This is a genomic window from Qipengyuania sp. BR81-2 (genome assembly GCF_055693895.1).
On the sequence record NZ_CM146344.1, the window covers coordinates 501,388 to 615,000 of the forward strand.

Annotated in this window: 94 protein-coding genes, 1 tRNA gene, 2 rRNA genes and 4 pseudogenes (2 of these 101 cut by a window edge); 38 read left to right on the forward strand and 63 right to left on the reverse strand. The window is 63.6% G+C overall.

Going from position 1 to position 113,613, the window contains the following annotated elements:
- Positions 1-483, reverse strand: the 5' portion of a protein-coding gene (locus tag ACZ1G8_RS02560; protein ID WP_472680264.1) for a LacI family DNA-binding transcriptional regulator. Its footprint begins 552 nt before the window's first position; 483 of the gene's 1,035 nt are visible here — the first part of the coding sequence; the start codon lies at positions 481-483; its stop codon lies off the left edge, out of view.
- Between the two features lie 327 nt (positions 484-810).
- On the opposite strand from ACZ1G8_RS02560, the gene ACZ1G8_RS02565 reads away from it, so the two are divergent.
- The 7 genes and pseudogenes from ACZ1G8_RS02565 to ACZ1G8_RS02595 all read left to right on the forward strand — a co-directional run bounded on the left by ACZ1G8_RS02565 (position 811) and on the right by ACZ1G8_RS02595 (position 13,081).
- Positions 811-3,594 carry a TonB-dependent receptor gene (locus ACZ1G8_RS02565; protein ID WP_472680265.1) on the forward strand — a complete coding sequence of 928 codons (2,784 nt, stop codon included), beginning with the start codon at positions 811-813 and terminating at the stop codon, positions 3,592-3,594.
- Positions 3,595-3,751: 157 nt separating this feature from the next.
- Positions 3,752-5,200, forward strand: coding sequence for a tryptophan halogenase family protein (locus ACZ1G8_RS02570; protein ID WP_472681162.1), 1,449 nt, complete (start codon positions 3,752-3,754; stop codon positions 5,198-5,200).
- A gap of 20 nt (positions 5,201-5,220) precedes the next feature.
- Complete coding sequence (locus tag ACZ1G8_RS02575) at positions 5,221-7,035, forward strand: alpha-amylase family glycosyl hydrolase (RefSeq protein WP_472681163.1); 1,815 nt, start codon at positions 5,221-5,223, stop codon at positions 7,033-7,035.
- Positions 7,032-8,633, forward strand: coding sequence for an alpha-amylase family glycosyl hydrolase (locus tag ACZ1G8_RS02580; RefSeq protein WP_472680266.1), 1,602 nt, complete (start codon positions 7,032-7,034; stop codon positions 8,631-8,633). The genes ACZ1G8_RS02575 and ACZ1G8_RS02580 overlap by 4 nt, the downstream gene beginning before the upstream one ends.
- Positions 8,630-10,666, forward strand: coding sequence for a glycoside hydrolase family 97 protein (locus ACZ1G8_RS02585; RefSeq protein WP_472680267.1), 2,037 nt, complete (start codon positions 8,630-8,632; stop codon positions 10,664-10,666). The genes ACZ1G8_RS02580 and ACZ1G8_RS02585 overlap by 4 nt, the downstream gene beginning before the upstream one ends.
- Positions 10,663-11,589, forward strand: a complete 927-nt coding sequence (locus tag ACZ1G8_RS02590) for an alpha/beta hydrolase (protein ID WP_472680268.1) — start codon at positions 10,663-10,665, stop codon at positions 11,587-11,589. Before ACZ1G8_RS02585 ends, ACZ1G8_RS02590 begins: the two co-directional genes overlap by 4 nt.
- Positions 11,586-13,081: pseudogene (locus ACZ1G8_RS02595) on the forward strand (tryptophan halogenase family protein). The gene ACZ1G8_RS02590 and the pseudogene ACZ1G8_RS02595 overlap by 4 nt, the downstream one beginning before the upstream one ends.
- A 58-nt stretch (positions 13,082-13,139) precedes the next feature.
- Here ACZ1G8_RS02595 and ACZ1G8_RS02600 read toward each other — a convergent pair.
- From ACZ1G8_RS02600 to ACZ1G8_RS02720, 25 genes and pseudogenes are all read right to left on the reverse strand, one after another.
- Positions 13,140-14,114 (reverse strand): hypothetical protein, encoded by a 975-nt coding sequence (locus tag ACZ1G8_RS02600; protein WP_472680269.1) that lies wholly within the window; start codon positions 14,112-14,114, stop codon positions 13,140-13,142.
- Between the two features lie 165 nt (positions 14,115-14,279).
- Entirely contained in the window at positions 14,280-15,062 is a 783-nt protein-coding gene (locus ACZ1G8_RS02605; protein ID WP_472680270.1) for a Bax inhibitor-1/YccA family protein, read from the reverse strand.
- Between the two features lie 110 nt (positions 15,063-15,172).
- Positions 15,173-15,979 carry a pyrroline-5-carboxylate reductase family protein gene (locus ACZ1G8_RS02610; RefSeq protein ID WP_472680271.1) on the reverse strand — a complete coding sequence of 269 codons (807 nt, stop codon included), beginning with the start codon at positions 15,977-15,979 and terminating at the stop codon, positions 15,173-15,175.
- A gap of 32 nt (positions 15,980-16,011) precedes the next feature.
- Positions 16,012-16,515: a type III secretion system chaperone family protein gene (locus ACZ1G8_RS02615; RefSeq protein WP_472680272.1), complete on the reverse strand. Its 504-nt coding sequence runs from the start codon at positions 16,513-16,515 to the stop codon at positions 16,012-16,014.
- Between the two features lie 145 nt (positions 16,516-16,660).
- Positions 16,661-18,430, reverse strand: a complete 1,770-nt coding sequence (locus ACZ1G8_RS02620; protein WP_472680273.1) for a tetratricopeptide repeat protein — start codon at positions 18,428-18,430, stop codon at positions 16,661-16,663.
- Positions 18,431-18,474: 44 nt separating this feature from the next.
- Positions 18,475-20,247: a cell division protein FtsZ gene (gene ftsZ, locus ACZ1G8_RS02625; protein WP_472680274.1), complete on the reverse strand. Its 1,773-nt coding sequence runs from the start codon at positions 20,245-20,247 to the stop codon at positions 18,475-18,477.
- A gap of 138 nt (positions 20,248-20,385) precedes the next feature.
- On the reverse strand, positions 20,386-21,684 hold the full coding sequence (gene ftsA / locus ACZ1G8_RS02630) for a cell division protein FtsA (protein ID WP_472681165.1): 1,299 nt from the start codon (positions 21,682-21,684) through the stop codon (positions 20,386-20,388).
- Positions 21,684-22,592 (reverse strand): cell division protein FtsQ/DivIB, encoded by a 909-nt coding sequence (locus ACZ1G8_RS02635; protein ID WP_472680275.1) that lies wholly within the window; start codon positions 22,590-22,592, stop codon positions 21,684-21,686. Before ACZ1G8_RS02635 ends, ftsA begins: the two co-directional genes overlap by 1 nt.
- The gene (locus ACZ1G8_RS02640; protein WP_472680276.1) at positions 22,585-23,565 is read right to left on the reverse strand and encodes a D-alanine--D-alanine ligase; all 981 of its coding nucleotides are present in this window, start codon (positions 23,563-23,565) and stop codon (positions 22,585-22,587) included. The genes ACZ1G8_RS02635 and ACZ1G8_RS02640 overlap by 8 nt, the downstream gene beginning before the upstream one ends.
- A 9-nt stretch (positions 23,566-23,574) precedes the next feature.
- Entirely contained in the window at positions 23,575-24,501 is a 927-nt protein-coding gene (gene murB, locus ACZ1G8_RS02645; protein WP_472681167.1) for a UDP-N-acetylmuramate dehydrogenase, read from the reverse strand.
- Positions 24,502-24,539: 38 nt separating this feature from the next.
- Entirely contained in the window at positions 24,540-25,961 is a 1,422-nt protein-coding gene (murC, locus tag ACZ1G8_RS02650; protein WP_472680277.1) for a UDP-N-acetylmuramate--L-alanine ligase, read from the reverse strand.
- Positions 25,958-27,154, reverse strand: a complete 1,197-nt coding sequence (gene murG / locus ACZ1G8_RS02655) for an undecaprenyldiphospho-muramoylpentapeptide beta-N-acetylglucosaminyltransferase (protein WP_472680278.1) — start codon at positions 27,152-27,154, stop codon at positions 25,958-25,960. Before murG ends, murC begins: the two co-directional genes overlap by 4 nt.
- A complete protein-coding gene (locus ACZ1G8_RS02660; protein WP_472680279.1) occupies positions 27,151-28,419 on the reverse strand; it encodes an FtsW/RodA/SpoVE family cell cycle protein in 1,269 nt (422 codons plus the stop codon). Before ACZ1G8_RS02660 ends, murG begins: the two co-directional genes overlap by 4 nt.
- A complete protein-coding gene (gene murD, locus ACZ1G8_RS02665) occupies positions 28,416-29,708 on the reverse strand; it encodes a UDP-N-acetylmuramoyl-L-alanine--D-glutamate ligase (protein WP_472680280.1) in 1,293 nt (430 codons plus the stop codon). The genes ACZ1G8_RS02660 and murD overlap by 4 nt, the downstream gene beginning before the upstream one ends.
- Complete coding sequence (gene mraY, locus ACZ1G8_RS02670; protein WP_472680281.1) at positions 29,705-30,775, reverse strand: phospho-N-acetylmuramoyl-pentapeptide-transferase; 1,071 nt, start codon at positions 30,773-30,775, stop codon at positions 29,705-29,707. Before mraY ends, murD begins: the two co-directional genes overlap by 4 nt.
- Before the next feature lie 17 nt (positions 30,776-30,792).
- Positions 30,793-32,249 (reverse strand): annotated as a pseudogene (locus ACZ1G8_RS02675) (UDP-N-acetylmuramoyl-tripeptide--D-alanyl-D-alanine ligase).
- On the reverse strand, positions 32,246-33,724 hold the full coding sequence (locus ACZ1G8_RS02680) for a UDP-N-acetylmuramoyl-L-alanyl-D-glutamate--2,6-diaminopimelate ligase (RefSeq protein WP_472680282.1): 1,479 nt from the start codon (positions 33,722-33,724) through the stop codon (positions 32,246-32,248). Before ACZ1G8_RS02680 ends, ACZ1G8_RS02675 begins: the two are co-directional and overlap by 4 nt.
- On the reverse strand, positions 33,711-35,423 hold the full coding sequence (locus tag ACZ1G8_RS02685) for a peptidoglycan D,D-transpeptidase FtsI family protein (protein ID WP_472681169.1): 1,713 nt from the start codon (positions 35,421-35,423) through the stop codon (positions 33,711-33,713). The genes ACZ1G8_RS02680 and ACZ1G8_RS02685 overlap by 14 nt, the downstream gene beginning before the upstream one ends.
- 41 nt (positions 35,424-35,464) lie before the next feature.
- Positions 35,465-35,980 carry a hypothetical protein gene (locus ACZ1G8_RS02690; RefSeq protein WP_472680283.1) on the reverse strand — a complete coding sequence of 172 codons (516 nt, stop codon included), beginning with the start codon at positions 35,978-35,980 and terminating at the stop codon, positions 35,465-35,467.
- Positions 35,977-36,915, reverse strand: a complete 939-nt coding sequence (gene rsmH, locus ACZ1G8_RS02695) for a 16S rRNA (cytosine(1402)-N(4))-methyltransferase RsmH (RefSeq protein WP_472680284.1) — start codon at positions 36,913-36,915, stop codon at positions 35,977-35,979. The genes ACZ1G8_RS02690 and rsmH overlap by 4 nt, the downstream gene beginning before the upstream one ends.
- The gene (locus tag ACZ1G8_RS02700) at positions 36,912-37,397 is read right to left on the reverse strand and encodes a division/cell wall cluster transcriptional repressor MraZ (RefSeq protein ID WP_221427880.1); all 486 of its coding nucleotides are present in this window, start codon (positions 37,395-37,397) and stop codon (positions 36,912-36,914) included. Before ACZ1G8_RS02700 ends, rsmH begins: the two co-directional genes overlap by 4 nt.
- 361 nt (positions 37,398-37,758) lie before the next feature.
- Positions 37,759-38,511, reverse strand: a complete 753-nt coding sequence (locus tag ACZ1G8_RS02705; protein ID WP_472680285.1) for an ABC transporter — start codon at positions 38,509-38,511, stop codon at positions 37,759-37,761.
- Positions 38,489-38,848 carry a hypothetical protein gene (locus ACZ1G8_RS02710; protein ID WP_472680286.1) on the reverse strand — a complete coding sequence of 120 codons (360 nt, stop codon included), beginning with the start codon at positions 38,846-38,848 and terminating at the stop codon, positions 38,489-38,491. The genes ACZ1G8_RS02705 and ACZ1G8_RS02710 overlap by 23 nt, the downstream gene beginning before the upstream one ends.
- Before the next feature lie 32 nt (positions 38,849-38,880).
- Positions 38,881-39,897, reverse strand: a complete 1,017-nt coding sequence (locus tag ACZ1G8_RS02715) for a cysteine synthase A (RefSeq protein ID WP_472680287.1) — start codon at positions 39,895-39,897, stop codon at positions 38,881-38,883.
- A 42-nt stretch (positions 39,898-39,939) separates the two neighbouring features.
- The gene (locus ACZ1G8_RS02720; RefSeq protein ID WP_472680288.1) at positions 39,940-40,257 is read right to left on the reverse strand and encodes a 2Fe-2S iron-sulfur cluster-binding protein; all 318 of its coding nucleotides are present in this window, start codon (positions 40,255-40,257) and stop codon (positions 39,940-39,942) included.
- 87 nt (positions 40,258-40,344) lie between these two features.
- Here ACZ1G8_RS02720 and ACZ1G8_RS02725 point away from each other — a divergent pair, with 87 nt between their 5' ends.
- The gene (locus tag ACZ1G8_RS02725) at positions 40,345-40,962 is read left to right on the forward strand and encodes a DNA-3-methyladenine glycosylase family protein (RefSeq protein ID WP_472680289.1); all 618 of its coding nucleotides are present in this window, start codon (positions 40,345-40,347) and stop codon (positions 40,960-40,962) included.
- Between the two features lie 15 nt (positions 40,963-40,977).
- Positions 40,978-41,784: an SDR family oxidoreductase gene (locus ACZ1G8_RS02730; protein ID WP_472680290.1), complete on the forward strand. Its 807-nt coding sequence runs from the start codon at positions 40,978-40,980 to the stop codon at positions 41,782-41,784.
- A 2-nt stretch (positions 41,785-41,786) separates the two neighbouring features.
- On the opposite strand, the gene ACZ1G8_RS02735 is transcribed toward ACZ1G8_RS02730, so the two are convergent.
- Positions 41,787-42,077, reverse strand: a complete 291-nt coding sequence (locus ACZ1G8_RS02735; protein ID WP_221427873.1) for a 4a-hydroxytetrahydrobiopterin dehydratase — start codon at positions 42,075-42,077, stop codon at positions 41,787-41,789.
- Between the two features lie 71 nt (positions 42,078-42,148).
- On the opposite strand from ACZ1G8_RS02735, the gene ccmA reads away from it, so the two are divergent.
- The 3 genes from ccmA to ACZ1G8_RS02750 all read left to right on the forward strand — a co-directional run bounded on the left by ccmA (position 42,149) and on the right by ACZ1G8_RS02750 (position 44,055).
- On the forward strand, positions 42,149-42,730 hold the full coding sequence (ccmA, locus tag ACZ1G8_RS02740; RefSeq protein ID WP_472680291.1) for a heme ABC exporter ATP-binding protein CcmA: 582 nt from the start codon (positions 42,149-42,151) through the stop codon (positions 42,728-42,730).
- Positions 42,727-43,383, forward strand: a complete 657-nt coding sequence (locus ACZ1G8_RS02745) for a heme exporter protein CcmB (protein WP_472680292.1) — start codon at positions 42,727-42,729, stop codon at positions 43,381-43,383. Before ccmA ends, ACZ1G8_RS02745 begins: the two co-directional genes overlap by 4 nt.
- Positions 43,384-43,479: 96 nt before the next feature.
- Positions 43,480-44,055: a DnaJ domain-containing protein gene (locus ACZ1G8_RS02750; RefSeq protein ID WP_472680293.1), complete on the forward strand. Its 576-nt coding sequence runs from the start codon at positions 43,480-43,482 to the stop codon at positions 44,053-44,055.
- Between the two features lie 3 nt (positions 44,056-44,058).
- On the opposite strand, the gene map is transcribed toward ACZ1G8_RS02750, so the two are convergent.
- Positions 44,059-44,886, reverse strand: coding sequence for a type I methionyl aminopeptidase (map, locus tag ACZ1G8_RS02755; RefSeq protein WP_472680294.1), 828 nt, complete (start codon positions 44,884-44,886; stop codon positions 44,059-44,061).
- 41 nt (positions 44,887-44,927) lie between these two features.
- Positions 44,928-45,746 carry an RsiV family protein gene (locus ACZ1G8_RS02760; RefSeq protein WP_472680295.1) on the reverse strand — a complete coding sequence of 273 codons (819 nt, stop codon included), beginning with the start codon at positions 45,744-45,746 and terminating at the stop codon, positions 44,928-44,930.
- Positions 45,747-45,789: 43 nt separating this feature from the next.
- Here ACZ1G8_RS02760 and ACZ1G8_RS02765 point away from each other — a divergent pair, with 43 nt between their 5' ends.
- From ACZ1G8_RS02765 to glnA, 5 genes are all read left to right on the forward strand, one after another.
- Complete coding sequence (locus ACZ1G8_RS02765) at positions 45,790-47,178, forward strand: leucyl aminopeptidase family protein (RefSeq protein WP_472680296.1); 1,389 nt, start codon at positions 45,790-45,792, stop codon at positions 47,176-47,178.
- A gap of 72 nt (positions 47,179-47,250) precedes the next feature.
- On the forward strand, positions 47,251-47,598 hold the full coding sequence (locus ACZ1G8_RS02770) for a hypothetical protein (protein ID WP_472680297.1): 348 nt from the start codon (positions 47,251-47,253) through the stop codon (positions 47,596-47,598).
- Positions 47,595-48,533 (forward strand): N-acetyl-gamma-glutamyl-phosphate reductase, encoded by a 939-nt coding sequence (gene argC / locus ACZ1G8_RS02775; protein ID WP_472680298.1) that lies wholly within the window; start codon positions 47,595-47,597, stop codon positions 48,531-48,533. The genes ACZ1G8_RS02770 and argC overlap by 4 nt, the downstream gene beginning before the upstream one ends.
- Positions 48,534-48,707: 174 nt before the next feature.
- The gene (locus ACZ1G8_RS02780; RefSeq protein WP_472680299.1) at positions 48,708-49,046 is read left to right on the forward strand and encodes a P-II family nitrogen regulator; all 339 of its coding nucleotides are present in this window, start codon (positions 48,708-48,710) and stop codon (positions 49,044-49,046) included.
- Positions 49,047-49,112: 66 nt separating this feature from the next.
- Positions 49,113-50,522: a type I glutamate--ammonia ligase gene (gene glnA, locus ACZ1G8_RS02785; protein ID WP_472680300.1), complete on the forward strand. Its 1,410-nt coding sequence runs from the start codon at positions 49,113-49,115 to the stop codon at positions 50,520-50,522.
- A gap of 82 nt (positions 50,523-50,604) precedes the next feature.
- Here the strand turns inward: glnA and ACZ1G8_RS02790 are convergent, their stop codons facing one another.
- Together ACZ1G8_RS02790 and ACZ1G8_RS02795 are read right to left on the reverse strand one after the other, a co-directional pair.
- Positions 50,605-51,261, reverse strand: a complete 657-nt coding sequence (locus ACZ1G8_RS02790) for a hypothetical protein (RefSeq protein WP_472680301.1) — start codon at positions 51,259-51,261, stop codon at positions 50,605-50,607.
- Positions 51,258-51,464: a helix-turn-helix transcriptional regulator gene (locus tag ACZ1G8_RS02795; protein ID WP_222442854.1), complete on the reverse strand. Its 207-nt coding sequence runs from the start codon at positions 51,462-51,464 to the stop codon at positions 51,258-51,260. The genes ACZ1G8_RS02790 and ACZ1G8_RS02795 overlap by 4 nt, the downstream gene beginning before the upstream one ends.
- A 180-nt stretch (positions 51,465-51,644) precedes the next feature.
- Here ACZ1G8_RS02795 and ACZ1G8_RS02800 point away from each other — a divergent pair, with 180 nt between their 5' ends.
- On the forward strand, positions 51,645-52,649 hold the full coding sequence (locus ACZ1G8_RS02800; protein ID WP_472680302.1) for a PilZ domain-containing protein: 1,005 nt from the start codon (positions 51,645-51,647) through the stop codon (positions 52,647-52,649).
- Here the strand turns inward: ACZ1G8_RS02800 and ACZ1G8_RS02805 are convergent.
- On the reverse strand, positions 52,640-53,260 hold the full coding sequence (locus ACZ1G8_RS02805) for a hypothetical protein (protein ID WP_472680303.1): 621 nt from the start codon (positions 53,258-53,260) through the stop codon (positions 52,640-52,642). The genes ACZ1G8_RS02800 and ACZ1G8_RS02805 overlap by 10 nt on opposite strands.
- A gap of 250 nt (positions 53,261-53,510) precedes the next feature.
- Here ACZ1G8_RS02805 and ACZ1G8_RS02810 point away from each other — a divergent pair, with 250 nt between their 5' ends.
- The 3 genes from ACZ1G8_RS02810 to ACZ1G8_RS02820 all read left to right on the forward strand — a co-directional run bounded on the left by ACZ1G8_RS02810 (position 53,511) and on the right by ACZ1G8_RS02820 (position 55,805).
- On the forward strand, positions 53,511-54,104 hold the full coding sequence (locus tag ACZ1G8_RS02810; protein ID WP_472680304.1) for a lysozyme: 594 nt from the start codon (positions 53,511-53,513) through the stop codon (positions 54,102-54,104).
- An 85-nt stretch (positions 54,105-54,189) separates the two neighbouring features.
- Positions 54,190-55,218: a hypothetical protein gene (locus ACZ1G8_RS02815; RefSeq protein ID WP_472680305.1), complete on the forward strand. Its 1,029-nt coding sequence runs from the start codon at positions 54,190-54,192 to the stop codon at positions 55,216-55,218.
- Positions 55,219-55,232: 14 nt separating this feature from the next.
- A complete protein-coding gene (locus tag ACZ1G8_RS02820; RefSeq protein WP_472680306.1) occupies positions 55,233-55,805 on the forward strand; it encodes a fasciclin domain-containing protein in 573 nt (190 codons plus the stop codon).
- Between the two features lie 6 nt (positions 55,806-55,811).
- Here the strand turns inward: ACZ1G8_RS02820 and ACZ1G8_RS02825 are convergent, their stop codons facing one another.
- The 4 genes from ACZ1G8_RS02825 to ACZ1G8_RS02840 all read right to left on the reverse strand — a co-directional run bounded on the left by ACZ1G8_RS02825 (position 55,812) and on the right by ACZ1G8_RS02840 (position 64,382).
- Positions 55,812-60,005: a translocation/assembly module TamB domain-containing protein gene (locus ACZ1G8_RS02825; protein WP_472680307.1), complete on the reverse strand. Its 4,194-nt coding sequence runs from the start codon at positions 60,003-60,005 to the stop codon at positions 55,812-55,814.
- A complete protein-coding gene (locus ACZ1G8_RS02830) occupies positions 60,005-62,092 on the reverse strand; it encodes an autotransporter assembly complex protein TamA (RefSeq protein WP_472680308.1) in 2,088 nt (695 codons plus the stop codon). Before ACZ1G8_RS02830 ends, ACZ1G8_RS02825 begins: the two co-directional genes overlap by 1 nt.
- A gap of 43 nt (positions 62,093-62,135) precedes the next feature.
- Complete coding sequence (locus tag ACZ1G8_RS02835; protein ID WP_472680309.1) at positions 62,136-62,978, reverse strand: arginyltransferase; 843 nt, start codon at positions 62,976-62,978, stop codon at positions 62,136-62,138.
- A gap of 150 nt (positions 62,979-63,128) precedes the next feature.
- Positions 63,129-64,382: a threonine ammonia-lyase gene (locus tag ACZ1G8_RS02840; protein ID WP_472680310.1), complete on the reverse strand. Its 1,254-nt coding sequence runs from the start codon at positions 64,380-64,382 to the stop codon at positions 63,129-63,131.
- A 110-nt stretch (positions 64,383-64,492) separates the two neighbouring features.
- On the opposite strand from ACZ1G8_RS02840, the gene ACZ1G8_RS02845 reads away from it, so the two are divergent.
- Positions 64,493-66,142: an amidohydrolase gene (locus ACZ1G8_RS02845; RefSeq protein ID WP_472680311.1), complete on the forward strand. Its 1,650-nt coding sequence runs from the start codon at positions 64,493-64,495 to the stop codon at positions 66,140-66,142.
- Here the strand turns inward: ACZ1G8_RS02845 and tatC are convergent.
- From tatC to ACZ1G8_RS02890, 9 genes are all read right to left on the reverse strand, one after another.
- Positions 66,127-66,948 carry a twin-arginine translocase subunit TatC gene (gene tatC / locus ACZ1G8_RS02850; RefSeq protein WP_472680312.1) on the reverse strand — a complete coding sequence of 274 codons (822 nt, stop codon included), beginning with the start codon at positions 66,946-66,948 and terminating at the stop codon, positions 66,127-66,129. The genes ACZ1G8_RS02845 and tatC overlap by 16 nt on opposite strands.
- Before the next feature lies 1 nt (position 66,949).
- Complete coding sequence (tatB, locus tag ACZ1G8_RS02855; protein ID WP_472680313.1) at positions 66,950-67,399, reverse strand: Sec-independent protein translocase protein TatB; 450 nt, start codon at positions 67,397-67,399, stop codon at positions 66,950-66,952.
- A 26-nt stretch (positions 67,400-67,425) separates the two neighbouring features.
- Positions 67,426-67,656 (reverse strand): twin-arginine translocase TatA/TatE family subunit, encoded by a 231-nt coding sequence (tatA, locus tag ACZ1G8_RS02860; RefSeq protein WP_472680314.1) that lies wholly within the window; start codon positions 67,654-67,656, stop codon positions 67,426-67,428.
- A 64-nt stretch (positions 67,657-67,720) separates the two neighbouring features.
- A complete protein-coding gene (scpB, locus tag ACZ1G8_RS02865) occupies positions 67,721-68,284 on the reverse strand; it encodes an SMC-Scp complex subunit ScpB (RefSeq protein ID WP_472681171.1) in 564 nt (187 codons plus the stop codon).
- A 50-nt stretch (positions 68,285-68,334) separates the two neighbouring features.
- The gene (locus ACZ1G8_RS02870) at positions 68,335-69,138 is read right to left on the reverse strand and encodes a segregation and condensation protein A (protein ID WP_472680315.1); all 804 of its coding nucleotides are present in this window, start codon (positions 69,136-69,138) and stop codon (positions 68,335-68,337) included.
- Entirely contained in the window at positions 69,135-70,154 is a 1,020-nt protein-coding gene (gene nagZ / locus ACZ1G8_RS02875) for a beta-N-acetylhexosaminidase (protein WP_472680316.1), read from the reverse strand. The genes ACZ1G8_RS02870 and nagZ overlap by 4 nt, the downstream gene beginning before the upstream one ends.
- Positions 70,155-70,245: 91 nt before the next feature.
- Entirely contained in the window at positions 70,246-70,935 is a 690-nt protein-coding gene (locus tag ACZ1G8_RS02880; RefSeq protein ID WP_472680317.1) for an SPOR domain-containing protein, read from the reverse strand.
- Between the two features lie 3 nt (positions 70,936-70,938).
- Positions 70,939-72,675, reverse strand: coding sequence for an arginine--tRNA ligase (gene argS, locus ACZ1G8_RS02885; protein ID WP_472680318.1), 1,737 nt, complete (start codon positions 72,673-72,675; stop codon positions 70,939-70,941).
- Positions 72,676-72,722: 47 nt separating this feature from the next.
- Positions 72,723-73,373, reverse strand: coding sequence for a hypothetical protein (locus tag ACZ1G8_RS02890; protein WP_472680319.1), 651 nt, complete (start codon positions 73,371-73,373; stop codon positions 72,723-72,725).
- Between the two features lie 93 nt (positions 73,374-73,466).
- Between ACZ1G8_RS02890 and ispH the strand changes: the two genes are divergently transcribed.
- Genes ispH through rnhA form a run of 3 tightly spaced genes read left to right on the forward strand, consistent with a single transcriptional unit; the run spans position 73,467 to position 75,878 of the window.
- Positions 73,467-74,453, forward strand: a complete 987-nt coding sequence (gene ispH / locus ACZ1G8_RS02895; protein WP_472680320.1) for a 4-hydroxy-3-methylbut-2-enyl diphosphate reductase — start codon at positions 73,467-73,469, stop codon at positions 74,451-74,453.
- Positions 74,454-75,404, forward strand: a complete 951-nt coding sequence (locus ACZ1G8_RS02900) for a homoserine kinase (RefSeq protein WP_472680321.1) — start codon at positions 74,454-74,456, stop codon at positions 75,402-75,404. It begins immediately after the preceding gene.
- A 27-nt stretch (positions 75,405-75,431) separates the two neighbouring features.
- Entirely contained in the window at positions 75,432-75,878 is a 447-nt protein-coding gene (gene rnhA, locus ACZ1G8_RS02905; RefSeq protein WP_472680322.1) for a ribonuclease HI, read from the forward strand.
- Positions 75,879-75,884: 6 nt separating this feature from the next.
- Here rnhA and ACZ1G8_RS02910 read toward each other — a convergent pair whose 3' ends face one another.
- The 3 genes from ACZ1G8_RS02910 to ACZ1G8_RS02920 all read right to left on the reverse strand — a co-directional run bounded on the left by ACZ1G8_RS02910 (position 75,885) and on the right by ACZ1G8_RS02920 (position 78,209).
- On the reverse strand, positions 75,885-76,061 hold the full coding sequence (locus ACZ1G8_RS02910) for a YegP family protein (RefSeq protein WP_200982644.1): 177 nt from the start codon (positions 76,059-76,061) through the stop codon (positions 75,885-75,887).
- Between the two features lie 61 nt (positions 76,062-76,122).
- Positions 76,123-77,220 (reverse strand): NAD(P)/FAD-dependent oxidoreductase, encoded by a 1,098-nt coding sequence (locus tag ACZ1G8_RS02915; protein ID WP_472680323.1) that lies wholly within the window; start codon positions 77,218-77,220, stop codon positions 76,123-76,125.
- The gene (locus ACZ1G8_RS02920; protein WP_472680324.1) at positions 77,217-78,209 is read right to left on the reverse strand and encodes an alpha/beta fold hydrolase; all 993 of its coding nucleotides are present in this window, start codon (positions 78,207-78,209) and stop codon (positions 77,217-77,219) included. Before ACZ1G8_RS02920 ends, ACZ1G8_RS02915 begins: the two co-directional genes overlap by 4 nt.
- Before the next feature lie 101 nt (positions 78,210-78,310).
- On the opposite strand from ACZ1G8_RS02920, the gene ACZ1G8_RS02925 reads away from it, so the two are divergent.
- The 7 genes and pseudogenes from ACZ1G8_RS02925 (at position 78,311) to ACZ1G8_RS02955 (ending at position 85,747) form a co-directional block, all read left to right on the forward strand.
- A complete protein-coding gene (locus ACZ1G8_RS02925; RefSeq protein WP_472680325.1) occupies positions 78,311-79,000 on the forward strand; it encodes an A24 family peptidase in 690 nt (229 codons plus the stop codon).
- A 78-nt stretch (positions 79,001-79,078) separates the two neighbouring features.
- Positions 79,079-80,158, forward strand: coding sequence for a Flp pilus assembly protein CpaB (cpaB, locus tag ACZ1G8_RS02930; RefSeq protein WP_472680326.1), 1,080 nt, complete (start codon positions 79,079-79,081; stop codon positions 80,156-80,158).
- A 40-nt stretch (positions 80,159-80,198) separates the two neighbouring features.
- Complete coding sequence (locus tag ACZ1G8_RS02935; RefSeq protein WP_472680327.1) at positions 80,199-81,740, forward strand: type II and III secretion system protein family protein; 1,542 nt, start codon at positions 80,199-80,201, stop codon at positions 81,738-81,740.
- A 14-nt stretch (positions 81,741-81,754) separates the two neighbouring features.
- On the forward strand, positions 81,755-82,405 hold the full coding sequence (locus tag ACZ1G8_RS02940; protein ID WP_472680328.1) for a CpaD family pilus assembly protein: 651 nt from the start codon (positions 81,755-81,757) through the stop codon (positions 82,403-82,405).
- A 3-nt stretch (positions 82,406-82,408) separates the two neighbouring features.
- A pseudogene (locus ACZ1G8_RS02945) lies at positions 82,409-83,687 on the forward strand (AAA family ATPase).
- A gap of 80 nt (positions 83,688-83,767) precedes the next feature.
- Positions 83,768-84,739 (forward strand): type II secretion system F family protein, encoded by a 972-nt coding sequence (locus ACZ1G8_RS02950; RefSeq protein ID WP_472680329.1) that lies wholly within the window; start codon positions 83,768-83,770, stop codon positions 84,737-84,739.
- Between the two features lie 21 nt (positions 84,740-84,760).
- Positions 84,761-85,747: a type II secretion system F family protein gene (locus ACZ1G8_RS02955; RefSeq protein ID WP_472680330.1), complete on the forward strand. Its 987-nt coding sequence runs from the start codon at positions 84,761-84,763 to the stop codon at positions 85,745-85,747.
- Between the two features lie 54 nt (positions 85,748-85,801).
- On the opposite strand, the gene ACZ1G8_RS02960 is transcribed toward ACZ1G8_RS02955, so the two are convergent.
- Entirely contained in the window at positions 85,802-86,272 is a 471-nt protein-coding gene (locus ACZ1G8_RS02960) for a MarR family winged helix-turn-helix transcriptional regulator (RefSeq protein ID WP_222442878.1), read from the reverse strand.
- 78 nt (positions 86,273-86,350) lie between these two features.
- Entirely contained in the window at positions 86,351-87,223 is an 873-nt protein-coding gene (locus ACZ1G8_RS02965) for a crotonase/enoyl-CoA hydratase family protein (RefSeq protein ID WP_472680331.1), read from the reverse strand.
- 325 nt (positions 87,224-87,548) lie between these two features.
- Here ACZ1G8_RS02965 and ACZ1G8_RS02970 point away from each other — a divergent pair, with 325 nt between their 5' ends.
- Entirely contained in the window at positions 87,549-88,655 is a 1,107-nt protein-coding gene (locus ACZ1G8_RS02970) for a pyrophosphate--fructose-6-phosphate 1-phosphotransferase (protein WP_472681173.1), read from the forward strand.
- Positions 88,656-88,664: 9 nt separating this feature from the next.
- On the opposite strand, the gene ACZ1G8_RS02975 is transcribed toward ACZ1G8_RS02970, so the two are convergent.
- Positions 88,665-89,444 carry a hypothetical protein gene (locus ACZ1G8_RS02975; protein ID WP_472680332.1) on the reverse strand — a complete coding sequence of 260 codons (780 nt, stop codon included), beginning with the start codon at positions 89,442-89,444 and terminating at the stop codon, positions 88,665-88,667.
- Between the two features lie 99 nt (positions 89,445-89,543).
- Between ACZ1G8_RS02975 and ACZ1G8_RS02980 the strand changes: the two genes are divergently transcribed.
- On the forward strand, positions 89,544-90,440 hold the full coding sequence (locus tag ACZ1G8_RS02980) for a LysR family transcriptional regulator (RefSeq protein WP_472680333.1): 897 nt from the start codon (positions 89,544-89,546) through the stop codon (positions 90,438-90,440).
- Here ACZ1G8_RS02980 and ACZ1G8_RS02985 read toward each other — a convergent pair.
- From ACZ1G8_RS02985 to ACZ1G8_RS03005, 5 genes are all read right to left on the reverse strand, one after another.
- Positions 90,424-91,362: a hypothetical protein gene (locus ACZ1G8_RS02985; RefSeq protein WP_472680334.1), complete on the reverse strand. Its 939-nt coding sequence runs from the start codon at positions 91,360-91,362 to the stop codon at positions 90,424-90,426. The genes ACZ1G8_RS02980 and ACZ1G8_RS02985 overlap by 17 nt on opposite strands.
- Complete coding sequence (locus ACZ1G8_RS02990) at positions 91,362-92,792, reverse strand: glycosyltransferase family 2 protein (protein WP_472680335.1); 1,431 nt, start codon at positions 92,790-92,792, stop codon at positions 91,362-91,364. Before ACZ1G8_RS02990 ends, ACZ1G8_RS02985 begins: the two co-directional genes overlap by 1 nt.
- A gap of 235 nt (positions 92,793-93,027) precedes the next feature.
- On the reverse strand, positions 93,028-93,240 hold the full coding sequence (locus ACZ1G8_RS02995; RefSeq protein ID WP_472680336.1) for a hypothetical protein: 213 nt from the start codon (positions 93,238-93,240) through the stop codon (positions 93,028-93,030).
- 194 nt (positions 93,241-93,434) lie between these two features.
- Positions 93,435-94,220, reverse strand: a complete 786-nt coding sequence (locus tag ACZ1G8_RS03000) for an SDR family NAD(P)-dependent oxidoreductase (protein WP_472680337.1) — start codon at positions 94,218-94,220, stop codon at positions 93,435-93,437.
- Positions 94,221-94,249: 29 nt separating this feature from the next.
- A complete protein-coding gene (locus ACZ1G8_RS03005) occupies positions 94,250-95,422 on the reverse strand; it encodes an acetyl-CoA C-acetyltransferase (RefSeq protein WP_472680338.1) in 1,173 nt (390 codons plus the stop codon).
- Between the two features lie 134 nt (positions 95,423-95,556).
- On the opposite strand from ACZ1G8_RS03005, the gene ACZ1G8_RS03010 reads away from it, so the two are divergent.
- The 4 genes and pseudogenes from ACZ1G8_RS03010 to ACZ1G8_RS03025 all read left to right on the forward strand — a co-directional run bounded on the left by ACZ1G8_RS03010 (position 95,557) and on the right by ACZ1G8_RS03025 (position 98,899).
- Positions 95,557-96,303, forward strand: a complete 747-nt coding sequence (locus ACZ1G8_RS03010) for a 2OG-Fe(II) oxygenase (protein ID WP_222404274.1) — start codon at positions 95,557-95,559, stop codon at positions 96,301-96,303.
- A pseudogene (locus ACZ1G8_RS03015) lies at positions 96,300-96,455 on the forward strand (tetratricopeptide repeat protein); the annotation flags it as partial. The gene ACZ1G8_RS03010 and the pseudogene ACZ1G8_RS03015, both read left to right, overlap by 4 nt.
- 318 nt (positions 96,456-96,773) lie before the next feature.
- Positions 96,774-97,991, forward strand: coding sequence for a putative 2OG-Fe(II) oxygenase (locus ACZ1G8_RS03020; RefSeq protein ID WP_472681175.1), 1,218 nt, complete (start codon positions 96,774-96,776; stop codon positions 97,989-97,991).
- Positions 97,988-98,899 (forward strand): class I SAM-dependent methyltransferase, encoded by a 912-nt coding sequence (locus tag ACZ1G8_RS03025; RefSeq protein ID WP_472680339.1) that lies wholly within the window; start codon positions 97,988-97,990, stop codon positions 98,897-98,899. The genes ACZ1G8_RS03020 and ACZ1G8_RS03025 overlap by 4 nt, the downstream gene beginning before the upstream one ends.
- 122 nt (positions 98,900-99,021) lie before the next feature.
- On the opposite strand, the gene ACZ1G8_RS03030 is transcribed toward ACZ1G8_RS03025, so the two are convergent.
- From ACZ1G8_RS03030 to ACZ1G8_RS03060, 7 genes are all read right to left on the reverse strand, one after another.
- Complete coding sequence (locus tag ACZ1G8_RS03030) at positions 99,022-101,952, reverse strand: TonB-dependent receptor domain-containing protein (protein WP_472680340.1); 2,931 nt, start codon at positions 101,950-101,952, stop codon at positions 99,022-99,024.
- A gap of 400 nt (positions 101,953-102,352) precedes the next feature.
- On the reverse strand, positions 102,353-104,344 hold the full coding sequence (locus ACZ1G8_RS03035; protein WP_472680341.1) for an alpha/beta hydrolase family protein: 1,992 nt from the start codon (positions 104,342-104,344) through the stop codon (positions 102,353-102,355).
- 116 nt (positions 104,345-104,460) lie between these two features.
- Positions 104,461-107,979, reverse strand: a complete 3,519-nt coding sequence (locus ACZ1G8_RS03040) for a TonB-dependent receptor domain-containing protein (RefSeq protein WP_472680342.1) — start codon at positions 107,977-107,979, stop codon at positions 104,461-104,463.
- Positions 107,980-108,386: 407 nt separating this feature from the next.
- Positions 108,387-110,963 carry an ATP-dependent chaperone ClpB gene (gene clpB / locus ACZ1G8_RS03045; protein WP_472680343.1) on the reverse strand — a complete coding sequence of 859 codons (2,577 nt, stop codon included), beginning with the start codon at positions 110,961-110,963 and terminating at the stop codon, positions 108,387-108,389.
- A 226-nt stretch (positions 110,964-111,189) separates the two neighbouring features.
- A tRNA-Met gene (locus tag ACZ1G8_RS03050) sits at positions 111,190-111,266 on the reverse strand.
- A gap of 119 nt (positions 111,267-111,385) precedes the next feature.
- A 5S ribosomal RNA gene (gene rrf / locus ACZ1G8_RS03055) occupies positions 111,386-111,500 on the reverse strand.
- Positions 111,501-111,614: 114 nt separating this feature from the next.
- Positions 111,615-113,613, reverse strand: a 23S ribosomal RNA gene (locus ACZ1G8_RS03060); it runs 791 nt beyond the window's last position.

The following is a 113,613-nucleotide window of genomic DNA, read 5'->3' on the forward strand; positions in this document are numbered from 1 at the left end:
AACGGAGCCCCAGCGCGCGAAATGCGTACCCTGCTCCTCGAGCTGGTCGAGCCGCTCGCGATAAAGCGTGTAATCACCATAACCGAGCAGGATCAGCCCGTCGGCGCGGTGGCTGTCCTGGTACTGGACATGCCAGTCGTCTTCCATCTGCTGGAAGGAGATCAGCAGGTCGAGCCCGCGATTGGCGCAGGCGCGCGTGATCGATCCGAGCATTCCGAGGAAGAACGGATTGATCATGCTCTGGTCGGGAGTGGGATCCTCGAAGAACAGCAGCGCAATCGTGTTGGACCGCTGCGAGCGCAACGAAGAGGCGTTCTTGTCGACCGTGTAATTGAGGTCGCGGGCGATCTGGCGGATCTTTTCGCGGGTCTTTTCGCTGACCGACTTGTCGCCGCGCAGAGCCCGGCTCACCGTGGGCTGCGAGACCCCGGCCGCATAGGCAATATCGAAACTGGTGGGCCGTCCGGTCGGCTTGCGTCCCATGTCTCTCCCCGCAGGAGGCCGCAACACGGCCCTACGGGCCGACCTTAGGCAGCGTCTGGAGGCAAAGCAAACATGCAAGGTTGCCAAAGTCTAGGAAAAGCGCGGGTTTCCGAAACTTTCATAATGTGAACGTTCACTGTTGTTTTTGTGCACCAAGCGCCAGAGGGCCGCAGGGTGCGTATACGTATGCCGTCTATGCGTATGACAATCCCGAGACATACTTGTGGGCGCAGAGCAACCGGTGCGCAAACCGGACTCGCATGAGGATTTTCCGGTCCGGGACTGCCCAAACCACGGCACGGACCACAGGGGAGAGGATTACAAGACATGGCATTCCGCAAGCAGCTTTCCGGCGTCAGCGCGTCGGCTGTCGCACTGGCACTCGCCGGGGGCTTCCCGACGATCGCCTCCGCGCAGACGACCCAGCCCGAAACTCCCGATACCGTCAGCGAAGGACAGCCCGTCGCCGATGAAGACGAGGACGATCAGGTCATCATCGTCAGCGGTTTCCGCGAATCGCTCGCAACCTCGGTTGCAGAGAAGCGTCGCAGCGACCTGATCCTTGAATCGGTGACCGCAGAAGACATCGGCAAGCTGCCCGACGACTCGATCGGTGAATCGATCGCCCGCCTGCCCGGCGTGACTTCGCAGCGCCTCAACGGCCGCGCAAACGTCATCGCTATCCGCGGCCTCGGCCCCGACTTCTCGCAGACTCTTCTCAACGGCCGCGAGCAGACCTCGACCGGCGACAACCGCGCCGTCGAATTCGACCAGTATCCCTCGGAAGTCGTCAACCAGGTTGTCGTCTACAAGAGCCCGTCGGCCAGCCTCGTCGGCCAGGGTCTTGTCGGTACGATCGACGTCCGCACCATCCGTCCGCTCGAAGCACCCGAGACCATTCTCGCGATCGGTGCCAAGGGCAGCTACGCCGACCTGGGCGCGCTCAACGCAGGTTCGGAAGAATTCGGCTACCGCGTGAACGGCACTTATGTCGATCAGTTCGCCGACGACACCGTGGGTCTCGCCCTTTCGGCAGCCTACACCGACGAACCCTACCAGCTGCAGGAATTCAACGCCTGGGGCTATGCCGGCGACGGTACGCCGGGCAATCCATTCGTCATCGGCGGCAACAAGAGCTTCGTAACCTCGACCCAGCTCCAACGCTTCGGTGTGAATGGTACGCTGCAGTACCAGGCGAGCCCGAACGTCATGCTGACGCTCGACGGCTTCTACTCGAACTTCGACGATGATCAGTCGAAGCGCGGCATCGAACTTCCTCTCGGCTTCGGCGCCTTCGGCACCACCTTCGATCCCTCGACCGCAACCGTGGTCGACGGCCCCTTCGGCGGCTTCGCCGAAGCCGGCACCTTCGAAAACGTCGAAGGCGTGGTCCGCAACGACGTCTTCCAGCGCAAGGCAGACCTCTACTCGGGCGGCTTCAACGTCGACTACGAAGGCGATGACGGCTGGAGCGCATTCCTCGACTTCGGCTACTCGCGCACCGACCGTGAAGAGCTGAGCATCGAGAGCTACTCGGGCACCGGTTACAACGCCGGCGTCGGCGCTACCGACACCATCGGCTTCATCTCGAACACGCAGGGCACCAGCTTCAGCCCGACGCTCGACTATTCCGATCCCACGCTGATCGTCCTGACCGACCCGCTCGGCTGGGGTGGCAGCCGCGTTCAGGCCGGTTACTATAACAACCGCATCATCGACGACGAGCTGTTCCAGTATCGCCTCGGTGTCGCCAAGGAAGTCGACAGCTTCATCTCCAAGGTGAACTTCGGCCTGAGCTACACCGATCGTGCCAAGAGCCTGACCCCGGACGAATTCTTCGTTTCGCCGGCTGGCGGTGCGACCGAAGTTGCGATCCCCTCGGGCGCGCTGCTTCGTTCGACCGATCTCGGCTACCTCGGCCTCGGCCCGATCGTCAGCTACGACGTTCGCGAGCTGATCGCGGACGGCACGCTGATCCTCGATCCGAACACCTCGAACGATATTCCGGCCAAGGCCTACGGCATCACCGAAAAGCTGATGACCGCCTACCTGCAGTTCGACGTCCAGCAGGACATCGGCGGCGGCGAGATCACCGGTAACTTCGGTGTCCAGGCGATCAACACCGAGCAGAACTCGACCGGCCTCGCCTTCGTCGATCTCGACGGTGACGGTTCGCAGGACCGCGTCGACCTCTCGCTGGGCGACAACTTCTGGGACGTCCTGCCTAGCGCCAACCTCTCGCTGCGACTCGACAGTGGCTGGGTGTTCCGCCTGGCAGCAAGCCGCCAGATCCAGCGCCCTCAGCTCGACGACCTTCGTGTCGCCATCGGTTACGGCATCAACAACAACGTGGCTGACAGCCCGACCGGCCTCGCACCGTTCATCAGCGGTGGCGGCGGTAACCCGCTGCTTCGCCCGTACCGTGCGAACGCGATCGACTTCAACATCGAGAAGTATTTCGCCGGCGGTGCAGGCGTGATCGCCGCGCAGGTCTTCTACAAGGACCTCGTGAGCTACATCGACGGTTCGCGCGTGGTGTTCGATTACGCTCCGTTCCCGATCCCTGCCGGCCAGACGCCTGCAACCACCATCGGCTTCCTCGACTCCGAGGTGAACACTGGCGGCGGCGACTTCTACGGTGCGGAACTCTCGGCGACGATCCCGTTCGACGTCTTCACCGAGGCGCTCACCGGCTTCGGTGTGACCGGTGGTGCCGGCTACACCAAGACCAAGGTTGAGAATGCCAATGGCGACATCGACCAGATCCCGGGCTACTCGGAATGGGTCGCCAACGGCACGGTCTACTATGACCTCAACGGCTTCAGTGCCCGCGGCAGCGTGCGCTACCGTTCGGAATTCCTTGCCGACTTCACCGGCTTCGGCGGATCGCCCACGCGCCGCCTGGCCCGTGCAGAGACGATTGTCGATGCACAGATCGGTTACGAGTTCCAGCCGGGCAGCGCCCTCGAAGGCCTTTCGGTCTACGTGCAGGGACAGAACCTTACGAACGCACCGTTCGTGTCACAGTTCAACGTGCCCGAGCCGCGCGCTGTGATCGACTACCAGGAATACGGCCGCCGTTTCCTGGCAGGGTTCACCTACAAGTTCTGATTTCCTCCCGGCCGGGTGCGGCTTGCCGCGCCCGGCCACCCTTGGAACATCAGCACTTCCGGCTTACTCGAACCGCCTTTCAGGGTGGTGAGGTGACGACGTGAGCGAGCAAGACCCCTTCAAGATTGTCATTGCCGGAGGCGGAACCGCCGGCTGGATGGCAGCATCCTTGCTCGCTCGCTTCTCACCGGCGCATTTCGAAATCGAACTGGTCGAGAGCGAGACAATCGGCACCGTCGGCGTCGGCGAAGCCACGATCCCGCAAATCCGCCACTTCAACCAGGCCCTCGGCATCGACGAGGCCGAATTCCTCCGAGAAACCAAGGGCAGCTTCAAGCTCGGTATCGCCTTCGACGGATGGATGGGTGACGGTCATAGCTACATGCATGCCTTCGGCCAGGTCGGCCGCGGCGCGGGGCTCCTGCCCTTCCACCAGCACTGGCTGCGGGCCAAGAAACTCGGCCATGCGCGCCCGCTTGCACATTACTCGCTGAACGAGATCGCGGCGCGCGCTCTGCGCATGCCAGCTCCCGGCGGCCCCGAGCTGCCCTATGCCTATCACTTCGACGCCGGCCTCTACGCCGCCTTCCTGCGCCGCTTCTCCGAAGCGCGCGGCGCCACGCGCACCGAAGGCCTTATCGAAAGCGTCGAGCGCAATGGCGAGACCGGCGATATCGCCGCCCTCACCCTCGATGGCGATCGCCGTATCGAGGGCGACCTCTTCATCGATTGCACCGGCTTCCGGGGTCTCCTCATCGAAGGCGCGATGGAAGCGGGCTTCGACGACTGGTCGCATCTCCTTCCGTGCGATCGCGCTGTCGCTGTGCCCTGTTCCGGCGGCGGCGATTTCACCCCCTACACCCGCTCGATCGCGCGCGAGGCCGGCTGGCAGTGGCGCATCCCGCTGCAGCACCGCATCGGCAATGGCTACGTCTTCTCGAGCGCGCATATCTCCGAAGACAAGGCCGCCGAAACGCTGCTCGCCAATCTCGACGGCGAGGCCGACGGCACTCCGCGAGTCCTCAAGTTCACCACCGGCAAGCGCCGCCGCCAATGGGTCGGCAACTGCATCGCGCTGGGCCTTGCCGCCGGTTTCATGGAGCCGCTGGAATCGACCAGCATCCATCTCGTCCAGAGCGCGCTTGCGCGGGTTCTGCAGCTGCTGCCTTCAGGACGTCCCGATCCGGCTCTGGTCGACCATTTCAACGCGCAGGCCGATTTCGAGTGGACCCGCATCCGCGATTTCCTTGTCCTGCATTACTGGGGAAACGGGCGTCAGGGTCAGCCATTCTGGGACGCGATGCGCGCGCTCGACCTGCCCGACACGCTGAGCGCCAAGATCGGGCAATGGCGTGCCGGTGGTCATATCCACCGCGAGCATGAAGAGCTCTTCACCGAGGTCGCCTGGTTTCAGGTCCTCGCCGGACAGGGCGTCGAGGCGGATGGCTACAATCCGCTGGCCGACGCCATGCCGAAAAACGAACTCGTCGGGCTGCTGGCCTCGACCGAAGAACAGATGGTTCGCGCCGCAAACGCGATGCCGCAGCACGTCGAAGTGCTCGGCAAGTTGGTGTCGCAAGCCGCTCAGAAGGAGAATGTCGCGTGAAACTCAAAGCTGCCCTCCCCATGATCGCGCTTGCCGCCTCCGCCTGTGCCCATGCGCAGAACCCTGTGCCTGCAGCGCCCGCCGACACGAGCTTCCGCGATCGCGCGCCCTCCGAAGAGATCGTCTATTTCGTGCTGCCCGACCGTTTTGAGAATGGCGACACGTCGAACGATCTTGGCGATTTCACCGGCGGCCCACTCGATCATGGCTTCGACCCCACCCACAAGGGGTTCTTCCATGGCGGCGACCTTGCCGGCCTCACCCAGCGGCTCGACTATCTGGAGGGGCTTGGCGTCACCGCGATCTGGTTCGCACCGATCTTCCAGAACAAGCCGGTTCAGGGCCCCGAAGGTGGCGAGAGCGCAGGCTATCACGGTTACTGGGTGACCGACTTTACCCGCCCCGACGGCCACTTCGGCAGCCGCGCGGAATTCAAGGCCTTCGTGGATGCGGCGCACGCTCGCGGGATGAAGGTCTATATGGACATCATCACCAACCACACCGCGGACGTGATCCGCTACGCGGAGGGCGACGAGACCGGTTACGCCTACCGCAGCAAGGGCGATTTCCCCTATTCGCGCAAGGGCGGCATCGACGGTCCTGCGATCAACGAAGGCTTCGCGGGTGACGAGGATCGCAGTGAAGCAAACTTCGCCAAGCTGACCGATCCTTCCTACGCCTATACGCCGGTCGTCCCAGCGGCGGAAAAGGACGTGAAAGTACCCGCCTGGCTCAACGATCCGATCTACTATCACAACCGCGGCGACACGACCTTCACCGGTGAGAGCAGCCGGCAGGGAGATTTCGTGGGCCTCGATGATCTGTTTACCGAGCACCCGCGCGTGGTCGAAGGCATGATCGACATCTACGCCGGTTGGATCCGCGATACCGGCATCGACGGTTTCCGCGTCGACACCGCGCGCCACGTGAACCCCGAGTTCTGGCAGAAATTCGTCCCCGCCATGCTCGAGACCGCCGAGGCCGCAGGCATCCCGAACTTCCACATCTTCGGCGAAGTTTACCGCGACGATCACGACAATGGCTACATCGCGCAGTACACTCGCCGCGACGGTTTCCCCGCAGTGCTCGATTTTGCCTTCCAGCAGGGCATCCGCGAGACGGTGAGCATGGGTAAGGGCACCTATATCCTCAACGAGCTGTTCGACGGAGACGTGCTCTATGAAGGCGGCGAGGAAGCCGCTCTCGACATGCCGACTTTCCTCGGCAACCACGACATGGGCCGCTTCACCACCATGCTGCGCTGGGACAACGAGGACATCTCCACCGACGAGATGCTGGCCCGTACAAAGCTTGCCCACGCCATGCTTATGACGCTGCGCGGTTCGCCGGTGATCTATTATGGCGCAGAGCAGGGTTTCGTCGGCGACGGCAACGACCAGGCAGCGCGCGAGGACATGTTCCCCAGCCGCACCGACAGCTATAACGACAACACGCTGATCGGCACCGATGCGACCACAGCGGTCAGCAATTTCGACACCACCCACCCGCTCTACCGCCTGATCGCCGAGCTTTCCGACGTGCGCCGCGCGCATGATGCGCTCAGCCGTGGCCGCCAGGTGGTGCGCCACTACGGGCAGGAAGCCGGCATTTTCGCCGCCAGCCGCTTCGATCCGGAGGACGGGCGCGAGTACCTTCTCGTCTTCAACACGAGCGGCGAAACGCAAAGCGCGAATGTGACGCTGGGCTACGATGCCCGCAGTTTCGAAGCGCTTTCGGGCACGTGCCCTGCTGCAGTGAGCGCCCCGGGAAGCGCAGCCTTCACCCTCCCCGCCTTCGGTTGGGCAGTTTGCCGCGTGTCGGAGCGCGCCGAATGAGCCAGGCGGGCGAAGCCTCCCGCCTCCCCTGGTGGAAAGGCGCGACGATCTACCAGATCTATCCGCGCAGCTTCCGCGATTCCAACGGAGACGGCATTGGGGACCTGCCCGGCATCACCGAGCGCCTGCCGCATATCGCGGAGCTGGGGATCGACGCGATCTGGGTCTCGCCTTTCTTCAAGTCGCCGATGAAGGATTTCGGCTACGATGTCTCGGACTATGCCGCGGTCGATCCGATCTTCGGCGATCTCGAAGACTTTGATGCAATGGTCGCGCGCTCTCACGAGCTTGGCCTCAAGGTCCTGATCGACCAGGTCTATTCGCACACCTCCGACGAGCATGAGTGGTTCGCCGAGAGCCGCTCCAGCCGCGATAATCCCAAGGCGGACTGGTATGTATGGGCGGAGGCCAAGCCCGACGGGTCGCCGCCGTCGAACTGGCAATCTGTCTTCGGCGGTCCGGCATGGACGTGGGACGCGCGCCGCGGGCAGTACTACCTGCACAATTTCCTGAGCTCGCAGCCGCAATTGAACCTGCACAACCGCGAGGTGCAGGACGCCGTGCTTGGCGTGATGCGTTTCTGGCTTGAGCGCGGCGTCGACGGCTTCCGCATCGATGCGCTCAATTTCGCGATGCACGACCCGCAGCTGCGCGACAATCCGCCCGCGCCCGCTAATGGCAAGGCGCGCACGCGGCCGTTTGATTTCCAGATCAAGAAATACAACCAGAGCCATCCGGACATTCCCGCATTCATCGAGCGCATCCGTTCGATGACCGACGAGTTCGACGGCATCTTCACCGTGGCCGAGGTCGGCGGGGACGATGCCGTGCGCGAGATGCGGCTGTTCACCGATGGCGAGACGCATCTCAATTCGGCCTACAGCTTCAACTTCCTCTACGCCGATGCGCTGACGCCCGAGCTCGTCTGCTGCTCGCTCGCCGAATGGCCCGACGAGGAGCGTCTCGGCTGGCCGAGCTGGGCCTTCGAGAACCACGATGCACCGCGTGCCCTCAGCCGCTGGTGCGAACCGCACGAGCGCGATGCATTCGCACGTTTGAAGGCGCTGCTGCTCGTCAGCCTGCGCGGCAATGCGATCTTCTACTATGGCGAGGAACTGGGCTTGACGCAGGTCGATATTCCCTTCGACCAGCTCCACGATCCCGAAGCGATCGCCAACTGGCCGCTCACCCTCAGCCGCGACGGCGCACGCACGCCCATGCCGTGGAGCGACAGCGCCTGCGCCGGATTCGGCAGCACCACGCCGTGGCTGCCATTTGGCGAGGAAAACCGCTCCCGGCCGGTCGAAGCGCAGCGGAAGGACAAGGATTCGCTCCTTAACTTCACCCGCGAGGCGATCGCCCTGCGCAAGGCCAACCCGGCACTGCACCACGGACGCGTCGCATCCTGCGATCACGAAGGCGACCTGCTGGTCTTTTCGCGCGAGGCCGGTGGACAACGGCTCGAATGCCGCTTCAACCTCGGCTCAAAGCCAGTTTCGCTCGATAATTGCCAAGGCCGCGTTTTGATGGCTATCAATGGCGCGAGCCAAAGCGAATTGCCGGCCCATGCCGCAATCATAACGGAGATCTCCGCATGAACCGCCTTGCTCTTTTCTTGGGCGCTGCCCTCCTACCGCTCGCAACGGCAGCGCAGGCCGAGACCGTTTCCTCGCCCGATGGCCGCATCAAGGTGACCGTCGACGCGGATGGCGAAGGCATTCCCTATTACGAGGTCACCCGCGACGGCGTGCCGATCATCGCCAAGTCGAACCTCGGCTTCAGTTTCACCGATGCCGATCCGATGCGCCGCAACTTCGAGGTCGTCGGCTTCCGCGAGCAGGCTAGCAACAGCACCTGGGAACAGCCCTGGGGCGAGCAGCAGTGGGTCATCGACAGCCATAACGAGCTCGCCGTCACCTTCCGCGAGAAGGACGACACTCCGCGCCAGATCACCGTGCGCATGCGCGTTTTCGACGACGGGATCGGTTTCCGCACCGAGTTTCCCGACAGCGTCGAACAGCCGGTTTACAACATTTCGGATGAGCTGACCGAGTTCAACATCGCCAGCGACGGTACCGCCTGGTCGATCCCGGCAGGTGACTGGAACCGCTACGAATATCTCTACGCCAAGACCCCGATCAGCGCCCTGTCGACCGTGCACACGCCGGTCACCATGGTGCTGGCCAACGGCACGCACCTATCGTTCCACGAGGCGGCGCTGGTGGACTATTCGGGCATGTGGCTGCGCAGGGTCGACGGCACGCGCCTGCGTGCCCAGCTCGCGCCGAGCCCGCGCGGACCCAAGGTCATTCGCGAAGGCGCTTTCACGACGCCGTGGCGCACGATCCAGATCAGCTCGAACGCCAAGGGCCTGTTCGAGAGCGACATCATCCTCAACCTCAACGAACCCAACAAGCTCGGCGATGTCAGCTGGTTCACGCCGCACAAATACATCGGCATCTGGTGGGGCATGCATCTCGATATCGAGAGCTGGGCGAGCGGCGAGAAGCACGGCGCGACCACCGAAAACGCCAAGAAATACATTGATTTCGCTGCCGAGCATGGTTTCCGCGGCGTACTTATCGAAGGCTGGAATGTCGGCTGGGACGGCAATTGGTTCGGCAATGGCCGCGAGTTCAGCTTCACCGAGGCCTATCCCGATTTCGATATCGCCGAATTGGCCCGCTACGCCGAGGAAAAGGGCGTGAAGATCATCGGCCACCACGAGACCGGCGGCAACATCAAGGTCTACGAGGAACAGCTCGAGGACGCGATGGCGTTCTACCAGTCGCTCGGCATCGATGCGGTCAAGAGCGGCTATGTCGCCGATGCGGGCGGCGTGATCGCGCCCTATGGCGAAGGCGGCATGGGCGAGACCTTCGTGTGGCATGACGGGCAGGAAATGGTCCGTCACCACCTCAAGGTCGTCGAGGAGGCCGCCGAGCATCAGATCGCGATGAACCCGCACGAGCCGATCAAGGACACGGGCCTTCGCCGCACCTATCCCAACTGGGTCAGCCGGGAAGGCGCTCGCGGTGCGGAATACGATGCCTGGGCGGTGCCGAAGAACGATCCGGGTCACGTTCCCGAGCTCATCTTCACGCGCATGCTTTCGGGACCGATGGACTATACGCCGGGCGTCTTCTCGCTCGAGGGTCGCGGTGCGACCGCCCCCGACCTTCCGAGCACGCTCGCACGTCAGCTCGCGTTTTACGTGACGATCTATTCGCCGATCCAGATGGTCGCCGACCTGCCCGAAAACCTCGTCAAATACCCGCGTGCGCTCGACTTCGTGAAGCGCGTGCCGGCAGACTGGGCCGAAAGCATGCTGGTTGACGGCAAGGTGGGCGAATACGCCGTCATTGCACGCCGCGATCGCAATACGCTCAACTGGTATGTCGGAGCAGTGACCGACGAGGCCGAGCGCAATGTGAGCGTGCCGCTGTCATTCCTCGATCCGGGCAAGAGCTATGCCGCGACCATCTGGCGCGACGGGGCCAATGCCGACGGCCAGGGCGAAGATCGCCATGCAATGGAAGTCGAGAGCAGGACCGTCACATCCGACCAGACGCTCGACCTGCGGATTGCACCTGCAGGTGGCTTCGCGATCGAATTCGTGCCGCAGGGGTGATCCGCGCGTTCGCCATCGTCCTGATGGGGGTCGCACTGGCCTCCTGCGACGTCGAGTTGCTCCCGGCCCCGGCAGGGCATTCGCAGACGATCGAGCTCGAGAATATCGCGGCCGAAGGCCTGCCCGACCAGCGGGTGACCGTCTGGCTGCCGCCCGAGTACGAGGAGGATGCGGAGCGCCGCTTCCCCGTCCTCTACATGTGGGACGGCCAGAACCTCCTCGATCCCGCTCAGACGCATTACGGCAAAGCCTGGATGATCCAGGACGTGCTGAAGGGTCTCGTCGCGGCAGGCGAGGCCGAACCGCACATCGTCGTCGGCATCTGGTCGCCCGACGGCATGGACCGGTATCGGGTCTACGTCCCGCAGTTCGTCGAGAATGCAGACGGCACGATCGCCAAGAACGTCGCCGAAATGGCGGGCGGGCCCGTCGCCTCGCGGCGCCAGCTGGACTGGGTGGCCGATGACCTCACCGCCCGTATCGACGATCAGTACCGGACCATTGCCGATCCCGTAGCGCGCACCATCGCGGGCGCGAGCATGGGCGGCGTGATGAGCTGTTTCGCCATCATCGAACGGCCCGACGTCTTCGACAGGGCGGGCTGCATCAGCGCGCATTTCGCGCTCGTCGCGCCGGAGATCGCAGATGGTGACGCCGCGCAGGTCGAACGCCTCTGGGACGAGTACCTGACGGCCAAACTCGGCGCACCTGACGGTCGCCGCGTGTGGATGGATCACGGCACCGTGGGCCTCGATGGCTATTACGCACCTTGGCAGGAAGCGGTCGCGGCGGATTTCCGCCGCCTCGGTTGGCAGGAAGGCGAGAACTTCACCGCACGTGTCTACGAAGGCGCGGAGCATGACGAGATCGCTTGGAACCGCCGCATGCCCGAGGTCCTCCGCTGGCTCTGGCGCGACGAATGAGCGAAGCCAGCCCTCCTCACGTGGTCGTCCTCGGCGGCGGCAGCGCAGGCTGGATCACCGCCTGCCTGCTGCATAAGGAATGGGGCGCACGCGGCGGCAAGGTCACGGTCGTCGAGAGCCCCGCGATCGGCATCATCGGCGTGGGCGAAGGTTCGACACCGCAGCTCAAGGCATTCTTCGACCACCTCGGCATCGACGAAGGCGAATGGATGGATGCCTGCGATGCCACCTACAAGCTCGGCATCCGATTTTCGGGCTGGAGCGAGGCGGAAGGCTGCGAAAGCTACTTCCACCCCTTCCCCGGCCCCATCGACCTCCACAGCGAACCCGGTTTCACGCATAACTGCGCGCTGCGGCGGCGAGGCGGCGACGTGCCTGCCCATCCCGACGACTGGTTCCTGGCAAGCGTCCTCGCGGAAGGCCGCAAGTCGCCGCATTCGGGCAAGAATTTCCCCTTCCCGCCCAGCTACGGCTATCACTTCGATGCCCACAAGCTCGGCGGCTTCCTGCGCGAATGGGCAGTGGCACGCGGTGTCGAGCATCGCCCGCTCAAGGTCGAAGACGTCGAACATACGCAGGACGGCGATATCGCAGCGCTTTTGTGCGAAAACGGCGAGCGCATCGAGGGCGATCTGTTCGTCGATTGCTCGGGCTTCGCATCGATCCTGGCCCAGAAGAAGCTCGGCATGCGCTTCATTTCCTTCGGCGAGAACCTTTTCAACGACCGTGCCGTCGTCATGCCCACACCTCACCGCGAACCGCCCCGCCCGCAGACCGATGCAATCGCCATGCGAGCCGGCTGGCGCTGGTCGATCCCCTCACCACGCGTGTGGGCAATGGTTATGTCTATTCCTCGCGTCACACCTCGGACGAGGAGGCGGAGGCCGAATTGCGCGCCGCTATCGGCATGGAGGACAGCGATACCGACGCGCGCTTCCTTTCGATGAAGGTAGGGCGCGTGGAGGACAGCTGGACACGCAACTGCCTCGCCGCGGGGCTATCGCAGGGTTTCATCGAGCCGCTCGAGGCGACCGCGCTCCATATCGTGATCTATACTGCGCTCGATTTCGCCAAGGCGTACGAGGCGGGCGGCTTTGCCGCTCAGCACCGCGACACGTTCAATCGCCGGATCGCCGCGCGCTACGACGGGATCCGCGACTACATCGTCGCGCACTACCGAATGAACCGGCGCACCGACAGCGACTACTGGCGCGAGAACGCGGCGAACGACACCCTGCCGGACGGCCTCAAGGCGATGATGACCGCCTGGTTCACGCACAAGGACATCGCCGAGACGAACCGCGCCGCCAACGGCGAACAGCCCGCCTATTCGCCGATGAGCTGGCATTGCCTGTTTGCAGGCTACGGCTGCTTCCCGCCTGCCGAGAAGCTCCAGCCCCTGCCACAGGGTGTCGAGGCCGCCGATATCGAGGCGACGCGCAGGATGCTGGCGGCATGCGCCGGCAATTTCCCGCCCTACGAACCCGTTTGATACGAAAGGGGCGACAGGATCGCTCCTGCCGCCCCTGAAATCACTATGTCAGGCCTGATCAGCTCTGCGGATCGGGCGTATCGTCGGGTCCGGGATTATCGGTGCCCTGCACCACTTCGCCCGACTGGAAGATCGGCCCTTCGGTCGGGAGCGTGACGACCGGCTCGCCGTCGGCGCCCGTTTCATCGGTAGCGATCACGACCGGGGTCTGGCCCGTCGCGGGCGGCAGGTCGACAGGCGCCTGGGGCTCACCCGTAGCAGTGACCGGCGCGGTTGCCGGCATGGTGCCGACAAGCGTTTCGCCTGGCTCGACCTCGACATTGGGGTCCAGCGGGTTGGTGTAACCCTGCACCGTGGTGGTTACCGTCGGCGGGCCGTACTGCGAATCCCAAGCGGCGAGATCGACGCGGTATTTCTCGTAGGCACGGAAGAAGTCCTCGAACACGGCCTCGATACGGGGCAGCGCGCTGGCCGCGAACACTTCGAGATCGCCCGGCGCAACGGTCACGACCTCGGTGCTGACGGCATGCGCCACGTCGCAGAAGTCCTCCTTCGCGGGCGGGAGCGCGAAGTAGTTGTAGACCTGCGTCATATAGGAATCCTGCACGTCGCGGTAGGTCGCACCATAACGCTGGCGGAACTCGCTCTGCAGCGCGCGGTTCGTCGCAGAAAGCTCGCGCGCGTGGATCTTCAGCTTGTTGCTGTAATTGTCGACCAGCGTGCCATGCTTGGCCGCCTGGCAATTGAGCGCGGCGACATTGAGCGCGCTGCGCAGGTTCCACGTCGTTTGCGCAGGGGTCAGGTTCGCATTGACCGTCTGGCGTACGCCAGTGGGCGCAACCATCGGGATCGTCATGCTGTTCGTCGCGCCACCCGGAGGGGTCGGGCGCGGCGGGATGACGACTGCCGGAGGCGGAGGAGGCGGTGGGGGAGGAGGCGGTGGCGGCGGCGGTGGCGGTGCGCAGGCTGCAATCGCTGCGAGGCCTGCAGCGAGCGCTGCAAGGCGAATGGTATGGTTTGAACTACGGCTCACGGTGCGCCGACCCTCCTTTGGTATCCCATCTTCTCTCATCACGCATTGACGAGGGATGAAGCTGGAAGTTTCCTAGCCATATCAGTCGGCAAAGAAAATGCCCGGGGCGAGAGTTTCGCCCCGGGCACGATCAAGCGTCTTGCGCCTGCGTTCAGTGGTGCGCGATTACTCGCGGTTGCCGAGGAACTGCAGGAGGAAGAGGAAGAGGTTGATAAAGTCGAGATAGAGGCTGAGAGCGCCCATCACGACAGCCTTGCCGGCCATCTCGGTACCGCGGAGGTACTGGTACTCGTTCTTCAGGCGCTGCGTGTCGTAGGCGGTGAAGCCTGCGAAGATCAGCACGCCGAGGATCGAAATCACCAGGCTCATCGCGCCCGACTGGAAGACGAAGGCGTTGAGCAGCATGGCCACGATTATGCCGATCAGGCCCATGAGCAGGAAATTGCCCCAGCCCGAAAGGTTCTTCTTCGTGGTGTAGCCGAACAGGCTCAGGCCGGCGAAGGCAGCGGCAGCGGCGAAGAATGCCGAAGCGACCGATTCACCGGTGTAGATCGCGAAGATCGTCGAGAGCGAGAGGCCCATAAGGACCGCGAAGCCCCAGAACATCGCCTGCAGCGTGGTCTTGCTGAAGCGTGCCACGCCGCCGAAGCTGATCACGAGGATGAAGGCGAGCGGAGCAAGCTTGATCACCCAGCCGAGGCCGGTGACCTGCAGCGAGCGACCGTAAGGCGTCTGCACGACGTTGAAGGCCGCTTCGAACAGCGCGGTGTTGACGAACAGCAGCGAGACGATGCCGGTCAACAGCACGCCCGAGGCCATCATGTTGTAGATCGAGAGCATGTGCTGGCGCAGGCCAGCATCGAAAGTGGTGCCACGCGCAACGGCGTCGCCCGCACGCGGCACGGACGTTGCGTGCTGTGAACGGTCGGTGTCGTTCCAATCGGCCATTACAATTTCTCCTTAGCGCGGGGACGAATTCGCATCCCGCTTCTGCGAACAATATCGGTTCTTAATCGCAGAATTTCAAGCGAAACCGGAATGGTTGTGCCTAACGCAATTTAACTGTCTTTTCCGGCAGTTTTGCGTGCTTCGCGGCCCATTTCGATACCGCGGTCGCGCGCCGCGCCGAGGCATTTCGTCATCAGGCGCACCAGCGCGCCCTCATCGTCGAGAACGTCCAGGCCCTTTTGGGTCATGCCGCCGGGGCTGGCGACGCGGCTTGCAAGCTCGCGCGGTGTATGTTCGGATGCTGAGGCGAGAGCGCCTGCCCCATCGACCATCTGTACCGCAAGCCGCTGCGCCTGGGCTTCTTCGAGGCCAAGCTCGCTCGCGGCCGACGCGAGCGCATCGATGAAGCGATAGACGAAGCCCGGCCCCGATCCGGCGAGCGCAGTCACAAGCTCGAACTGGCTCTCGTCCGGCAACCATTCCGCGCTCCCGAGATCCTCGGCAAGCGCGGTGACGGCAGCCCGGTCCCTCTCGCCAAGCCCCCGCTCGACCAGTGCATTGGGCGACTTGCCCAGCGCCACCGCGAGATTGGGCATGAAACGCACCCAGCCCCGCGCATCAGGCAGTTCTTCGGCAAGGGTTTCGAGCTCCACGCCGGCGAGGATCGAGAGCACGATTCCGCCGCGCACCACGCCCGCCATGCCGGGTGCGATATCGCCCAGCATGTGCGGCTTGAACCCCAGCAAAACCGCATCGAACGACCTATCCGGAATTTCGTTGGTGAAGGTGATCCCTTGAGGCACGTCCTTCAGGCGCGGATTGTATGCGGTGATGCGAGCAGGATCCATGCCTGCACGAATCCAGCCGTCGACCATTGCAGCCGCCATGGTGCCGTAACCGTAGATCAGTATGTCCATGCGCGGCAGTTGTAGTGCGCTGGAAGGCAGCTTCAAGCCTCTCCGGCGGCGTCCACCATTGCCGATTTGAGGGCATCGCGCGGATCCTTGTCGCCCCAGAGCACGAACTGGAAGGCGGGGTAGAAGCGATCGCACTCCTCGACCGCGATCTCCACGAGCGACTGCGCCTGGTCGAGACCTAGCATCCCGTCACTGCCGAGCAGCGTTCCGTTGCGATAGAGAAGTACGCCGCCGTTCGACCAGATATCGAAATGGCCGAGCCACATTTGCTCGTTCGCCAGCGCTACCAGTTCCTGCGCGGCTGCCTGCTTCTCGTTGGAGATGCGGATATCGGGCAGGCACAGGATCTGGAGAACATTGTCCTCGCCGCGCCAGATCGCGCGCAACTGGTATTTCGCCCAGCTGCCCTGGATTTCGCCGCTGATTTCTTCCGCAGTCGCCTCGCAAGGCCAGCCACGCGCTTCGAACAGCGCCACCAGCATATCGAGCGGTGCTGCGTCTTCCTCGACTTCGAATCTGGCGTCGACGGCGCGCATCAGGGGAGATTTCTCAAGCTCATGGCAACCATGTGCCGAACCGGCCCGCCGATTGGCAATCGGACCGCCGCAGGCTCTTGGGGAGAAACCAAGCCGCTTGTGCAAACCCTGTGCACAAGCACCACTTTACGGATAGCGGCGCAAATCAGTCGAGTTCGGCGATTTCCTGCCCGTCTTCGCTGGTGAAGGGGAAGGTGTCGATCCCAAGTTCATTCAGGCGGTTGACCATGGCGCGCGCTTCGTCGCGGGTGTCGAAGGGACCGGCGAGCAGCCGGTTCGCCTCGCCCCACGGCGTGGTGAACGGGCCTCTGCCATTGAGTGCGCCTTGCGAGTTTCGAAGGATCCGGCGCCAGTCGAATCCCAGCGCGCGCAGATCGCGACCCGTCGCCACCTGCACCCAATGGCGCTCGGGATGGCGTTCGACCACGGGAGCGGCCGGCGCGCCTTCCAAGGGGGAAATACGTTCACCTTCGGCGCTGGTGAAAGGGAAGGAATCGATCCCATTCGCCCTCAGGCGGTTGACGACCTCCCTAGCCTCGGCCGCGCTGTCATAGGGTCCGGCAAGCAGCCGGTTGGCCTCGCCCCAGGGGGCGGTGAAGGCGCTCTTGCCCGACAATTCGCCGCCAGCATTTCGGCTGATCCGGCGCCAGTCGAAACCGAGCGCGCTGATATCCCTGCCCGTGGCGACCTGCACCCAGTGGCGGGCAGGCGCTGCAGGCGGAGGAGGCTCGTCCACCTCGCGCGGTGCCTCAATGGCAGTGATGTCGACCGCCCCGGTGCGCGGCGCCGTCGTTCCCGTCGCCGCGAGATCGAAGTTTGCAAATGCGTCATCGACGCTCTGGGCCGGCGCTGGTCGCGGCGGAGGTGGCGGCGGAGGAGGAGGAGGAGGAGGCGGCGGGGCCGGTGCAGGCGCCGGAGTCGGCGTTGTTGTCGGCGTCGGCGTCGGCGTCGGGGCGGGGTCTGCTGCAGCCTGTTGCGGCCTCCTGCGCAATTGCGTGCGCTCTAGCGGATCGGAAGCGCGGCGGGCGCGACGTTCCTGTGCCTCGCGAACCCGACCGAGTGCCGGACCGCTTGGCGCAAGCGAAGCGTCAGCATTGCGCACGCTCGCCGTCGAGGACCCTTCATATGCAGCGATATCGGCATCGTCCCGCCCGATCAGTGCGGTTCGCGGGAACACACCGAGCGATCCCGCCGCGGCCTGCTGCGCCGAAGTCAGGCGCGGCATGTAGCGCAGATAGGGCTCGATACGGTTCGCGGCGGGAGCGCGCATCATGTCATTGGCGATCTGGACCGCTGCATCCCCTTCGCCGAGGATCGCGAGGCCGAAAGCGCGGGTGCGGAACGCGGCGAGGTCGCCTTGCTCGAGCAACGGCAGAAGGGTCGCTTCGAAACCGGGCTTGTCGCCCGAAATCGCCTGGCTCAGTGCGAGGTGGCGGCGCACCTCGGGATCGTCTTCGGCGGACAGCGCCAGCCGGTAGAGTTCCTGCGCGCGGGCATTGTCGCCCACGAGATCGAATGCGAGCGCGCGATCCGCCGCCATGGTTGCCTCGGCAATCCCGCCCTGCTCTGCACGGGCGAACAGCCTGAGTGCCTCGACCGGTCGGCGCGAGCGCGTATAAGCGCGGGCAAGGCCCAGCGAGACGCGGGAATTGGAGGGAGCAATGTCCTCTGCCCTGCCGAAGAACCCGATCGCAGCGGCAATATCGCCGAGCTTGAGCGCGGCCTCACCGGCATCGATGAGCGCCGCGACGTCACCCGAATTGCGCGCAAGGCGCTGGAGCGCATCGCCCAGTTCCTGTGCCCCCGGCGCAGGCAGGGCCTGCACGACTTCCTGCGCCGAAGCAGGCGCAAGGCCTGCGACCAGTGCCGAGGCGGCTACGCCGGCCGCCCAATACATACGAGACTTGCGAACCATGTTGCCTTTCAAACGCACCAAGGGGCGCGAAGGTTCAGGCCTTCTTACTGGTTGTTCTGGCGACCGAGGAAGCGCGGGATGTTGAGTGCGCCGCTGCCGCCCTCGTCATCATCCTCGTCTTCGTCATCTTCGACCGCACCCGAACCGCGCGACAGGTTTGCCATCCGCTCGAACAGCGTGCTGCCCTGCGGCGTACCGCCACCTGCTGCAGCGCCCGCGGCACCTGCTACACCGGCCGCTCCAGCACCACCTGCTGCGCCACCTTCTGAACCGCCACCAGAGGCGGGACCGCGGTTGGGCTTGGTTGCCAGCGGGCTCTGACCCTCGGCAATCTGGTCGGCACCGAGCTCGAGCTCGCCGCCCTGCCCGTCGTCCATCGGATCGGACAGGTCGAGCGGCGGCGGAGTGTTACCGTCGTTCTCGTCGGTCCAGCCTTCGGAAACTTCACCGGCTTCACCGAAGCCGCTGTCGTCCGCGGGAGGAGGTACGCTCCCTTCATCCGCGTAGTCGTCGAATTCCGCGGTCTCTTCCTCGCGCATGCCGGCGAGCGGGTCGACGATGCCGTCTACGTCATCGTCGTCATGGCCAAAATCGCCCGCGTCGGCCGGGGAAAGACTTTCCTCGGCGAACGGCTCTTCGGCGGGTTCTTCTTCGAAGCTCGCAACCGGCTCAGGCTCCGGCTCAGGCTGCGGTTCGGGAGCGGCTACAGGCTCGGGCTCGGCCGAGAGACCTTCGCTCAGTTCGAACGGCTCTTCCTCGCCAGCGTCTTCCTGCAGGTCGAGGACCGGACGCTGCGGTGCGCGCTGCGGTGCCATCGAGAAGCTGCGCGGCTGAGCGGAGGCGGTCGAGCCCTCCTGCTCTATACCGGTGGCGACCACCGAGACGCGGATCTTGCCGTCGAGTTCGGGGTTGAACGCCGAACCCCAGATGATGTTGGCGTCTTCGTCGACCAGCTCGCGGATGTGGTTTGCAGCTTCGTCGACTTCGAGGAGCTTCATGTCCTCGCCGCCGATGATCGAGATGATCACGCCCTTGGCGCCAGTCATGCTCACACCGTCGAGCAGAGGGTTGGCGATGGCACGTTCGGCGGCTTCGAGAGCACGGTTGTCGCCCTCGCCCTCGCCTGTGCCCATCATGGCCTTGCCCATTTCGCTCATCACCGAACGCACGTCGGCGAAGTCGAGGTTGATGAGGCCCGGCATCACCATCAGGTCGGTGATCGAGCGCACGCCCTGCTGCAGCACCTCGTCGGCCAGCGCGAAGGCTTCCTTGAAAGTGGTGTCAGCCTTGGCGACCAGGAACAGGTTCTGGTTCGGAATGACGATCAGCGTGTCGACGTGCTTCTGCAGCTCGTCGATGCCCGCTTCGGCTGCGCGCATGCGGCGCGTGCCTTCGAAGAGGAACGGCTTGGTGACCACACCGACGGTCAGCACGCCCTTCTTGCGGGCAGCCTCCGCGATGACCGGAGCAGCGCCCGTGCCCGTACCGCCGCCCATACCGGCGGCGATGAAGCACATGTTCACGCCTTCCATCGCGTCTTCGATGTCTTCGAACGTCTCTTCGGCAGCGGCCTTGCCCACTTCGGGCCGCGCACCCGCGCCGAGACCGCCGGTAATGTCGGGGCCGAGCTGGATACGCTTTTCAGCAGGCGAACTGGCCAGCGCCTGCGCATCGGTGTTGGCGACGATGAAATCCACGCCTTCGATTTCGGAGTCCATCATGTTGGCGATGGCGTTGCCGCCAGCACCGCCGACGCCGACAACCATGATCTTGGGGCGCATGTCGTCGCTGGAAGCGGGTCCGATATTGATGCTCATTTACTGGTCCCTTTGGGAATAAATTTCGGCTTCTGCCTGTCCTTGCACCTTTTGGCACAAAGCGAGATCTCGCATGCAAAGGTTAAATGCCTTTATCCACAATGCCCAAGCGTTGTTTCCTGCGGTATTCTGCGCAGTTCAGAAATACTCGCGCACCGCCTGCATCACCCTGTTAACCAGCCCAAGGCCGGAATAGCGGCGGGTCGGCTGGTAACTCGGCCCGACCGTGCGAATATCGACCGGGTCTTCGACTGCGTAAAGGCACAGGCCTGCGAGCGTTGCAAAACCGGGTGTCGCGTGCGCTTCGGGAAGGCCGCGGAGGGCAGGCGGCTTGCCCACGCGCACCGGCAGCCCGAGCGCGCCCTGCATGAATTCTGCAATCCCGTGAAGCTCGGCCCCGCCACCGGTGAGAACGACCTGTCCGCCGTTCGCGCCTGAAAAGCCCATTGCTTTCAGACCCTTACCGATCTCGCTGGTCATCGTGCCCAGACGGTCGGTGACGATCGAGACCAGCTCGGCGCGGGGAATGCGGTTCTGCTCGTCGGCGCCGCGCGCCAGCGGGCCGCCCGTCTCGTCGCCCGGGGCATTGACCGGGATCATCTCACGGTGATCGCTCGGCGTGGCAATGGCTGAACCCGCAACGCATTTGAGACGCTCGGCCTGGCTGCGCCGGATACCCAGCGATGATGCGATTGCATCGGTTATATCGTTTGACCCCACAGGTATCGACCTGAGGCCAAGCAGCATGCCGCCTGCGTGGACCGAAACATTGATGACCTGCGCGCCGATTTCGACCAGCGCCACACCGAGATCGCGCTCCTCATAGGAAAGGCACGCGTGTGCCGCGGCGAGCGGACTGGCGACGACACCCTCGACATCGAGATGGGCGCTCTGCACTGCCTCTATCAGGTTCCGGACCGGTGCACCCTCGGCAAGTGTCACATGGATGTCGACGCCCAAGGCCTCCGCGTGGAGACCGGTCGGATCGGCAACGCCGTGCGCGCCATCAAGCGTGTAATGCGCTGGCTGGGCATGAAGCACCATACGGCCGTCCGGCTGGATATGGTCGCGCGCTGCAAACAGCAGGTGCTCGATATCGTCTTCGTCGATGCGCCTGCCGCCGATCGCGATCTCGACGCTGGAAATCTTGCTGGTCAGGCCCGCACCCGCACAGCCGATCCATACGCTCGAGACGCTGGTGTTGGCGTTCGCTTCGGCCGTTTCCACGGCGCTGCGGATTGCGTGCGTGGCCGCACGCATGTCGGTGACATAGCCGCGCTTGATGCCTTCGGCCCGCCGGTGAGAGGACCCGAGGACGATCATTTCCTCGTCCTCTGCCTGCCCCATGATCATGGCGGACACACGGAACGAGCCGATATTCACCGCTGCAAAGACGCGACTGATGCGCGGCAAAGGAGCGTGCGCCGAAGATGCCATCATTCGCTCTCCACTGCAGCGCTCATTTCGCGCGGGCAAGGCCCGTCTGCGCAGCGCAGATAGGCACGGTCTGGCACGCGCATGTCGATCGCGACAGCCTTGCCACCAATCAGCCGGTTTCGGCCGTCCATCTCGGCGAATTTGACCAGCGCGGCAGGTCCCTTGTCGCCTTCGGGAAGCGCGAGCAATTGGCCGGACTTGAAGCGCAGGTTCCAGCGGCGGTTGCCCACCCATTCAGCGCCCGCGATCTGCGGCTTGAGCGCCGGTGCGGCATCGAGCAGTCGGCCAAGCTCGGCGACCTGCTTCTGCGCACCCGGCCCCCAGATCAGCAACATGCCCTCGGCCTCGTCACGCGAAATCGGCTCGAGCTCGTGCCCGCTCGCATCGACGAGGATCAGCCGGTCGGGCTTCTGGACGACAGCATGCGGCTCTCGCTCGACGATATCGATGCGCAGCAGGTCGGGCAGCTGCCGCGAGACGCGGGCATCGGCCACCCAGGAAAGCTCCAGCAGCCGATCGCGGATTGCATCGACTTCGACCAGGGGCATCGGCCGGTCCTGCTCGCCCAGCACGCGCTCGAACACGGCCTGCTTGCTGAGGCGCTCCACGCCGGTAACGCGCACTCGGTCGACCTCGAAGCCCGCGCGGCTCGCCGACTTGGCAAGTTCTGTCCGAGCCATCTCGGGCACGCCTGCATAGCTGGCAGCGAACCATCCGACAGTGAGGCCGGCCGCGGCGATCATGACCATGAAGAACTTGTGCCACTGCTCCTCGGTAAAGGGCAGCGCGGCCATCGCGCGGTCGAGGAGGCCCGAGGTATGCCGCTTGGCGGCGCGGGCCTTTTGCGTGCGGCTGCGCGCCGCAGCCGAGCGGCGCACGCCAGTCGGCTTGCGCTTGACCTTAGCCATCCTTGGCTCCGGCAGGTCCCTTGCGCTTGTGATCGCGCAGTGCGGCGGCAATGATCGTCTCGACCAGCTCGCCATATTTGATGCCAACGTGCTTGGCCTGCTCGGGCACGAGGCTTAGCGGCGTCATGCCCGGCTGGGTGTTGGTCTCGAGCACGAAGAGGCCTTCTTCTCCCTGCTCCTCGTCCCAGCGGAAATCGGTCCGGCTCGTGCCCTCGCAGCCGAGCACCTTGTGCGCCTTCAGCGCGATCTCGAGGCAAAGGTCGCGGATGTCCTCGGGAATATCCGCCGGGCAGATATGGTCGGTCATGCCGTCGGTGTATTTCGCGTCGAAATCGTAGAAACCGCTCTTGGGCTTGAGTTCGGTCACGGCAAGCGCTCGCGGACCGTCTTTGAAATCCACCACGGCGGAAGTCATTTCGCGGCCCTTGATATAGGGCTCGGCGAGGAGCTCGGGGAAATCCTGCCACGGTCCCTTGGCGCTGCGCGCGATGGGATTGCCGTGATTGCTCTCGTCGGTGACGATGGCGACGCCGACCGAGCTGCCCTCGTTCACCGGTTTCAGGACATAGGGGCGTGCGATCGGATCGCGTTCGAACAGGTCCTCGCTCTTCACGATGCGCCCGCCGGGCATGGGAATACCATGCGGCACCAGCGCCTGCTTGGTCAGTTGCTTGTCGATGGCAATGACCGAGGTGGCGAGGCCGGAGTGGGTGTAGGGCACTCCCATGAGGTCGAGCATGCCCTGCACGCTCCCATCTTCGCCCGGTACGCCATGGAGCGCGTTGAACACGACATCGGGCGCAGTTTCGGCGATGCGGGCGGCAACCTGCCGGTCCATGTCGATCCGCGTGACCTTGTGGCCGCGTTCTTCAAGCGCCTTCGCGACGCCCTCGCCAGACATGAGGCTGACGGGACGCTCATTGGCCCAGCCGCCCATCAGGACTGCAACATGGAGTTTGGGGAGATCGGTCATATTCGGTCCTTACGGTCGCCCCACACGCTGGATTTCCCATTCGAGCTCGACGCCCGAATGCTCGTAGACACGGCGCTTCACTTCCTCGCCCAACCCCTCGATGTCGGCGCTGATCGCATTGTCGACGTTAAGGAGGAAATTGGTGTGCTTCTCGCTTACCTGGGCGCCGCCCATCTTGAGGCCGCGACAACCGGCTGCATCGACCAGTTCCCACGCCTTCTTGCCCGGCGGGTTCTTGAAGGTCGATCCGCCGGTTTTCGTGCGCAGCGGCTGCGAATTTTCACGTGCCTCGGCAATCTCGTCCATCTTTGCGCCGATGGCTTCGGGATCGCCCGGCTCGCCCTGGAAACGGGCAGCGACGACCACCGCGCCATCGGGCAGCGCGGAATGGCGGTAGGTGTACTGGAGGTCGGCGGCGGGCAGCGTGATCAGCTCGCCATCGGGCATCACGACTTCGCAATCGATCAGCACGTCGCTGACCTCGCGGCCGTAGGCGCCGCCATTCATTCGCACGAAGCCGCCGACGGTGCCCGGGATGCCGCGCATGAATTCCAGGCCGGCAATGCCCGCATCGCGCGCGCTGCTGGCAACGAGGATTCCGTGCGCACCGCCGCCGCAGGTGACCGTGTGGTCGTCCTGCGTTTCGACCTTGGCGAAGGGCTTGCCGAGCTTGATCACGACGCCGGGCACGCCGCCATCGCGAACGATCATGTTCGAACCGAGGCCAAGCGCCATGACCGGCAGCGTGCCGTCGAGGCGGGACAGGAAATTCTTGAGATCGTCGAGATCGGCCGGCTCGAACAGCCAATCGGCATTGCCGCCGCTCTTGAACCAGACGAGCTTGGCGAGCGGCGCGTCGGGCGTCAGCGTGCCGCGCAGGCCGGACGTGTCGACAGGCGCTTCGATCCCGCCTTCGACAGCGCAATCGGGCGCCATTCCGTCATCCCAATTCCAGACATCACCCGGCTGATCCATTACGAAGCGCGTTCCCTCTCGATGGCATCGGCGAGTCCCGCTGCCCATTTCGTAATGTCGCCTGCCCCAAGGCAGACGATAAGATCGCCCTCTTCGATTTCCCCAGCGAGTTTTGCGGCAAGGTCCTCGCGGTCCTCGACCGTTTCGGCCGAGCGGTGGCCGCGCGACTTGAGACCCGCCACGAGCGCGGCGCTGTCCACGCCCTCGATCGGGTCTTCGCCTGCAGCATAGACGGGCGCTGCATAGACTTGGTCGGCCTCGTTGAAGGCGCTCTGGAAGTCTTCCATCAGGTCGCGCAATCGCGTGTAGCGATGCGGCTGGACCACAGCGATGACGCGGTTCTTGGCGGATTCGCGAGCGGCGGAAAGCACGGCGCGGATTTCGACCGGGTGGTGGCCGTAATCGTCGATCACGGTCGCGCCGGCCACGGTGCCGACATTGGTGAAACGCCGGCGCACGCCGCTGAAGCTGTCGAAGCCGTTGCAGATCACCTCGTCGGGGCAGCCCATCTCGACTGCAACGGCAATCGCGGCGAGCGCGTTCTGGACGTTGTGGCGACCGGGCATCGGAAGCGTCACGTTCTCGATCCGGCGGTCTTCGGCCTGGTCCTTCGGGCCGCGCTGGCGCACGATCACGTCGAAGCGGTTGCCGCCCTCGTGCGGCTGGACATTAACCCCGCAGATATCGGCCTGGAGGTTGAAGCCGTAGGTCACCACGCGGCGGTCGCGGACCTTGCCGATCACGGCCTGCACTTCCGGATGGTCGATGCAAAGGATCGCCGCGCCATAGAACGGCACGTTGTGGATGAACTCGACGAAAGCGTCTTTCACTCCGTCGAAATCGCCGTAGTGGTCGAGGTGCTCGGGATCGATATTGGTCACGACCGCAATTGTGCCGTCGAGGCGGAGGAAACTGCCGTCGCTCTCGTCGGCCTCGATCACCATCCAGTCGCTATCGCCGAGGCGGGCATTCGAACCGTACTGTTCGATAATACCGCCATTGATGACCGTGGGATCGACCTTGCCGCTATCGAGCAGCGCGGCGATCATGCTGGTCGTGGTCGTCTTGCCGTGCGTTCCGGCGACCGCGATGGTCGATTTGAGGCGCATCAGCTCGGCGAGCATTTCCGCGCGCTTCACCACCGGGATGCGGTTCTCGAGCGCGTGCGCGACTTCCGGATTGGTCCGGCGAACAGCAGTCGAGGTCACCACCACCGCAGCGCCCTCGACGTTCTCGGGCGCATGGCCGATCTTCACGTCGATGCCCTGCCCGCGCAGCCGCTCGACAGTGGGGCCTTCGTTGATGTCCGAACCCTGCACCGAATAGCCGAGGTTGTTCATCACCTCAGCGATGCCCGACATGCCGATACCGCCGATGCCGACGAAATGGATGGTCCCGATATCGGTAGGTACGCCCTTCATTCCGCACTCTCCCGCTTGGCGCCCTGGCCTGCGACCTGCCCCTGCGTTGCGCCGCGGGCATTGTTTCCGCCTACGCGGATGACATCCATCATGTCCGCGCCGCCGAAGCTCTCCACGAGATCGGCGAGGTCCTCGACCGCCTTGGGGCGGCCGCAGTTCCACGCCGCATGCGCTGCATTGGCGAGACCCTGCGGATCGTCCGCGAGGACGCGGATCTGCTTGGCCAGTTCCTTGGCCTCGAACTTTTCCTGCCGGATCATCCGCGCCCCGCCGGCCTTGGCCATTTCGCGCGTGTTGGCGGCCTGGTGGTCGTCGGTCGCGATGGGCAGCGGGATGAGGATGGCCGGTCGACCGACAGCGGTCAGCTCGGCAATCGTAGATGCGCCCGCGCGCCCGATGAAGAGATGCGCATCGGCCAGCCGCGTCGCCATGTCCTCGAAATAGGTTGCGAGCTCCGCCGGGATGCCGTGATTGCGATAGCGCTCGCGCACCGCGTCGAGATCTTCCGGGCGGCATTGCTGGGTCACCTGCAGGCGCTGGCGGATCGCGGGGGGCAGCATGGCGAGGCCATCGGGCACGATCTCGGAAAGCACACGTGCGCCCTGGCTGCCGCCGGTGACGAGAACGCGCAGAAGGCCGTCTTCGCCATAGGCCGGGAAAGGCTCGTCGCGCAGCGAGAGGACTTCGTGGCGCACGGGATTGCCGACCAGATAGGTCTTGCCCTGATGCGCGGACTTGAGGCGCTGCACATCGGGATAGGCAGTCGCGATCGCCTCGACGTGGCCTGCCAGCAGGCGGTTCACGCGGCCGAGCACGGCGTTCTGCTCATGCACGATGGTGGGAATACCCGCCGAGGTGCTGGCGAGGATCGCAGGAAGCGAGGGATAGCCGCCGAAGCCGACAACCGCGCTCGGCTGGAAGCTGTCGAACAGGCGCAGTGCCATCTTGCGACCTTCGAGCACAGCCTTCGCGCCTTTCAGCCATTGCAGCGGGTTCTTGCCGAAGCGGCCTGCCGGAATGACATGCGCGGGCATGAAGTCGGGCTTGCCGGGGATCGCCTCGCCGCGCTCGTCGGTGATCAGCGCGACATGGTGGCCGCGCCGCTCAAGCTCTCCTGCCAGCGCAAAGGCCGGAAGCAGGTGACCGCCGGTGCCGCCGGCAGCAAGGACATAATGACGTGACGACCCGGTCATTGGTGGATTTCGCGCGTGCTGCGCGCCTTGTTTGCATTCATTCCATCCCCCTGCCCGATGCCCAGCAGGTCGCCAAGTCCCCTTGTGGTGGTCTTGAGATAGGGATTGCGTCGCGTGATCGCGACCAGCAGCCCCACGGTGAGGCAGATCGCGATGGTCGAGGACCCGCCATAGCTCACCAGCGGCAGCGTCATGCCCTTCGAAGGGAAAAGCTGGAGGTTCACGAGGATATTGATGAAGGCCTGTCCGCCGAGAAGTGCGACAAGGCCGGTTCCGGCCAGCAGCGCGAACAGGTCTTCCTCGTCCACCAGCCGCATCAGCACGCGCGCGACGATGGCGAGGTAGAGGCACACGATAACCGCGCAGGCGATGAGGCCGAATTCCTCGCCGATGACCGAGAAGATGTAGTCGGTGTGCGCTTCGGGCAGGCTCATCTTGCGAATGCCGAGGCCATAGCCAGCACCGGTCCAACCGCCGGCTACCAGCGTGCGACTGGCAAGGTCGACCTGGTCGAAGGCCGTGCCGCCGCCGAAGAAGGAATCGATGCGGTGACGCGCGTTGTCATAGAGGAAATAGGTCGCGGTCAGTGCGGCGAGTGCACCGCCGACAACCGCGCCGAGCTTCTTCACCTCCACCCCCGAGAGGACGACCATTACGAACCATACGCCCCCGAAAAGGATGGTGCCGCCAAGGTTCGGCTGCAGCATGAGCAACGCCGCAATGAGCACCAGCACACCGGTCGCGATGGTCAGCACCGGCAGGTTCGGATCGCGCATCCGCCAGGACAGGATCCACGCCAGCGTGATGGCAAAGGCGGGCTTCAGGAATTCGGACGGCTGGAACTGCATGCCCAGATTGATCCAGCGCCGCGCGCCGTTGATCTCCACCCCGATGAAGGGGACGAGGAACATGAGACCGATCATCCCGCCTGCCAGCAGCACGCCGAGCCTTCTCGCGTTTTCACGTGTCAGGAGCGAGGCACCGACGAGCACGCCCAATGCAATGACCTGCCAGATCAGGTGCCGCCAGAAGAAGTACAGCGGGTCGAGTGTCTCGGCCGAAGTCGACAGTCGGTTGGCGCTTGCAGGGCTCGCCGCTGCGACCGCGATAGTGCCGAGCGCCATCAGCAGCAGGATCAAACCGAGCAGCACCCGGTCGATCTCGCGCCACCAAATCTTGATCTGGCTCCAGCGCGACAGCTTGCCACCCGGGATATGCGCGGGCTTGCGCTTGGCGCCGGGGACGAAGGGCTGCTGCGCGTTCATGCCAGCGCCTCCACCAGCTCGCGGAAGTGCTCGCCGCGCTTTTCGAAGTCGGTGTACTGGTCGAAGCTCGCGCAGGCTGGCGAGAGCAGGACGGTGTCGCCCGCCTTGGCCTTGGCAGCGGCGGCGGTCACGGCGCGGTCGAGCGTTTCGCACTGCTCCACCGTGACGCGGCCCTCCAGCAGTGCGGCAAAGTCCGGCCCGGCCTTGCCGATGGTGTAGGCGGCTTTGACGTGGGGCAACTCTGCCTCGCACTCGCCGAGCCCCGGCTCCTTGGCGAGCCCGCCGAGTATCCAGTGGATGTTGTCGAATGCAGCCAGCGCGGGCGCGGAGGCGGCGGTGTTCGTGCCCTTGCTGTCGTTCACATAGGCGACACCGGAAATTTCGGCGACACGCTCCATGCGGTGCGGGAGGCCGGAATAGGTTCGCAAGCCCGAAGCGATCTCTTCTTCAGAGAGGCCCACGGCCTCGGTGGCAGCTATGGCCATCTGGGCGTTCTCGCCATTGTGTGGTCCTTGAAGGCCCGGCCAATCTTCCTGCGATCCCAAGACGGTCGCATCGCGGTGGGTCTTTCCGTCTTCACCGAAAACACCCCAGACATCCCATGGATCGGTCATCACAAGGCGATCAAACGGCTCCAAGCGCCAGTGGTCTTCCGACTGCATTTCGAAGAGGCGTAATTTTGAGGCGCGATAACGTTCGAAATCCCCATCATACCGATCCAGATGATCCGGCGTGATGTTCAGTAGCACCGCCACGTCGCAATCGAGTGAATAGGTCAGGTCGATCTGGTAGCTCGACAACTCCAGAACATAGACCCCGCCTTCCGGCAGAGGCTCCTGCTCGAGGATTGGCAGGCCGATATTGCCGCCCATGGTGGTCGGCACGCCGGCGGTCTTGAGGATGTGGTGGACCAGCGCGGTGGTGGTCGACTTGCCGTTGGTGCCGGTGATGCCGACAACCTTGTGCGGCGGCAGGTGCTCGCGCGCCTGCGCGAACAGCTCGACGTCGCCGATGACCGGCACGCTGAAGCTGTCGGCATGCGGTTTGATCGGGTGGGTGTTGAGCGGCACGCCGGGGCTGACCACCACGCCCGCATAGCCGGTCAGGTCCGCCTCGAGCGGATCGCCGATGGCGCAGCGTCCGCTGTAGGGCTCGCGCGCCTCCTCGCGGTCGTCCCACACCAGCACGTCCGCGCCCGCAGCCAGAAGCGCCTCGACCGTCGCCCGGCCGGACCGCGCGAGGCCGAGCACCGCGTATTTCTTGTCCTTCCAGGCGGGCGAGGTGATCATCTGAGCTTGAGCGTTGCCAGCCCCAGGAGTGCGAGCACGATGGCGACGATCCAGAAACGGATCACGACCTTGCTTTCGGACCAGCCGAGCTGCTCGAAATGGTGGTGGATTGGGGCCATGCGGAAGACACGCCGCCCGGTACGTTTGAACCAGAAGACCTGGATGATGACCGACAGCGCCTCGAAGACGAAGAGCCCGCCGACGATGGCGAGAACGACTTCGTGATGGGTGGCAACGGCAATTGCGCCAAGCGCGCCACCAAGGGCCAGCGAGCCCGTGTCGCCCATGAATACGGCGGCCGGCGGCGCATTGAACCAGAGGAAGGCAAGCCCCGCCCCCATGATCGCAGCGCAGAAAATCGCCAGCTCGCCCGCGCCCGCCACATGCGGAATCCCGAGATATTCGGAATAGTCCACGCGGCCCACGAGATAGGCGATGACTGCGAAGGTGCCCGCGGCGATGATCACCGGCATGGTCGCCAGCCCGTCGAGCCCGTCGGTGAGGTTCACCGCATTGCCCGCGCCCACGATCACGAAGGCGGCAAAGACGAAGTAGAACGGCCCCAATTCGATGCCGAAGTCATTGATGAAGGGGACGTAGAGGAAGGTATTGATCTGGCTGACGATGAGCCAGCTCGCCGCGCCGGCGACGATGAACTCAAACAGCAAGCGGACCTTGCCCGAAACGCCCTTGTGGCTGGCCTTGGAGACCTTGTCGTAATCGTCGAGGAAGCCGATCAGCCCGAAGCCGCCGGTCACCGCCATGCAGGCCCAGACGAAGGGATTGGACAGGTCCATCCATAGCAGCATCGCCAGCGTCAGGCTGATCAGGATCATCAGCCCGCCCATGGTGGGGGTGCCGACCTTGGCGAGGTGCGTCTGCGGGCCGTCCTCGCGGATCGGCTGTCCCTTGCCCTGGCGCACGCGCAGCATATCGATGAAGCGGGGGCCGATGACGAGGCCGATCAGCAGCGCCGTGAGCAGCGTCGCGCCTGCACGCGCCGTCTGGTAGCGGACGAGGTTGAAAAGCCCTTCGAAGTTGAAATACTCGGCGAGGAGATAGAGCATCGGGCGGCTTGGCTTCCCTAGGTAAAGTGTTCGACGAGCTTGCCGAGCCCGACCGAGTTAGAGCCCTTCACCAGCACGGCATCGCCTGCGACGATGCCGAAATCCTCCAGCAATGCGATGGCCTCCTCGGCAGATTTGCAATGCTCCCACTCGAGCGGCTTGCCAAGCGAGTTGAAGGCCGGTTTCCCCAATTCCCGCGCCAGAGCGCCCATCTCGTCGCCCACAAGCAACGCATAGTCGACATCTGCGGAAATCAGGCTTTCGGATATGCCCGCATGGAACTTTTCGGCGAAGTCGCCGAGCTCCTTCATCGAGCCCAGCACGGCAATGCGGCGGCTCGAGGAGTCTGGCCGAGCTGCGCGAGCGTGGCGCGCATGCTGGCGGGATTTGCATTGTAGCTTTCGTCTATCAGCAGGGCCTTGCCGCCCGGCACTTCGATACCGTGGCGTTCGCCGCGACCCTTGAGCCCGCCCATCTCGGCGAGTGCGAGACCGGCAGCGGCCATATCACCGCCGGCGGCGCGGACTGCGGCCATCACGGCGAGCGAGTTGGCGACCCAGTGCTCGCCCGGTTCAGCGACCGTGTAGCACAGGCGTCCGGTGTCGAATTCGCAAGTGACGAGACTACCGCCATTGGCGCTCGGGATCGCATCGAGCAGGCGCATGTCCGCCTTCTTCGAGCGACCGAAGCTGACGACCTTCGCGCCCATGCGCAGCGCTGCGAGACGCAGGCGCTCGAAATATTCGCTGTCGGCGGGGATCACGGCGATGCCGCCTTCCTCGAGCCCGGCGAAGATTTCCGCCTTGGCATCGGCGATCGCCTCCATCGAACCGAGGTTCTCGATATGCGCGGGCGCGATGGTGGTGATGACGGCGACATGCGGGCGGACCTGCGTGGTCAGGCCTTCGATCTCGCCTGCGTGGTTCATGCCCATTTCAAAGATGCCGAAACGGCTGCGGGCGGGCATGCGCGCGAGGCTGAGCGGCACGCCGACATGATTGTTGTAGCTGCGCGTCGAGCGATGCGCCGCGCCGCGGCTGGCGCGCTCGAGAGCTGCGAAGATGGCTTCCTTGACCCCGGTCTTGCCGACCGAGCCGGTGACACCGATGATCTTTGCCTCGGTGCGTGCCCGCGAGGCTCCTGCGAGCGCTTCGAGCGCCTTGTTGGTGTCCTCGACGAGGATATGCGGATAGTCGACCGGGCGATCGACCACGGCAGCCGATGCCCCGTTTTCGAACGCCTTGTCGAGGAAACGGTGACCGTCCATCGCCTCGCCCTTGAGGGCGAAGAAAAGGTCGCCGTTCACGACATCGCGGCTGTCCATTTCAACCCCGGAGACCTGGAAGTCCCCCGAAGCCTGTCCGCCGACCGCCTCGGCAATGCTTTGTGCGTCCCAAAGGGTGAGCGGGAGGCGGTCGCGCGGATCGGCAGGCCATTCCTGATAGGCCGGGTGGCGCAGGATGGCGGCGCTCACGCGTCACCTCTTGCGATAAGCGCCGCGCATTCGCGTGCAACTTCCACGTCATCAAAGGGATGGACCCGCATGTTTTCTCCCGATCCGATTATCTGACCCGTTTCGTGTCCCTTGCCCGCGACCAGGACGATGTCGTCCCTGCCCGCTTCGGCAATAGCTGCATGGATGGCTTCGCGGCGGCCTGCGACCTCGCGCGCTTGCGGCGCGCCTTCAAGCACCTGGCGGCGGATTTCCGCAGGATCTTCGCCGCGCGGATTGTCGTCGGTGACGATGACGAGGTCGCTCGCCTTGGCAGCGGCTTCGCCCATCGGGGCGCGCTTGCCGTGGTCGCGGTCGCCGCCCGCGCCGAAAACGGTGATGAGCCTGCCCGAGACATGCGGACGCAGAGCCGCGATCGCGGCCTCGAGCGCATCGGGCGTGTGAGCGTAGTCGATATAGACCGGTGCGCCGCTCGGAGCGATGACGGCACGTTCTAGACGCCCGCGCACGGGCTGGAGACGTGCGACGGCATCCCATACGCGGCTCGCGGCGATCCCGCTCGCCAGCGCAAGGCCGGCCGAAACGAGCGCGTTCGACACTTGGTAGGCGCCGATCAGCGGCAGGTTGATGGTGCGCTCCGTCCCCGCGTGCTCGACAGTCAGCGACTGGCCGAGCTGCGTCGGCTCGCGACGCGAGAGATGGATGTCTTCGCCTTGCTCGCCGACCGTCATGATGGAGAGGCCGCGTTTCTCGGCATGTTCGACGACGCGCTTGTTCCACCCGCTGTCGCCTGCGCCCATCCAGATGACTGCAGTCGCATCATCCGAGACGACCTCGTCGAAGAGGCGCATCTTGGCGGCGAAATAGTCTTCCATGTCAGCGTGGTAGTCGAGGTGGTCGCGGCTGAAATTGGTGAAGCCTGCCGCTTCGACAGGGATGCCCTCGTTGCGATATTGCGACAGGCCGTGGCTGGAGGCCTCGTAGGCAATGTGGGTCACGCCCTCGCGCGCCAGCCCGCTCATGTTCGACAGGAATGTGACGATATCGGGCGTGGTGAGCCCTGTCGAAACGCTTTCGTCCGGCGTGGTGACGCCGAGCGTTCCGATGCTCGCCGCGCGTTCGCCCGACATGCGCCAGATCTGGCGGGTCATCTCGACGCAACTGGTCTTCCCGTTGGTGCCCGTAACTGCGACGATATGCTCAGGCACCGGCGTGAAGAATTGCGCGGCCAGTTCGGCGAAAGTCTTTCGCGGATTGTCGCTGGCGATGTGGATCGCGCCGTGGACCTTCGCCTCTGCCCGCGCGATGACGGCTACGGCGCCAGCTTCGATAGCGGCGGGTATGAAGTCCTCGCCATTGACCTTGGTGCCCTGGAATGCACCGAAGACCGTGCCGGGCGCGACCTTGCGATTGTCGATCGCGAAGCCGGTCACATTGACCTCTTCATCGGCAGCGCAGTCGACTCCGGCCTGGGCGCACAGCTTACTCAGCTTCATCCTGCGCCTCCGGAATGAGCGGGGTGATGGCGGAAATGTCGATGTCGCGCGTGTCGTCGGGACGCACGCCGATCAACGGACCGATGCGCGGCACGAGGCGGCCCACGATGGGCGCGGCGTTCCATGCGGCGGTCCGCTGGTAGGAGCTCGCAAGCGTGCCGCGCGGTTCGTCGAGCATGGCGATTACGACATAGCGCGGGCGATCCATCGGGAAGGCCGCAGCGAAGGTCGAAACCAGAGCTGTGCGGCGATAACCTGCCGTGCCGCCGGGCTTTTCGGCCGAACCGGTCTTGCCGCCCACGCGGTAGCCGGGTGCATCTGCGCTGCGCCCGGTGCCGTAGACCGAAATCGCGCGCATCATCTGGCGCATCCGGCTCGAAGTCGAGGCCTTGAATACGCGGCGGCCCTTGGGAGCTTCACCCGGACCGAGCTTCTTGAGCGTAGCCGGACGATAGACCCCGCCATTGACCATGGCGGCATAGGCGCTGGCGAGGTGAAGCGGGGTGACGGCTATGCCGTGTCCGAAACCGACGGTCATGTTGGTGAGGCGCGCCCACTTATCGCCCGGCCAAAGCGGAAAGCCCTTAGCTGGCAATTCGATTTCGGGACGCGCATTCATACCGAGATCTATCATGTATCGGCGCAGACGTTCCGGCCCGAGCTCGTCGGCGATGCGCGCGGTCGTCGTGTTAGACGAGTGGATCAGCGTCTCCACCGCGTTCATTTCCGGATCCATCTTGTGGCTGTCTCGAATGGTGAACCGACCCACTTTGACGGGAGAAGCGTCGAAGTCGCGGCCGAGGTCGCGCAGCATGCCGCTGTCGATCGCGGCGGCCACGGTCAGCGGCTTGAAGGTAGAACCGAGCTCGTAGACCTGGTTGGTCACGCGGTTGAACATCAGCTTCTCGCCCTCGGCATCGATCTTGTTCGGATCGAATTCGGGAAGGCTGGCGAGCGCGATGACTTCGCCCGTGTCGACATCGAGCACGATACCCGCACCGCCCTGCGCGCGGGTCAGCTTCATGCCGCGGCGCAGTTCGTCTTCGAGGGCACCCTGCACGCGAACGTCGATCGACAGCGCGACCGGCGTGCCGCGGGTCAGCGGGCTGGAGAGATGGTCGTCGAAGACCTGCTCCATGCCGACGCGGCCCTTGCCGTCGGCTGCGACATAACCGAGCACGTGCGCCGCCATCTTGCCTTGCGGATAGTGACGGTCTTCTTCGGTCGGCATTTCGAGCGCGAGTTCGCCCAGTTCATGGACGCGGTTGGCTTCCTCGGGCAGCAGGCGCTTGCGGATATAGCCCGCCTTGCCGCTGGCGAGCTGGGCAGCGACTTCCTTCTGGTCGAGGTCGGGGAAGATTGCCTTGAGCTTGGCCGCCACGCCTTCGGGCGTTCCGACGAGCGGCGCACCGTCTTCGCCCATCGCCTTGGGATTGAACCAAAGGGCATAGGCTGGGAAGGCGCGCGCCATGGGCACGCCGTTGCGATCGACGATCTGGCCGCGCGAGGGCAGCAGCGCATCTTCAAGAGAGGTCGCGCGCGCACCCTCGCCGCCGATGCCCAGATAAGCGATCCGCGTGAGTGCAAGCAGGGCTACGAAAGCGAAGCCGACTGCGATCCAGAGAACGCGCCAACGCGCGAGGTCGAGCGATTGCTGGCGGATGGTGACGAGTTGGACCCGCCCACTTGCCATCGCCATGCTCACCGCCCCCGGGCCACCGTGGAGAGCGGAGAAAGCGTTCACTGGCCAACCTCTGCCGCTGCTACCGAGACACGAGCGGGCTGGGCCAGTCGCTGGGCGAGGCTGGTTGCGAGACGCCTAGATGGTTCGGCCGGTTGCACGACCGCGACCTGCGTCGTGTCGTCCGAGCCGAGCCATTCGTCGAACAGCCCCTCTTCCTCGCGCTCGCCGGCATCTGCCATGGCGACACGGATGGGCTGCGGCGCATCGATACCGCGCGGCGTTCCTAGGACGGCCAGCTGGCGTTCCTGTTCGAGATACTGGTCGGCGCGCGGAGCGCTGTAGCCGAATTCGACCCGGTTCCAGTTCGCCAACTGGTGCTGGTTGGCGCGTGTCTGGAACTCGGTTTCAAGCATCTGCTTGGCGCGCTCTGCCGCAATGATCTGGCGTTCGACAAGGCGCACGTCGCTCTTCACCGCATTGACCTTGAAGGTCAGCGCGAGGAACGCCGCGAGGCATGCACCGAGCAGCACGAGCCAGCCGATCTGGCGCAGGCGGGAGGTGTGCGTCGTCATGCCGCCTCCCTCGCGGGAGTGGAGGTGCGCACGGCGTGGCGCAGCACGGAGGAACGCGAGCGCGGGTTGCGCTCGATCTCGGCCTGCGACGGCTTGATCGCTTTGGAAACTCTTGAGAAGACCGGATCGACCTGCGCGACCATGGGGACATGTCGCGAGGCGCTCGGGGTCGAGGATGCCTCGCGCAGGTAGCGCTTGACGATCCGGTCTTCGAGGCTGTGGAAGCTGACCACCGCAAGGCGGCCCCCTTCGCGCAGCAAGTGTTCGGCAGCCGACAACCCTTGGGACAGTTCGTCGAGCTCGCCGTTCACGTGAATTCTGATGGCCTGGAATGTGCGGGTGGCCGGGTCCTTCTTGTCGCTCGGCTTGTAGCCAAGCGCCTTTCGCACGACGCGCGCCAGCTCGCCGGTCGTCTCCAGCGGGCGTGCGGCGACGATCGCGCGGGCCACTCGGCGCGACTGGCGTTCCTCGCCATACTGGTAGATCACGTCCGCGATCCGGCTTTCCTCGGCAGTGTTGAGGAAGTCCGCAGCGCTTTCGCCCTCCTGGCTCATGCGCATGTCGAGCGGGCCGTCGGCGGAGAAGGCAAAGCCGCGCTCGGCCTGATCGAGCTGCATCGAGGAAACGCCGATATCCATGACGACGCCGTCGACGCTTCCGATGCCGGCATCGCGCATGACTTCGAGCATCTCGGAAAAGCGATGCGGATGAAGAATGAGGCGGGGCGGATTTTCCTCCGTCTCCCGCCAGGCGCGACCCGCAGCAATAGCGTCGGGATCCCGGTCGAACGCGTGCACGACGGCACCGCGTTCCAGAAGCGCGCGGGTGTAGCCGCCCGCGCCGAATGTCGCGTCGATCAGCACGTCGCCCGGCTGCGGGTCGAGTGCCTCGATCACCTCGTCGAGGAGGACGGGGATGTGGGGTGCTTCGCTCATTTGCCCTTCGCCTTCGCGTCGGCAAGGAAGCTTTCGCAGGCGGCCTTGGCGCTGGCCCAATCGTCACCCATTTCGGCGAGCTGCGCGGGATTCCACAGCGTGAAGAAGCGGCCACCGCCCTGGAAGTAGAGACCATCCTCGATCCGGCCGAGAGTGCGCAGGTGTTCGGGCATGACGAAGCGGCCGCTGTCGTCGAAGGGCAGTTCGACAAAGCCGAAGAGTTGGCTGGCGCGGGTGTCGCGGTCGAAGTCGCGGCCGACCTTGTATGCGAGCTCTTCCTCGCGATCGAGCTGGGCGTCGAGTTCGTTCTTGCGCGAAAGGCCGAAGCCGGTGAGGCAGTTCCAGGTCGGGTGCTTCATGAGGCACAGGACACGGCCGTCGGAGCTTTCCTTGACGGCCTTGCGGAACAGCGGCGGGAGCACAAAGCGGCCCTTATCGCCCGCAGGCGAATAGGCTTGTCCGCTGTACCCTCCGAATTGCACTGCCCTGTCCCCAGCTGGCGTTTCTTATCCTCCCCGGACACACCTCCTCCGTCCGCCGAAGCGCAAGGCTCCGCCGGCCCGCTTCGCGAATGGCGATGCGCGCAAAGACACTGGCAAGTCCGATGTGTGTTGGATTTATCGCGGGAGACGCGGGGATGAAAGGGAAAATTGCGGGATTTTACGGGATTAATCTGTAAGTACCTGATTTTAATTCACTTATTTCTGTGAACAGTGGGCCGAATCCTTGCCAAAGCGTAAATGCAAACCACGGAAAAGTCCCGAGAATCACAAGTAATCCCGTGGTTTCCCCGCCCGAGTCCCGCAATATCCCGGGCCGAGTCCCGCAATTTCCCGTGAGGCCCTATTCCCCGAAGATGGAAGCGGTGAGAGCGGCGAGCGCTTCGCGGCGTTCGGGCGTATCGTAGTGGTCGTCCAGAAGCGCCGCATCGGCGATCAGGAGCACCTCGCCCTCGCCCAGGCTGCAGCGGGCGGCAATGCCGCTTTCGGCGATCGTGCATTGCGCCTTCGGATCATCGCCCGAAATTGCGAACTCTCCTGCAAGCTCAACCGGGACGGCGACTTGCCCGAATGCCGCTTCGCGCTGCTCTTCCGGCTGCGCATCGTCGAACTTCAGTTCGAGGCCCCAGCGCGTGAGCAACGGAGAGATGAGGACCATGTCGTGCGGACGGCGCGGGTCGCCGATCGCGAACTCGCTGTGCTGGGTCAGCACGGGATCGGCGAAGATGAGCGCCTTCCCGCCGGCACGCAGCCAGGCATCGAAGGCCACGTTTTCCGATGGCGCGAGCGGTCTTGGCTGCGCGAGCACGACCTCTTCCAGCCCTTCGAGCGCATCTGCCTCGAGCGTATCGAGCGGCGCAAGCGTGCGATCTTCCTCCAGCTGTGCGCGCACCCACCCCGGCTGGCTGCCCCCGTCGATCATCGAAGAAATGTCCGCGCCCTCGCCCCAGTAGATCGGAAGCGTGCTGAAAAGACCCAGCATCGGTCCGCTTGCGTTACCACCGAGATCGCCATTGGCCTCCGGCGCGGCATTGCACGCGGCCAGCAGCAGGCCCAGCGAGACGGCGAGCACGCTAGCGCGCGGGCTGGTCGGCATTCTGGCTGCCCTGTTCCGGGACGACGGCGGGCGACTGCGTGGGCGTCGGCTGAGCGGGCAGGTCGGGAACGACGCCCGCTTCGACCAGCGGATCGTTCTGAGTCGGCGCAGCGCTCGGTTCGGTGGTCGGCGCAGCTGCCGGAACCGCGGCCGCATCGACTTCGCGCGTGCGGTCCTGGATCAGGCTGGCAAGACCGACGAGGAGGATCATGAGCACAACTCCGCCGACACCCACCTGCAGGCGCTGCATGGCCTGCGCGCGCGTGCCGCCAAGCGGCACCTCGGTCACTTCCTCTAGGCGCGGCTTATCACGGGTAAGGTCGAAATGGCGTGGCATGGCCGAAAACTTGGGCTTTGCCGCCGCTCGCGTCAATCGCCGTCTTCGAGCCACTCGAAGACCGGCAGGTCCTTCGAACGCAGCCAGTCGGCATTGTAGAGCGTCGAGAGGTAGCGGAAGCCGGTATCACAAAGGATTGTCACGACCCGCGGATTCTCGCGCCCTTCGGCCACCAGCTGCTTGCCCAGCGCGACCGCGCCGGCAACGTTGATCCCACTCGACAGGCCGAGGCAGAGGCCCTCTTCGCGCAGCAGCCGCGCAACCCAGCCGAGGCCTTCCTCGTCCGAGATGCGGAACTGCGTATCGATCGGCGCACCTTCGAGGTTGCCGGTAATGCGGCCCTGCCCGATGCCCTCGGCAACCGAAGAGCCCTCGCCCTTCAGTTCGCCATTGGCGTAATAATTGTAGAGCGCGGCACCGTGCGGGTCGGTCAGCGCAATGACGACGTTCTCGTCGAATTCCTTGAGGCCCATGCCGACGCCTGCGATCGTGCCGCCGGTACCAGCCGCGCAGGTGAAGCCGTCGATCCGGCCTCCGGTCTGCTCCCAGATTTCCTTTGCCGTGCCCTCGATATGCGCCTTGCGGTTGGCGGTATTGTCGAACTGGCCTGCCCAGATCGCGCCCTCGGTCTCTTCCGCCATGCGGCGCGAGACGTGCTGGAAGTGGTTGGGGTCGGCATATTTGGTCGGCGGCACGGTGACGAGTTCGGCACCCAATGCGCGCAGGGTCGCCATCTTCTCGCTCGACTGATTGTCGGGCATGACGATGATCGTCTTATAGCCCAGCGCATTTGCCACCAGCGCGATGCCGATGCCGGTGTTGCCGGCAGTTCCTTCGACAACGCAGCCGCCCGGCTTCAGCTCGCCGCGCGCTTCTGCGTCACGGATGATGTAAAGCGCGGCGCGGTCCTTCACCGAAGCGCCGGGGTTGGCGAATTCACATTTGCCATAGATGTCGCAGCCGGCTTCCTTGCTGGGGCCTTCGAGCCGCACCAGCGGAGTATTGCCGATCAGGTCGAGCGTGCGCTCGCGTACGGGAATTTGTGTCATACTGGCCGAGGTAGGCTCGGGTGCCTCCTCACGCAAACAAGATCAATCTTCCGGGGCAATAGTAACCTTCAGCCCGTCGAGATCGCCGGTGAAGGGGATCTGGCAGGAGAGACGAGAGGTTTCGACGCGGTGGTCCGAGCTCTCGAGCAGATCGTCCTCGTCTTCGCTCATTTCCGGAAGCTTGCCGGTGAATTCGGGATCGACATGCACGTGGCAGGTCGCGCAGCTGCAGCAACCGCCGCACAGCGCCAGCAGTTCATCGAAGCCGTTATCGCGGATGGCTTCCATCACGGTCAGGCCGTCGTCGACCTGGATTTCGGAAGTTTCGCCTTCACGGGTGGTGACGATCAGCTTGGGCATCGATGCATTCCTGTGTTGCGTCGCCCGCCGCGCGGGCCGTATGCGAAGGGCTGCTATTCAAAGCGAGGCGGGAAGGCAAGTCACACTATGGGTCTCACCAAAGCGCAGATACGCGAACATCTCGATGCGGTGGCTAACGACGACCCCGTGGTTGCAGGCGCGCTCGAACGCGTTGGCTATCCCGAGGCGCGCATCCGCGAGACGGGATATCGTACATTGCTGCGCACCATTGTCGGCCAGCAGGTGAGCGTGGCGGCAGCATCCTCGGTCTGGAACAAGCTAGAGGCCGAGCTGGGCGAGGAAATGCACGCACACGAACTGCTCGCACGCGATTTCGACACGCTGCGAGGCTGCGGGCTGTCGCGCCAGAAGCAGGGTTACGCGCGCAGCCTGTGCGAACTGGTGGCAGGCGGCGAGCTCGATCTAGAGGACCTGCCGTCGGACGACGAGGAAGCGATTGCCGAGCTCACCCGCATCAAGGGCATCGGCCGCTGGTCGGCGGAAATCTACCTGCTGTTTGCCGAAGGGCGTCAGGACATCTGGCCTGCCGGCGATCTCGCCGTGCAGGCGGCTTGCGGGAAGCTACTCGACTTGCCGGAGCGGCCGAGCGAGAAGGAAACCCGCGTGCTGGCGGAAAGGTGGAAGCCCTATCGCGGGGCCATGGCCATCTTCACCTGGCATGCCTATGCCGATCCGGCACTGTAATTCGAGAGGGGAAAAATGAGCACGCGCAAGGCAATCTTCGTCACTGGTGGCGCATCGGGCATTGGGCGCGCGATCGCGCTCTATTTCGCGGAGCGCGACTGGTTCGTCGGCGTGGGCGATGTCGACGAGGCAGGCATGCGCGAAACACTCGGCATGATGGGCCACGGCTTCAGCTACCAGCACAAGTTCGACGTGCGCGAACGCGCGGACTGGGACGAAGCGCTCGACGGCTTTGCTACTGCTGCGGGCAGCCGGATCGACGTGCTGGCCAACAATGCCGGCATCCCGCTCGGCGGCTCGCTGACCGATAACAGCACCGAGGAAATCGAGCGCTGCCTCGACATCAACCTGAAGGGCGTACTGTTCGGCGCGCAGGCGGCCTATCCGCACCTCAAGAAGACTGCGCCGGGCTCGTGCCTGCTCAACACTGCTAGCGCGGCGGGCGTCTACGGCACCCCCGGCGCGAGCGTCTATTCTGCGACCAAATTCGGCGTTCGCGCGATTACCGAGAGCCTCGACGGCGAATGGGCGGAAGACGGCATCAAGGTCCGCTCGATCATGCCCAGCTTCATCGATACGCCGCTTCTCGACCACAATCCCAATGCGAAAAGCAACGAGGACATCCGCAGCCGCGTGAAAGAGGCGGGCCTCGAGATTACGCCGGTAGAGGAAGTGGCCAAGGCCGCGTGGGACGCAGTGCACGGCGAAAAGCTTCACACGCTTGTGGGCAAGACTGCCAAGAGCATCGCTTTCGGCGCACGCTGGCTGCCGGGCCGCGTGCGCAAGCAGACCCGCGAGAGCTTCCGCCCGCTCGGGAAGTAAGCCTAGACGAGCTTGTCGATCTTCTTGGCCATGTTGACGTCGCGCAGGGACAGCCCGCCTGCGTCATGCGTGGTCAGCGTGATCTCGACCTTGTTGTAGACGTTGAACCATTCGGGGTGGTGATCGCGCTTTTCCGCGATGATCGCGATGCGCGTCATAAATGCGAAAGCCTCGGCGAAATCGGTGAACTCGAACTTGCGTTCGATCGCCTTGCCTTCGCGGGTGAGCGTCCACTCGGGCAGTGCGCGCAGCCAGCTGTCACGTTCTTCGGCGGTAAGTTCCTCGACGGGCATGACTGCGAATCTCCTCTAGCTGGTCGCGCCCTTCTTGTGGGCTCGGGGCCTTTTGCCTAACGCTGCGCGCCATGCAAGCGCAGCTCATCGCAAACGACATCGCATGCCGCCGTGGCGAGAGGCTGCTCTTCAAAGGGCTGTCGCTAAGCTGCGCGCCCGGTGATGCGCTGCAGGTGACGGGATCGAATGGTGTCGGCAAGTCGAGCCTGATCCGCATTCTTGCAGGACTTCTGAAGCCTTTTTCTGGCGAGGTCAGCACGAAAGGCGCGATGGGGCTGATCGACGAGACACTGGCGCTCGACGCGAACCAGCCGCTGGGCAAGGCGCTCGCATTCTGGGAGCGGATCGACGGTTGCGGCGACCCGTCGCGTGCCTTGGAAGTCCTGCAGCTGGAAGAGCTGCTCGACGTGCCGGTGCGCTTCCTTTCGACCGGCCAGAAAAAGCGCGCGGCCTTCGCGCGGCTGCTCAATCGCAATTGCCCCATCTGGCTGCTCGACGAGCCGCTGAACGGCCTCGACACACAGGCCCAGAAAAGCGTCGAGGCGCTCGTGGCCCTGCATTGTTCGGGAGGCGGGATCGCAGTGGTCGCCTCGCACCAGGGGATGGTGCTGCCCGATGCGGAAACGCTCGCGATCGAGGACTTCGCCGCATGAGCCCCGCCCTCGCCCTGCTTCGCCGCGATCTCGGACTGCTGATGCCCGGCGGCACACAAGGAGGCGTCCTGCCGCTGCTGTTCTTCCTCGCCGTGGCGATGCTGTACCCCTTCGCCGTCGGGCCGGACGCGCAATTGCTCGCGCGGACAGGCGGAGGCGTGATTTGGGTCGCTGCGCTGCTCGCCGCGATCCTGCCGCTCGAAAAGCTCGTTGCGGGCGATGTCGAGAACGGCACTTTCGACCAATTGCACCTTCGCGGGATTTCGGAAGAGCTGGCGATGGCGATCCGCCTTGCCGCGCACTGGCTAGCCTTTGCCCCGCTGCTGCTGGTCGCCACCCTGCCCGCAGCGGCACTGCTCGGCCTTTCGGGCGAGACGACGCGGACGGTGCTTCTCGGCCTCCTCGCAGGTACGCCCGGCCTTGCCGCAGTGGGCCTGACGGTCGCGGCACTCACCGCGGCGATGCGCGGGGGCGCGGCGCTTGCGGGGCTGATGGTGATCCCCCTCGCTGTGCCGATCCTCATCTTCGGTGCCGGCGCACTCGCCCGGCCCGACGACAGTGCGATCCTGCTGACGGCGGCGATCAGCCTCGTTCTCGTCGCTGTCGCTCCCTTTGCGGCAGGTGCCGCGATCCGGGCTTCGCGCGAAAACTAGACGACAAATCTGCGACTAGCCTTTTTGAGTAAGTGACACTGCTGCTATGATTGAATAGCAGACACTATTCGTGGACCGGGTACTGGGGGCATCGCAATGGAAGACGATGAAGAGTTCATAGATTTCTATGCCTTGTTGCAGATCGATGCGTCCTGCGACCGGTCGATGGTGGAAAAAGCCTACCGCCACCTCGCGCAGCTCTATCATCCCGACCACTCAGAGACCGCTGACGTCGAGAAATTCCAGGACGTCACGCGGGCCTACAAGGTCCTGAAGGACTCGAAGCGGCGCGCCGAATACGACCGGCTTTACGAAGCTGAACTCGGGCTAAAGCCCGCTGCCGCCAAGCCGCGCGACGACATCATCATCGACGGTTCCTCGGCGATCGAGGATGCCGAGGCTCATGAGAAGATCCTGCTCGCCCTCTACAAGCGCCGCCGCGAACGGGCGGACCAGCCGGGCGTCATGCCCTATCGCATCCAGTCGGAAATCGGCTGTTCGGACGAGAGCTTCGAATTCCACACCTGGTACCTGAAATCGAAGGGATTCATCCAGATCACTCAGCAGAGCGAGCTGGCGATCACCATCGAAGGTGTCGATCACGTGATTTCACAAAGCCGCGCCGAGAAGGAAAAGCTACTCCTCGAGCAATCCAGGCCGGAAGCGGAATAAGCCCTAGTACGGCGGCTTGTGCAGGCCGCGCGGACTGGTGGTGAAAATCTCCATGCCGTCTTCGGTGATCCCGATCGAATGTTCGAACTGGGCCGAGAGCGACTTGTCGCGCGTGACCGCGGTCCAGCCGTCGCGCAGCATCTTGGCGTGCGGGCGACCGAGGTTGATCATCGGTTCGATCGTGAAGAACATGCCCGGCTTCAGCAGCGGGCCGGTGCCCTTGCGGCCGGTGTGGATCACTTCAGGCGCGTCGTGGAACAGGCGGCCGAGACCGTGCCCGCAAAACTCCTGTACCACTCCGTAGCGATGCGACTTTGCGTGCGCTTCGATCACCGCGCCGATATCGCCGAGACGCGCGCCGGGCTGGCTCGCCGCCTCGATGCCGAGCATGAGGCATTCATAGGTCACATCCACCAGCTTGCGCGCCTTGAGCGCAGGCTCGCCGGCGAAATACATCCGGCTCGTGTCGCCGTGCCAGCCGTCCAATAGCGGGGTGACGTCGATATTGACGATGTCGCCGTCCTTCAGCGCCTTGTCGCCCGGGATGCCGTGACAGATAACGTGATTGATCGAGGTGCAGCAGCTGTGCGCATAACCGCGATAGCCCATCGTCGCAGGCACTGCGCCAGCATCGAGCATCATCTCGCGGACCTTGTCGTCGATCGCGCCGGTGGTCACGCCCGGCTGCACGAATTCGGTCAGCTCGTCGAGGATCTCGGCGGCAAGGCGCCCGGCCTTGCGCATGCCCTCGTAGCCCTCGGGCCCGTGAAGCTTGATGGTCCCGTCACGATAGACGGTCTGTTCGCTGTCGATTACCTGGTATTCGGTCATGCGCGCCCATGTAGCGATGCTGCGCGCGAATTGCGAGAGCGTCAGCGTTTCACCCTGAAAGCGCTGGCATATTCGGGCTTCACGGCATCGATGACCGAAGCGGTGACCGGGAAATTGAGCTCATAGGCTCCCTCGGCATAGGGCCCTGCGACATAGGGTCCGAAATAAACGCCGATGCGGTCGAAGGTCTGGTCGTTCGACGATCCGACCAGCACGGTCGCTTCGTCCAGGCCAGGGCAATCGGAGAAGCTGCCGCCGGACGTACGGTTTACCGGCGCACCCCGCCTGCGCGTCCGCGCACGGTCGAGCGCATCGCACAGTTTCGCGCCGAGCGCGTTTTCGAGTGCGACCGGCGAGGTGAACAGTTCGATGCCCTTGAGAGCGGCCGAGCGTTCCTTGTCCCACACTAGCGATTGCTTGCCCGTCATGCCGTGCGCCCCGCCAGTGTAGATATAGGTATCGGCCGACAGGGAGAGCCAGCCGGGCAGGTCGGTCACGACCATCCATTCCTTTTCGAACCCGCGGGCCTTGCAGGTCACGCAATCGCCGGGGAAGTCGACCAGCGACTGCTCCCATTCGCTTTTCTGCTCGGCAAGCAGCTCGCCGCGCTCGGCTTCGAGCATGGCGGCAAGGTCCGCCAGCTGCGAAACGGCAGTCGGCCAGCTGTAGGTGAACTCGCGCGTACCGCCGCTGCGTTCCTCGTCATCGTTGAAGGCCACGCCTTCGACCGCCGGAACCTCCGGCGGCTGGGGGACTTCGGGCGGCCGAGGAGGCGCGGAGGCATCACCACCGTCTTCTTCGGCCTGCGAGCATGCAGCGCTCGACAGAGCCAGAGAAATCAGGAACAGGGGCGCGCGCATGGAATTACCTTGCCGAGACACTTAAACACGCGAGAGACATATCATGGCCGACAAAGCCGACCTAATCCAGGCAGACCGTGGACAGGAAGCTATCCCCATCCATCTGGTCAACAAGGCCGGTTTCACGGATTGGGTGAAATCGCTCTCCTCCGGACAGCGTGCGGCCCTCGCTGCCCAGAAGTTCGACGGTTCGGGTTACCAGGTCGGCATCGTCCCCGATGGTGACAACTGGTTCGTGGTCGGCGGCGTCGCCAACCCCGACGAACTGTCGAGCTGGTGCATGGCGAAGCTCGCCGAGACGCTTCCCGAAGGCACCTATCGCAGGGCCGAAGGCGATCCCGGCCCCGCCATGCATGGCTGGCAGACAGCACAATACACTTTCGAGCGTTACAAGAAGCCGGCCAACCCGACCGGCCCGCGCATCCTGCTGACCAAGGAAGCGGGCAAGATCGACGCGGCGCTGGCCGAGGCGCGCGCGGTTTGCCTCGTTCGCGACTTGGTGAATACGCCAGCCGAAGACATGGGCCCGGCAGCTCTGGAGAAGCAGTGCGAGAAACTCGCCAAGGATCATGGTGGCAAGCTTGAGGTGACGCGCGGCGATACGCTCGAACAGGAATTCCCGATGGTCCACGCGGTCGGGCGCGCCGCCGCGCGCAGCCATGCACCGCGGATCATGCATCTCACCTGGGGCAAGGAAAGCGATCCGGTGATTGCCGTGGTCGGCAAGGGCGTGTGTTTCGACAGCGGCGGGCTCGACGTGAAGAGCTCCAAGGGCATGCTGCTCATGAAAAAGGACATGGGCGGCGCGGCGCATGCCATTGCGCTCGCCGGGCTCATCATGGGCGCGAAACTTCCCGTCCGACTGCATCTCTTCGTACCAGCGGTCGAGAACGCGATTGCCGGCAACGCCTTCCGTCCCGGCGACGTGCTCCAGACGCGCAATGGGCTGACCGTGGAGATCGGCAATACCGATGCCGAGGGCCGCCTGATCCTCGGTGATGCGCTGACCCGTGCATCGGAAGAGAACCCCGAATTCATCGTCGATTTCGCAACGTTGACCGGTGCGGCACGCGTGGCGCTGGGGCCGGACTACCCCGCCCTCATGACCCGTGAAGATAGTACCGCCGACGCGCTGATCGAGGCGGGCCGCGGCGTCGATGACGAACCGTGGCGCCTGCCGTTGCCCGAAGCATATGCCGAGTGGCTTTCCTCGGACATTGCCGACACCAACAACGCGCACGGCAATGCTTTTGCCGGGGCCAGCGTGGCCGGCCTGTTTCTCGACAAGTTCGTGGGAGAAGGCATCGATTGGGCCCACTTCGACACTTTCGCATGGCGCCCCACGGCCAAGCCCGGCCGGCCGAAGGGCGGCGATGCCTATGGCCTCAGGGCCAGCTGGCACATGCTGCAAAAGCGTTTCAAACCGGAATAGTGACAGCTTGCGCGCTTGCCCCGGGAAAAGAGCGAGGGTAAGCGCCCGCAACTGCAACAGGGAAACGACACGTTGAGCGAAACGGCGAAATACAACCTGCCCACCGGTATCGTCGGCCTCAAAGGCCCGGTGGAGAAACCTGCGCCCGGCACGCTGCCGCTGCGCGGCGACCTGGCGCATATCGCGCTCGCAGACCATTTCCTCGCAGCGCACTACGTGATCCCGCACGAACGCCACATCGGTGACAATGACGTCGTGCTCAAGATCGCCATGCGCGACGATGCCGACGATGGCGCTACGCTGGCAGCGGGCAGCAAGATCGAACTGCTCGACCAGGCCGGTGACTGGCTCTGGGTCACCGTGGGTCCTGAAGGCCCGAGCGGTTACCTGCGGCTCGGCGCAATCGCACCCAACCAGTGACGCACAAGGTCTTTATCGACGGGGCAGCGGGCACGACCGGCCTCGAGATTGCCGACCGTCTTTCCGGGCGCAGCGAATTCACGCTTATCACACTCGACAATACCCGCCGCAAGGACACCGAAGCGCGACGCGAAGCGCTGAACGAGGCGGATGTCGCAATCCTCTGCCTGCCCGACGATGCCGCACGCGAAGCGGTCGAGCTGATCGACCCTGCTTCGGGCACGCGCATCATTGATGCGTCTTCCGCCCACCGCACCGCCGAGGGCTGGTGCTATGGCTTCCCCGAACTGGTCGGCAGCGATCGCGTCGCAGATGCGCGGCGGGTGAGCAATCCCGGCTGCTATCCGACCGGCTTCCTGGCGCTTGTCGCGCCGCTGGTGCGCGAAGGCCTGCTGCCCGCAGACTGGCCCTTCACCGTCAACGCGGTGAGCGGTTACTCGGGTGGCGGCAAGGCTTTGATAGAGCGCTTCGAGGCCGAGGGCGCTCCCTCCTTCCGCGCCTACGGCTACGACCTTGCGCACAAGCACCTGGCCGAAATGAAGGAGCATGCGGGGCTCGAGCATCCGGTACTGTTCGCGCCGTCTGTCGTGCCTGCCTATCGCGGAATGATCGTCGAGGTTCCGTTGCATCTCGGCGCGATGGAAAGCGATCCACACGCCGACAGCCTGCGCGATGCGCTGGCCGCGTTTTACGAGCGCTCGCCCCTCATCACCGTCCGCGAAAAAGGCATCGTCGGCGAACTGCTGCTCGAAACCGATGCCGCCCCTTCGGATGGACTGGAGCTGTTCGTTTTCGGAAATGAAGGCGGCTGGAACGCGCGTCTCGTCGCGCGGCTCGACAACCTCGGAAAAGGCGCAAGCGGCGCGGCGGTGCAGAACCTCAACCTGCTTTGCGGATTGCCCGAGACTGCCGGCCTCAAGCTGACCGCTGCCTAAAATTTAGGCACGGCGCGACCAGCCTTTGGGCAAGACCGCCCGGCACGCCATCCACCACCCGCGCATTTGCGCCATTTGCGCAGTTGGCACGCTTCTTGGAACGACGCGCGCAGAATTACATTAGGCCTGTGTGCGGAATTTTCCCGCGCGGCGCCAGACGGGACCGGTGGACACGTGAAAAAGATCGAAGCGATCATCAAGCCCTTCAAGCTCGACGAGGTGAAGGAGGCGCTGCACGAAATCGGCGTGTCCGGCATCACCGTTACCGAGGCCAAGGGCTTTGGCCGCCAGAAGGGCCATACCGAACTCTATCGCGGCGCCGAATACGTCGTCGACTTCCTGCCCAAGGTGAAGCTCGAGGTCGTCGTCTCGGACGACATCGCCGAGCGCACCGTCGAGGCCATTGCCGCAGCTGCCCAGACCGGCCGCATCGGCGATGGCAAGATCTTCGTCTCGCCGATCGAAAGCGCGCTGCGCATCCGCACCGGCGAGAAAGACGAAGACGCGATCTGATCCGACTGACCTAACTGCCCGCAACAAGGCGGGCGCAATACGAACTACCCCAACGGAGGCAACCAAATGGCAAGTGCGAAAGACGTCCTCAAGCGTATCAAGGACGAGGACATCGAGTGGGTCGATCTCAGGTTCACCGACCCCAAGGGCAAGTGGCAGCACCTGACCATGGTCGCCAAGGTTCTGGGTGAAGACGAGCTCGAAGACGGCCTGATGTTCGACGGTTCGTCGATCGCCGGCTGGAAGGTCATCAACGAAAGCGACATGATCCTGAAGCCCGATCTCGAGCGCGTCTATCTCGACCCGTTCAGCGCCGAGCCGATGCTCATCATGTTCTGCGACATCGTCGAGCCGTCGACCGGTGAATGGTATGCCCGCGATCCGCGCACGACCGCCAAGCGCGCCGAAGCATTTCTCAAGTCGACCGGCGTCGGCGACACCATCTACGTCGGCCCGGAAGCCGAATTCTTCATGTTCGACGATGTCCGCTTCGAAGACGGCTATGCCGGTTCGGGCTACGCCATCGACGACATCGAACTGCCGACCAACTCGGGCAAGGAATACGAGAGCGGCAACCTCGCTCACCGTCCGCGCGCCAAGGGCGGTTACTTCCCCGTGGCACCGGTCGATAGCGCCGTCGACATCCGCGGCGAAATGGTCTCGACCATGATCGAAATGGGCCTACCCTGCGACAAGCACCACCACGAAGTGGCCGCAGCGCAGCACGAGCTCGGCCTCACCTTCGGCACGCTCGTCGAAACCGCCGACAACATGCAGATCTACAAGTATGTCGTGCACCAGGTCGCGCATATCTACGGCAAGACCGCGACCTTCATGCCCAAGCCGATCAAGGACGATAACGGTTCGGGCATGCACACCCACATGTCGATCTGGGACGACGGCAAGCCGACCTTCGCAGGCAACCAGTACGGCGGCCTCAGCGAAAACTGCCTCTACTACATCGGCGGTGTCATCAAGCACGCCAAGGCCCTCAATGCCTTCACCAACCCGACCACCAACAGCTACAAGCGCCTGGTACCGGGCTTCGAAGCTCCGGTCTTGCTCGCCTATTCGGCGCGCAATCGTTCGGCTTCGTGCCGCATCCCTTACGGTGCGGGCGACAAGGCGAAGCGCGTGGAATTCCGCTTCCCCGACGCGATGGCCAACCCCTACCTCGCCTATGCAGCGCTGCTGATGGCCGGTCTCGACGGGATCACCAACAAGATCCACCCGGGCGAAGCCATGGACAAGAACCTCTACGACCTGCCCCCGGCAGAGCTCGCCGACGTTCCGACCGTATGCGGCTCGCTGCGCGAAGCGCTCGAGGCTCTGGAAGCCGACCACGAGTTCCTGCTCAAGGGCGACGTCTTCACCAAGGACCAGATCGACGCTTATGCCGAACTGAAGTGGGAAGAAGTCCTGCGCGTCGAAACCACGCCGTGCCCGGCAGAATTCGACATGTACTACAGCGCCTAAGCGGCGTCGGTACCGAACAAGAAAAGGGCCGCTCGGAGCATATCCGGGCGGCCCTTTCTATTTGCGCAATTCGGAGGCGGGATCAGCGCGGGGCCAGCAATCCTCGCCGCCCCGCAGCGATGAACGTCGCCAGCATTGCGATCACGTAGAACATGGTCAGCATCTCGATCGGCTCTTGTGCCCGGGCCAGATCGAGATGTGCGGCCATCGCCCAGATGCCGACCACCCCGAGCGTGAGCGAATAGGCAAGCACCGTCGCTTCGGCATTGAGCATCTGCATCAGTTCATCGGATGCGCGATATGAGACCCACGCAAAGCCGCTCCCGATCACGAGCAAGACTACGCCGCCGATGAACGCGGGCCGCGCCGCGATCGTTCCGCCCTCTCCGCCCAGCGCGATGACGATCAGGGCTGCGCCCCAGAGCGCCATGGCGATGCAGGAAGTGATGAGCTTTCCCTTCTGCTCCTCGAGTTCCTCGGCATCCTCCACATTCAGGATTTTCGCCCCGATCCGGGGGCGAAGCGCGCCGAAACCGACACCCACGCCTGCCAGGATGTAGAATGCTCCCACGAGAACAGCCATCTCGGCGGCCGTCGACAGACCTTCGAGCAAATCGCCCGAGGTAAGCTTCGACACGCCGAACATCGTGACGAAGCCGAACACGGCGCCAATCACGACTGGCACAGCCAGCTTGCGCCACACCGATTGCTCGTTCTTGCCGCTTTCTTCCGTCATCATTCCGTCGGCTCCCAATCGTCGATAAACAAGTCCGGCACGTCGACGGCGAACAGCTTCGCCATGCGCAGCGCCAGCGGCAGCGAAGGATCGTATTTGTCGGTTTCGACCGCGTTGATGGTCTGGCGCGAAACGCCCAGCCGGCGCGCAAGTTCGCCCTGGCTCCAGCCCTTGCCCTCGCGATGTTCCCTCAAGCGGTTCTTCACCGAATCACTCCGTCTGCCTGTAAAGAGCTCTTTACTGACAAGAGCTCTTTACAGTCAAGAGCTCTTTACAGCGTCGCGACAGCGGAATGGCCCGGATCAGGGTGGGAACATTCGCTATACGAATTCTTAGGGCCTTGGTTCTAGCAATGTATTCGCAAGTATTGGGGCGGAATTACTGCAATGACTTTCTGGAAGAAAGATATCGCGGAGGACGTGGCCGAACGCCGCGCCGAACGCATTATCCAGAGGAAGCGCAGTAAACAGGACCGCTCGGCCAAGGGTTTGGGCGCGGTTGCCATCCCCCGCCGAGGTGCCCGCGCCATCCACCAGCGCAACGAGGATCGCCATGTCCTCAAGGGCAAGATGGCGACCGCAGACCTCGAAGGCGATATCTTCGACGTCTCGCTGCTGAACCTGTCGTCCAACGGTGTGATGATCGGCAGCGACCGTAATCTCGCCATCGGTGACGAGATAACGCTCTCGATCGAGAATTGCGCCCCCATCACCACTGCGGTGCGCTGGGTCCGCGACGGCCGGATCGGTCTCGAATTTATCGCAGAAACCGTCATCATCGCCGAAGCAGGCGTGCGCGACTTCATCATGAAGACGATCCGCAAGGAGCACGAGACGGCAAGCTATTCGCCCAAGCTCTCGATCGGAAGCGAACGCCGCGATGTCGCCAAGCGCCACCAGCTGGTGTGGGTGGGCAAGCTCAAGCTGGGCGAGAAGGACGCGACTGCACGACTGCGCAACATCTCGCGCTCGGGCGCCATGGTCTCGCTCTCGGGCAACCTCGATCTCGAGGACGGCCGCGACGTGATCCTCTCGCTGCGTCATGCAGGCGAGCTGGCTGGCATGGTCCGCTGGCACGCCGGCCAGGAATGCGGGATCGAGTTTGCCGACGAATTCGACGTCTCGCTGCTGGTCAACGAAAGCTACGCGGAGCTCGCTCCGGAAATGGAACAGGCAGCCAGGCGCGGCGACGACAGCGAAGAAGATTCGGGCCCTTCGGACTACGACCTGCTGCGCGTGCGCCTCGGCAATGTCGAGAACCCGCACCATGCCCCCGACATGGAATACAAGGCGCTGACGCTGGAAGAGCTCTACGCAACGCTCCACCCGGAAGGGAAAGCGAAAGGCAAAACGGTCGAGGCGGACGAGCCGGCCGAAACCGATCAGGCGTAATTGTACTCGAGCAAATCGATCTCCGAGAGACTGGCCCACAGATCCGGATGGTTCTTGGCCAGCGCGCGTCTGGCCTTTCTCAAATCGCTTCTGAGGTAGGGCTTCAATCCGGTTTCGGCGGGGCCGAGATCGAAACCGTGTAGCGCTGCGGATGCCGCAGTTGCCGTCACCAGCGATTGCTCCGAAAGGTATCCGGCCGTCGACGACTGCCAGTATCCGTAGAGGTCGTCCTGCCACTTGGCGAAGGTCCGGGCCGAATTCGCCAGTAACACGCCGAAGCCCAGATATGCAGCCGCACAATCGGTCGAGTGCTCCATCAGGTCCGGGCCACCCGGAGGATCGCCGGCTTCCCACAAGAGGAAATGGCACAGCTCATGTGCAAAGGTGCCTGCCAGTGCGTCGGGATTGGCAAGCATCTGCGAGCTGTAGCGGATCGTTGCGACCCCATCGACGACCGAGCAGGTTCCGCATGCGCCCGTCCCTTCGAGAAAAGTTCCGTCGGGTTCATGTGCCGGATCATCGGCCACCATCTCGAGCTCGCAGGGCCAGTCCTGCATGCGCATGAGGCCCCTGACCGCTTCGAAAAGCTGCGGGCCGGTCCGCGCTTCCAACAGTTGTGGATGCGAAGGTCCGATCAACCCGGGAGCCGTGTGGCGGTCACCGAGCATAGTCCGCAGCCATGCGAAACAAGCGAGCAACCAGTCGAATTCTTCACGCGATATCGGTGGCTTGGAAGAAAACAGCATCGACACCGGTTTACCCGGACCGGACGAGAATGACAGTATCGCTCGTCACGGGCATTTTCCTACTCCCCGCTTTTCTGCCTAATTCCCGCACCTCTTTCACAAGGAGGTACAATCCATGTCACGCAAGCCCCTGTTCGATACCGTCCGCCGCCTTCTCGGGCGAGGTTTCAGCCAATCCGAAGTCGAGGTGCTCGACCGCGCCATCGATGCCGCGGAAGGTTCTGCGCAGGACCGTGTTCCATCCGTTCCATCCTGTGGGGTCAGCGAAGCAGGTTTCCAACTCATCAAGAGCTTTGAGGGCTGCGCGAGGCTGCGCCCAGACGGGATGGTCGAAGCCTATCCCGATCCCGGCACGGGCGGCGCGCCATGGACGATCGGCTGGGGCGCTACCGGTGCCGACGTGACCCCGGACACCGTGTGGACGCAGGAGCAGTGCGACGCGCGGCTCCTGCACGATGTGGCGCGCCACGCTGCGGAAGTACGCGAGGCGATCGGGAGTGCGCCCACCACCGAGGGCCAGTTCGCTGCGCTCGTCTGCTTCCACTTCAACACCGGGGCGATCGGCCGGGCCACGCTGACACGCAAGCATGTCGCCGGAGACCATGAGGGCGCCGCTCGCGAATTCGCGAAATGGAAACATGCAGGCGGCCGGGTCCTGAGGGGGTTGGTGCGACGTCGCAGCGCAGAGGTAGCCCTGTACCGCTCCTGAGATACGACGAACCGTGGCAGGTAATCCGGTTCTTTCGGAACCCGCCGACGGTCCGCGCCGTTTCGAGGGGCAAAGGAGCTTGAAAATGCGTATATTGATGGCTGGAGCGGCAGCGCTCGCCCTCGCAGCGAGCGGAGCTGTCGCGCAAGGCAATGGCAATGGCAAGGGCAACGGCGGCAACAAGGTCGCTGCAGCCCAAGGCAACGGAAACGAACGCGACAATCGCGGCGGCAATGACCGGCAGGAACGCCGTGCCGAACGCCGCGAAGAACGGCAGGACCGCCGGGCGGACCGGATGGAAGACCGACGTGACCGCTCTTCCGATCGCAGGGAAGATCGCCGTGACCGGATTGAAGACCGCCGCGAGGATTATCGCGACAATCGCGCCGATCGGATCGAGGACTATCGCGACCGCGGCGCCGACCGTAACGAGAATCGGGGCGATGGGCGTATTCGCTACGAGGATCGTGACGACCCGCGCATCATCCGCGAAATCCGCGACTATGGCTGGTTGGCTGAGGATCGCTCGCGCGGCCTGATCGACGGTTGCCCGCCGGGTCTCGCCAAGAAGCGCAATGGCTGCAATCCGCCGGGGCAGGTCCGCGATCGCTACGAACGCACCTTGTTCGGGGATCGTTACCGCCCCTCGCTGTTCGGCCTCTCGAACTATCGCCGAGGCGACTATTACTACAACGACGGCTACCTCGTGCGCTACGGCGACAGCGGTATTTCGGGTTGGGTCCCGCTGCTGGCAGGTGCGCTGGGCATCGGCAACGTCTGGCCCAGCGGCTATCGCAGCTACGAAGTGCCTCGCTATTACGTCGACTACTACAATCTCGGCGGGCGCGATCGCTATCGCTATGCCGACAACGTCATCTACCGCGTAAATCCCGAAGACGCCGCGATCACCTCGATTGCCGCGCTGATTACCGGTGACGAGTTCACTGTCGGCCAGCCGATGCCTTCAGGCTACGATGTCTACAACGTACCCTATGGCTACCGCGACCGGTATTACGACAGCCCCGAATACATGTACCGATATTCGGACGGCTACGTTTACCAGATCGACCCCGAAACACGCCTGGTTGCCGCTGCAATCGACCTGCTGATCTGATCCGGAGAGAAACGATGACGAACACGTTCGCCAAACCCTTCGTGCTGGCCGGAGCAATCGCGGGGCTCGCACTCCTTCCGGCATGCAGCGATACGCAGCCCGGGGAAGCGACCTCCGAAACGCAGGAGGAAACCTCGCTTACCATGGCCGCGGCACTGGGCGGCAAGCCCGACCTAGCAAGCCTCAACGGCGCGGTCTCGAACGCGCAGATCACCTCAATTTTCGAGGGTCCGGGCAGCTACACGCTGCTTGCCCCCATCGACGACGCTTTCGCAGCGCTGGGTGAACAGGGACAGGCACTGATGACGGAGGAACAGGGGCCGGTGCTAGCCGGTGTCCTTCGCGATCACATACTGCCGGGCCACCTCACTCCCGAAAACATCGCCGACGCGATCGAAAACCAGGGCGGCGAAGTGAAGATGACGAGCTTCGGTGGCGTCGAAATCACCTTCTCCAAGGACGGCGACACGATCATTGCGACCAATAGCGCGGGTGAAGAAGCTCGCTTCACCGGCAGCGCAACGGCTGCGACCAATGGCGTGATAATTCCGATCGACACAGTCCTGCTGCCCGGAGGGGCAAGCTAGGGCGACCTAGTAGTCGCGGCTGATTTCCGCGACCACGCTCTCGCGACCGACCGTCGAAACGCTTGCCAGCAGCGACAGCCAACTGGTGATGCGGAACTCGAGCTCGGTCGCGCTGTAGCCTCGCCCGTCGGTGATAAGCTCGACATAGAAGCGACGCCCGAAGTTCTTGCCCAGCGCAACACCGGTCTGGCGGTCGAGTGCGGGATCGGCCGAGACGATCCGCAGCCGGTCGAGGCCGATGGCGCTGCGCAGCTGGTTGATCGGGTCCATCCCGCCGCCACCGCGCAGGCTTGCGACCGCTGCGCCGAGCTGGAGCGCATCGGTCGCGGAAAGCGTCGTGATCGAGCCTCCGAAGAGCAGCCGCGCAAGGATCTCCTCCTCGGGCAGAGCCGGATCGGAGGAGAAGGCGACCTCTGGCTGCTGCGCGCTGCCGGTCACGGTGACGATCACGTCGGTCCCGTCACGCTCGGTCTCGGCACGGATATCGAGGCGCGGATCGATCGGAAGGTTCTCGTCGAAAGCGATCTCGCCGCGCGTCAGTTCGAAGCGCGTGCCCGCAAAGGTGTAATCGCCACGGACGACCTCGGCGCTGCCGCCGATGCGCGGATCGTCAGTCGTCCCGCGAAGGATGATGTCGGCGCCCCATTCGCTGTCGAGGCCCATGCCGTCGACATCGATCCTGCTGCGCCCGCGTGCATCGATCAGGTAGCGCCAAGGGCGGCCCGGCGCGACGCGCGGCGCGCGGTCGGCGGGCGCGTTGATCTCCTGGGTTGCGATCACCGGCAGGCGCATATCCTCGGCGGCGGTCCCGAGTTCCCAACTCGCACGGTTGATGCGCACACGGCCCGCGATTGTCCCGCCGAGGCCGTTCGAGACAATCCTGAGTGGCCCGGTGATTGTCGCGCTGATACCTGCAGCCTCGAGCAGGCGCGCATTTGTCGCCGCAACGCGCAAGTCCAGAGTCGGACCGCGGATCTCGAGCAACCGGCCCTGGACACGTTCGCCGAGGCCTTCGAGGTCGACGATACCGCTCCCGGTCACCGTGCCTCCATTCGCGGTAGAGCCGGCGAAACGGGTCAGCTGGAGACGCGAGCCGGCAAACCGCCCGCGCACGCTCACATCACGAATATCGGTGCCCGAAAGAGAGCTCCTCACGCGCAGATCATCGCTCGAGACGGTTCCGCGCACCCGGGGCGTAGCTAGCGAGCCGCTGGCATTGGCGGCAATCGCCACCTGCCCGGTGAGATCGAAGGCCTCCACGGCTGCAAGGCGCCACAGGCTCTCGGCAGCGCCCTGATAGCGCAATTGCCCGTCGAGACGGCCCGCGCGCAAGCGCTGGGTCAGGTCTCCGCTCGCCGGCAGGTCGGTGATAAGCGCCTGGATGCGGCCGCGCCTGATATCCTCGTTCGCGAGCACTGCGCGCGCTTCGAGGCGCTGCGGGTCAAGATTCACCAGCAGGGAGAGATCGACCGGCTTTGAAGAAATGACGAGACCCGAGCGGGTGAGATCGTCCACTTTTACGCGCGCGGTCCCCGCCGGCAATCCGCCCCGCGGGCTGCTGAAATCCACCACGCCCGAAATCGTACCGCCAAGGCCGATATCGTTGACCGCGATATCCGCAAGCGAAAGAGGCATGCTGGCAAGCTTCAGTTCCAAAGCCGTTTCGTCGGGCGCGAAAATGCCCGAGGCGATTGCGGCTCCGTCGCCATAGTTGAGCTGGGTCGGCGCGAGACGCCAGCCGCCTTCTTGTCGCGCAGCAAGGACCGCACGGCGCGGCATGGAAATATCGCGTCCGGCAAATTGCCCTTGCGCCGCCACGGCAATCCGCTGCGGCTGGAATTGTGCGTTGAGATCGAGCGCGAAGCGGTTGCCGCGCCGCCCTGCGATACTGGCATCGACGCTACCCCTGCCGTCTTCGACCTCGCCCCGCGCAGCGAGACGACCGATAAACAGCGTGCCGTACTGCAGGCCTTGCGCCGTCGCGTTCCCAGAGAAACTCGTCGTACCGCCGCCTATCACGCCCTGCGCCTCGACCTGCCCTCGACCGATCTGGAGCGGTGTGTCACCTCCGAAACTGGCGTTGCGCGCGGCGAGGTCGATGTCGAGACCCTGTGCCCCGTCGCGCGGAGCCAGCCCGATTGTGCCGCTCAGGCCGCCCCCGGTCAGCCTTAGGTCGCCCCTCGCGCCCCCTTCAACCAGCGTAAGGGCACCGGCCACCTCGGTATCGGAAACGGTGAGCCGCTCGACATCGATCCGCGTCGGACCGTCTTCCGGAGAGAAGAGCGCGAGTGCCCCCTCGAAGGGGCCAAGCGTGGAATCACCCTCGGCATCGATCGCGAAGCCCTCTTCGCTCGGCGCGATCGCGACGCTCACATTTTCGAGACCCGTGAACGGGCGCGCAAAGACCAGCTGTGCGGTCGGCGCGCCGTCCTCGATGCTGCCTTCCACCGTGAAATCGCCATATTGGGTGTGCGTGCCCGTGCCGGCAAGCTGCGTTGTGCTTCCCTCGATCGCTCCGTCGAGAGCGACTTCGAGCTTGTCTGCCGTGATGCGCAATGCATCGAAGTCGATCGCGGCACCGCTGCGCGTGGCAATCCCGCCGCGCACGCGGATGGCAGGCCCGGCCAGGTTTTCCAGCGTTGCGTTGGTCACCGGCGCGATACGTCCGTCGATTTCTGCCGCGACCTGCCAGCCGTTCGGCAATAGATCGAAATCAATGAGCGCCGTGCCGCCTGCCTGTCCGACATTCTCAAGTGGAACGCCGTTCGCACGGACCGGACCGCGGATCTGGTATCGCCCAGCATCGAGATCCCCGCGCAGAGCCAAATTGGCAGCGAGACCGCGGAACGAGACGCGGATGTCCTCGCCCGAGAGACGGCTTCCCGAAAGCGTTAGGCGGCCGCGGCCGTCACCATTGACCAGCCGCGCATCGACCAGCGCATTGCCAGTGTTGACCCGTTCGACCGAAAGCGCCAGCGGAAGTCGCCACTGTGCTCCGTCGTAGGAAAGCGTGCCGCGCTGGCGCAGGCGAGACACATCCGCACCGCCAAGCTCGAGGTTTCCGACCCGGAGGTCATGAACGATGGCAAGATCGTCGAACGCGCCGTCGATAGTGGCTTGGAAACTGGTGTTCTCGAGCCGGATATCGGGGCCGAAGACCTCCGGATCGCGAAGCCGGCCGGTCAGTTCAAGATTGCCCACACGGTTCTGCGCAAGATCGACAAGGCCCTCGCCATCGAGCCTGACGCCCCGTCCAATCATCGTGATCGTGCCGTCGAACGCACGGTCGTCGATCGCCATGCGCGAAGATAGTGAAACATCATTCCCCGCCACGCGCGCCAGTGTGCCGGAAAGGAAATCGCTCGGGTCGAGCTTGCCGAGGAGCCCGAACTGTCCAGCCCGGTTGGTGATCCTGAGCGCGGCAATCCGATCATCTTCGGAGCGCACGAGCAGGCCGCCCTTCCAATCAGTCCACGTGCCATCGCCTTCGAGGATTGCTTCGTAAGAGCGATCGAGACCTAGCATCCCCGCCAGGGCGCCGTCGGCTGCCGCACGCAAGTCTGCAAAAAGGTCGAAGTGGTCGCCGTCGGGCTCTGCATCCAGCCTCAGCACGAGACGGTCTTCATCCCCGAGGCTCGCATCGGCATCGACGAGCAGACGCCGATCTTCGACCTGGACTTCCGCGAGCAGGTCGGCCTGCTGCGCCTCATCGCCCGCGATCCCCGGCGCCAGCGTGAGGGCATCGATCTCCAGCCGGTCTATCGAGATATCGAAGCCCGGAAGGATTGGGCCATCTTCCTCGCTCGGGAGGAATTCGGGAATGCGCGATAGCGTGGCGCGGCGCGCGGCAAAGCTATCGATCTCGAGCCGGTTGGACAGCCATGCGCGCGGGTTCCAGTCGACCTCGGCGCGCGGGATCATCAGGAAGACGCCCTCCGGGTCCGATAGGGCAACGTCATGGAGGACAGCCTCACCGTAGATATTGCCCTCGATCCGGCCGATCCGGATATTGAGGCCGTTGGGAAAAGTTTCGCGCGCGATGCGGTCGGCGAGATAGCGCTCTCCAATCGGCGTATTGAGCAATGCCGCTGCCCCGACGATCAGCAGCAGCAGCCCGCCCAGTATCCCGAGCGTCCACTTGCCGATCCGGCGCTTGCGCCCACGGCGCGGAGCCTCGCTCACTTCGGCCTCTTCCGCCATCAGAAAGCCTGCCCCAGCGATACGTAGACCGCCACCGGCGCATCGTTTTCATCAGGATTTAACGGCACGCCGACATCCACGCGGATGGGTCCGAAGCCAGTATTGTAGCGCAGGCCCACGCCCGCGCCGTATTTGACGAAGCGGAAGTCCGGCCAGGGCTCGATCGAGACCGCTCCCACATCGAAGAAGGGTACCACCGAGACGGCACCGTCGAAGAATGGCGTGCCGATCCGTGCTTCGAGCGAACCCTCCACGAGACTGCGACCGCCGGTCGGCTCGAGGAAGTCGTTCTTCGGACCGATCGCTTCGAATCCGTAGCCGCGCACCGAACCGCCGCCACCGGCGTAGAGCCTCCGCGAGGGAGCAATACCCCCGAGTTCGGCACCCTGGATGGTGGCGAACCTCGCACGCGCCGCGAGGACAATATTGTCGGACGCAGGCAGGTAATAGCTGCCGTCGCCCTGGAAGCGGACATAATTGAAGTTGCGGCCGGCGGTGCGCGAAATCTCCGGCGCCACGAATGCGCTGAGCCTGAATCCGTTACTGGGATCGAGCAGAGAGTCGGTTGAGTCGATGCTCGCGCGTCCGAAGACCGAGCCGATGAAATAGGTCTGGCGGGGACGCGGAATGCCGCCAATGACCCTATTGCGTTCGTCGGTAGCGAGCACTTCGACGCCGCCCGCCCAGCTGAAAGGCTTCTGGAACAACAGGGTCGACAGCTTCTCGAAGGTGCCCGTCACGGCAACCGTGTTCGCATCGTACGCCTCTGTGTCGAGCGTGCGCGCATAGGTGTCGATCGTGAGAACCCGGTCGCGGCCTGTGAAATTGTTCTTGCGGAAGGTGACGCCGGCGAGTTGCTCGCGCGTCCCGATGATGCCGCGCACCCTCAGCAGGCCTTCGGGCGGGAACAGATTACGATGCTCCCAGCTCGCCTGGACGCGGATACCCTCTTCGGAGCCGTAGCCGATTGCGCCCGAGATGGTGCGCAGCTTCGCCCGCTCGAGCTCGACATCCATGTCGACCACACCCGGCTGGTCGCCCTGCGGTGGAGTGACTTCGCGCGGCGTGACACTGACCGAGGAAACGAGGCCAGTGGCCGTCACGGCCCTGCGCAGGTCCATGGAGAGACTGCGCTTATAGGTTTCGCCGGGCTCGAAGCGCGCTATGGTGCCGAGGTGATTGCCCGAGAGAAAGTCGGGATCGTTGCTGACAACTTCCCCGAAAACATACTTGCCGCCCGGTTCGACCTCGAGCGTGAGATCGCCTTCCTCGCGTTCGTGGTCGATCAGAAGGCGCGGCTCGTTGATCTCGGCAAAGGCGTATCCCGTTTCGCCCAACCTGCGGTCGAGCGCGAACTGTTCCTGTACGATCGTGTCGCTCTGCAGGAAGTCGCCCGAAGTTATTCCGAAAGATGCGCGCAGATCCTCGTAATCTGGCGCCTGATCGAGATTGCCCAGGTCGATCGCGCCGAAGCGGTAGCGATTGCCGGGAATGACATCGAAACGCACCGTAGGCGCCTCGCTCGCAGTTTCATCGCCCGGCTGCAGCGAGCCAATAGTGCGGATCACCTGGCCGTCATAATAGCCATAGACGCGAAGCAAGTTGCCCAGCAATTCCTCGTCCTCGCGGGCGCGAGCCGCGAGCTGGGCGATGCTCGCATCCTCGTCCTGCAGGTTCTCGATCGTCGAGAGCGCTTCGTAACGCAGCAGGAAATCGCCGCGTTCGGAGAACGGGGGTTCGGTCTGCGGGAACCCGAGTAGGAGATTATCGTCGATACGAACGGTCTCCGCTTCCTCCAGATCGAGCTGCGCACGGCCCAGGTCGAGATCGGCAAACTCGATCTCTTCGTCGGCTTCTAGCGCCTCGACGTCATCGATCTCGATGTCGCTCGGCCACGGCAAATCGTTGCCTTCCGGGAGCTCGATCGGCGTGTCCGGATCGGGCACGTCACTATTGTCCGACGCCTCTTCGCCCTCGGTGCCCTGCCCTGCCCAGTCTTCGGGATTCTCGACTGCGCTATCGGGAATGAGGTCTTCGAGTGCAGGAGGTGCTTCGCTGTCCTGCGCAGCAAGCGGCGCGCTGGCCACAGCCAGGGCCGCAACGCAGAGCAACAGCGATTGGCGAAAATGCCTATTCGGCGAGCTTGTATTCAAGCTGGTTGCCGTCCTTGGCCGGCAGAGAATCACCGACGCGCCCTTTCCTTGCCGCGGTTGCGGTTTCGATGTGGCGCTTCTGTTCGGCTTCGGGCATGCGCTCCCATCCGCTACGGCTGAGCCGCTCGAGCGGGCGATAGCGGACCTTGTATTGCATCCGCTCAGAACCTTCGACCCAGTAGCCGAGGTAGACATAGGGCAGCCCGTTTTCCGCCGCACGGCGGATGTGGTCGAGGATGATGAAATTCCCAAGCCCGGCGCGATCCTCAATTTCGGGGTCATAGAAGCTGTAGATCATCGACAGCCCGTCACCCTGAACGTCCGTGAGACAGGCCCCGACCAGACGGCCCGGTTCGGATCCTACTCCCGGTTCCCGATATTCAACCAAAAAGCTCGATACCGGAGTGTGTTCCACCATATCGGCGAAATCGCTTTCGTCCATCTCCGCCATGCCGCCACCGGGGTGACGTGCGGCAAGATAGCGACGAAGCAGCTCATATTGCTCATCCGTGGCCCACGGACGGCATTCCGACACGACGAGATCGCAGTTCGCCTTGATCGTGCGCTTCTGGCTGGACGAGGGCTTGAATTCACCCGCCACGACGCGAACCGACACGCAGGCCTGACAGTCGAGGCAGGAAGGACGGTAAGCGACGGTCTGGCTGCGACGGAAACCGATCCGGCCCAGCGCTTCGTTCAACTCATCCGCATTTTCGCCGCGCAGTTCGGTGAAGACCTTCCGCTCGCTGCGGCCCGGCAGGTACGGACACGGCGCAGGGCTGGTCACGAAAAACCGGGGGAAGCGAATGGGTGCCGTCACGGCTGGCAGGTCCTCTCTGAGCAACGTTCTCTAATTCGTTAACAACTCCTTTATGCATAACCCGGGTCCGGGTTTAAAGACAATTAACCACGAAAAAGCGGACGACCCGACGAGTCGCCCGCTTTCCGGGAGTTTCGCGATTAAGATTCCTCAGGCGAGTTCGGCCAATTCCACGCTGTAGCCCTTGCCTTCCAGCTCCTTCACCAGCCGGTCGATCTGCGCGCCATCGCGTGCCTCGCACTCGATTTCGGTAATCAGGCCCTTCGCTGGAAGCGTGGTGAAGATGCGCTGGTGGTAGATCTCGATGATGTTGACGTTGTGCGCATTGAACTCGCGCATCACCTTGTAAAGCGCGCCCGGGCGGTCCTGTAGCGTGATGCGAAGGCGCGCGAGACGGCCCGAACGGGCGAGGTCGCGCACAAGGACATTGGCGAGCAGGCGCGTGTCGATATTGCCGCCACAAAGCACCAGCCCCACCTTCTTGCCGGCAAACTTCTCCGGATTGGACAGCACTGCGGCAAGACCAGCTGCACCCGCGCCCTCGACCACCGTCTTCTCGATCTGGAGCAACAGCGAGACGGCGCGTTCGAGCTTGGGCTCGCTGACCAGAAGGACTTCGTCGACCAGCTCACGGATGATCTGCCGGGTAAAGGCGCCCGGCTCCTTCACCGCGATGCCCTCGGCCAGAGTATCGCCGCCGCAGGGGCGTTCGTCGCCGGTCACGGCAGAGTACATCGAGGGATAGAGCTCCGCCTGCACGCCGACCATCTGGATGTCCGGATGAAGCGCCTTGGCAACCGTTGCCATGCCGCTCATCAACCCGCCGCCGCCGATCGGCACGACGAGGCAGTCGAAGTCGTCCTTCAGTTCGAGCATTTCAAGAGCCACGGTCCCCTGCCCCGCTGCGACTTGCGGATCGTCGAAGGGGTGGACGAAAGTCAGCCCGCGCTCGGCCTCAAGCTCGCGTGCATGGGCATAGGCCTCGTCGAAAGTCTCGCCGAACAGCACGACATTGCCGCCCACGCTCTCGGTCTGCATCACTTTCACGCTGGGCGTGGTCGAGGGCATCACGATCGTGACAGGCACCCCAAGGCGGCGTCCGTGATAGGACAGGCCCTGCGAATGGTTGCCCGCCGAGGCCGCGATGACACCCTTGGCCATCTGTTCTTCAGTCAACTGCAGCAGCGCATTCAATGCGCCGCGTTCCTTGTAGGCCGCAGTAAACTGCAGGTTCTCGAACTTCAGCCAGATGTCGGCGCCGGTAATTTCGGAAAGAGTGATCGAGTGCATCATCGGCGTCTTGACCACCGCGCCTTCGATGCGCTGCGCAGCGGCGCGCACATCGTCGAGGGTCAGAAGCTCGGTCGCGCTCTGCTCGGCGCGAAGGGATGATGCCTGTGTCATGGCTTCGCCCCTACGGCGCACGTGCAAAGGACGCAATCTTCGAAAGGGTTTGCCTACGCCAAGCTATGCCTTATCGCTGGCGCCACAGATACAGAAACCGGGGTCTCTCAATGAAGCTGAAACTTGCTGCCGCCCTTCTCGCCAGCGCTGTCGCCATGCCCGCACAGGCCGATGTGCTGGTCGACAACGTGTCGGGGATCACGATCGACGAGAACGGCGAGGTGAAACGTTTCGGCGCATTGGTGATCGACGATGACGGCAAGGTCGCGCAGCTTCTCGAGCGGGGCGAGGAAGCACCTCGGACCGACTACCGCGAGGACGGCGAAGGCCGCGTCATGCTGCCTGGCTTCATCGATGCGCACGGTCATGTAAGCGGCATCGGCTTCGGTGCGCTGACGCTAGATCTTTCGGGCACCAACTCGCTGGAGGAAGCGCTCGAGGCGATCCGTGTCTTCGCCGAAGAGAATGAGGCCCGCCCGTGGATCCTCGGACGCGGCTGGAACCAGGAGAAATGGGGCCTTGGCCGCTTTCCCACCGCTGCCGAACTCGACAGCGTGGTGTCCGACCGCCCCGTCTATCTCGCCCGCGTCGACGGCCATGCCGGTTGGGCCAATTCGCTCGCGATGAAGGCTGCGGGCGTTACGGCAAAGAGCGTCTCGCCCAGCGGCGGACGGATCGAAACCCTAGCGGACGGCAAGAAGCCCTCGGGCGTATTCGTCGACGCTGCAGAAGAGCTGATGACCAAGGCCATTCCGGCCCCGCGCCCGGTCGAGCGGGATCTCGCACTCGCCGAAGCGCAGAAAGTCCTTCACGCGCAGGGCATCACCGCAATGGCCGACATGGGCACGACGATCGAGGACTGGCAGGCCTTTCGCCGCGCCGGCGACAACGGCTCGCTCACGCTGCGCATCATGGCCTATGCCGCCGGACCCGAGCAGATGGTCTTGATCGGCGGGAGCGGCCCCTCGCCCTGGCTCTACGACGACAAGCTGCGCCTCAACGGGATCAAGCTCTACCTCGACGGCGCGCTGGGCAGTCGCGGTGCATGGCTGAAAGAACCCTATGCCGACGATCCGCACAACACCGGTCTGCCGCTGACGCCGCCTGCCGCGCTCCGCAATATCCTGGTGCGCGCAGCACAGGGCAATTTCCAGCCCGCCGTCCACGCGATCGGAACGGCAGCCAATGCCGAGGCGCTCAATGCCATTTCGGAGATCGCCGAGAGCTTCGACGGCGACCGGCGCTGGCGCATCGAGCACGTCCAGATCGTCGATCCTGCGGACCTGCCGAAACTGGCCGAGCACGGCATCATCTCGAGCATGCAACCCGTCCACCAGACGAGCGACATGTTCATGGCGGAGGCACGCCTTGGCCCGGACCGTCTCGACGGCGCCTATGCCTGGAACACGATCCTCAAGCTCGGCGGAAGGCTCGCCTTCGGCTCCGACGCACCGGTGGAATCGGCCAACCCCTTTGCCGGCCTCGCGGTCGCCATCACCCGCGCCAATGCCGAGGGCGAACCCTTCGGCGGCTGGCGTCCGGGCGAAAGCGTGAGCCGCGAGCAGGCGCTCGCCGGCTTCACCTCAGAAGCCGCCTTTGCGGGCTTTGCCGAAGGCCGCTTCGGACGCCTACTCCCCGGAGAGCGTGCGGATTTCGTGCTGGTCGACGTCGATCCGCTGGTCGACACGCCCGACCAGATCCGGAACACGAAAGTGCTGGAAACCTGGGTCGGCGGGCGGAAGGTCTACGAGGCCGACTGATCGGCATCGGGCGGGGTCTCGACCTCGCCCTTCTCCTTCGCCTTCGCCTTCGCGTCGCGCTTGTCGAACACGCGCATTAGCAGCAGCGATCCTTCGAATAGCAGTAGAAGCGGGACCGCCAGCAGCAGCTGCGAGCCGGGATCGGGCGGCGTGATGATCGCGGCGAGCGCTACCACCAGCACGATGACATAGCGGCGCGCGCCGACGAGCTGCTCGCGCGTCACGATCCCTGCGCGGTGCAGCAGCAGCAGCAGGACCGGAAGAAGGAAGCTCATCCCGAAGGCGAGGATGAACTGCATCACGAGGCCGAGATACTCGTTCGCCGTGGGCAGCGCCTCGATCTGGAGGCCGCCCGCACTTCCCTCGAAACCGAGGAACCACTCGAATGCGGTCGGCATGACGATGTAATATGCCAGCGCAGCGCCGCTTGCGAAAAGGAAGGGCGTGGCGAGCAGGAATGGCAGGAAAGCCTTCTTTTCCTTCGCATAAAGTCCCGGGGCGACGAATGCCCAGAGCTGGTTGGCAATATAGGGAAAAGCGATGCAGAAGCCTGCGAAAAGCGCGACTTTCAGCTCGACGAAGAAGACCTCGTAGAGCTTGGTGAAGATCAGCTGGCCCTCGCCATCGGCGAACGCGCCCTTCAGCGGCTGGATCAGGAAGCCGAGGATCTGGTCCGCAAAATAGAGGCAACCGAGGAACGCCACCACCAGCGCCGCTACGCAGCGCACGAGGCGCATGCGCAGTTCGATCAGGTGGTCGAGCAGCGGCGCCTGGGTCTCGTCGATATCCTTGACCTCGAACGCCATGTCAGCTGCCCTTTTCCGGTTCGCCGAAAGGCAGGCCAGGCTCGTCCGAAGGCTTCTCGCCGCTGTGCTCGGGCGCTTTCTTGGGCGCGGCGCGCTTTATGGCGGCCTCTGCGACGGCATCTGCGTCGGGCACTTCCTCTGCGGCGGCCAGCGGCTCCATTCCTTGGTCGGGCGGCAGGATGTTCTCGGGAGCGCCCGCTTCGGCCTCGGTACCCTTGGGGTACTTTGCCATGATCTCTTCGTTACGCTTGGCCCACTTGTCTTCCATGTCCTCGATCTCGGCCTGGCGGACCATCTCGTCGAGACCGGCACGGAAGTGCGAGGACATGCGGCGCAGCTTGCCGATCCAGCGTCCCGCGGTACGCATGGCCTTGGGCATGTCCTTGGGGCCGATCACGAGGATCGCCACCACGACGATCACCAGCAATTCGGCCGCGCCGATATCGAACATCGAAAATAGCTCCGCCTAGCTGCGGATCACTTGGGCTCAGAGGTAGTCTTGACCTGGTCGTCCTTCAGGCCCTCTTCCGCCGGCTTCGCCTCGTGCGAAATCTGCTTCGTCGGCTCGGCGTCGTCCTCGTTCATGCCCTTCTTGAAGCTTTTGATTCCCTTGCCGAAATCACCCATCATTTCCGAGATGCGACCGCGCCCGAAAAGGACGAGGATGACGAGGGCGATAATGATGAGCTGCCAGGGGCCGAGCGACATTGTAAATACCTTTTGAGCGTGGGCTGTTATGGCCAATATAGGCGTGCGATGGCGCGAACGCCAGTCAGGCCGCGTCGTTTGCCTGTTCGTCGGCCTCAACCTCTTCCTGCGGCTCCTCGCTGTCGCCCTCGCCCATCAGGTCCTCGTAGGCGTCTTCGACCGGGTCGAGCAGGCCTGTCGCGCGCAATTCCGCAATTCCGGGCAGGTCGCGGCGGCTGGTCAGGCCAAAATGGTCGAGGAACTCGGGCGTAGTCGCATAGATCGTCGGGCGGCCCGGAACCTCGCGGCGGCCGGCAATCTTCACCCAGCCCGCTTCCATCAGCACGTCGAGCGTCCCGCCCGACGTCTGCACGCCGCGGATCGATTCGATTTCCGCGCGGCTGACCGGCTCGTGATAGGCGATGATCGCAAGGACCTCGGTCGCTGCACGACTGAGGCGGCGGACCTGTTCGCGCTCCTTGCGCAGCAGGTGCGCTAGATCAGGTGCGGTCTCGAAATGCCAGCGCTTCCCACGCTCGACGAGGTGGATGCCGCGTTTCTCGTAGGTCTCGGCGAGAGCCTTGAGCGCTTCGCGCACCTCCGCCTTTTCCGCATCGCCGAGGAAACCCGCAATCGCATCGACGCTCATTGGTTCTTCCGCTGCGAACAGCGCGGCTTCGACGGCGCGTTCGAGCTCGGTCACGCGACCCGCCTCAGGCGCATCGGGCCGAAGGTCTCCTCCTGCGCGATCTCCGCCTTGCCCATGCGCGCCAGTTCAAGCGCGGCCACGAAGCTGGAGGCCAGCGCCGAGCGGCGCAGGCGCGGCTCGGCATGCGGCGGGAGGAAATCACGCAGCTCCATCCATTCGAGCGTCACGCCGAGCATGTTGGACACGCGGTCGAGCGCCGATTCGAGCGTCATCACCGGCCGCTCGCGAACCATGTGGACCGCGGGCGCAGTGCGCGCCTTCACGCGGCCATAGGCCTCGATCAGGGAGAACTGGTCGCATTCCCACTGCGTCTTGCGGACGATCGCGAGACCTTCGGGCGACCCGCGCAGGAACACGTCGCGCCCGATCCGGTCCCCGCCCATCAGGCGGCCTGCCGCCTCGCGCATGGCACCAAGCCGCTGGAGGCGCAGCTGTAGCTTGAGCGCCAGTTCCTCGGGGCTCGGATCCTCCTGCTCTTCCTTGGGCAGGAGCATCGCCGATTTGAGGTAGGCGAGCCACGCCGCCATCACGAGGTAATCGGCGGCCAGTTCAAGCTTCAGCGCCTCGGCCTGCTCGATATAGTCGAGATATTGCTCCACCAGTGCGAGGATCGAGATTTCGCGCAGGTCGACCTTCTGGCGCCGCGCAAGGTCGAGCAGCAGGTCGAGCGGACCCTCCCAGCCATCGAGCTCGAGATAGAGCGCGTCCTTGTCGGCGGTCGCCTCGGCAGCGATGCCCTCCCAGTTTTCGGTCTCCTGCTGGGGAGGATCGGTGAAGAGAACGCCCTCGGTCATGCGGCCTCCTCGGTAATGGCGAGCAGCGCATCGCGCTTCGCAAGAAGGTCCGCGGCCTTGCCGGTATCCGGAGCATCTCCCATCGCGGCATACACCCGTTCGAGGCGCGCGGCGGTCTTGTCCGAGAGGTCGGGGAAGCGGTTGGCGATCTCCTGCTGGTCGTCCATTTTAGCCCAGCAATTCAAGATGATGTCGCAACCCGCATCGAGCGCCTTGGCGCCGCGCTCGGGGATCGTCCCGTCGAGCGCCTGCATGTCGATATCGTCGGTCAGCAACAGCCCGTCGAAACCGATCTGGCCGCGAATGATCTCGCCGATGACCTTCTTCGAAAGCGTCGCCGGATTTTCGGCGTCCCAGGCGTCGAACACGATATGCGCGCTCATGCCGAGTGGGTGCGAGGACAGCGTGCGGAAGGGCTCGATATCGGTTTCGAGCTCTTGCGCGCTAGCAGTGACGCGGGGCAATTCCTTGTGGCTGTCCACCGTCGCGCGACCGTGACCCGGCATGTGCTTGAGACATCCGACAACACCGGCCCGCGCCATCCCGTCGAGGACTGCACGACCCAGCGCCGCGACCTGCATCGGATCGCTACCCAGCGCGCGGTCGCCGATCACGTCGTCGGTCTCCGGACGGCGGACGTCGAAAGGTGCATGGTAATCGACGGTGATGCCGACATGGGCCAGCTCGATCGCCATCGCCTCTGCATTGACGCGTGTCGCTTCGATCGCGGAGGCGGGAGCCGCCTCGTAAAGCTTCGCGAAGGCCTCGCCGGCCGGGTATTTCGGCCATTCGGGCGGCTTCATCCGCACGACACGGCCACCTTCCTGGTCAATCGAGATAATCAGTCGGTCGCGGCCGTGAATCGCCCGCAAATCGTCGGTCAGCCGCCGCATCTGCTCGCGGGTTTCGCAATTGCGCGCGAACAGAATGTAGCCCGCCGGATCGGCCTCCTTGAAGAAGGCGCGTTCGTCGGGCGTGAGTTCAGGCCCGGAAATGCCGAAAATGGCGGGTGTCATGGGGCGATGCTGCTGCTTTTCGCCTGCGAATCCAAGCGCAGCTGAGTCCACAGGTGTGGAAATTAAGCCAGATCGAGTCCGAAATGGCGCCCTATTTCACGAAACAGGCGAGACCCTCGGCTTTCAGGCGGTCACAGAGCGCCTTTGCAGCGGCCCGATCGCCCGGAAGTGCCTGGAGGCGGTAAACCGTGCCGATATCCACCTGCGCCTCGACAACGCGGTTGCGCACGCCGTTCAGGGCCTCCGTCTGGCGCATCAGCCTGCCCCACGCCTCGTTGGCAGCAGTTCGGGTCGGGAAAGCGCCGACCTGGACGGCCACTCCGGTCGGTTCGGGCACCCGCGGCCCTTCGTTGAGGGTGGTCGCGAGCGAAGGTCCGGCGACTTCCTCGGGCGGAGGCGCCGGAGGCGTGTCGGCAAGCTTGGCCTCGCGGGTCTGGCCTTCGCCGACCGCATAGCTGGTGTCGCCCGTACCCGGGAAAGTCTTGCCCCCGGCATCTTCTGGCCGGGTCTTGTAGGGTTCGTCCGGCGCTTCGATCAGGCTGCCGTCAGCCAGCGGTTCGTTTCCGCCCGACCCCAGCAGGAACCACGCGCCCGCCACCAAAGCGCCGACCAGCGCGAGCGAGAGCACGCCAAGCATGACGAGACGCGAAGTTGCGAAACCCTCGTCGGCCTCTTCCTCGTCATCCGCCTCGAGCCAAGGCAAGCGATCTTCGGACTCGATCAGCTCGAGGTCCTCGCCGTCGTCCCAGTCCTGGTCAGTCCCGAAAGGCGTATGCGTCATGGCTCACATCTCCTCGACCGCCTCGACACCGAGAATGCCGAGACCGTTGCGGATCACCTGGCCGACCTGGGCTGCGACAAACAGTCGTGCAGCGGTCAGCTCTGCGTCATCGTCCTGGATGATCCGCTTTGCAGGATCATCATTACCCGCATTCCAGAAACTGTGGAAGGCGGCGGCGAGATCGCCGAGGAAAAAGGCGATACGGTGCGGTTCGCGGGCCTTTGCGGCGGCTTCGACCACGCGCGGGAACTGGGCCGCCTCGCGCACCAGTGCGAGTTCGTCCGCACCTAGGCGGTCGAGATTCGTATCGCTTGGCTCGACACCTGCCTTGCGCAGCGTCGAGCGGATACGCGCATGGGCATACTGGAGGTAGAAAACCGGGTTGTCCTTCGAGGCTTCGACCACCTTAGCGAAATCGAATTCCATCTGTGCTTCGGGCTTGCGGGTCAGCATGGTGAAACGCACCACGTCCTTGCCCACTTCCTTCACCACATCGGCGAGCGTGACGAAAGTGCCAGCGCGCTTCGACATCTTCACCGGCTCGCCGTCGCGCATCAGGTTGACCATCTGCACCAGCTTCACGTCGAACGGCACATCGCGGCCAGCGCCCTTGGTGAGCGCGGCGACGGCAGCCTTGATGCGCTTAACCGTACCGGCGTGGTCCGCACCCCAGATGTCGATCAGTGCATCGGCGTTTTCGGCTTTCTGGAAGTGATAGGCGAGATCGGCGCCGAAATAGGTCCATGCACCGTTCGATTTCTTGATCGGGCGATCCTGGTCGTCACCGAATTCGGTCGAGCGGAAGAGCGGCAGTTCGACCGGCTCCCAGTCTTCCGGCGGGGCCTTGCCCTTGGGCGCTTCGAGTACGCCGTCGTAGACGAAGCCGTGTTCGCGCAGCCACGCCTCGGCTTCTTCGGGCTTTTTCGCTGCCTGCAGCTTGGCCTCGGAGGAGAACAGGTCGTGATGGATGCCGAGCAGCGAAAGGTCTTCGCGGATCATGTCCATCATCGCGGCGACCGCGCGTTCGCGGAAGAGCTCGAGCCATTCGCTCTCGGGCGCGTCCTTGTAGGCCGGGCCGAACTCCTGTGCGAGGCGTTCGCCGACCGGCTTCAGGTAATCGCCGGGATAAAGCCCCTCGGGGATTTCGATCTCTTCGCCCAGCGCCTCGCGGTAGCGAAGGTGCGCAGAGCGGGCGAGCACGTCCACCTGCCCGCCGGCATCATTGACGTAGTATTCGCGGATGACCTTGTGGCCGGAAAACTCGAGCAGGCCGGCAAGCGCATCGCCCACCACCGCGCCGCGGCAATGGCCCATATGCATCGGGCCGGTCGGGTTGGCCGAGACATATTCGACATTGACCGTCTGCCCGCCGCCCAGTTGCGAGCGGCCATAATCCTCACCCAGAGCGGCGATGGCCTCGAGTTCGCGCAGCCATGCCTGTTCGGACAGGCGCAGGTTGATGAAGCCCGGGCCGGCGATGGTCGCTTCGGTGATGTCGGGCTCGCGCGTCAGATGCTCGACGATCAGCTCGGCCAGCGCGCGAGGATTGGTCTTCGCCTGCTTGGCGAGGACCATCGCGGCATTGGTCGCAAGGTCGCCATGCGAGGGATCGCGCGGCGGCTCTACGGTAACGCCCGAACGGTTGGTCTCGGGAGGAAGGTGTCCTTCCATCTCGAGCGCATTGAGAACGGCATCGATTTTCGCCGCGAAACCGGCGTGAAGAGTCTGGATGTCAGCCATGCCCGCGCGCCTAGACGAATGGCGCAAAATGGCAAGGTGTCAGAGCATCAACGCGTCGCGTTGTAGCGCAGCTGGTCCTCGGTGAGCTGGAAGCCGACGAGCAGTTCGAAGGTCGCGCGCTGGACAGCGGCACGTACTTCGGGATCTGCCAGCGGGTCGAGCGCAGCGTCGGGATCTCCGGGCTTGCGGCGACGGGTAATCCGTTCGACGACGTCTGCCGGCAGCGTCGCATCGGCGCGATTGACGAAAGCACCGGCCTTGCCCGTTGCGCGGGCGCGCTCTTCACCGTCGGCGAAGGTAAGCGTCACGGTGCCGACGCGCTTCGTCACGACGGCCGTGCCGCCGCGCAGGACGGTGGTGAAATAGGGAAGCTCGACGGTGCGCGCGCCGCGCACATCGGTGCGACGGGCAACCACGTCGAAGCTCGCTTCGGAATAGACCCTGTCGTTCGCCTCGTTGCAGGTGGAGGTAAGATTGGTCATCGCGGCTGTCACGTCGAGGTCCGCCAGCGTCTTCGTCGCGCCACGGAAGAGGGTGACGTCGCCTGTGTAATCGGGAATGCCAACTGCGGGGCAGGCGGTGCGCACTGCCGTGATACCCACTGCATTGCCCTGCACCACGAGTTCGCCGTCGGACTTGCATCCGGCAAGCGCGAGACCCATTCCAAGGGCAGTCAGGAGGCGAAAGCGATTGGTCATGTCGGCGACATTCCTCATGTGTTCGTATTCAAGAGCCCGTCGGGGCGACGCGTGCCCTAGCTTGGCACGATGCAAAGCGCTAGAGGGGCACTCATGAACGCCCCCTTTCCGTCCACGACACAAAATCCGGCCCAAGGCGATCCACGCCTGCCGCTCCAGCTCCTGATCGCGGCTCCGCGCGGCTTTTGCGCCGGTGTCGACCGCGCGATCGAGATCGTCGAGCGCGCGCTCGAAAAATATGGCGCCCCGGTCTACGTTCGCCACGAAATCGTCCACAACCGCTATGTGGTCGACAGCCTCAAGGCCAAGGGCGCGATTTTCGTCGAGGAACTGGACGAGGTTCCCGACGACGTTCCTGTCGTTTTTTCCGCGCACGGCGTGCCGAAATCGGTCCCGGCAGAGGCGGAGCGCCGCAAGCTGCTATATGTCGATGCCACCTGCCCGCTGGTGAGCAAGGTTCACCGCCAGGCCGAACGCCAGATCGAAAAGGGCCAGCACATCATCTTCATCGGCCATGCAGGCCACCCCGAGGTGATCGGCACCATGGGCCAGGTGCCCGAAGGCCAGATCACGCTCGTAGAGACGGTCGAGGACGTTGCAGCGCTATCCTTCTCGCAGGACAACGACCTGTCCTACCTTACCCAGACCACACTCTCGGTCGACGATACGGCCGAGATCATCCACGCGCTCGAGGCGCGCTACCCGCAGATTGTCGCACCCAAGGCAGAAGATATTTGTTACGCGACCAGCAATCGCCAGGCCGCAGTAAAGATCATCGCGCCCAAGAGCGACCTGGTGCTGGTAATCGGTGCGCCCAATTCCTCCAATTCGCTTCGCTTGGTCGAAGTCGCAGAGCGACTCGGTACCGACGCACGGTTGATCCAGCGGGCCGATGAGATCCAGCCCGAATGGCTCGAAGGCGTCGGCACCCTCGGCCTGACCGCCGGGGCTTCGGCGCCAGAGAAACTGGTGCGCGAAGTCGTCGACCGGATTTCGGAATGGCGCCTGGTGGACGAACACCCCATTGCCGCCGCCGAAGAGAACATGGTCTTCAAGCTGCCACGCCAGCTGACCGAATAGGTGGCGGTCTACACGCATCTCGGCGCGGAGGATCTCGCGCGCCTGATCGCGGAATATGATGTCGGCGAGCTTACTTCTGCGAACGGCATCGCAGAAGGTATCTCCAATTCCAACTGGCTGATCGAGACCAGCCGCGGCCGGTACATCCTGACGATGTACGAGCGCCGCATCGACACGGCGCAACTGCCGTTCTTCCTCGGTCTGCTGGACCATCTTGCGGCAAATGGCTGTGCGGTCCCCGCCACCATCCACGACCGTTCGGGCGCTGCCTTCCGGCAGTTCGACGGCAAGGCGGTCGCATTGATTGAATTCCTGCCTGGTGTTTCCCCGACCGAACCGACGGCAGAGCAGGCCGAGGCGGTCGGAGCTGCGCTTGCACGGGTCCACATCGCGTCGCAGGATTTCGCCATGGAGCGGACGAACGACCTTGCGCCCGCCGATACACTGGCCGTGCTCGAGAAATGCGGCGAAAACGCACTTGCAGGCATCGATCCAGCCCTACCCGACATCCTGCCGCGGGCGCGCGCACAGGTAGCGGACTGGCCTACGGACCTGCCGCGGTCGGTAATCCACTCCGATTTGTTTCCCGACAACGTCCTCATGCTGGGCAGCAAGGTCTCGGGAATGATCGACTTCTATTTCGCCTGCAACGACACCATGGCCTACGACCTCGCCGTCACGCACGCAGCCTGGTGCTTCCCTGGCGGCACATTCGCACCGGAACTCGGGAAAGCCCTCGTCTCGGGTTACGAGAAGGTTCGCCCGCTCGGCGACGACGAACGCGAAGCACTGCCGCTGCTCGCACAAGGAGCATGCCAGCGCTTCGTCGCCAGCCGCGCAGAGGACTGGCTCGATACGCCCAGCGATGCCCACGTCCTGCGCAAGGACCCCATGGACTTCGTCCGGCGCTGGGATTTTTACGCCAAGAAGGGCGCTGAAGCGTTTTCCTGAAGCGCATCCCGCGCTAGGGGCGCAAGCATGAAGCGGGTCGAGATATTCACCGATGGCGCATGCAAGGGCAATCCCGGTCCAGGAGGCTGGGGCGCGCTGCTGCGCATGGGGCGGCATGAGAAGGAAATGTCGGGCGGTGAAGCAGACACCACCAACAACCGGATGGAGATGACTGCAGCGATCCGCGCGCTATCGGCGCTGATCGAGCCTTGCGAAGTCGAACTCTACACCGACAGCAAGTATCTGATCGACGGCATCACGAAGTGGGTGCACGGCTGGAAGAAGCGCGGCTGGGTAAATGCCAGCAAGAAGCCGGTGCGCAATGCCGACCTTTGGCATGACCTTATCGATCTGACCGGTCGCCATCGGGTGGATTGGCATTGGGTAAAGGGTCACGCAGGCCATCCGGAAAACGAGCGGGTGGATAGCCTCGCCAGCGACGCCGCCGAAGCGATCGCCGCTGGCGGAAGCTAGATATGATTAGCTCTCGTCAACCGTTTCGGCGCCCGGGCCGTTCTTCTTGATCGATTCGATGGCGTTTTTGGCGCTGGCCTTCGAGCTGTAGCCCTCGGTCCAGAACATCGTTTCCGAATTGTACATGAAGTAAGCGACGTATTCGCCCTTCTTGTTCTGCTTGATCTTGAAGTGGTGCGCCATCGATGGGCTCTCCCGATAATTGTGAATGGGTCGCGTACCCTAACAAATGATACGCTCTTGGCTAGGCAAAGCGTGCAGGATCGTAGAGCGAAGCATCAAGTTTCTCGGTCATTGCATCCCTGCCCGCCCCGAGAAGCAGCTGCGCGGCAAGGCGCGCGGCGGCTGGAGAGGTCTGGATTCCGTAGCCGCCCTGCCCGGCAAACCAGGCGAAACCTTCCACCAGAGGATCGAGCCCGTAGACCGGCAGCCGATCGGGCGAGAAACTACGCAGTCCCGCCCAGCGGCGTTCGACAGCCTCGATCCGGCAGTCGACGACCTGCTGGAACCGGTCGATCGCAGTCGCCACATCGATCTCTTCAGGTGCGGCATCGCAGGGCTCGCTGGGTATCTCGTCATGCGGGCTCAGCCAAAGGCGCCCCGCCTCCGGCTTGAAGTAGAAGTGCCCCGATATATCCAGCACGAGCGGCTGGTCGGCAGGCACGACGGGATCGATACGCAATTGCACCACGGTGCGTCGCAGCGGTCCGATGCCGAGCGGACGAGCACCTGCAAGCTGTGCGAGACTGTCGGCCCAAGCCCCCGCCGCATTGACCACCCAGCTCGCCTCGTAGGTGTCGCCTGCAGCGGTCTTTATGGTCCAATGGGCATCTTTTCTTGAGAGGCCATCGACCCTTGCCCGGCATACAAGGTCGACCCCGCCCTTGCGCGCACGCGCGAGATAGTGCGCGTGGAGGCCAGCCACGTCGATGTCGGCGCAGGCAGGCTCCCAGACCGCATCTGTCCAGTCCTCGCGCAGGCCGAGGACTTTCCCGGCGAGCGCTTCGCGGTGCAGCCGCTCGATCGTTGCCCCGGTATCGCCGAACCTCTCCATGAACCGATCGAGCGCGCCCGCATCTTCCTGCCTCCCGATATAGAGCGCGCCGCGCTTGCTGAGAAAACCGTTGTCGCGCAGGTACTCGCCCGAGGCGAGCGTCAGCGGGACGATCTCAGGCCCGCCGTAGCATTCTTCCCAGAATGCCGCCGACCTGCCGGTGGAATGGTAGCCCGGACGGTCCTCGGCCTCGAGCAGGAGCACTTTCGCCCCGCCCTCTGCCAGTTCCGCAGCAAGGCTCGCACCGGCAATCCCGGCTCCGACAATGGCGAAATCGTAAGTCGTCACTGCCTTGCGGGCACCACCCGGTCGAGGAATTCGGTGATGCCGTCCATGGCGCGGCGGCGAACCCCGTCGACTTCACGCAGGATCTCGTGATGCGCCTCTGGCCCGAATGAGAGCAGTTCGCCCTTGGGGAACCTGCTGGCAGCGCGCGCTGCGGCCTCGTGCTTCACCAACTTGTCATTCACGGTGGAGATCACGAGCACCGGGACATCCACCGCCTCCATGGCGCCGGGCGCTTCGAGTTCGCGGGTCGAGGCATAGGCGCGCTCGACCCAGCCCCAGCTGCCCGGTCCCATGGCCAGTTCGGGACGCGTCTCGCGCCACCACAGCTCGTCCTCGTAGCGATCATCGTCGTGGGTAAGTAGGTCGCGGCGGCGCGCGGGCATCTCGCCAGGCTTTTCGCTCCACTTCCACGCAGGGCGCGTGGGCGAGCCGATCTTTGTCATCACCTTTGCTACCGAATGCAGCATCGCCAGCGGAAGCGGCGGTCCGGCCATGCCGAGCATGGGTGCGGAAAGGACAACGGCATCGGGCTTCACGGCACCATCTACTAATGCGCGGGTCACGATGTGGCCGCCCATAGAGTGTGCGGCGAGCACATGCGGGCCCGGTGTTTCGGCAACCCAGCTGTCCCAGAAATGCTTCAGGTCCGCGACCCAGTCGTCGAAATCGTCGACATGGCCGGTCAGCGGATCGTCGCCCAACCGGCCCGAGCCGGCCTGGCCCCGCCAGTCAGCGGCAGTGACCTTCCAGCCTGCGCGGTGCAACTCCTCGAGGCTCTCGAGATACTTCTCGTAGAAATCGCCGCGTCCGGGAAGGAAGAGGATGGAGCCCCGAGCGGGCTCCGAACCCGCGGGCCAGTCGATCCGGCGAAGCTCGTGGCCGTCTTCCGCCCGCCAGCGGCTTTCGCTCGCAAGGGGCGGAATGGCACGCCTGTCGATCGGCTTTTCGATAGTCTCGGCGATTGCAACCTCCGTCTCACCGGTCGTCATGGTTACTCTTTAGTAAGCATGTTTGGGTAGGCCAGCCCTCGAAACAACTTCGAAGGCAGGTCATGGACCAAGAGATTTTCACCTACGTTCTGCTCGGCGCCTTGGCAATCGCGCTGCTGGTTGCCGCGTTCACCGACCTCAAGAGCCGGACGATCGGGAACAAGCTCAACATCGCAATCGCAGCGGGCGCTCCGCTGTTCTGGTGGGCGAGCGGCATGTCGCTGTGGCCGGACGTTGCCATTCAGATCGGCATCGCGGCGGCCACCTTCGTCGTTTGCTGCGCCTTCTTCGCCATCCGCCAGATGGGCGGCGGCGACGTGAAGCTGCTCACCGCGCTGGCGCTGTGGTTCCCGCCGACCAACTTCGTCGGCCTCATCCTTATCATGGCAATGGTCGGCTGGGTGCTGACGCTTGCCATGGGCATCTGGGGTGTCGCGCGTTCGAACGTGCTCGGCGCCAAGCCGATCCGCGACACTTTCATCCTGGTGGCCTGCACGCTCATCGCTGCAAACTTCGCCAGTGCTGTTCTGGGCGGGCCGAAGCTCGCCGTGCCGGGCAGCATCATCGAGGCGATCTCGACAAGCGCAGCCGGTCCGCTGGCCATCGCTTTGATCCCCATCGCGATCCTCGCGGCGGTGACCCTGGTGTCGATTCAGAATCATCCGTCGTCACAAGCACCAGCCGCGTGTTCCTTACGGCCTCGCGATCTCGATTGCGGGCCTGTGGATCGTCGGCGGCGTCTTTCTGACGAGTTTTTCTGCACCTGTGGCGGGCTGAAAACCCGATTTTAACCAATCGCCACTTAGACACGGAAACCATAGTCGCCCGCATCCGATTCCAAGCGGGCCATACGAGGGGGCTTAATAGCCATGGATAGGAAGAAGCTGGTTCTGTTGGTTGGCGCGCTGGTCATTGCGATCGGTACCGCTCTTGTAGCCCGCAGCATGTTCGCCGGAGCAGCAGCTCCGCAGGCAGAGGCCGCAGCGGTTGTCGAACCGCAGGGGCCCAAGGTTCTCGTCGCGCAGCGTGCGCTGCCGACCGGCACCATCATCACGGCAGACGCCATCGGCTACCAGCTGTGGCCGGAAGAGCTGGTCCAGAACGCCTACTTCCTCGATGGGGAAGCAGACGTCTCGAAGCTGATCGGCACCGTCGTCCGCCATCCGGTTACCGCAGGTGAGCCGGTCACGCAGGGCTCGCTGGTGAGCCCGGGCGACCGCGGCTTCCTCGCAGCTGCCCTTACGCCAGGCATGCGCGCAGTCACTGTTCCCGTGGACGCCAAGAGCGGCGTTGCCGGCTTCGTCTTCCCGGGCGACCGTGTCGACATGGTCCTCACGCAGACCGTGCAGGGTGAAGAAGGTGCTCCGCTGAAAACGTCGGAAACCATCCTTCGTAACCTTCGCATCCTCGCGACCGACCAATCGACCACGCAGACGACTGTCGATGGCAAGACTCAGGTCAAGGCCTTCCGCACGGTTACTCTCGAAGTGACGCCGACCATCGCCGAGAAGGTCGCAGTTGCCCAGACGATCGGTACGCTGAGCCTCGCGCTGCGTTCGCTCGCCGACAACGAGAACGAACTCGAACGTGCCCTTGCGTCGGGCGAGCTCGTCATCCCCGACGACGCGAGCCCGGAAGAAGAGGAACGCCTGCTGCGCGAAGTCGCCGCACGTCCCGACGATGCCAAGGGTACCTATGTCACCGGCGGCGATGTCTCGCGCTTCCAGCGCAGCTCGATGCCCGCACAGTCTCGCCCGCGCGGCGGTGCAGGCGGCAACGGCGGCGGCGCTGCCCAGGTCCGTACCGGCGGTCCGACCGTGATCGTTACCCGCGGCAAGACCGCAGAACGCGTCACCGTTGGCCGTGCAGGAGCACTCAACGCCTCGGTCGCTAGTGGAACTCGCAACGCCGGCAACACCGTTCCGGTCGCGCTGAGCACCGTTCGCTAATCCGATGATCAAGACAGGAAGCCATTCAGGGGGCCATTCCATGAAACGTCGTCTTACCGCTAAATTGCTGCTCGCCGGCCTGGCGCTCGCGCCTCTGGCAGCAGTCCCGACGAACGTGGCCACGGCCCAGTCGGTCGTCAGCCCGAGCCAGGAGATCGTCCTTTCGATCGGCCGCGGCGAACTCGTCAACGTGCCCGGCAATATGGCCGATGTGTTCATCTCTAACGATGCCGTCGCCGATGTGCAGGTGAAGTCGCAGCGCCAGCTGTACCTGTTCGGCAAGGGATCGGGTGAAACCACGGTCTATGCCAGCAACGCTGCAGGCGACATCATCTGGGCAGCCAACGTCCGCGTCGGTTCGAACATCGGCAGCATCGACCAGATGCTCTCGCTGGCAATGCCGCAGGCCAAGATCAACGTCGCCACGATGGGCACCAACACGGTGCTCCTGACCGGCACGGTCGCCGCTCCCGAAGATGCAGCCGACGCCCAGGCGCTGGTCGAAGCATATGTCGGTGAAGGCACCAACGTCATCAGCCGCCTGCGCATGGCAACGCCGCTGCAGGTCAACCTGCAGGTCCGCATCGCCGAAGTCAGCCGCAGCGTCGTCCGCGCCATCGGCGTGAACCTCGCCTCGGTCGACGCCTCGAGCGGTTTCAAGATCGGTGTCGGACAGGGCTCGGGTTCGTGGATCCCGCAGTATACACCTGGTTCGCCCGCCGGTCTCGGCGTGGGCCTCACCGAAGGTCCCGACGGGGCCACCGTGATCCCGGGCGGCGAACAGGGTACGACCTTCGGCGTCGAGGGCAACCTCCTGGGTCTCGATATCGCCTCGGCTCTCGACCTTGCCGAGACGCAGGGCCTCGTGACCACGCTGTCGCAGCCGAACCTGACCGCGCTTTCGGGCGAAACGGCCGAATTCCTTGCCGGTGGCGAATTCCCGATCCCGCTAAGCGGCGGTCTTGGAACCACCACGATCGAATACAAGAACTACGGTGTCAGCCTCGCTTACACGCCTACGGTTCTGGCCAATGGCCGCATCTCGATCCGCGTGCGACCGGAAGTGTCGGAACTCTCGAGCCAGGGCGCCATCACGCTCAACGGTTTCCAGATCCCGGCTTTGATCACTCGCCGTGCGGAAACGACCGTGGATCTCGGCTCCGGCCAGAGCTTCATGATTGCCGGCCTGCTGTCCAACAGCTCGCAGAACACGATCGAGAAAGCTCCGGGCCTCGGCGACGTGCCGATCCTTGGTAACCTGTTCCGCTCGACCAACTATCGCAAGGGCGAAACAGAACTCGTAATCGTGGTGACGCCTTATCTGGTGAAGCCGGTCAACGCCAACGAGATCAAGCTGCCGACGGACGGCTATCTCAAGCCGACCGAACTCCAGCGCCTCGTCACTCTGCGCGAAGGTGGCGGATCCGTCGGCCAGCAGCGTCCGATGCCTTCGGCAAGTGGCAGCGATGCCGCTCCGCAGGTCTCGCAGGCCGAGCAGGACGAAGCCCAGGTGGCAATGCCCGCCGAGGCTCGCCGTAACGAGAAGACCGCGGCTGCCAAGCCCGGCTTCAGCTTCGAATAAGGGAGACGAGTATCATGCGTATCAACATCACTCGCAAACTCGCCGCTCCGCTGGCAGCCTCGCTTGCTCTCACGCTGGGTGCATGTGGCGGCGTCAACATGGACAACCGCACGCTTTACAGCGTCAAGCAGCCGGTGGTCGAACGCTCGAACTACGTGCTCGACGTGAACACATCGGCCGACGGTCTGCCCGTCAGCGAACAGCAGCGTCTCGCCGGCTGGTTCGAAAGCATGGGCCTTCGCTACGGCGACCGCCTTTCGATCGACGACGCGGGTAACAGCCTCGCCGTTCGCGACGATGTCGCGGCGCTGGCCGGCCGTTACGGCATCCTGGTCGCCGAAGGCGCCCCGGTAACCGCAGGTCGTGCAACGCCGGGTCAGGCCCGCGTGGTCATCACCCGCTCAAGCGCATCGGTTCCGGGCTGCCCGGACTGGTCGCACACGGCCGAAGGCAACGACAAGAACGCGACGAACCCGAACTACGGCTGCGCAACCAACAGCAACCTTGCTGCCATGGTCGCCAATCCGGAAGACCTAATCGTGGGTCAGCAGGGTACGGGCGAGACGGTCGTGACCACTTCCACCAAGGCTATCCAAACCTATCGCGATGCAGAGCCGACGGGTGCTGGTGGCCTGCCTGAAATCAACACCGAAGGAGGCAACTGAGCCATGAGCGCTTTCCAGAAACCCGGAATGCCCGGCAATCGCGATGCGTTCGCAGCCTATATCTGCGACGAGACCGCGCTGGACGTTCTTCGCCCGGTCGTCATCGAGCTCGGCTGGCAGCCCGAGAAGTGCAACAAGGGTGGCCTGCGCAACGCCGTGCAGTCGCTGTCGGTGTCGGCTAGCCCGAACATCCTGATGGTCGACCTGTCGGAAAGCGGCGACCCGCTGAACGACATCAACGCCCTCGCCGAGGTTTGCGAGCCCGGTACAGTCGTGATCGCCATCGGCCAGGTCAACGACGTGCGCCTTTATCGCGACCTGCTCGCGAGCGGCATCCACGACTACCTGCTGAAGCCGCTTTCGGCTTCGGTGCTGCGCGATCTCGCTCAATGCGGCACAGGCAGTGTTCAGCGCGCCGCGTGGCGGTGAAGCCGAACAGGTCACGCGTCACATCTCGACCGCCATCGTGGGAACCCGCGGCGGTGTCGGTGCCTCGACCCTCGCGACTTCGCTCGCCTGGCTCTATAGCGCCGAGAAGAACATGCCGACCGCACTGCTCGATCTCGACGTTCACTTCGGTACCGGCGCGCTGACGCTCGATCTCGAACCGGGCCGCGGCCTGACCGACGCGATCGACAATCCGAGCCGTATCGATGGCCTGTTCATCGAACGCGCCATGATCCGCGCCAACAACAACCTCGCCATCCTCTCGGCAGAGGCGCCGATCAACTCGCCGCTGATGACCGACGGCGCGGCCTTCCTGCAGCTGCAGGAAGAATTCCGCCACGCCTTCGAGATGACGCTGGTCGACCTGCCGCGCAACATGCTGATCAACTTCCCGCACCTGCTCAACGACGTGAATGTCGTGACGCTGGTTACGGAAATGACGCTCGCTTCTGCGCGCGACACGATCCGCCTGCTTTCTTGGCTCAAGACCAATGCCGCGCACGCCACCCCGGTGGTCGTCGCGAACAAGGTCCAGCCCGGCGCTGCCGAAATCAGCAAAGCCGATTTCGAAGCCTCGATCGAACGCAAGATCGATATCTCGATCCCGTACGACCAGAAGGGCGCAGCCACGGCAGCCAAGCTCGGCAAGACCTTCATCGACGCGAACAGCTCGGGCAAGGCGACTGCGGGCATCAAGCAGCTCGGCAGCCGCATCATCGGCCTCGGCGATTCCGACAGCGAAGAGGCAGCGGAAGTTGCCGGCAAGAAATCGCTGCTCGGCGGCTTCGACCTCAAGGGCCTAATGTCGAAGAAGGACAAGGCAGAAGCCGAATAATCATGCAACCGGCACGCGCGGGCCAGTCCCCTGCGTGGCGGAAGCAGACCAACGAATGACGGACGGGACGGAGTAGACAGATGAACACGATCCAGCTCATGCTGGTTGCCGGCGGCGTTCTCGCCTTGCTCGTCTTGGGTTACGCCATCATTGCGGGCCCCAATGTCGGCAAGAACGGCCAGCGACGCCTGCAGCAGCTGCGCTATCGCCACTCGGAGAGCACCGACACCAAGGTGGAGTCGCAGCTCAAGAAGGCGATCGCAGCCCGTAAGCCCAAGGCACACAAGACTGCGGGTTCGGATTCGCGCATCGAAGCGCTTGCCTTGCGCCTGGATCGCACCGGCAAGGGCTGGACGCTCAGCCAGTATGCCTATGCTTCGCTCGGCATTGGTCTCGTGGTCGCGCTGATCATGTTCCTTCGCTCGGGCTCGCTGCCCCTGTCTCTCGCGATCGGCACCTTTGCAGGTGCGGGCATTCCGCACTTCATCGTCGGCCGCGCTATCAAGAAGCGCACCAACCAGTTCAACGCGAAGTTCCCGGACGCCATCGAACTGCTCGTTCGTGGCCTCCGCTCGGGTCTTCCCGTGACCGAAACGCTTGCGGTCGTGGCCCAGGAAGTGCCTGGCCCGGTCGGCGCGGAATTCAAGGGCATCGTCGAGCGCATCAAGATCGGCCGGACCATGGAGGAATCGCTCCAGGAAACCGCCGACAGGCTCAACATCCCGGAATTCAACTTCTTCTGCATCACGCTCGCCATTCAGCGCGAAACCGGTGGTAACCTCGCCGAGACGCTCTCGAACCTGTCGGACGTGCTGCGCAAACGCGCCCAGATGAAACTCAAGATCCGCGCGATGAGCTCGGAATCGAAGGCCTCGGCCTACATCGTCGGCGCGCTGCCATTCATCGTCTTCGTCCTGATCTGGTGGATCAACCCCGGTTACATCGGCGGCTTCTTCGAGGACGAGCGTCTCATCGTGACCGGCCTTGGCGGGCTCGTGTGGATGAGCATCGGCGGCTTCATCATGGCCAAGATGGTCAGCTTCGAAATCTAAGGACCCGAGGGAACAGATATCATGGAAACCGGTACCGGACCCACACTCCTCGGCTTCGACGTCATCCTCGTCGGTTCGATCCTGATGGGAATTGCAGCGCTGGCGGTCGTTTTCGCGATCTACACAGCTGTCACCATCAAGGACCCGATGGCAAAGCGCGTGAAGGCGCTCGAGGGACGCCGCGAAGAGCTCAAGGCTGGCCTCGTCACTTCGGGCACGAAGAAGCGCCAGAGCCTCGTGCGCAAGTCGGACACCACCGACAAGGTGCGCGACACGCTCGGCAACATGAAGGTGCTTCAGGACAGCCAGGTCGAGGAAATGCAGCAGAAGCTTGCCTGGGCAGGCTTCCGCAACAAGGAATTCGCAGTCGTCCTTATCGGTTTGCGTATGGTGCTTCCGGTCGTGCTCGGCCTGATCGCGACCATCCTGCTCTATGTCGTCGAGATTTATCCCGACTGGCAATTCAAGCGCGTCGCCGCGCTCGGCCTGATCGTCTTCCTCGGCTACAAGGGCCCGGAGATCTACCTCGCCAACATCGCAGGCAAGCGTACCGACGCGATCCGCAAGGGTCTCCCCGACGCGCTCGACCTTCTGGTCATCTGCGCCGAGGCCGGTCTTACGGTCGACGCCGCCTTCAACCGCGTCGCCAAGGAATTGGGCCGCGCCTATCCGGAACTGGGTGACGAATTCGCCCTGACCGCGATCGAGCTGTCCTTCCTAAACGAGCGCAAGAAGGCCTTCGACAACCTCGCCTATCGCGTGAACCTCGAGGCGGTGAAGGGCGTGGTCACGACCATGGTCCAGACCGAACGTTACGGTACGCCGCTTGCTTCCGCGCTGCGGGTGCTGTCGGCCGAGTTCCGTAACGAGCGCATGATGCGCGCCGAGGAGAAGGCCGCACGCCTTCCGGCGATCATGACCGTGCCGCTGATCCTGTTCATCCTGCCGGTGCTGTTCATCGTGATCCTTGGCCCGGCAGCCTGTTCGATCTCCGACGCGTTCTCGTGATCGAAGCTCCGCAAGGAGCCACATAGAACCAAGCGAAAAGCCTGGTCGGCTATCTTAGTCGGCCAGGCTTTCTGCGTCGAATTCGCCAGCATTGTCGCGCAGGCGGGAAAGCATTTCGCGGAACGTCTCCTGCTCCTCGGCCGAGAGGACAGAGAACATCTCGGCCTCGATCTTCAGCGCGAGCGGCATAATGCCGGCGTGCACCGCCCTTCCCTCTGCCGTGAGTTCGAGCAGGTGCGAGCGACCGTCCTTCGCATTGGGCGCGCGCTTGGCGAGACCACGGGTCTCGAGGACCTTGCAGGCGCGGTTGACCGGCACCTTGTCCATCAGCGTCATCTGCGAAAGCTCGCGCTGCGTCAGCGGTCCGCTGTCGCCGAGAACCGCCATGATGCGCCACTCGGTAGTCTTGAGCGCAAACCGCTTGCGGTACTGCTCCGCGATCCGCGTCGAGATCGCGTTCGAAGCGATCGACAGCTGGTACGGCAGGAAGTCTGCTAGGCGTTTTGCTGGTTGGCGTGACGGCATAGGCCATAGCTGTAACCTTCCCGTAGCGCTTGGCAAGGTTTCACCTGTGACTATCACATGTGCAACTACCCGAAGGGCCTATTTGTAGGCAGGCTGATCCCACCATGGGTAGAAGTCTGGCATGTCCTTGCCGACCGTGTCTGGATAGGCCGGCGCACGCTTTTCCAGAAAGCTCGCGATACCCTCTTTCGCATCGTCGCTGCGGCTGAGGCGATAGATCGCGCGGCTGTCGATCCGGTGCGCATCCATGGGATGGCCCGCCGCTCCCAGCCGCCAGAGCATCGCGCGGGTCATGGCGACCGAAACTGCCGAGGTGTTGTCTGCAATCTCGCGCGCAATACCCATGGCTGCATCCATCAGCTCTTTCTGCGGGTGGACCGAGCGGACAAGGCCGCGATCAAGCGCCTCCACCGCGTTGAAGATCCGCCCGGTCATGCACCATTCGAGTGCGGTCTGCATGCCGACAAGGCGCGGCAGGAACCAGCTGCTTGCCGCTTCCGGCGTGATCCCGCGCCGAGCGAAGACGAAGCCGAAACGCGCATTCTCGCTGCACAGGCGGATGTCGAAGGGCAGCTGCATCGTCGCGCCCACGCCCACGGCCACGCCGTTGCAGGCGCCGATCAACGGGTTCTTGGAATCGAACAGACGCAGCGTCAGCCGCCCTCCCCCGTCGCGCACGCGCTCGTCGGAGAGGTCCTCGACCGGGTTCGGGTCGGAGAAGACATGTCCGCCACCCTCGGGCGTCAGGTCGGCACCGGCGCAGAAGGCCCGGTCGCCGTGCCCGGTTACGATCACGGCCCGCACGCTGTCATCGGCATCGGTCACGTCGAGCGCATCGATGAACTCCTGCATCATGACCCGCGTGAAGGCGTTCATCTTCTCAGGCCGGTGCAGCGTCACGGTGGCAATGCCATCGGCGATGTCGAGCTTGATCTGCGTGTAGGAACTCATTTGGATTCGTCTCCCTCGGACCCGTCAGCTTGGAACACATGGAACACGGTCCTGGAGCAAAAGCCTCTCGCGGCGCGAAGAACGGCAATCGGGCGCGGAAAGGAATAGCGTGAGGACCGTGGCATCTGGCGAGACGATAGGCACAAGCGGGCGAGTAGGGAAGCGCGCCCGTGCATTCGTAGTCATTGCCTAAAGCCTAGTCTAACTCCCCCGCCCTTGGCACAAGGCAGCGCATGGGAGAGAAAACCGTAGCCATGCTTACCGCAGGGGGCTCGCGCCCTGCCTGTCCTCCGCCGTCGGCGGACTGATCGAGCGCTATACCGAGATCGCGCCCGATGTCCGCATCGTCGCCTATCGCAATGGCTATGCAGGCCTTCTCACCGGCAACTGGATCGAAGCGACCGCAGACGTGCGCGCCAATGCAGGCCGCCTCCACGCCTTCGGCGGCAGCCCCATCGGCAACAGCCGTGTGAAGCTGACCAATGTCGAGGACTGCGTGAAACGCGGACTGGTCGAGGAAGGGCAGGACCCGCTCGAGGTCGCCGCCGAGCAGCTGAAGCGCGACGGGATCGACATCCTCCACACGATCGGCGGGGACGATACCAACACCGCTGCCGCCGACCTGAAGGCGCATCTCGCCAAGATCGGCTCCGACCTCACCGTGGTCGGCCTGCCAAAGACCATCGACAACGACGTCGTACCGATCCGCCAGTCGCTGGGCGCCTGGACCGCCGCGGAACAGGGTGCGCTCTACGCCCGCAATATCATCGCGGAATTCTCCGCCAATCCGAACATGCTGATCGTGCACGAGGTCATGGGCCGCCACTGCGGCTGGCTGACCGCTGCGACCGCGCGCGCGCACCACGAATGGGTCGGCACCGCGCCATTTGCCGAATGGGTCGACAATGCCGCGGCCCGCTGGGACGTCCACGGGGTCTACATCCCCGAGCGCGCTTTAGACCTGTCGGCGGAAGTCGCGCGCCTCCGAGGCATCATGGACGAACACGGCGGCGTGAACCTGTTCATTTCCGAAGGCGCCGGAATGGGCGAGATCGTCGCCGCAATGGAAGCGGCAGGCGAAGAGGTTCCGCGCGATGCATTCGGCCACGTGAAACTGGACAAGATCAATCCCGGCCAGTGGTTCGCCGACCGGTTCGCCGAAGAACTGGGCGCCGAAAAGGTGCTGGTCCAGAAGAGCGGCTATTTCTCGCGCTCCGCTCCCGCCAACGCCTCGGATCGCGAGCTGATCGAGCATTGCACGAGGCTGGCGGTCGACGCCGCACTTGCGGGGACGAGCGGGGTCGTCGGACACGACGAGGAACGCGGCGACGAGCTCCGCGTCATCGAATTCGAACGCATTTCAGGCGGCAAGAACTTCGACGTAACGCAGAGCTGGTTCAGGGAATTGCTCTCCGAACTTGGACAGGCCTGAGCCGGAAGGTCAGCGCGCCAGTTCCATCCAATGGAACTCGAACCGGTTCAATCCGGAGGCGAAATAGTCTCGGTGCGCGAGGTATTCGGGCATTTTCTGCACCTTCTGAAAACCGTCGAGGCTATCCCACTCGACGAATGTCAGCTGACCGGGGGCTTCGTCGGGTGAGGCATGCGCTTCGAACCGCGGGTTGTAGATCTTCGCGATGAACCGGCCTCCGGCGCGCGTGACCGCCGGTTCGATCCCTTCGAGGTAGCGCGTATAGTCGGCCCCGGTCTCGGCATCGGGCCAGGCGACGACAACCGTATAGTATTTGTCGGGCGAGAAGGTCAGCGAAAGGTCATCGCCGAGGGTGGCAGTGTAGATTGCCAGCTCGTCCCAGCCTTCAGGGCGGGTTTGCCTGAATTCCGGCCAATCGGGGTTCTGCGAGAAACGCTTCTCTGCGGCCTCGCTCGGCCATGCGAAGAAGGAGAAGGCGTCCGGCTTTGTTTCGCTGATCACCGATTCCCGGACGTTGAGCTGCGCAAGCCTGCGATACCCCTCGGCCTGCGCCAGCGGCAGCACCTTGGTAAAGTAGTCGAGACGCGCCTGCCGCCCGTCCTCACGGTTGTCGGAAGCGATAATCTGCAGGACTTCGCCGCGCTTTAGTGAGAAGGAAACCGCCTCCGAGGCGGACGAGCTCGCACTCGCTGCGTCCTGCGCCATGACTTTCGAACTGTCTCCTCCAGAGAGCGGCACGCTCGCAAGGCAGAGGGAAAGGAAAAGCGTGGTCTTGAAGTTGGGGGTCATCGCGATCTCCATCGATGAATGAACTTTCGTGCACCAATAACAGTCCATTCACGCCGGTATTGGCTAGATTTTCGGGTTTAGTGGTGCATAAACGTTCCAATGGAAGCCTGGGACGACTACCGGATCATCCTCGCCCTTGCCCGCGGCGGTACGCTGCGTTCGGCCGCCGGCTTACTGGGGCTGACGCATACGACCATCGCCCGCAGGCTTGCCGCGATGCAGGATCGCCGCGGCATTTTGTTCGACCGCTCACCCACAGGATACGCGCCGACCGATCTCGGCCTTGCACTGGTCGAAGTTGCCGAGCGGATGGAGGCGCTGGCGCATGCGGGCGCGCGGCACAGTAAGGCGGCGGGAGAGGACATCTCCGGCCCAATAACCCTCTCGCTGCCCGAACCGATTGCGCAGTATCTCCTCCTCGAAGACCTCTTTGCATTCATCGAGCGCTATCCCGGTATCGAGCTCACGATCGAAACGGGTTTCGCCTTTGCGGATCTCGACCGCTCGGAGGCCGATGTCGTGGTGAGAGGCACCGATACGCCGCCGGACCATCTCGTCGGACGGCGGCTCTTTCCGAACCACGTCACATTCTACGCCAATCGCGATTACCTCGAGCGCACGCCGCGTGAAGAGCTGCGCTGGATCGCGCCGAAGGTCGGTGGGTTGTGGCCGGACTGGCTAGAGACCTCGCCCTACCCCGATGTTCCGGTGGGATTACGGCTCGATGACATCACCGCACGCCACCGCGCCATGGTCGCGGGACTGGGACTCGGACGCGGTGCCTGCTTCATGGCCGATACCGATCCGCGCGTCGTGCGCCTGACCGACGCGGCTCCGGTCGCGCAGCAGGATCTCTGGGTTCTCACCCATCCCGACCTGCGCGACACGCCGCGTATCAGGGCGCTGATGTCGTTCCTGATCGCTTCGCTCGAAGCCAAGCGCGATCTCGTGTCCGGCAATATGCCGGCCAAGCTGGCGCTCAGAACCGGCGGGTAAGCGAGAAGCGCGCCTGGAAATAGTCGTAGCCCGAGCCTGCCACGGCATTGTCGCCGGGCGTCTGCGAATAGATCGCCTCCCCGGAAGCGAACCAGTCGTTCTCGGCAGGGCTGACGAAGCGCAGCTGGGCAAAGTTCGCCTGTTCCCAGCCGGTGCCGGTGATCCGCTGTGCGCCGATACCGCCAGCCGCGAGAAGCTGCCAGTCGTTCAGGAACCGCCTGAGCTGCACGACGGGAAGGACCTGCGTGTAGTTCTCGGGCGAGAAGTAGTCGAACTCTCCCGGCTCGGTGCTGTGGAAGTAGCGCGTTCGCAGCTGGACGCTGAGGCCAAGTTCGCTGTCGACCACATGGACGAAATTGCCGCGCAGGTGCAGCCTGAGGTTGTCGCCGGTAAACTCCTGCACGCCGCCGAGGATAGTGAAGATATTGTTCTCGTCCGCGGGCAGGTCGACCGCAGCACCGGCAAAGGTCGAGTAGATGCCGCGCTCGAGGCCGAGCGGAGTCTCGACGATATCGCGCTCGATGAAAGCTTCCTTGCGGAAATCCTCGTTGTCGTTGATCGAGGCGGAGCCGATCACCGTGTCGCCATCTGTGCCGATACGCACCGACCATTCGACATCGCCCTTCCCGTCGGCGACCTGCAGGAAGACACGTTCGCGCGCGATGCGGCCCTGCCCCTGCGGATCGTACCAGGCCTTCTCGACGCGCACGCCCAGCCGGCTGCCGTCGGGCGCGTTGCGCAGGTCGAAGTCGCCCGCCACGCGCACCACCGTGGTGTCGTCGCTGTCGGTGGAGACGAAGACTTCGGTGCCAATCGCCGGACCGGCCTGAGTATCGATATCGGTTCCGGTTTCGTCCTGCGCCATGGCAGGCACGGCCAGCATGGAGAGGACCAGCAGGCTGGCGTGTTTGAGAGGGCGCATCAGTGCCACTCCTTCTTTCTTCCGAAGAGCTCGGAGGCATATCCCCAGACGGAGACGGGTTGCATGATGAAGGGATAGATGAAGGCGAACAGCACGAAGCCGGCGAAGCTCTTCCTCATCTTGATTTCGTTGCGTTTCAGCATCCTCGACTGGATGCGGAAGATGACGATGTTCCACAGCGCCGCGAGCGGCAGAACCAGCAGCGTGATCGGACCCGCCAGCCAGTAGATGCCCAGCACCGCCAGCAGCAGTCCCGGTATGAAGGCCAGCGTAAAGGCGAGATCGATGCTGATGAACATCAGGTTCCAGTAAATGAACAGCGTCGAGAGGCGCGGCTTGGCGAGCAGGCTCTTGTGGATCGCCAGCGCCTCGATCATCCCGCGGGCCCAGCGTTTGCGCTGGCGCGACAATTCGCCCCAGGTCTCGGGCGCGTGGGTCCATGCGATCGCGTCCTCGGCGTGGCGCACGAGATAGCCGCGGCGCAGGAACGACCAGGTGAGAACGATGTCCTCGCCCACCGTGTCCGGCCAGCCGCCCGCCTGCTCGAGAGCGTCGCGTCGGTAGAGCGAGAATGCGCCCTGCGCGACCAGCGTGCCGTTGAAAATACCCTGCATGCGCTTCACGGCGGAAATGCCGTGGAAATAGTCCCACTGCTGCGCGCGCGTGGCCCAGCTTTCCATCGGGTTCGCGAGCAGGATCGCGCCCGCGATCGCCGCGGTCTGTGGAGGGCTGGCATAGAGATGCGCGACCATCGAGCGCAGGCTGCCCGGCTCGAGCAGCGTGTCGGCATCGATTGTGACGATCAGATCGTGCGAGGCGATCTCGAGTCCGTGGTTCAGCGCCTTCGCCTTGCCGCTGTTGCGCTTCATCCGCTCGACGCGCAGCGTGTAGTTCGGATTAGCGGCGAAGAAGTGCCGGCACGCATCGGCATTGGCGAATGTCGCGTCCTTCGAACCGTCGTCGATCACGATTACTTCGACGACGCCCGGATAGGTCAGTCCGCCGAGGTTCTCGAGCGTGTTCGCGATCAGCGCTTCCTCGTTATAGGCCGCCACGAGGATCGAGAGCGCAGGCCAGTGCTCGGGATCTTCCTTGAGCGCTTCCGGCCTCAGCGCGAGCGTCGACAGCAGGAATGCATTCATGAAGCCCGGCACATAGGCGATGAAGGTCAGCACCGTGAGCGCAATCGCAGGATGCGACAGCTCTCCAAGGTCGCTGAGCCAAGGCAGCGAAAGCCAGAGGCTGAACAGCGCCCACAGCGTCGCGAAGGTTAGCGAGGCAGTGAAGATCGCGCCCCTTCGGATCGCGCGCTTGCGCCAGTAGCCCTCCTCGCGGCGCAGGCCGAAGGCTCGCCGGTCGGGGCCACTATAGGTGGCAGTTTCCACCCTGCCCGGCACGGAAGCGGGCATGTCTGTGTCGGTATAAGCCATGATTGAGCGCCCCCTAGACGGCCATTCGTAAACGGGCCGGTAACAATGGCCTGAAGGTTTTTCGCAAGGCTGAGCGTGCAGTGCTGCCGGGTCGAAGTGGAGACCGGAACATGGCAATCACGCTGTACGAACGGATGGGTGACGTGCTGTTCACCGTCGGCGTGTTCGCCGCCAAGGCATATGTCGCCATTGCTCTGATCTGATGTTGGTTTGAGGTCGTCCCGCTTGCGGCGGGTCAGTCCACGAGGCCCTGGAGGCGCGGCGGCTGCGGGATCATTCCCGCTTCGATCGCGAGGCTCACCGATACATAGGCAAAATAGACGCAGGCCACCGCCAGGAAGGCGACGGCAAGCGCGAGCAGGAACACGAGACGCGGGTTTACGCTTGCGAATTCATACGAGCTCGCATCCTCTGCGCTCTCGTCCAGTTTCCATTCGGGTGCAGCCATGACGGTGTCCTAAACGCACCGCTCCGGTAAAGTTCCGGTTAGCTGGGTGCACCGTAAAAAATACTTAGGTCTCGGTGGTTTGGCAAGAAAAATGCTGCACCGCACAATTCGCCTCGTCGCATTTGCCTCACCCATGAAAAAGCCGCTCGCGCAATGAGCGCGAGCGGCCTTTCGAGAACTTGCGGCCGTTCGGCTTAGCGCGGTGCCATACGGATTGCGCCGTCGAGGCGGACGTCTTCGCCGTTGAAATAGCCGCACTCGATCATGGTCATGGCGAGACGGGCGTATTCGTCTGGATTGCCGAGGCGCTTGGGGAACGGGACCGAAGCGGCGAGGGCTTCCTTAACCTGCGGCGGGGCTGCGTTCATCAGCGGGGTGTTGAAGATACCCGGCAGGATGGTGTTCACGCGGATGCCCTCGTTCATAAGGTCGCGCGCGATGGGCAGAGTCATACCGATCACGCCGCCCTTCGATGCCGAATAGGCCGCCTGACCGATCTGGCCGTCTTCACCGGCAACCGATGCGGTGTTGACGATCGCGCCGCGGTCGCCGTCGTCCGAAAGCGGGTCGAGGGTCATCATGCCGGCTGCCGACTTGGCTATGCAGCGGAAAGTGCCGATCAGGTTCACCTGGATGACGAACTCGAAGGCCGAAAGCGGGAAGTGGCTGATCTCGCCGGTCTGCTTGTCGCGCTTGGCGGTCTTGATGGCGTTGCCGATGCCTGCGCAGTTGACGAGGATACGCTCCTGGCCGTGCGCTTCGCGCGCCTTGGCAAAGCCCGCGTCGACATCTTCGTCGCTCATCACGTTGACCTTGCAGAAGATGCCGCCAATGTCCTTGGCGACGGCTTCGCCCTTCTCTTCGTTCATGTCGAAGATGGCGACCTTGGCGCCCTTTGCGGCGATGGCGCGGGCGGTGGCTTCACCAAGGCCCGATGCGCCGCCGGTGACGACTGCTGGGGTATTGCTGCTGACTTCCATGGGGGTAATCCTCTCGTGATATTAGAAGCTTAAAGTGCCTCGACGATAGTGACGTTGGCGACACCGCCGCCTTCGCACATCGTCTGGAGGCCGTATTTCTTGCCGCGCGCCTTCAGGGCATGAACGAGCGTGGCCATGAGCTTGGTTCCCGACGCGCCGAGCGGATGGCCCAGCGCGATCGCACCGCCATTGACGTTGAGCTTCTCGGGATCGGCACCGGTGTGCTTGAGCCATGCAAGCGGCACGGGCGCGAAAGCCTCGTTGACTTCGAACAGGTCGATGTCGGAAATCTTCATGCCCGCACGTTCAAGTGCGCGGTCGGTCGCGAAGAGCGGCTCTTCGAGCATGATGACCGGATCGCCTGCGGTGACGGTGAGGTTGTGAATGCGCGCGAGCGGGGTGAGGCCGTATTCCTTCAGGGCCTTTTCGCTAACGACCAGCACCGCGCTCGATCCGTCGCAGATCTGGCTGCTCGAAGCGGCCGTGATCGTGCCTTCGGGGCTCAGCAGCTTGACGCCTGCGATACCTTCGAGCGTTGCGTCGAAACGGATGCCTTCGTCCACGGTGTGCATTTCGGTGCCTTCGGGCGTCTCGATCTCGACCGGCACGATTTCGGCTTCGAATGCGCCGGACTTGGTCGCCTCGATCGCCTTCTGGTGGCTCGAGAGCGCGAAGCGATCGAGATCGTCCTTTGAGAAGCCGTGCTTCTTCACGATCATCTCAGCGCCCATGAACTGGCTCCACTGGATGCCGGGATACTTCTCTTCGAGGCCGGGCGATTTGTAGTTCCCGAGGCCTTCCTTCATGTGGAACATCGCGGTCGAGCCCATCGGCACGCGGGTCATGCTTTCGACGCCGCTGGCGATGACCACATCCTGCGTACCGCTCATCACGGCCTGCGCGGCGAACTGGATCGCCTGCTGCGAGGAACCGCACTGGCGGTCGATGGTGACGGCGGGGACGCCTTCACCCAGATGCTTGGAAGCAAGCACGGCATTGCGGCCGACCTGCATCGCCTGTTCGCCGCCCTGGCTGACGCAGCCCATCACGACATCGTCGATTGCCTTGGCCTCGAGGCCCGAACGCTCCATCACCGCGTCGAGCGACTTCGCAGCCAAATCGACCGGGTGCACTCCGGCAAGCCGCCCTCCCCTGCGCCCACCTGCTGTCCTGACGGCTTCGACGATATAGGCTTCGGGCATGGGGGGAGAATCCTCTTTCCGTTTCAATTTGCGACGGGCCTATGGCTGCTTTCCGTTTACGTCAAGTGCCGCTTGCGGGGACGAGCGCGGAGGCGTGCTTGCGGGCAGCCGGAGCGCGTCGTAAAGCTCGGCCTATGGCGCTCAAGAAGCTTTTCGAAATCAATCCCGACCTCGACCGCGAAGCCCTCGCCAAGCGGTTTGCCGAGCATGGCCGCGTCCAGGTGCGTAATGTCCTCACCGAAGAAACCGCTCGCGAGATCCAGATGATCCTGGCACGCGGCACCAAGTGGGGCATGGCCGTGCAGGCCGGTGACGGCCCGGGCCAGGAGCCGCAGAGCTGGCGGATGGAGGAAATCCAGGCCCCCGGCGGTGCGGAAAAGGTCAACGCCGCGGCCAATGCTGCCCACCAGGCCAGCGCAAAGGGCGATTACGCCTTCCGCTTCGCACAGTATCCGATCCTCACTGCAGTGCAGGAAGGCTGGGACCCGGGCGGTCCGCACGAGCTTCTGCTCGAATATATCAACGCGCCCGAGTTCCTCGACCTTGCGCGCGACATTACCGGAACCCGCACGCTGACCAAGGCGGACGGACAGGCATCGCTCTATGCCCCCAACCATTATCTGGGCCGGCATATCGACAGCCATGTCGCGGAAGGGTGGCGCTACGCCTACGTCCTCAATTTCGCGCGGGACGACTGGCATCCCGACTGGGGCGGATACCTCAACTTCCTCGACGAGGACGGCGATATCGTCGAAGGTTTCCGCCCGCGCTTCAATGCGCTGAACCTCTTCGCCGTGCCGACCAGCCACCAGGTATCCTACGTCCCGCCTTTCGCACCGATGGGCCGTACCGCGATCGTGGGCTGGATCCGCGACCAGTGAGCACAGCCCCGCAGGACTGGCACGCACGCGCTATCGCTGCGGAGCGCGGCGGCGATATTGCCGGCGGGCGCAAACTCCTCGAGCAGGCCCTCGCCGAGCACCCCAGAGACGCGCAGCTGCAGAACAGCGCCGGATCGATGGCCATGCGCGCCGGGGACGCTGCGGCTGCCGAAGCCGCATTCGCGCGCGCCATTGCGCTTGATCCTTCGCAGGCCGACTATTCGCTCAATCGCGCCATCGCTCTGGGTAAGCTGGGGCGGTCTCGCGAAGCTCTGGCCCTGCTCCGCGAGAAGGAGGCAGCAGCTGGCAGTATCGCGAAATACTGGTCGATCCGCGGGAACGCGGCTCGTGCCGCCGGCAATTCGGCGGATGCTGCCATGAGCTACGATCGCTGCCTCACGGTCCAACCGGGCCACGCCAAGGCGCTGCACGGCAGGGCACGTGTGGCGCTCGACCGCGGCGAGGAACAGGTGGTAACGCGTTTCGATATTGCCTTGTCGGTCAACCAGACCGAGGCGGACCTCTGGCTGGGCAAGGCGCAAGCGCTCGATGCGGCCGGTGACCATCAGCAGGCCCGTTCGATAGCCGAGCAAATCGTCGCGCACGCCCCGCAATGGCTAGAGGCGCTCAAGTTCCTCGCACAGCTGCGGCTTGGCATGGGGGACGAGGACTACGCCGGCCATTACCGCGAGGCGGCCGCGCGGCTTCCCGCCGATCCGAATATCCCGACCGCCCATGCCGACCAGCTCGCAGGGCTCGACCATGCGGCCGAGGCTGCCGAAGTGGTGGCGGAGGCACGCCAACGCTTTCCTGACAGCCCGCAGTTCGCCCTGATGGAAGCCGTGCATGCCGGCGCTGCCGGCGATCGGGAGCGCGCCGAGGCGATATTTGCCGATCTGCAACTCGACAGCCCCGACCGAGCGATCCACGAAGCCCGCCACCGGATCAGGTGCGGAGAGCTGGAAAGGGCCGAAAGCCTGCTCGAGAAGGCGCTGGCCGGAGGCGGCTCGCTTCATTCGACCTATGCGCTTCTTGGCATGGTCTGGCGCCTGACGGGCAATCCGAAGGCGCAATGGCTCCACGAACAGGAGAACCTCGTCCAGCTGCGTCCGCTGCGCGATGCGGGGAGCATCCTACCGCTGGCGATCGAGCGCCTGCACGAATTGCACGACCACTCGCCCCTGCCGCTTGGCCAATCGCTTCGAGGCGGCTCGCAGACGCGCCACATCCTCTTCCAGAGACACGAAGAAATCTTCGCAAAACTGCACCGGGCGATCCTCGGAACTCTGGAAGACTACAGGGCCGAGCTGCCACCGGCCGATTTCGACCATCCGCTGCTACGGCACCGTGACGACCCTTGGGAGCTCACAGGATCCTGGTCGGTGCGCCTGCGCGGTGGCGGTGACTATCACACATCGCACATCCACCCCGACGGCATGCTGAGCTCGGCGCTGTACCTCATCGTGCCCGAGGCGGCACAGGGTGACGACCAGCAGGGCTGGCTCGAGGTGGGTCGTCCCCCGCCGCATCTCGGCCTCGACCTGCCTCCGCTGAGGACGATCCAGCCCAAGGAAGGGCATCTCGCCCTGTTCCCGAGCACGCTTTACCACGGCACGACGCCCTTCGAGGAATCGCTGCGCATGACGGTAGCTTTCGACGTCGTTCCTGTGGCAAGGCCCGCCGCATGACGAACCAAGCGGACAAGGGCGAGGCCTGGAAGGAATTCTGGGCGCGGCAGAGCGCCAAGGGCAAGAGCGGCGGCGGTTGCCTGCCCGAACGCTGGGGCATCATCGAAAAGGTCCAGAAGAGCGCCTGGGAGGCATTTTTGCCCGGCGTCCCCGAGAATGCGAAGGTCCTCGACCTTGCGACGGGCGATGCGAGGGTCCTGCGCTGGATGCTGGCGCTACGCCCCGACCTGAAGCCGGTAGGCGTCGATCTGGCACCCCGCCTGCCCCCGCCCCCGCCCGGGGTCGAAGTCCGTCCGAACATCGCGATGGAGGACCTTCCCTTCCCCGACAGCAGTTTTGGCGCGGTGACGAGCCAGTTCGGCTTCGAATATGGAGATAGCGCCAAGGCTGCCGGAGAGATCGCACGCGTGCTGGCACCAGGCGGCCTGGTGGGCCTCATGGTCCATCGCGGCGACGGCCCGATCCTTGAGCACAACCTCAATCGCCGTCACCAGCTGCACTGGGCGCTCGGCGAGAATGGCGTAGCCGAAGCAGTCAAAGAGGCTCTGCGTGAGGGCGCGGGCGGTATAGACAAGGGCGCGCGCATCGCTGCCGAGATTGCCGCAGAAGGCGCAAGGGAATTCGGGCAGACGTCACCGGCCTGGGAGATACCTGAGGCCATCCGGCGCTCGTGCCTGATGGGGCGCAGCTCCGGTGCCGGCTCGATTTCCGAGACGATCGGCGTGATCGAGATGCAGGCGAAGAACGAACTCGGCAGGATCGACTCCCTCGCAGAAGCATGCCGGACTGCGGATGCCCGCAGCGACATCGTCGATGCCTTCGCCGCGCATGACCTTTCGCTCAGAGAAACTCGCGCGCTGGAAGACCCTTCCGGCAGGGCTATCGCCGATTTCCTGACCTTCTCCTGATCTTCCGGATCAAGGCCTCCTTCGAGGCAGGTTCCGGACAATAGAAAAAGGGCGCCAGGCACGAAGCCTGACGCCCTTTTCTTTGTGCTCCCCACCCGAAGGCGGGGAGGCACATGTCCCGATTAGAAGCGGAACTGAGCCGAGAAGAAGAAGTCACGGCCCAGCACGTCGTACGTGCTCGGGTAGGTGTTTGCCTGTTCCGAGTTGTTGAAGTCACCCAGAAGCAGCGAGTTGGTGTCGTTGATGACCGTACCCGAAGCATCGAATTCCGGCGACGACGGCAGGGTGTCGAACAGGTTGTTCACACCAGCCGACAGCGTCAGGCGTTCGCTTGCTTCGACCGAGAAGGTCAGGTCGACCAGGTCGTAGGCATCGATACGCTCAACGTGGTAGTCGAACGTCGGATCATCGTCTTCGACGGCCGACAGGTGACGCCAGCGAACCGAGGTGGTCAGCGGGCCATCCGACCAGCTGAAGCGCGAGGTCCATTTGAACGACGCCTGCGGCTCGCCACAGGTCAGGCCGAATTCACCCGCACAGGTCACGACATTGCTCGTGTCCGATACGTCCGGAATGAAGTCGTTGCTTTCCGTCCAGGTTCCAAGGAACTGAACGGCCATGCGCGAGTCAGCTTCGCCGAAGAGCGAGAAGCCGACATCGGTGCCGTAGTTGACCTGAAGGTCGACGCCCGAGGTGCTGAATTCAGCGATGTTAGCGCCACCCAGAAGCGGCGGGTTGGTACGACCGAACGCACCGTCAGCGTCACGCGTGCCAACGAAGTTGAGGCAGCGCGGGTCGCTCAGGTCCTGTGCCTGATTGTAGCACAGGTCGAGAGCCTGCTGGAGGCTGATCGTGGTGATCGCGTTGTCGATGGTGATGTCGAAGTAGTCAGCCGTGATCGTAAGACCAGGGATGAAGCTCGGTTCGAGCACGATGCCGAAGCTGTAGCTGTCCGAGGTTTCTTCTTCGAGGTTCGGGTTACCACCAAACAGGGCAGCGATCTGGCCGTCGGGCTGAAGCACGACGTTGTTGCCGATGTTTGCCTGCGGAACGCCGTTAGCAAGACAGGTTGCCAGAAGGCCGCCGGTCGGGATCGGGCCGTTGCCAGCACCGTCACCCGCACAGGGGTCGTTGGCGCCCGGGAAGCCGATTGCGGTACCCTGGAACAGCTCGTTCACGTTCGGTGCGCGAACTGCACGCTGGTACTGACCACGAAGGGTGACGTCCGGGATCGGCTGGATCTGGATACCACCTGCGTAGGTCCACACGCCGCCGACCGTCTCGAGCGAGTAGTCCGAGTAACGGCCTGCACCGGTGAGCTCGACGCGGAAGCCGCTTTCGGTCTCGAACGGAACGTTGAGCTCGGCGAACACTTCGTTGACGTCGTAGCTACCTTCAGTCGGCGAACCGGCGTTGAAGCCAGCCACGTCGCCCGAAGCGAGGAACTCGTCAGGAAGGAATTCGGCCGAAACGCTACGGCGCTCTGCACCGATTGCGAAGCCGACAGCTTCAGCTTCACCCAGGGCGAAATCGCCGAAGGTACCCGAGACCACACCGGTCAGGACCTGCAGCTTCGAGATGTCGCCGTTCTGAGCCTGGATGCGGAACGAGTCCACCATCGCCGGGGTCAGGGTGTTGGGGCCGAAGATGTTGATCGGGGTTGCGCCCGTGCCGTTCACACCAGCGGTGAAGCGCGAAACCGACGCGTTACCCTGCTGGATGTTGGCGTTACGGGTACGTGCGAACAGGTAGTACGCATCGTAGCTCAGGTAGTCGTTGATCGCGCCGCGAGCACCCGTGACAAGACGGAATGCGTTACGTTCGTCGAGGTTACGACGGCCGCCGGCTTCGAGAAGACGACGACGGACCTGAACGTCGATCTGACCGTCGTTCTGGTCGGCACCGGTTTCGTTCGCGTCGAGGTCGCGGAACGCTGCGATGGTTGCAGCGTCGACGAAGCCGTTGGCTTCGAGCGAGTCGATGTCGAGGAAGGTGTTGACCAGGATCGGGGTCGGAGCGAGTTCCGCGTCAACGCGGTTGTTCGAGTACGAAAGTTCACCGTAGAGCTCGAGGCCCGACGAAATTTCATACGCTGCGTTACCACCAAGCAGGTAGCGCTCTTGCGGCAGCTGCAGGTAGTTGACCGGAGCGTAGTTATAAAGGTCGCCCGGGTTCTCGTATTCACGGATCGAACCGCCTTCGTCGAAGATCGCGAACGGGTTGCCATCGACTGTGTCGTCGAACGGCGAACCAGCCGTGTCAGCATCGCCACGATAGGTCAGGCGGGTTGCCGGCGGAAGCGACGAACCAAGCTGGAAGAGCGGCGAACCACCCAGTGCGAATTCCGAGAAGTCACGGTCGCCCTGGAAGATTTCTTCACGGTTGTAGTATTCCGCATAGGCCGTCACGTTACCGCGACCGTCAGCGAAGTCGCTGCCGACTGCACCGTGGACCTGATAGCGGGCACCATCGCCGCGCTCGGTGATCGAGTACTGGCCGCCAACTTCGGCACCGTCGAGTTCACGAAGGCGGAAGTTAACAACACCGGCCATAGCGTCCGAACCGTAAACGGCCGAAGCACCACCGGTCACAACGTCAACCGATTCCAGCAGGAACTGCGGGATGGTGTTGAGGTCGGTGACCTGGTTTGCGTCGTAGAACTTCCAGCGACGGCCGTTGACCAGCAGCAGGGTGCGGGTCGCGCCGAGGCCACGAAGGTTCAGCGAGGCAGTACCGTTACCGGGATTGTTCGAGAACGACGTAACGCCGGGAACGACCTGCGGGAGCGTGTTGACAACGTTTTCAACGTTGACGGTACCCGAGAGCTTGAACTCTTCGGCGTTGACGACTGCAACCGGTGCAGCGGTTTCGACGTTGCGGCGCGCAATACGCGAACCGGTAACGACGATCGGTGCAGCCGAAGTTTCCTCGGCAGCGCCCGACTCAAGCGCCGGCTCTTGATCATCGGCCTGCGCCAGAGCAGGCGAAGCGATCATGGCACCAGCCATGACCGTGCCCGTCAGGAGCGAAGCCTTGGTGAAACGGTAAGACATTAGTATCCCCTCAAATTCGGCCACCACCCATGCGGCAGCCACAGAAAAGAATGGATCCAGACATTAGTCCGAATGTGGCGCATCTAGGCTCATGGGAGGTGGCGGAGCAATCGCCGAACCAAATGATATAGTCGTAAAATTGCCGGTGTGACATTCCGGTTACAGTTGAAACGGCCCCGGGAAAACGGGCGAAAGGGCCTCCCCGGCGCCTCGACGTTATCACCGTGTTGCATGCGTATCGCGCGTTTTTGTAATCATGCGGGGCGCAGAAATTTTCTTGCGAGGCCGGGTTTCTTTCCGCCTGTCGTGACCTGTCTACAGGCTGGCCCGCCGCGTCGACACGACAAAGAAAAAGCCCGGCGGTTTCCCGCCGGGCTTTCCTGTTTCCGGATGGTCAGGCTCAGAGCCCGCCCGGTCCGCAATCGTTCGCCAGGAAGTCGAGCATCTTGGTGTAGAACTGCTCCTGGTGCTCGTACATCAGGGTCGAGTAGAAGTGGTCCGCACCGGTCAGGGTGAGGAACTGGGCATCGGTCTTGCCCGCCTTCTGGATCGCGTCGCGATAGTCCTCGAAGTTAAAGTAGAGAACGCGCGCGTCGACGTCGCCGTGGACCATGAGGAGCGGCACGTTGACCTTCGACACTTCGTTGATCGGGTTGATGCCGATCATGCCGCGACGCTGTGCCCAGTCGTCGATCGCCGTCGGCGTCCACGGGTTGCTGCGCAGCTTGTAGACCTTCTCCGGATCCGCAACGGCTGCACCTGCGATGACGCACTGGTAGATGTTGGGATCACGCGAGGCTGCAACGAGGGCAGCGTAACCACCGTAGGACCAGCCGAACATCGCGATCCGGTCCGGATCGACGAGACCCTGCTCGACGAGATAGAGCGCGCCGTCGTCCTTGTCGTCCTGCATGGCGAGACCGTGCTGGCCATAGGCGCTGTCGAACAGTTCCTTACCCCAGCCAACCGACATGCGGTACTGCGGCTGCAGGACCATGTAGCCGGCGTTGGCCAGCAGCTGGCCCCACTCGTCATAGCTGATGACTTCGTTGACGTGCGGGCCGCCGTGCGGAAGCACGACCAGCGGGAACGGTCCTTCGCCCTTGGGCTTGGTGACGTAACCGGCGATCATCTTGCCGTCGCGCGCGGGGTAACGGATGAATTCGACATCCGACAGGTCTTCCGCCTTCAAGAGCGGATTGCGGCTGCCGAGCTTGCTCATGCGGCCGTCCTTGACCAGCCAGAACGAACCCGGGTCACGCGGACCGCGGTTCTGGACGATCATGGTGTTGCCATCGCGCGAACGGCTCGAGATCGAAACCTCATGGGCGTTCGGGATCTGGGCTTCCAGCGCGTCGTAGAGCGCCTTTTCCTGCTCGTCGAACCAGATGCGGTTGCGCTTGTCCCACGGATAGCGGGCCGCCACGAGGCGGTCGTCACCGGGGAGCGAGCTGGTCTGGATCCACATCACGTCGGCCTGGTCGGTACCGGCGAGCTTTTCGCCGAACTGGCCGGTGTTGAAGTCGAACTCCCACAGCGACGCCTTGTCCTCCCCGCGGTTGTCGATGACGTAGCCGATGTTGGGATTGTCCTGCTTGAAGCCGACGAGGCCCATGAAGCCCGAAAGGACGCGATACAGGTTCTCGTGATCGTCTTGGTCATAGCGGGCGAATTCGGTCCACGAACCGTCACCCGGCTTACGGTAATACGTCACTTCTTCCTTGCTGGCGCGGTCGTAGCCCGAGGTCCAGCGCGGGTTGCCCTTGCTGTCGAAGACGGCAGTCGGATACTTCTCGCTGCCCTTCAGGACGAGCTGCTTGGAGCCGGTCTTGAGGTTCAGCTTGTAGTATGCGCGCGGACGGAAGGCCGAGAACGGATCGACTTCGGCGGCGCTGCCGACCGACCGGCCGGTACCGATCAGGATTTCGTTCGGCTCGTCGGGAAGCAGCGTTGCGATGCTGAAGACGCCTTCGACGCGCTGGAACTTCTTCTTGTTCACGTCGAAAATGAACGAAGCGTAGTCGTAGGTGCCCTCTTCCGGGCCGTTCACCTTGCTGCGGTTCTGCTGCCAGGCGGTGCCGAAGATGAAATCGTCGCTGACCCACTGTGCGCCGATGATCTCCATCGGGTCGGCAGCGATACGATAGGGCTTACCACCGAGATTGTCGGTATCGTAAAGCTCCATGAGGTAGTCGCCGTCGCGGCTCTCGTTTTTGATGACGAGCAGGCGTTCGCCGCTGGGCGAGACCTGGACGGTCGTCATCGTGTCGCGAAGAGCCCAGACCTCGATGGGAACGGTCGGCTGGCCGGTGGTCTGTGCAGTGGAAGGCGCGACCCCCAGTGCAACGGTGCAGGCTGCTGCTGCAAGGAATACTGATCTGAACTTCTTCATGTCTCAACTCTCACAAGACGTGTCCCGAAGGACAAATGAACCCCTTGAATTAAATTGGGCGGCCCCGCGACTAAACGCGAGGCCGCCCGAACTTACTTACCCTGTTCTGAATAAAATCAGAACTGGATATTGAAGCGGGCGAAGAATTCGCGCCCGTTGTAGTCGTAACCTGCACCCAGTGCCGTGTTCGAGATATCGGTGATACCCGAAGCGAAGGGGCTGACCTGCGGCGGAGCGGTGTCGAAGACGTTGCTCACACCCACCAGGAGGTCCCAGGTGTCGGCACGGTAGCGGATCGACGCGGTGTGCAGGAACTGCTCGTCGGCGTAGCCGATCGGGCGACAGAACACGCCGTCACCCTGGACGATGCCGTCCGGAACGCCGTTGGCGTCACGCGAACCGCCACCGAGGCAGGTGCTGCCCGTCTGGCCGATGAAGTTGCCGTCCGGATCGTAACCGAACACGTCGGAGAACGGATCGATGACGTCCGGATCCTGGTCGAAGCCGCCGATGTAGCGGGTGTTCCAGGTGAAGCGCCACTTGTCGATGTCCGCCGTGAACGTCGCACGACCGGTCCATTCCTGCAGACCCACTTCGCCTTCATCGCGGTCGCTGATGAAGTTGCCCGTGGTGTCGTCGATGAACAGCGTGCTGCGCTCGATCAGGTGGTTCGCACGAAGGTTCAGACCGAGGTCGACGATCGTACCGAACGCCTGGACTTCCTTCGACAGACGGCTGTTGAAGTCGAGACCGCGGACGCTTTCTTCGTTCAGGTTGATGAAGCCAGCGAACACGTCCGAGATCAGCTGCGGGCCGGTCGTTGCAGCCGTGATACGGTCACAGAACGGCGAACGTTGCGGATCTTCGCGAGTGTAGCAGTCCGAGACGATGAACCCGAGCGAAGGCGAAATGATCGAGTCCTTCACCTTGATGTCGTAGTAGTTCGTGCTCAGTGCGAAGTCCCATCCGTCACCGAAGGTTTCCTCGAAAGCGAAACCGGCGGTCAGCGAACGCGACGTTTCCGGATCGATGTCGAGTGCACCACCGCGGCTGACTTCCACGCTGGCGACCTGGATCGGCGCGAGCGACTGGCCCGTGCTCGGATCGGTCTGCAGACCGACCGAGGTCGGATCACGACCTTCACGGATACAGTTGTCGAGGATGCGCTGGTCACGCGTCTCGTTCGTCGGATCGTAGGTGCCGGTGGTCGTGTCGAACGCCGCATCGGGAACCGCACAAGGGTCGGTGACCGAGTTGAAGCCCGACTGCGAACCGAGGAAGTTCTCGCGGAGGTTCGGCGCACGGAACGAAGTACCGTAGCTGAACTTGAGCAGCAGGGATTCGATCGGACGCCAGCCGGCCTTGATCGAGTAGGTGTAGTTGGTGCCGTAGAATTCCTCGTCGGTGATACGGCCCGAGAGGTTCAGGTTGAGTTCCTGGACCCAGGGCTTGCCAGCCTGCAGAGGAATGTCGATTTCACCGAACGCTTCCTTGATTTCCTTCGAACCGGTTGCGCCGCTGTCGGCGAAGAAGCCGAAGAAGAGGCCGTTCGATGCGACATCGCTGGCGACCGAGTTGATCTCGTCGCGACGATATTCGACACCGAACACACCGCCGACCGGACCGGCCGGGAGGGTGAAGAGGTCGCCGGTGACGAATGCGTTCACGACGATCTGTTCGTAGGTGGTGTCGAACGAACGGTCACCGAAGACGTAATCACGCTCGGCCTGGGTCGCGAAGTCGCCCTGGGCCGAACCGAGAACGCTGTCAGCGAACAGGTTCACCGGCACACAGCCCTGCGTCAGGTCTGCGAGAGCCGCATCGGGGTTCGCAAGCGCAGAGGCATCACAGGGATCGATGGCGGGCAGGCCGCCGACGAGCTGCGAGATGAGCGCGTTACCGACATAGGCGCCGGAAATGTAGTCATCGGCAATGCCGTCGCCGTTGTTGTCGACGATACCGTCGCCGTCGAAGTCCATCGTCGGGTCGATACCCAGAGCGAAGGCGAGCTTGTCTTCGCGGATACCGCGCACGTTCGACTTACCGTCTGCGTACGAATAGACACCCGAAACTTCGAAGCTCCAGCTCGGCGAGATGAAGGGCAGGTCGCCGCGAACGCCGAACACGCCGCGATACTGCTCCTGCGTGACGTCGGTGTTGTTGCGGTCACCCTCGATCGCGAAGACCGGACGGACTGCGATCGGGCCGAGAGCCGAACGGCTCGAACCGGGCAGCGAAGTCTCGGTGTCGGCACGACAGTCAACGCCGCTAACGGTGGTGTTACACGGGTTGAAGGCGTTCACGTCCGGAACGTACGGGAAGATCTGGGCGAAGAACTCGTTCTCGCCGCGGATCTCTGCACGCGTGTACATAGCCTCGAAGAACGGCGTGATGTTGGCTTCACCCGGGAAGGTGTACTCACCGTATGCGAGGATGTTGTAACGCTTCTGTTCGCTGAGGAACGTCTGCTCGGGGTTTGCACCGTTCAGGTTGTAATCGTTCAGGAAGTCGATGTCGCGGACACCGTCGCCGTCAGCATCCACCGGACCGCCGAGGAACGATTCCGAGTAGCCCGGGATGCCCGTGTTACCGACCTGCCCACCGAAGTAGGTGCTGTCGTCACGATAGATCGAGCCCAGATCGGTGAACGGAACGATGATACGGTTGTTGAAACCGTCCTGGATACATTCGCTCGTCGAGGTGGTGACCGTGCCGTTCGAATCGGCAAGCGCGTTGGCCTGCTGGTCGATCGTCAGACGACGGACTTCACCGGTGTTGGTGATGTCGAGGTTGGTCGTACAACCGCGGAAGAAGTCACGATCGCTCAGGCGGATGCTGTCACGATAGTCGTACTCGGCGCCGATGCCGAAGAAACCGCGGTCGGTATTGAAGCCCCAGGCTGCGCCGACCGTGTAGTCGTCACCGCCACCTTCAGGGTTGATGTTGCCGAATGCAGTCAGTTCGAGACCGTCGAAGTCCTTGCGGAGGATGACGTTACCCACACCGGCAACAGCGTCCGAACCGTAAACCGACGATGCGCCGTCAAGGAGCAGGTCGTAGCGGTCGATCAGCGTGCTGGGCAGCAGGTTGAGCGAAGGCGAAGTCGGCGCGCCTTCCACACCGGCCGGTGCGAGACGACGGCCGTTGATGAGGAGCAGCGTACGGTCTGCGCCGAGGCCGCGAAGGTCGAGCGTGGTCGAACCCGGGCCGTTGTCGAGCACGAAGCCCTGGAAGGTTGCGTCGATCTGGACGCCGGCGGCGCTTTCCGAGCGCTGCAGGATCGAGGTCGGATCGAACAGACCAGCTTCCTGCTCGCTTTCGGTCGTCAGGACCTGCAGCGGCGAAATGCTGGAGTAGGTATCGCGGCGGATACGCGAACCGGTAACGACGATGGCGCCTTCGCTGCGCTCGCCGCTGGCGCCGGTCGACGTGACGTCGACGACGTCGCCCGTGTTGGCGTCGTTGTTATCTACACCGTCGGGACCGTCGCTCTGGACGACGCATTCGCCGTCGACTTCGTCGGTGCCTTCAGGGCAGTCTGCGTCCTGTGCGAACGCCTGGCTGCCCGAAACGAGCGCCAGGGCGGAAGCCGAGAAGGCCAGACCCTTGATCGTGTTGATTTGTAATTTTCGCATTAGATACTCCAGTCGCGACAACCGGAACTGCGCTCCCGAGCCAGGACACATCAGACGACACTCCCCTAGCGGCGTCGAATTGATGTTGAATCAGTCCCGGACAATGGTCCCCCAGTCCCTGATGAGACGGGTTCTGCGTTAACCTCAGGTACAAGTCAAAGCGAGTGAACCGCTTTTGGGCGCGATGTTGCGAAAATCCCACAATTTCGCACCGGTTTCACGAGGGTTGCAAATGGCAACGCAACAATGAGATTCGTTGCCCCGTCTCCAGGTCATAATATTTCGCGCGAGCCGGTCACAGTAGCGTCGTACTTAACAGCCCCCGCGAATCAGCGGATTTGTTGCAGCCATGTGAAAACGGGCAGGAGCACATCCGCGCCCCTGCCCGCCTGAATGCCGTATGCCGATCAGCTGACCTGCATCTCCAATGCGCCGTCGCCTTCGTCGATCTTGACCGTCGAACCGTCGGGCACCTTGCCCGAAAGGATCATGTCGGCGAGCGGGTCCTGCACATAGCGCTGGACCGCGCGCTTGAGCGGCCTTGCGCCATAAACCGGATCGTAGCCGACACGGCCGAGCCAGCGCTTGGCGCCATCGGTGAGATCGAGCACGATCTTGCGATCCTTGAGCAGCTTCTGGACGCGTGCGACCTGGATATCGACGATCGGGGCCATGTGCTCCTGCGCGAGGCGGTGGAACAGGATGATCTCGTCGAGACGGTTGAGGAACTCGGGGCGGAAATGTCCGCGCACCACGTCCATGACCTGCGGCTCGACATCCTCGACCTTTTGGTCGTCGTCCATGTTTGCGAGATACTGGCTGCCGAGATTTGAGGTGAGGATGATCAGCGTATTGCTGAAATCCACCACGCGGCCCTGCCCGTCTGTCAGGCGGCCGTCGTCGAGCACCTGCAGCAGCACGTTGAAGACATCGGTGTGCGCCTTCTCGACCTCGTCGAACAGCACGACCTGGTAGGGCCTGCGCCGCACCGCCTCGGTCAGCACGCCGCCTTCTTCATAGCCGACATAGCCCGGAGGCGCGCCGATCAGGCGGGCGACCGCGTGCTTCTCCATGAATTCGCTCATGTCGATACGGACCATCGCCTGGTCATCGTCGAACAGGAAGCCGGCGAGCGCCTTGGTGAGCTCGGTCTTGCCGACGCCGGTCGGGCCGAGGAAGAGGAAGCTGCCGAGGGGCCGGCCGGGGTCCTGCAGGCCGGCACGCGCACGGCGCACGGCTTTGGAGACGGCGTCGATCGCCTGGCTCTGCCCGATCACCCGCTTCGACAGGATGTTCTCCATGTCGAGCAGCTTCTCGCGCTCGCCTTCCATCATCTTGTCGACCGGGATGCCGGTCCAGCGCGAAACCACGCCGGCGATATCGTCTTCGGTGACCTCTTCCTTGAGAAGCGCATTCTCGGTGTGGCCGCTGGCTTCCTCGAGCTTCTTCTCGAGCTCGGGTATCTTGCCGTATTGGAGCTCGCCCGCCTTCGCGAGATCGCCCGCACGCTGGGCCTGCTCGAGTTCGAGCCGGGCCTGGTCGAGCTCTTCCTTGATCCGGCCTTCGGCATGGATCTTGTCGCGCTCGTTCTGCCAGCGGGTGGTCAGTTCGCTCGACTGCTGCTCGAGCTCGGACAGCTCCTTGCGCAGCGTTTCGAGGCGATCCTTCGAGGCGCTGTCGGTTTCCTTCTGCAGCGCCTGCTCCTCGATCCGCAGCTGGATGATGCGGCGGTCGAGACCTTCGATTTCCTCGGGCTTCGATTCCACTTCCATGCGGATGCGCGAGGCCGCCTCGTCCATGAGGTCGATCGCCTTGTCGGGCAGGAAGCGGTTCTGGATGTAACGGTTGGAGAGCTGCGCCGCCGCGACGATCGCGCCGTCGGTGATGCGCACCCCGTGGTGCAGCTCGTACTTGTCCTTGATGCCGCGCAGGATGCTGATCGTGTCCTCGACGCTGGGCTCGTCGATATAGACAGGCTGAAAGCGTCGCTGGAGCGCCGGGTCCTTCTCGACGTACTTCTGGTATTCATCGAGCGTGGTGGCACCGATGCAGTGGAGCTCCCCGCGTGACAGCGCAGGCTTCAGCAAGTTGCCCGCATCCATGCTGCCTTCGCTCGCGCCCGCACCGATCAGCGTGTGCATCTCGTCAATGAACAGGATGATCTGGCCTTCGGCGCCCTTCACTTCGTCCAGCACCGCCTTCAGGCGCTCTTCGAACTCGCCGCGATACTTCGCGCCGGCGATCAGCGCGCCCATGTCGAGCGACATGAGCGTACGACCCTTGAGGCTGTCGGGCACGTCGCCATTGGCGATACGCAGCGCGAGGCCTTCGGCGATCGCCGTCTTACCCGTGCCGGGCTCGCCGATGAGGGCGGGATTGTTCTTCGTTCGGCGTGCGAGGATCTGCACCGTGCGGCGGATTTCCTCGTCGCGGCCGATGACAGGATCGAGCTTGCCGTCGCGCGCCGCCTGCGTGAGGTCGCGAGCGTACTTCTTCATCGCGTCGTAGCTTTCTTCGGCCCCCGCGCTGTCCGCCGTGCGGCCACCGGTGACCTCCTGGATTGCGTCCTCGAGCGACTTGGTATCGACGCCCGCCGCCTTGAGCGCCTTGCCGGCGCCGTTGTCCGCCAGCGTAAGCGCCTGGAGCACGCGCTGGACGGGCACGAAGCTGTCGCCTGCCTTTTCGGCAAGCTGCTCTGCCTGGTCAAGCGCACGCACGGCGTCATTGTCGAGGCCCGGCGTCTGCTGCGCCCCACCGCCGGAGACGGACGGGATTTTACCGAGTGCGGTGTCGATCTCGGTAATCGCCACACCCGGATTGCCGCCGGCGCGCTGGATCAGCTGCGCAGCCATGCCCTGCTCGTCGTCGAGCAGCGCCTTGAGAAGGTGCGCAGGCGTGATGCGCTGGTGGTTCATGCGGATCGCAACCGTCTGCGCGGCCTGCAGGAAGCCCTTCGCCCGATCGGTGAACTTCTCGAGATTCATTCGAATACCCTCATGCTTGAATTACCACTCGAATATGGTGTTGCGATAATGCAACACAAGCCCTCCCCCGCACTAAATCACGAGGTGTATTAGCTGCATATAGGGGTCAGGACCGCGTTGGCGAGGGGGCAATGTGAAAAAGTCTGCCGCGCGATCGCCCGAAAGGATTTTCAAGCTGGGGAATCCAGGCACAAAAAAACCCGCCGAAAGGCGGGTGATCTCTCGGTGGTTGCGGGGGTTGGATTTGAACCAACGACCTTCAGGTTATGAGCCTGACGAGCTACCGGACTGCTCCACCCCGCGGCACCGTGCGTGTCTTCGGGACGTGTAGTCCAGAGACACAAAAGCCGCCGCTCGGTTCGCACCGGCAGCGGCTTTTGAAACTGTGAATGGGTTTATACCACATGCCCGCCGGCTTTAATGCCTGGCGACGACCTACTCTTCCAGTGCTTGAGCACTAGTACCATCGGCGCTGTCCGGTTTCACGGCCGAGTTCGAGATGGGATCGGGTGGGTCACAGACGCTAAGGTCACCAAGCAATAGAGCTGGCGGACATGGGTTTAAATCGATGCTTTGAGCTTTCTGGGCTTATCCGGCTTCGAAGTTTCCTCCGACCAAGACAGCACAGGGCTGTCGTTGATGGTGGGATCCTACAAGCGCGAAAAGAACTATTAGGACCGGTTAGCTACACACATTACTGCGCTTCCACACCCGGCCTATCAACGTCGTGGTCTACGACGGTTCGAAGATACCTTATCTTAAGGGAGGCTTCCCGCTTAGATGCTTTCAGCGGTTATCCCGTCCGTACATAGCTACCCTGCGGCACCCTTGGCAGGATGACAGGTACACCAGAGGTACGTTCACCCCGGTCCTCTCGTACTAGGGGCAACTCCTTTCAAGTATCGACGCCCACGGCAGATAGGGACCAAACTGTCTCGCGACGTTCTGAACCCAGCTCACGTACCACTTTAATTGGCGAACAGCCAAACCCTTGGGACCTGCTCCAGCCCCAGGATGTGATGAGCCGACATCGAGGTGCCAAACGATTCCGTCGATATGAGCTCTTGGGAATCATCAGCCTGTTATCCCCGGCGTACCTTTTATCCGTTGAGCGATGGCCCTTCCACGAGGGACCACCGGATCACTATGACCGACTTTCGTCTCTGCTCGACTCGTCAGTCTCGCAGTCAGGCAGGCTTATGCCATTGCACTCTTGCAGACGGTTTCCAACCGTCCTGAGCCTACCATCGCGCGCCTCCGTTACTCTTTAGGAGGCGACCGCCCCAGTCAAACTACCCGCCACAGAGGGTCCCACTACCGGATAACGGTAGCTGGTTAGACATCAGAAAACAGCAGGGTGGTATTTCACCTATGGCTCCACTCGGACTGGCGCCCAAGTTTCAAAGCCTCCCACCTATGCTACACAACTCTTTCCTAATGCCACTCTGAAGCTGCAGTAAAGGTGCACGGGGTCTTTCCGTCTAACCGCGGGTACTCCGCATCTTCACGGAGAATTCAATTTCGCTGAGCATATCCTGGAGACAGTGGGGAAGTCGTTACGCCATTCGTGCAGGTCGGAACTTACCCGACAAGGAATTTCGCTACCTTAGGACCGTTATAGTTACGGCCGCCGTTTACTGGGGCTTCAATTCGGAGCTTGCACTCCTCCTCTTAACCTTCCAGCACCGGGCAGGCGTCAGACCCTATACGTCGTCTTGAAGCCGACTTAGCAGAGTCCTGTGTTTTTGCTAAACAGTCGCTACCCCCTGGCCTGTGCCCCCTGAAAAGAGTTGCCTCGATCCAGGGCCTCCTTCTTCCGAAGGTACGGAGGCAATTTGCCGAGTTCCTTCAGGATACTTCTCTCAAGCGCCTTGGTATACTCTACCTGACCACCTGTGTCGGTTTCGGGTACGGTCTATACGGAGAGGCTATTTCCTGGAACAGCTTGGCTGCCCAACCAATCCAATAAGGTTGAACAACTTCCACCATCCGTCACACATCTCCAGGCCCACGAATATTTACGTGGTTCCCATCGACTACCCCCTTCGGGCTCGTCTTAGGGGCCGGCTAACCCTGCGCCGATTAGCGTTGCGCAGGAACCCTTGGTCTTTCGGCGACAGGGCATCTCACCCTGTTTGTCGCTACTCATGTCAGCATTCGCACTTCCGATACGTCCAGCGTCGGTTACCCTTCGCCTTCACTCGCTTACGGAACGCTCCGCTACCGCTGCAGTAAACTGCAACCCTAAGCTTCGGTGCATATCTTTAGCCCCGTTACATCTTCGCCGCAGGAACCCTTATTTAGACCAGTGAGCTGTTACGCTTTCTTTAAAGGATGGCTGCTTCTAAGCCAACCTCCTGGTTGTTTTGGGATTCCCACATGCTTTCCCACTTAGATATGACTTGGGGACCTTAGCTGTAGGTTAGGGCTGTTTCCCTTTTGACGACGGACCTTAGCACCCGCCGTCTGTCTGCCGGATAAGACTCGATGGTATTCGGAGTTTGGTTAGGTTTGGTACCGCTCGCGCAGCCCTAGCCCATCCAGTGCTCTACCCCCATCGGCATACATCCGACGCTCTACCTCAATAGATTTCGCGGAGAACCAGCTATTTCCCGGCTTGATTGGCCTTTCACCCCTAAACACAGCTCAT

Bases quoted from the DNA above. Each gene is read 5' to 3' on its own strand.
- ACZ1G8_RS02565 (WP_472680265.1), top strand. From the start codon at position 811: ATGGCATTCCGCAAGCAGCTTTCCGGCGTCAGCGCGTCGGCTGTCGCA.
- ACZ1G8_RS02570 (WP_472681162.1), top strand. From the start codon at position 3,752: ATGGCAGCATCCTTGCTCGCTCGCTTCTCACCGGCGCATTTCGAAATC.
- ACZ1G8_RS02575 (WP_472681163.1), top strand. From the start codon at position 5,221: ATGATCGCGCTTGCCGCCTCCGCCTGTGCCCATGCGCAGAACCCTGTG.
- ACZ1G8_RS02580 (WP_472680266.1), top strand. From the start codon at position 7,032: ATGAGCCAGGCGGGCGAAGCCTCCCGCCTCCCCTGGTGGAAAGGCGCG.
- ACZ1G8_RS02585 (WP_472680267.1), top strand. From the start codon at position 8,630: ATGAACCGCCTTGCTCTTTTCTTGGGCGCTGCCCTCCTACCGCTCGCA.
- ACZ1G8_RS02605 (WP_472680270.1), bottom strand. From the start codon at position 15,062: ATGGCCGATTGGAACGACACCGACCGTTCACAGCACGCAACGTCCGTG.
- ACZ1G8_RS02610 (WP_472680271.1), bottom strand. From the start codon at position 15,979: ATGGACATACTGATCTACGGTTACGGCACCATGGCGGCTGCAATGGTC.
- ACZ1G8_RS02615 (WP_472680272.1), bottom strand. From the start codon at position 16,515: ATGCGCGCCGTCGACGCCAGATTCGAAGTCGAGGAAGACGCAGCACCG.
- ACZ1G8_RS02620 (WP_472680273.1), bottom strand. From the start codon at position 18,430: ATGGTTCGCAAGTCTCGTATGTATTGGGCGGCCGGCGTAGCCGCCTCG.
- ftsZ (WP_472680274.1), bottom strand. From the start codon at position 20,247: ATGAGCATCAATATCGGACCCGCTTCCAGCGACGACATGCGCCCCAAG.
- ftsA (WP_472681165.1), bottom strand. From the start codon at position 21,684: ATGGCATCTTCGGCGCACGCTCCTTTGCCGCGCATCAGTCGCGTCTTT.
- ACZ1G8_RS02635 (WP_472680275.1), bottom strand. From the start codon at position 22,592: ATGGCTAAGGTCAAGCGCAAGCCGACTGGCGTGCGCCGCTCGGCTGCG.
- ACZ1G8_RS02640 (WP_472680276.1), bottom strand. From the start codon at position 23,565: ATGACCGATCTCCCCAAACTCCATGTTGCAGTCCTGATGGGCGGCTGG.
- murB (WP_472681167.1), bottom strand. From the start codon at position 24,501: ATGGCGCCCGATTGCGCTGTCGAAGGCGGGATCGAAGCGCCTGTCGAC.
- murC (WP_472680277.1), bottom strand. From the start codon at position 25,961: ATGAAGGGCGTACCTACCGATATCGGGACCATCCATTTCGTCGGCATC.
- murG (WP_472680278.1), bottom strand. From the start codon at position 27,154: ATGACCGGGTCGTCACGTCATTATGTCCTTGCTGCCGGCGGCACCGGC.
- ACZ1G8_RS02660 (WP_472680279.1), bottom strand. From the start codon at position 28,419: ATGAACGCGCAGCAGCCCTTCGTCCCCGGCGCCAAGCGCAAGCCCGCG.
- murD (WP_472680280.1), bottom strand. From the start codon at position 29,708: ATGATCACCTCGCCCGCCTGGAAGGACAAGAAATACGCGGTGCTCGGC.
- mraY (WP_472680281.1), bottom strand. From the start codon at position 30,775: ATGCTCTATCTCCTCGCCGAGTATTTCAACTTCGAAGGGCTTTTCAAC.
- ACZ1G8_RS02680 (WP_472680282.1), bottom strand. From the start codon at position 33,724: ATGAAGCTGAGTAAGCTGTGCGCCCAGGCCGGAGTCGACTGCGCTGCC.
- ACZ1G8_RS02685 (WP_472681169.1), bottom strand. From the start codon at position 35,423: ATGGCGATGGCAAGTGGGCGGGTCCAACTCGTCACCATCCGCCAGCAA.
- ACZ1G8_RS02690 (WP_472680283.1), bottom strand. From the start codon at position 35,980: ATGACGACGCACACCTCCCGCCTGCGCCAGATCGGCTGGCTCGTGCTG.
- rsmH (WP_472680284.1), bottom strand. From the start codon at position 36,915: ATGAGCGAAGCACCCCACATCCCCGTCCTCCTCGACGAGGTGATCGAG.
- ACZ1G8_RS02705 (WP_472680285.1), bottom strand. From the start codon at position 38,511: ATGCCGACCAGCCCGCGCGCTAGCGTGCTCGCCGTCTCGCTGGGCCTG.
- ACZ1G8_RS02710 (WP_472680286.1), bottom strand. From the start codon at position 38,848: ATGCCACGCCATTTCGACCTTACCCGTGATAAGCCGCGCCTAGAGGAA.
- ACZ1G8_RS02715 (WP_472680287.1), bottom strand. From the start codon at position 39,897: ATGACACAAATTCCCGTACGCGAGCGCACGCTCGACCTGATCGGCAAT.
- ACZ1G8_RS02720 (WP_472680288.1), bottom strand. From the start codon at position 40,257: ATGCCCAAGCTGATCGTCACCACCCGTGAAGGCGAAACTTCCGAAATC.
- ACZ1G8_RS02725 (WP_472680289.1), top strand. From the start codon at position 40,345: ATGGGTCTCACCAAAGCGCAGATACGCGAACATCTCGATGCGGTGGCT.
- ACZ1G8_RS02730 (WP_472680290.1), top strand. From the start codon at position 40,978: ATGAGCACGCGCAAGGCAATCTTCGTCACTGGTGGCGCATCGGGCATT.
- ACZ1G8_RS02735 (WP_221427873.1), bottom strand. From the start codon at position 42,077: ATGCCCGTCGAGGAACTTACCGCCGAAGAACGTGACAGCTGGCTGCGC.
- ccmA (WP_472680291.1), top strand. From the start codon at position 42,149: ATGCAAGCGCAGCTCATCGCAAACGACATCGCATGCCGCCGTGGCGAG.
- ACZ1G8_RS02745 (WP_472680292.1), top strand. From the start codon at position 42,727: ATGAGCCCCGCCCTCGCCCTGCTTCGCCGCGATCTCGGACTGCTGATG.
- ACZ1G8_RS02750 (WP_472680293.1), top strand. From the start codon at position 43,480: ATGGAAGACGATGAAGAGTTCATAGATTTCTATGCCTTGTTGCAGATC.
- map (WP_472680294.1), bottom strand. From the start codon at position 44,886: ATGACCGAATACCAGGTAATCGACAGCGAACAGACCGTCTATCGTGAC.
- ACZ1G8_RS02760 (WP_472680295.1), bottom strand. From the start codon at position 45,746: ATGCGCGCGCCCCTGTTCCTGATTTCTCTGGCTCTGTCGAGCGCTGCA.
- ACZ1G8_RS02765 (WP_472680296.1), top strand. From the start codon at position 45,790: ATGGCCGACAAAGCCGACCTAATCCAGGCAGACCGTGGACAGGAAGCT.
- glnA (WP_472680300.1), top strand. From the start codon at position 49,113: ATGGCAAGTGCGAAAGACGTCCTCAAGCGTATCAAGGACGAGGACATC.
- ACZ1G8_RS02790 (WP_472680301.1), bottom strand. From the start codon at position 51,261: ATGATGACGGAAGAAAGCGGCAAGAACGAGCAATCGGTGTGGCGCAAG.
- ACZ1G8_RS02800 (WP_472680302.1), top strand. From the start codon at position 51,645: ATGACTTTCTGGAAGAAAGATATCGCGGAGGACGTGGCCGAACGCCGC.
- ACZ1G8_RS02810 (WP_472680304.1), top strand. From the start codon at position 53,511: ATGTCACGCAAGCCCCTGTTCGATACCGTCCGCCGCCTTCTCGGGCGA.
- ACZ1G8_RS02815 (WP_472680305.1), top strand. From the start codon at position 54,190: ATGCGTATATTGATGGCTGGAGCGGCAGCGCTCGCCCTCGCAGCGAGC.
- ACZ1G8_RS02820 (WP_472680306.1), top strand. From the start codon at position 55,233: ATGACGAACACGTTCGCCAAACCCTTCGTGCTGGCCGGAGCAATCGCG.
- ACZ1G8_RS02825 (WP_472680307.1), bottom strand. From the start codon at position 60,005: ATGGCGGAAGAGGCCGAAGTGAGCGAGGCTCCGCGCCGTGGGCGCAAG.
- ACZ1G8_RS02840 (WP_472680310.1), bottom strand. From the start codon at position 64,382: ATGACACAGGCATCATCCCTTCGCGCCGAGCAGAGCGCGACCGAGCTT.
- ACZ1G8_RS02845 (WP_472680311.1), top strand. From the start codon at position 64,493: ATGAAGCTGAAACTTGCTGCCGCCCTTCTCGCCAGCGCTGTCGCCATG.
- tatC (WP_472680312.1), bottom strand. From the start codon at position 66,948: ATGGCGTTCGAGGTCAAGGATATCGACGAGACCCAGGCGCCGCTGCTC.
- tatB (WP_472680313.1), bottom strand. From the start codon at position 67,399: ATGTTCGATATCGGCGCGGCCGAATTGCTGGTGATCGTCGTGGTGGCG.
- tatA (WP_472680314.1), bottom strand. From the start codon at position 67,656: ATGTCGCTCGGCCCCTGGCAGCTCATCATTATCGCCCTCGTCATCCTC.
- scpB (WP_472681171.1), bottom strand. From the start codon at position 68,284: ATGAGCGTCGATGCGATTGCGGGTTTCCTCGGCGATGCGGAAAAGGCG.
- ACZ1G8_RS02870 (WP_472680315.1), bottom strand. From the start codon at position 69,138: ATGACCGAGGGCGTTCTCTTCACCGATCCTCCCCAGCAGGAGACCGAA.
- nagZ (WP_472680316.1), bottom strand. From the start codon at position 70,154: ATGACACCCGCCATTTTCGGCATTTCCGGGCCTGAACTCACGCCCGAC.
- ACZ1G8_RS02880 (WP_472680317.1), bottom strand. From the start codon at position 70,935: ATGACGCATACGCCTTTCGGGACTGACCAGGACTGGGACGACGGCGAG.
- argS (WP_472680318.1), bottom strand. From the start codon at position 72,675: ATGGCTGACATCCAGACTCTTCACGCCGGTTTCGCGGCGAAAATCGAT.
- ACZ1G8_RS02890 (WP_472680319.1), bottom strand. From the start codon at position 73,373: ATGACCAATCGCTTTCGCCTCCTGACTGCCCTTGGAATGGGTCTCGCG.
- ispH (WP_472680320.1), top strand. From the start codon at position 73,467: ATGAACGCCCCCTTTCCGTCCACGACACAAAATCCGGCCCAAGGCGAT.
- rnhA (WP_472680322.1), top strand. From the start codon at position 75,432: ATGAAGCGGGTCGAGATATTCACCGATGGCGCATGCAAGGGCAATCCC.
- ACZ1G8_RS02910 (WP_200982644.1), bottom strand. From the start codon at position 76,061: ATGGCGCACCACTTCAAGATCAAGCAGAACAAGAAGGGCGAATACGTC.
- ACZ1G8_RS02920 (WP_472680324.1), bottom strand. From the start codon at position 78,209: ATGACGACCGGTGAGACGGAGGTTGCAATCGCCGAGACTATCGAAAAG.
- cpaB (WP_472680326.1), top strand. From the start codon at position 79,079: ATGGATAGGAAGAAGCTGGTTCTGTTGGTTGGCGCGCTGGTCATTGCG.
- ACZ1G8_RS02935 (WP_472680327.1), top strand. From the start codon at position 80,199: ATGAAACGTCGTCTTACCGCTAAATTGCTGCTCGCCGGCCTGGCGCTC.
- ACZ1G8_RS02940 (WP_472680328.1), top strand. From the start codon at position 81,755: ATGCGTATCAACATCACTCGCAAACTCGCCGCTCCGCTGGCAGCCTCG.
- ACZ1G8_RS02950 (WP_472680329.1), top strand. From the start codon at position 83,768: ATGAACACGATCCAGCTCATGCTGGTTGCCGGCGGCGTTCTCGCCTTG.
- ACZ1G8_RS02955 (WP_472680330.1), top strand. From the start codon at position 84,761: ATGGAAACCGGTACCGGACCCACACTCCTCGGCTTCGACGTCATCCTC.
- ACZ1G8_RS02960 (WP_222442878.1), bottom strand. From the start codon at position 86,272: ATGCCGTCACGCCAACCAGCAAAACGCCTAGCAGACTTCCTGCCGTAC.
- ACZ1G8_RS02965 (WP_472680331.1), bottom strand. From the start codon at position 87,223: ATGAGTTCCTACACGCAGATCAAGCTCGACATCGCCGATGGCATTGCC.
- ACZ1G8_RS02975 (WP_472680332.1), bottom strand. From the start codon at position 89,444: ATGACCCCCAACTTCAAGACCACGCTTTTCCTTTCCCTCTGCCTTGCG.
- ACZ1G8_RS02980 (WP_472680333.1), top strand. From the start codon at position 89,544: ATGGAAGCCTGGGACGACTACCGGATCATCCTCGCCCTTGCCCGCGGC.
- ACZ1G8_RS02985 (WP_472680334.1), bottom strand. From the start codon at position 91,362: ATGCGCCCTCTCAAACACGCCAGCCTGCTGGTCCTCTCCATGCTGGCC.
- ACZ1G8_RS02990 (WP_472680335.1), bottom strand. From the start codon at position 92,792: ATGGCTTATACCGACACAGACATGCCCGCTTCCGTGCCGGGCAGGGTG.
- ACZ1G8_RS02995 (WP_472680336.1), bottom strand. From the start codon at position 93,240: ATGGCTGCACCCGAATGGAAACTGGACGAGAGCGCAGAGGATGCGAGC.
- ACZ1G8_RS03000 (WP_472680337.1), bottom strand. From the start codon at position 94,220: ATGGAAGTCAGCAGCAATACCCCAGCAGTCGTCACCGGCGGCGCATCG.
- ACZ1G8_RS03005 (WP_472680338.1), bottom strand. From the start codon at position 95,422: ATGCCCGAAGCCTATATCGTCGAAGCCGTCAGGACAGCAGGTGGGCGC.
- ACZ1G8_RS03010 (WP_222404274.1), top strand. From the start codon at position 95,557: ATGGCGCTCAAGAAGCTTTTCGAAATCAATCCCGACCTCGACCGCGAA.
- ACZ1G8_RS03025 (WP_472680339.1), top strand. From the start codon at position 97,988: ATGACGAACCAAGCGGACAAGGGCGAGGCCTGGAAGGAATTCTGGGCG.
- ACZ1G8_RS03030 (WP_472680340.1), bottom strand. From the start codon at position 101,952: ATGTCTTACCGTTTCACCAAGGCTTCGCTCCTGACGGGCACGGTCATG.
- ACZ1G8_RS03035 (WP_472680341.1), bottom strand. From the start codon at position 104,344: ATGAAGAAGTTCAGATCAGTATTCCTTGCAGCAGCAGCCTGCACCGTT.
- ACZ1G8_RS03040 (WP_472680342.1), bottom strand. From the start codon at position 107,979: ATGCGAAAATTACAAATCAACACGATCAAGGGTCTGGCCTTCTCGGCT.
- clpB (WP_472680343.1), bottom strand. From the start codon at position 110,963: ATGAATCTCGAGAAGTTCACCGATCGGGCGAAGGGCTTCCTGCAGGCC.